104 protein-coding genes, 2 pseudogenes and 2 other annotated features (1 of these 108 running past the window's edge) are annotated in these 115343 nt (G+C 40.8%); of the genes and pseudogenes, 14 read left to right on the forward strand and 92 right to left on the reverse strand.

Features of this window, described 5'->3' with window-relative positions; translation table 11 throughout:
- Positions 1–135 precede the first annotated feature (135 nt).
- The 4 genes from QM917_RS00005 to QM917_RS00020 form a co-directional block, all read right to left on the reverse strand.
- Positions 136–2820: a cation-translocating P-type ATPase gene (locus QM917_RS00005; protein WP_414284202.1), complete on the reverse strand. Its 2685-nt coding sequence runs from the start codon at positions 2818–2820 to the stop codon at positions 136–138.
- 190 nt (positions 2821–3010) lie between these two features.
- Positions 3011–3979, reverse strand: a complete 969-nt coding sequence (locus QM917_RS00010; protein ID WP_414284204.1) for a glycosyltransferase family 2 protein — start codon at positions 3977–3979, stop codon at positions 3011–3013.
- Complete coding sequence (locus QM917_RS00015; protein ID WP_049527994.1) at positions 3972–5003, reverse strand: acyltransferase family protein; 1032 nt, start codon at positions 5001–5003, stop codon at positions 3972–3974. Before QM917_RS00015 ends, QM917_RS00010 begins: the two co-directional genes overlap by 8 nt.
- 1 nt (position 5004) lies before the next feature.
- Complete coding sequence (locus QM917_RS00020) at positions 5005–6615, reverse strand: hypothetical protein (RefSeq protein WP_414275777.1); 1611 nt, start codon at positions 6613–6615, stop codon at positions 5005–5007.
- Between the two features lie 157 nt (positions 6616–6772).
- Between QM917_RS00020 and QM917_RS00025 the strand changes: the two genes are divergently transcribed.
- On the forward strand, positions 6773–7963 hold the full coding sequence (locus tag QM917_RS00025; protein ID WP_414284206.1) for a cation diffusion facilitator family transporter: 1191 nt from the start codon (positions 6773–6775) through the stop codon (positions 7961–7963).
- A 40-nt stretch (positions 7964–8003) separates the two neighbouring features.
- Here QM917_RS00025 and scrK read toward each other — a convergent pair whose 3' ends face one another.
- Both scrK and QM917_RS00035 read right to left on the reverse strand, forming a co-directional pair.
- Positions 8004–8891 (reverse strand): fructokinase ScrK, encoded by an 888-nt coding sequence (gene scrK, locus QM917_RS00030; protein ID WP_371607603.1) that lies wholly within the window; start codon positions 8889–8891, stop codon positions 8004–8006.
- Between the two features lie 307 nt (positions 8892–9198).
- Complete coding sequence (locus QM917_RS00035; protein ID WP_414275775.1) at positions 9199–11082, reverse strand: sucrose-specific PTS transporter subunit IIBC; 1884 nt, start codon at positions 11080–11082, stop codon at positions 9199–9201.
- Between the two features lie 363 nt (positions 11083–11445).
- Here QM917_RS00035 and QM917_RS00040 point away from each other — a divergent pair, with 363 nt between their 5' ends.
- Together QM917_RS00040 and QM917_RS00045 are read left to right on the forward strand one after the other, a co-directional pair.
- Positions 11446–12900, forward strand: coding sequence for a sucrose-6-phosphate hydrolase (locus QM917_RS00040; protein ID WP_414274065.1), 1455 nt, complete (start codon positions 11446–11448; stop codon positions 12898–12900).
- On the forward strand, positions 12881–13846 hold the full coding sequence (locus QM917_RS00045) for a LacI family DNA-binding transcriptional regulator (RefSeq protein WP_414274066.1): 966 nt from the start codon (positions 12881–12883) through the stop codon (positions 13844–13846). Before QM917_RS00040 ends, QM917_RS00045 begins: the two co-directional genes overlap by 20 nt.
- 244 nt (positions 13847–14090) lie before the next feature.
- Here QM917_RS00045 and QM917_RS00050 read toward each other — a convergent pair whose 3' ends face one another.
- A complete protein-coding gene (locus QM917_RS00050) occupies positions 14091–14624 on the reverse strand; it encodes a hypothetical protein (RefSeq protein WP_075231433.1) in 534 nt (177 codons plus the stop codon).
- 272 nt (positions 14625–14896) lie between these two features.
- Here QM917_RS00050 and tnpA point away from each other — a divergent pair.
- A pseudogene (gene tnpA, locus QM917_RS00055) lies at positions 14897–15360 on the forward strand (IS200/IS605 family transposase).
- A 191-nt stretch (positions 15361–15551) separates the two neighbouring features.
- Here the strand turns inward: tnpA and QM917_RS00060 are convergent.
- The 25 genes from QM917_RS00060 to QM917_RS00180 form a co-directional block, all read right to left on the reverse strand.
- Positions 15552–16826 (reverse strand): hydroxymethylglutaryl-CoA reductase, degradative, encoded by a 1275-nt coding sequence (locus QM917_RS00060; RefSeq protein ID WP_414284208.1) that lies wholly within the window; start codon positions 16824–16826, stop codon positions 15552–15554.
- On the reverse strand, positions 16826–17998 hold the full coding sequence (locus QM917_RS00065; RefSeq protein ID WP_414284209.1) for a hydroxymethylglutaryl-CoA synthase: 1173 nt from the start codon (positions 17996–17998) through the stop codon (positions 16826–16828). The genes QM917_RS00060 and QM917_RS00065 overlap by 1 nt, the downstream gene beginning before the upstream one ends.
- 180 nt (positions 17999–18178) lie before the next feature.
- Positions 18179–18628 (reverse strand): threonine/serine exporter family protein, encoded by a 450-nt coding sequence (locus QM917_RS00070; RefSeq protein WP_049503410.1) that lies wholly within the window; start codon positions 18626–18628, stop codon positions 18179–18181.
- 1 nt (position 18629) lies between these two features.
- Positions 18630–19388, reverse strand: a complete 759-nt coding sequence (locus QM917_RS00075) for a threonine/serine exporter family protein (protein ID WP_414284211.1) — start codon at positions 19386–19388, stop codon at positions 18630–18632.
- A gap of 88 nt (positions 19389–19476) precedes the next feature.
- Positions 19477–21360 (reverse strand): Stk1 family PASTA domain-containing Ser/Thr kinase, encoded by a 1884-nt coding sequence (gene pknB, locus QM917_RS00080; RefSeq protein ID WP_414284212.1) that lies wholly within the window; start codon positions 21358–21360, stop codon positions 19477–19479.
- Positions 21357–22097: a Stp1/IreP family PP2C-type Ser/Thr phosphatase gene (locus tag QM917_RS00085; RefSeq protein ID WP_414276700.1), complete on the reverse strand. Its 741-nt coding sequence runs from the start codon at positions 22095–22097 to the stop codon at positions 21357–21359. Before QM917_RS00085 ends, pknB begins: the two co-directional genes overlap by 4 nt.
- Positions 22098–22112: 15 nt before the next feature.
- On the reverse strand, positions 22113–23426 hold the full coding sequence (gene rsmB / locus QM917_RS00090) for a 16S rRNA (cytosine(967)-C(5))-methyltransferase RsmB (protein ID WP_414284214.1): 1314 nt from the start codon (positions 23424–23426) through the stop codon (positions 22113–22115).
- On the reverse strand, positions 23419–24354 hold the full coding sequence (fmt, locus tag QM917_RS00095) for a methionyl-tRNA formyltransferase (protein WP_371607610.1): 936 nt from the start codon (positions 24352–24354) through the stop codon (positions 23419–23421). The genes rsmB and fmt overlap by 8 nt, the downstream gene beginning before the upstream one ends.
- A 12-nt stretch (positions 24355–24366) precedes the next feature.
- Complete coding sequence (locus tag QM917_RS00100; protein WP_414284216.1) at positions 24367–26763, reverse strand: primosomal protein N'; 2397 nt, start codon at positions 26761–26763, stop codon at positions 24367–24369.
- An 84-nt stretch (positions 26764–26847) separates the two neighbouring features.
- Positions 26848–27162 (reverse strand): DNA-directed RNA polymerase subunit omega, encoded by a 315-nt coding sequence (gene rpoZ / locus QM917_RS00105; protein ID WP_045763172.1) that lies wholly within the window; start codon positions 27160–27162, stop codon positions 26848–26850.
- Between the two features lie 24 nt (positions 27163–27186).
- On the reverse strand, positions 27187–27813 hold the full coding sequence (gene gmk, locus QM917_RS00110; RefSeq protein WP_000775049.1) for a guanylate kinase: 627 nt from the start codon (positions 27811–27813) through the stop codon (positions 27187–27189).
- 136 nt (positions 27814–27949) lie between these two features.
- Entirely contained in the window at positions 27950–29563 is a 1614-nt protein-coding gene (locus tag QM917_RS00115; RefSeq protein WP_049528027.1) for a ribonuclease Y, read from the reverse strand.
- Between the two features lie 216 nt (positions 29564–29779).
- Positions 29780–30034, reverse strand: coding sequence for a Txe/YoeB family addiction module toxin (locus QM917_RS00120; RefSeq protein WP_414284218.1), 255 nt, complete (start codon positions 30032–30034; stop codon positions 29780–29782).
- Positions 30035–30037: 3 nt separating this feature from the next.
- Entirely contained in the window at positions 30038–30292 is a 255-nt protein-coding gene (locus QM917_RS00125) for a type II toxin-antitoxin system Phd/YefM family antitoxin (protein WP_371607615.1), read from the reverse strand.
- A gap of 130 nt (positions 30293–30422) precedes the next feature.
- Positions 30423–31520: a nucleotidyltransferase gene (locus QM917_RS00130; protein ID WP_414284220.1), complete on the reverse strand. Its 1098-nt coding sequence runs from the start codon at positions 31518–31520 to the stop codon at positions 30423–30425.
- A 9-nt stretch (positions 31521–31529) separates the two neighbouring features.
- On the reverse strand, positions 31530–32270 hold the full coding sequence (locus QM917_RS00135) for a class I SAM-dependent DNA methyltransferase (protein WP_049549289.1): 741 nt from the start codon (positions 32268–32270) through the stop codon (positions 31530–31532).
- 110 nt (positions 32271–32380) lie between these two features.
- On the reverse strand, positions 32381–32734 hold the full coding sequence (rsfS, locus tag QM917_RS00140; protein WP_049529957.1) for a ribosome silencing factor: 354 nt from the start codon (positions 32732–32734) through the stop codon (positions 32381–32383).
- A 12-nt stretch (positions 32735–32746) separates the two neighbouring features.
- Positions 32747–33247 carry a cysteine hydrolase family protein gene (locus QM917_RS00145; RefSeq protein WP_049549266.1) on the reverse strand — a complete coding sequence of 167 codons (501 nt, stop codon included), beginning with the start codon at positions 33245–33247 and terminating at the stop codon, positions 32747–32749.
- Positions 33248–33841 carry a bis(5'-nucleosyl)-tetraphosphatase (symmetrical) YqeK gene (gene yqeK, locus QM917_RS00150; protein WP_049549265.1) on the reverse strand — a complete coding sequence of 198 codons (594 nt, stop codon included), beginning with the start codon at positions 33839–33841 and terminating at the stop codon, positions 33248–33250. It lies immediately after the preceding gene.
- On the reverse strand, positions 33841–34470 hold the full coding sequence (locus tag QM917_RS00155) for a nicotinate-nucleotide adenylyltransferase (protein ID WP_036759262.1): 630 nt from the start codon (positions 34468–34470) through the stop codon (positions 33841–33843). Before QM917_RS00155 ends, yqeK begins: the two co-directional genes overlap by 1 nt.
- A gap of 50 nt (positions 34471–34520) precedes the next feature.
- Positions 34521–34832, reverse strand: a complete 312-nt coding sequence (yhbY, locus tag QM917_RS00160) for a ribosome assembly RNA-binding protein YhbY (RefSeq protein ID WP_000060171.1) — start codon at positions 34830–34832, stop codon at positions 34521–34523.
- A 214-nt stretch (positions 34833–35046) separates the two neighbouring features.
- Complete coding sequence (yqeH, locus tag QM917_RS00165) at positions 35047–36153, reverse strand: ribosome biogenesis GTPase YqeH (protein WP_049549264.1); 1107 nt, start codon at positions 36151–36153, stop codon at positions 35047–35049.
- A 2-nt stretch (positions 36154–36155) separates the two neighbouring features.
- Positions 36156–36683, reverse strand: coding sequence for a YqeG family HAD IIIA-type phosphatase (locus tag QM917_RS00170; RefSeq protein WP_049503426.1), 528 nt, complete (start codon positions 36681–36683; stop codon positions 36156–36158).
- A gap of 24 nt (positions 36684–36707) precedes the next feature.
- Positions 36708–37613, reverse strand: a complete 906-nt coding sequence (locus QM917_RS00175) for a magnesium transporter CorA family protein (protein WP_049508908.1) — start codon at positions 37611–37613, stop codon at positions 36708–36710.
- Positions 37614–37664: 51 nt separating this feature from the next.
- Entirely contained in the window at positions 37665–38231 is a 567-nt protein-coding gene (locus QM917_RS00180) for a mechanosensitive ion channel family protein (protein WP_049549263.1), read from the reverse strand.
- A gap of 150 nt (positions 38232–38381) precedes the next feature.
- Here QM917_RS00180 and sstT point away from each other — a divergent pair, with 150 nt between their 5' ends.
- Positions 38382–39587: a serine/threonine transporter SstT gene (gene sstT, locus QM917_RS00185; RefSeq protein ID WP_414284223.1), complete on the forward strand. Its 1206-nt coding sequence runs from the start codon at positions 38382–38384 to the stop codon at positions 39585–39587.
- Positions 39588–39800: 213 nt separating this feature from the next.
- A complete protein-coding gene (locus tag QM917_RS00190; RefSeq protein WP_414284224.1) occupies positions 39801–40775 on the forward strand; it encodes an aromatic acid exporter family protein in 975 nt (324 codons plus the stop codon).
- A gap of 130 nt (positions 40776–40905) precedes the next feature.
- Here the strand turns inward: QM917_RS00190 and QM917_RS00195 are convergent, their stop codons facing one another.
- From QM917_RS00195 to QM917_RS00250, 12 genes are all read right to left on the reverse strand, one after another.
- Positions 40906–47586 carry a G5 domain-containing protein gene (locus tag QM917_RS00195; RefSeq protein ID WP_414284226.1) on the reverse strand — a complete coding sequence of 2227 codons (6681 nt, stop codon included), beginning with the start codon at positions 47584–47586 and terminating at the stop codon, positions 40906–40908.
- A gap of 367 nt (positions 47587–47953) precedes the next feature.
- Positions 47954–48199 carry a DUF3165 family protein gene (locus tag QM917_RS00200; RefSeq protein ID WP_049549039.1) on the reverse strand — a complete coding sequence of 82 codons (246 nt, stop codon included), beginning with the start codon at positions 48197–48199 and terminating at the stop codon, positions 47954–47956.
- Positions 48200–48218: 19 nt separating this feature from the next.
- Positions 48219–50060, reverse strand: a complete 1842-nt coding sequence (gene typA, locus QM917_RS00205; RefSeq protein ID WP_375555277.1) for a translational GTPase TypA — start codon at positions 50058–50060, stop codon at positions 48219–48221.
- A gap of 144 nt (positions 50061–50204) precedes the next feature.
- Positions 50205–50366, reverse strand: coding sequence for a hypothetical protein (locus QM917_RS00210; protein WP_083301275.1), 162 nt, complete (start codon positions 50364–50366; stop codon positions 50205–50207).
- A gap of 306 nt (positions 50367–50672) precedes the next feature.
- The gene (locus tag QM917_RS00215; RefSeq protein WP_153225051.1) at positions 50673–51011 is read right to left on the reverse strand and encodes a hypothetical protein; all 339 of its coding nucleotides are present in this window, start codon (positions 51009–51011) and stop codon (positions 50673–50675) included.
- A 3-nt stretch (positions 51012–51014) separates the two neighbouring features.
- Positions 51015–53513, reverse strand: coding sequence for an RHS repeat-associated core domain-containing protein (locus tag QM917_RS00220; protein ID WP_414284228.1), 2499 nt, complete (start codon positions 53511–53513; stop codon positions 51015–51017).
- Between the two features lie 204 nt (positions 53514–53717).
- On the reverse strand, positions 53718–54140 hold the full coding sequence (locus QM917_RS00225) for an SMI1/KNR4 family protein (RefSeq protein ID WP_414284230.1): 423 nt from the start codon (positions 54138–54140) through the stop codon (positions 53718–53720).
- Between the two features lie 12 nt (positions 54141–54152).
- Complete coding sequence (locus QM917_RS00230; RefSeq protein WP_414284232.1) at positions 54153–58100, reverse strand: HNH/ENDO VII family nuclease; 3948 nt, start codon at positions 58098–58100, stop codon at positions 54153–54155.
- Positions 58101–58260: 160 nt separating this feature from the next.
- On the reverse strand, positions 58261–58914 hold the full coding sequence (locus tag QM917_RS00235; RefSeq protein WP_414284234.1) for a hypothetical protein: 654 nt from the start codon (positions 58912–58914) through the stop codon (positions 58261–58263).
- A gap of 1 nt (position 58915) precedes the next feature.
- The gene (locus QM917_RS00240) at positions 58916–68605 is read right to left on the reverse strand and encodes a DUF6531 domain-containing protein (RefSeq protein ID WP_414284236.1); all 9690 of its coding nucleotides are present in this window, start codon (positions 68603–68605) and stop codon (positions 58916–58918) included.
- Positions 68586–69212 carry a hypothetical protein gene (locus QM917_RS00245; RefSeq protein WP_248035281.1) on the reverse strand — a complete coding sequence of 209 codons (627 nt, stop codon included), beginning with the start codon at positions 69210–69212 and terminating at the stop codon, positions 68586–68588. The genes QM917_RS00240 and QM917_RS00245 overlap by 20 nt, the downstream gene beginning before the upstream one ends.
- Positions 69212–69910, reverse strand: coding sequence for a class B sortase (locus QM917_RS00250; protein ID WP_248035283.1), 699 nt, complete (start codon positions 69908–69910; stop codon positions 69212–69214). The genes QM917_RS00245 and QM917_RS00250 overlap by 1 nt, the downstream gene beginning before the upstream one ends.
- A gap of 484 nt (positions 69911–70394) precedes the next feature.
- On the opposite strand from QM917_RS00250, the gene QM917_RS00255 reads away from it, so the two are divergent.
- Entirely contained in the window at positions 70395–71120 is a 726-nt protein-coding gene (locus tag QM917_RS00255) for a 16S rRNA pseudouridine(516) synthase (protein ID WP_414284238.1), read from the forward strand.
- A gap of 43 nt (positions 71121–71163) precedes the next feature.
- Here the strand turns inward: QM917_RS00255 and QM917_RS00260 are convergent, their stop codons facing one another.
- From QM917_RS00260 to QM917_RS00300, 9 genes are all read right to left on the reverse strand, one after another.
- Positions 71164–71391 carry a DUF4190 domain-containing protein gene (locus QM917_RS00260; RefSeq protein WP_153225054.1) on the reverse strand — a complete coding sequence of 76 codons (228 nt, stop codon included), beginning with the start codon at positions 71389–71391 and terminating at the stop codon, positions 71164–71166.
- 173 nt (positions 71392–71564) lie between these two features.
- Positions 71565–72938, reverse strand: a complete 1374-nt coding sequence (locus QM917_RS00265) for an IS1182 family transposase (RefSeq protein ID WP_414284240.1) — start codon at positions 72936–72938, stop codon at positions 71565–71567.
- A gap of 135 nt (positions 72939–73073) precedes the next feature.
- Positions 73074–73301, reverse strand: a complete 228-nt coding sequence (locus QM917_RS00270; RefSeq protein ID WP_000660082.1) for a hypothetical protein — start codon at positions 73299–73301, stop codon at positions 73074–73076.
- A gap of 92 nt (positions 73302–73393) precedes the next feature.
- Positions 73394–73774, reverse strand: a complete 381-nt coding sequence (locus QM917_RS00275) for a rhodanese-like domain-containing protein (RefSeq protein WP_153225496.1) — start codon at positions 73772–73774, stop codon at positions 73394–73396.
- Positions 73775–73779: 5 nt separating this feature from the next.
- Positions 73780–74004, reverse strand: coding sequence for a YqgQ family protein (locus QM917_RS00280; protein ID WP_000646475.1), 225 nt, complete (start codon positions 74002–74004; stop codon positions 73780–73782).
- Between the two features lie 49 nt (positions 74005–74053).
- Complete coding sequence (locus tag QM917_RS00285; RefSeq protein ID WP_414284242.1) at positions 74054–74521, reverse strand: ECF transporter S component; 468 nt, start codon at positions 74519–74521, stop codon at positions 74054–74056.
- Positions 74499–75272 (reverse strand): bifunctional hydroxymethylpyrimidine kinase/phosphomethylpyrimidine kinase, encoded by a 774-nt coding sequence (locus tag QM917_RS00290; protein ID WP_414284244.1) that lies wholly within the window; start codon positions 75270–75272, stop codon positions 74499–74501. Before QM917_RS00290 ends, QM917_RS00285 begins: the two co-directional genes overlap by 23 nt.
- Entirely contained in the window at positions 75262–76011 is a 750-nt protein-coding gene (gene truA, locus QM917_RS00295) for a tRNA pseudouridine(38-40) synthase TruA (protein ID WP_414284246.1), read from the reverse strand. The genes QM917_RS00290 and truA overlap by 11 nt, the downstream gene beginning before the upstream one ends.
- An 85-nt stretch (positions 76012–76096) precedes the next feature.
- Positions 76097–76552, reverse strand: a complete 456-nt coding sequence (locus tag QM917_RS00300) for a GNAT family N-acetyltransferase (protein WP_414284372.1) — start codon at positions 76550–76552, stop codon at positions 76097–76099.
- A gap of 70 nt (positions 76553–76622) precedes the next feature.
- On the opposite strand from QM917_RS00300, the gene QM917_RS00305 reads away from it, so the two are divergent.
- Positions 76623–77285 carry a prepilin peptidase gene (locus QM917_RS00305; protein ID WP_414284248.1) on the forward strand — a complete coding sequence of 221 codons (663 nt, stop codon included), beginning with the start codon at positions 76623–76625 and terminating at the stop codon, positions 77283–77285.
- On the opposite strand, the gene trpA is transcribed toward QM917_RS00305, so the two are convergent.
- The 12 genes from trpA to QM917_RS00365 form a co-directional block, all read right to left on the reverse strand.
- Complete coding sequence (trpA, locus tag QM917_RS00310) at positions 77254–78036, reverse strand: tryptophan synthase subunit alpha (RefSeq protein ID WP_414284250.1); 783 nt, start codon at positions 78034–78036, stop codon at positions 77254–77256. The genes QM917_RS00305 and trpA overlap by 32 nt on opposite strands.
- Positions 78029–79252: a tryptophan synthase subunit beta gene (gene trpB, locus QM917_RS00315; protein ID WP_153225489.1), complete on the reverse strand. Its 1224-nt coding sequence runs from the start codon at positions 79250–79252 to the stop codon at positions 78029–78031. Before trpB (QM917_RS00315) ends, trpA begins: the two co-directional genes overlap by 8 nt.
- Entirely contained in the window at positions 79230–79829 is a 600-nt protein-coding gene (locus QM917_RS00320) for a phosphoribosylanthranilate isomerase (RefSeq protein ID WP_414284251.1), read from the reverse strand. The genes trpB (QM917_RS00315) and QM917_RS00320 overlap by 23 nt, the downstream gene beginning before the upstream one ends.
- A complete protein-coding gene (gene trpC / locus QM917_RS00325) occupies positions 79816–80583 on the reverse strand; it encodes an indole-3-glycerol phosphate synthase TrpC (RefSeq protein ID WP_281335316.1) in 768 nt (255 codons plus the stop codon). Before trpC ends, QM917_RS00320 begins: the two co-directional genes overlap by 14 nt.
- Positions 80580–81584, reverse strand: a complete 1005-nt coding sequence (gene trpD / locus QM917_RS00330; protein WP_414284252.1) for an anthranilate phosphoribosyltransferase — start codon at positions 81582–81584, stop codon at positions 80580–80582. The genes trpC and trpD overlap by 4 nt, the downstream gene beginning before the upstream one ends.
- A gap of 10 nt (positions 81585–81594) precedes the next feature.
- Entirely contained in the window at positions 81595–82161 is a 567-nt protein-coding gene (locus QM917_RS00335; RefSeq protein WP_248035972.1) for an aminodeoxychorismate/anthranilate synthase component II, read from the reverse strand.
- On the reverse strand, positions 82158–83519 hold the full coding sequence (gene trpE, locus QM917_RS00340; RefSeq protein WP_414284254.1) for an anthranilate synthase component I: 1362 nt from the start codon (positions 83517–83519) through the stop codon (positions 82158–82160). The genes QM917_RS00335 and trpE overlap by 4 nt, the downstream gene beginning before the upstream one ends.
- A 315-nt stretch (positions 83520–83834) precedes the next feature.
- Positions 83835–84066: a binding site (T-box leader), on the reverse strand.
- Positions 84057–85235, reverse strand: coding sequence for a tryptophan synthase subunit beta (gene trpB / locus QM917_RS00345; RefSeq protein ID WP_414284255.1), 1179 nt, complete (start codon positions 85233–85235; stop codon positions 84057–84059). Its footprint overlaps the feature before it by 10 nt.
- Positions 85236–85298: 63 nt before the next feature.
- Positions 85299–85529, reverse strand: a binding site (T-box leader).
- A gap of 60 nt (positions 85530–85589) precedes the next feature.
- Positions 85590–86816, reverse strand: a complete 1227-nt coding sequence (locus QM917_RS00350; RefSeq protein WP_414276446.1) for a DegT/DnrJ/EryC1/StrS family aminotransferase — start codon at positions 86814–86816, stop codon at positions 85590–85592.
- Positions 86817–86854: 38 nt separating this feature from the next.
- Positions 86855–87547, reverse strand: coding sequence for a sugar transferase (locus QM917_RS00355; protein ID WP_301559471.1), 693 nt, complete (start codon positions 87545–87547; stop codon positions 86855–86857).
- A 106-nt stretch (positions 87548–87653) separates the two neighbouring features.
- A complete protein-coding gene (locus tag QM917_RS00360) occupies positions 87654–89396 on the reverse strand; it encodes an ABC transporter ATP-binding protein (protein WP_414284257.1) in 1743 nt (580 codons plus the stop codon).
- Complete coding sequence (locus QM917_RS00365) at positions 89386–91131, reverse strand: ABC transporter ATP-binding protein (RefSeq protein WP_414284258.1); 1746 nt, start codon at positions 91129–91131, stop codon at positions 89386–89388. Before QM917_RS00365 ends, QM917_RS00360 begins: the two co-directional genes overlap by 11 nt.
- Positions 91132–91393: 262 nt before the next feature.
- On the opposite strand from QM917_RS00365, the gene QM917_RS00370 reads away from it, so the two are divergent.
- Both QM917_RS00370 and QM917_RS00375 read left to right on the forward strand, forming a co-directional pair.
- Positions 91394–92221: an exodeoxyribonuclease III gene (locus QM917_RS00370; RefSeq protein WP_414284260.1), complete on the forward strand. Its 828-nt coding sequence runs from the start codon at positions 91394–91396 to the stop codon at positions 92219–92221.
- A gap of 11 nt (positions 92222–92232) precedes the next feature.
- Complete coding sequence (locus QM917_RS00375; RefSeq protein WP_414284262.1) at positions 92233–92619, forward strand: bleomycin resistance protein; 387 nt, start codon at positions 92233–92235, stop codon at positions 92617–92619.
- 62 nt (positions 92620–92681) lie between these two features.
- Here QM917_RS00375 and QM917_RS00380 read toward each other — a convergent pair whose 3' ends face one another.
- The 3 genes from QM917_RS00380 to QM917_RS00390 form a co-directional block, all read right to left on the reverse strand.
- Positions 92682–93086, reverse strand: coding sequence for a PaaI family thioesterase (locus QM917_RS00380; RefSeq protein WP_045763132.1), 405 nt, complete (start codon positions 93084–93086; stop codon positions 92682–92684).
- 72 nt (positions 93087–93158) lie between these two features.
- Positions 93159–94637 carry a UDP-glucose--hexose-1-phosphate uridylyltransferase gene (locus tag QM917_RS00385; protein WP_414284264.1) on the reverse strand — a complete coding sequence of 493 codons (1479 nt, stop codon included), beginning with the start codon at positions 94635–94637 and terminating at the stop codon, positions 93159–93161.
- 18 nt (positions 94638–94655) lie between these two features.
- On the reverse strand, positions 94656–95834 hold the full coding sequence (locus QM917_RS00390; RefSeq protein ID WP_414284266.1) for a galactokinase: 1179 nt from the start codon (positions 95832–95834) through the stop codon (positions 94656–94658).
- Positions 95835–96001: 167 nt separating this feature from the next.
- On the opposite strand from QM917_RS00390, the gene QM917_RS00395 reads away from it, so the two are divergent.
- Complete coding sequence (locus QM917_RS00395) at positions 96002–97003, forward strand: LacI family DNA-binding transcriptional regulator (protein ID WP_414284268.1); 1002 nt, start codon at positions 96002–96004, stop codon at positions 97001–97003.
- Positions 97004–97217: 214 nt separating this feature from the next.
- On the opposite strand, the gene QM917_RS00400 is transcribed toward QM917_RS00395, so the two are convergent.
- The 3 genes from QM917_RS00400 to QM917_RS00410 form a co-directional block, all read right to left on the reverse strand.
- Positions 97218–98255, reverse strand: coding sequence for a zinc-binding dehydrogenase (locus QM917_RS00400; RefSeq protein ID WP_414284270.1), 1038 nt, complete (start codon positions 98253–98255; stop codon positions 97218–97220).
- Positions 98256–98609 carry a stress response transcriptional regulator NmlR gene (gene nmlR / locus QM917_RS00405; RefSeq protein ID WP_414284272.1) on the reverse strand — a complete coding sequence of 118 codons (354 nt, stop codon included), beginning with the start codon at positions 98607–98609 and terminating at the stop codon, positions 98256–98258. It abuts the gene before it with no gap.
- Positions 98610–98853: 244 nt separating this feature from the next.
- Positions 98854–99744 carry a cation diffusion facilitator family transporter gene (locus QM917_RS00410; RefSeq protein ID WP_414284274.1) on the reverse strand — a complete coding sequence of 297 codons (891 nt, stop codon included), beginning with the start codon at positions 99742–99744 and terminating at the stop codon, positions 98854–98856.
- A 133-nt stretch (positions 99745–99877) separates the two neighbouring features.
- Between QM917_RS00410 and QM917_RS00415 the strand changes: the two genes are divergently transcribed.
- Together QM917_RS00415 and QM917_RS00420 are read left to right on the forward strand one after the other, a co-directional pair.
- Positions 99878–100423, forward strand: coding sequence for a TetR/AcrR family transcriptional regulator (locus QM917_RS00415; protein ID WP_414284275.1), 546 nt, complete (start codon positions 99878–99880; stop codon positions 100421–100423).
- A gap of 32 nt (positions 100424–100455) precedes the next feature.
- Positions 100456–100818: a glucuronide permease gene (locus QM917_RS00420; protein WP_414284277.1), complete on the forward strand. Its 363-nt coding sequence runs from the start codon at positions 100456–100458 to the stop codon at positions 100816–100818.
- 66 nt (positions 100819–100884) lie between these two features.
- Here QM917_RS00420 and QM917_RS00425 read toward each other — a convergent pair whose 3' ends face one another.
- The 5 genes from QM917_RS00425 to QM917_RS00445 form a co-directional block, all read right to left on the reverse strand.
- Positions 100885–102405 (reverse strand): ABC transporter permease/substrate-binding protein, encoded by a 1521-nt coding sequence (locus tag QM917_RS00425; protein ID WP_414284279.1) that lies wholly within the window; start codon positions 102403–102405, stop codon positions 100885–100887.
- Positions 102398–103126, reverse strand: coding sequence for an ABC transporter ATP-binding protein (locus tag QM917_RS00430; RefSeq protein ID WP_248035786.1), 729 nt, complete (start codon positions 103124–103126; stop codon positions 102398–102400). The genes QM917_RS00425 and QM917_RS00430 overlap by 8 nt, the downstream gene beginning before the upstream one ends.
- Positions 103119–103973: an SDR family oxidoreductase gene (locus tag QM917_RS00435; protein WP_414284280.1), complete on the reverse strand. Its 855-nt coding sequence runs from the start codon at positions 103971–103973 to the stop codon at positions 103119–103121. The genes QM917_RS00430 and QM917_RS00435 overlap by 8 nt, the downstream gene beginning before the upstream one ends.
- A gap of 18 nt (positions 103974–103991) precedes the next feature.
- Positions 103992–104441 carry a MarR family winged helix-turn-helix transcriptional regulator gene (locus QM917_RS00440; protein ID WP_414276458.1) on the reverse strand — a complete coding sequence of 150 codons (450 nt, stop codon included), beginning with the start codon at positions 104439–104441 and terminating at the stop codon, positions 103992–103994.
- A 660-nt stretch (positions 104442–105101) separates the two neighbouring features.
- Positions 105102–105614 carry a GNAT family N-acetyltransferase gene (locus tag QM917_RS00445; RefSeq protein ID WP_414284282.1) on the reverse strand — a complete coding sequence of 171 codons (513 nt, stop codon included), beginning with the start codon at positions 105612–105614 and terminating at the stop codon, positions 105102–105104.
- Between the two features lie 133 nt (positions 105615–105747).
- Here QM917_RS00445 and QM917_RS00450 point away from each other — a divergent pair.
- Positions 105748–105861: pseudogene (locus tag QM917_RS00450) on the forward strand (integrase); the annotation flags it as partial.
- Positions 105862–106012: 151 nt separating this feature from the next.
- Here the strand turns inward: QM917_RS00450 and QM917_RS00455 are convergent.
- From QM917_RS00455 to QM917_RS00530, 16 genes are all read right to left on the reverse strand, one after another.
- Entirely contained in the window at positions 106013–106576 is a 564-nt protein-coding gene (locus tag QM917_RS00455) for a hypothetical protein (RefSeq protein WP_414284283.1), read from the reverse strand.
- 64 nt (positions 106577–106640) lie between these two features.
- Positions 106641–106901 (reverse strand): hypothetical protein, encoded by a 261-nt coding sequence (locus tag QM917_RS00460; protein ID WP_281335698.1) that lies wholly within the window; start codon positions 106899–106901, stop codon positions 106641–106643.
- A 110-nt stretch (positions 106902–107011) separates the two neighbouring features.
- Positions 107012–107161 carry a hypothetical protein gene (locus QM917_RS00465; RefSeq protein ID WP_414284285.1) on the reverse strand — a complete coding sequence of 50 codons (150 nt, stop codon included), beginning with the start codon at positions 107159–107161 and terminating at the stop codon, positions 107012–107014.
- A 44-nt stretch (positions 107162–107205) separates the two neighbouring features.
- Complete coding sequence (locus QM917_RS00470; RefSeq protein ID WP_414284287.1) at positions 107206–107526, reverse strand: DUF6881 domain-containing protein; 321 nt, start codon at positions 107524–107526, stop codon at positions 107206–107208.
- Between the two features lie 176 nt (positions 107527–107702).
- A complete protein-coding gene (locus QM917_RS00475) occupies positions 107703–108131 on the reverse strand; it encodes a hypothetical protein (RefSeq protein WP_414284288.1) in 429 nt (142 codons plus the stop codon).
- 47 nt (positions 108132–108178) lie between these two features.
- The gene (locus QM917_RS00480; protein WP_414284289.1) at positions 108179–108595 is read right to left on the reverse strand and encodes a hypothetical protein; all 417 of its coding nucleotides are present in this window, start codon (positions 108593–108595) and stop codon (positions 108179–108181) included.
- A 65-nt stretch (positions 108596–108660) separates the two neighbouring features.
- Positions 108661–108990, reverse strand: coding sequence for an Imm70 family immunity protein (locus tag QM917_RS00485; protein WP_414284291.1), 330 nt, complete (start codon positions 108988–108990; stop codon positions 108661–108663).
- A gap of 374 nt (positions 108991–109364) precedes the next feature.
- Positions 109365–109838, reverse strand: coding sequence for a hypothetical protein (locus tag QM917_RS00490; RefSeq protein ID WP_414284293.1), 474 nt, complete (start codon positions 109836–109838; stop codon positions 109365–109367).
- 150 nt (positions 109839–109988) lie between these two features.
- Positions 109989–110696, reverse strand: a complete 708-nt coding sequence (locus QM917_RS00495) for a hypothetical protein (RefSeq protein WP_414284294.1) — start codon at positions 110694–110696, stop codon at positions 109989–109991.
- Positions 110697–110962: 266 nt separating this feature from the next.
- A complete protein-coding gene (locus tag QM917_RS00500) occupies positions 110963–111340 on the reverse strand; it encodes a hypothetical protein (RefSeq protein ID WP_414284295.1) in 378 nt (125 codons plus the stop codon).
- A 69-nt stretch (positions 111341–111409) separates the two neighbouring features.
- Positions 111410–111835 (reverse strand): hypothetical protein, encoded by a 426-nt coding sequence (locus QM917_RS00505; protein ID WP_414284297.1) that lies wholly within the window; start codon positions 111833–111835, stop codon positions 111410–111412.
- A 733-nt stretch (positions 111836–112568) separates the two neighbouring features.
- Positions 112569–113081 carry a hypothetical protein gene (locus QM917_RS00510; RefSeq protein WP_414284298.1) on the reverse strand — a complete coding sequence of 171 codons (513 nt, stop codon included), beginning with the start codon at positions 113079–113081 and terminating at the stop codon, positions 112569–112571.
- Between the two features lie 459 nt (positions 113082–113540).
- Entirely contained in the window at positions 113541–113948 is a 408-nt protein-coding gene (locus QM917_RS00515) for a hypothetical protein (protein WP_414284299.1), read from the reverse strand.
- A 176-nt stretch (positions 113949–114124) separates the two neighbouring features.
- Positions 114125–114604, reverse strand: coding sequence for a TipC family immunity protein (locus QM917_RS00520; protein WP_414284374.1), 480 nt, complete (start codon positions 114602–114604; stop codon positions 114125–114127).
- Positions 114523–114747 (reverse strand): hypothetical protein, encoded by a 225-nt coding sequence (locus QM917_RS00525; RefSeq protein ID WP_414284301.1) that lies wholly within the window; start codon positions 114745–114747, stop codon positions 114523–114525. Before QM917_RS00525 ends, QM917_RS00520 begins: the two co-directional genes overlap by 82 nt.
- Before the next feature lie 187 nt (positions 114748–114934).
- A protein-coding gene (locus QM917_RS00530) for a hypothetical protein (protein ID WP_414284303.1) crosses the window boundary here: on the reverse strand, positions 114935–115343 show its 3' portion. The gene runs 20 nt beyond the window's last position; only the last 409 of its 429 coding nucleotides appear in the window; its start codon lies beyond the right edge, outside the window; the stop codon is at positions 114935–114937.

The raw sequence follows: 115343 nt of genomic DNA on the forward strand, positions 1-115343 counted from the left end.
GGATTTCGGAACTTTGACAACTTTAAGAAACGAATTTTCATCGCTCTGAATATAAAAATGAAGAGGACATCAATTGTCCTCTCCAGATGTTAGTTTTTATTCAACCCACTACAGTTGACAATGAGCCCATAATGCTTAAATAGCGTTTTTATCTTTTCCAAGTGCTCGTTGGATTGCTTTGACAATCTCAACAAGGACTACAATCATAAGCGCTCCTACGGCAACAACCATCCATTGAGTCAAACTCAAGTGTGACACGTGGAAGAGACTGTTAAATCCAGGAACCAAAATTGTCACCACAAAGAGGACGAAGGCAACTGGGATAGACCAGTTAAAGGTCTTGTTGGTAAAGAGTCCCACTTTAAAGATAGATTGGTAAACCGACTTAACGTTAAAGGCATGGAGCAATTGGATCAAACCGAGAGTTGCAAAAGCCATGGTAAGGGCATCCGCATGGATTTCAGTATGACTTTGGTGCTCTGGGAAGAGAAGAGCCCAACCATAAACACCTAGAACTAGCATGGTTTGGAAGATTCCTTGATAAATGATTGCTCCGAAGACACCACCATCAAAGAAGTTAGACTTACGTCCACGAGGTTTGTGAGTCATAACGCCTGGCTCAGCTGGTTCAACCCCAAGAGCGATAGCTGGAAGCGTATCTGTTACCAGGTTAATCCATAGCAAATGCACTGGTTGAAGCACATCCCAACCAAATAGGGTTGCAAAGAAGATAGTGAAGACCTCAGCCATATTGGCAGACAAGAGGTATTGAATTGATTTTTGGATATTTGAGAAGACCTTACGTCCTTCTTCTACCGCTACGATAATGGTTGCAAAGTTGTCATCGGCAAGGACCATATCAGAAGCACCCTTAGAAACCTCTGTACCAGTAATCCCCATACCGATACCGATATCAGCTGTCTTAAGTGATGGCGCGTCATTAACCCCGTCACCTGTCATGGCAACAACCTTACCTTCTTTTTGCCATGCTTTCACAATACGAACCTTGTGCTCAGGTGATACACGAGCGTAAACAGAGTATTGTTTGAAGACCTTTTGGAATTCTTCATCAGTGAGTTCATTCAACTCAGCTCCAGTGAAGACATGGTCTTCTGTATCATTTGGATCGATGATTCCAAGACGTTTGGCAATAGCTTCCGCTGTATCTTGGTGGTCACCCGTAATCATGATTGGACGGATACCCGCTTCCTTAGCAACACGAACAGCTTCTGCAGCTTCTGGGCGCTCAGGGTCAATCATGCCGACCAAACCAGAGAAGATGAGGTCAGATTCAACAATTTCAGATTCCAAGGTTGGAATTTCGTTACTTGTCTTGTAAGCCATCATCAAGACACGGAGGGCTTGTTTAGCCAAGTCTTTGTTGGTTGCAAGGATAGCATTTTTATCTTCTTCTGTGATTGGGCGAACTTCCCCATTGACTTCAATACGAGTCACGCGCTTGAGCAATTGGTCAGGCGCACCCTTGACAGCGATAAAGTAAGAACCGTCTGCTTCCTTATGAATGGTAGACATGAGTTTACGGTCTGAGTCAAATGGCAATTCAGCTACACGTGGCTCATCCTTCAAGACTTCACGAACATCAAAGTTGTGGTCCAAACCAAACTGTACAAGTGCTGTCTCCGTTGGATCACCAATCAGCTTACCAGATGGGTCCACCTTGGTATCATTGGCAAAGTTCATGATGCGAAGGGTATTGTTGCTAGCAGCAATCTCAGCTGCTGAGCTTTGCAATTGACCATTAGTATAGACTTTTTCAACCGTCATTTGGTTCATGGTCAAGGTACCTGTTTTATCAGATGCGATGATTTCTGTTGAACCAAGTGTTTCAACCGCTGGTAATTTACGAACGATTGAATTACGTTTGGCAAGGGTTGTTGTTCCCAAAGAGAGAACGATGGTTACAATGGCAGGGAGACCTTCTGGAATCGCCGCAACCGCAAGGGCTACTGCAACCATCAAACCTTCTAATGGATGTTCCCCACGGACGAAGACACCAACCAAGAAAGTGATAATCGCAATCACAACGATTAAGTAAGTCAAGGCCTTAGATAATTGTTCCAAGCTTTGCTTCAATGGTGTTTCTGTCTCATCGGCATTGGCCAACATATCCGCAATCTTACCAACTTCAGTATACATACCAGTGTTAGTCACGACACCAATACCACGACCGTAAGTTACGTTCGAGTTTTGGTAACCCATATTAACGCGGTCCCCAATACCAGCATCTGCTTCTACTACTTGAGTAATATCTTTTTCAACTGGTACAGATTCACCAGTAAGAGCAGCTTCTTCGATTTTAAGAGACGCCGCTTCAAGCAAACGCATATCGGCAGGCACCACATCTCCCGCTTCAAGCAAGACGATATCTCCAGGTACCAATTCTTTTGAGTCGATCTCAATGACATGACCATCACGACGAACACGAGCCATCGGGCTAGACATGTTTTTCAGAGCTTCAATTGCTGCTTCTGCTTGACCTTCTTGGTAAACACCAAAGGCTGCATTAAGAACAACTACGGCCAAGATGATAATGGCATCTGTTAAACCGTCCATTCCTTCTGTAATGACAGAAAGTGCCGCTGCCGCTAGCAAGATGATGATCATCAAATCCTTAAATTGATCTAGGAATTTAGCTAGCAGGCTACGTTTTTCGCCCTCTTCTAACTCATTACGACCATAAGTCGCTAAGCGTTCTTGAGCTTGAGCAGTTGACAAACCTTCGACAGATGAGTCCAAATTCTTTAGGACCTCCTCAGAAGATTGCGTGTAAAACAAATCTTTATTTTGTTCTTTTGACAAAACAGTCTCCTCCTTTTTGGCCTCTTTTTACAAAAAAAGAGACCTGTTTTTTAAAAAAACAAGTCTCGCTGTTTAATATAGTGCCGGAAATAATTCGGAATGACGACACTATCGCGGTTAACCGCCAGCTACTCCCTTGAGTAGTTCTATTATAACAGATTTTCAAAAGTTTTCAAGTGTTGGAGTGGAGTTAGTCATTATTCTCATCATAGGTGCGGTCGCTGATAATATATCTTGGACGTTGTTTCGTTTCTAGATAGATTTTTCCGATATATTCCCCAATTACACCAAGACTAATGAGTTGAACCCCGCCAAGTAAGCTTACAATGGCGTAGGTACTGGCCCATCCAGCTACTACTGTACCAACAAATTTGCTCCACAAAACCCAGATGATCAACAAAAAACTAAACAGTGAAGTCATAACTCCCAAGCTAGTAATCAAATGGATTGGTTTAATCGATAAGCTAGTAATTCCATCCATAGCTAGACCAAGCATTTTAGAGAGTGGATAGTGACTCTCACCAGCAATCCGCTCATGGCGTTTATAAGTCACGTAGGAATACTTAAACCCTACAAGAGGCATAATGCCTCGAAGAAATAAGTTTACTTCTTTAAATTTAGCAAGTTCATGAATAAAACGTTTGGAGACTAAACGATAGTCAGCATGATTAAAAACGACATCCGCTCCAAATAGTTGCATCACCTTATAGAACCCCTCTGCTGTAATACGTTTAAAAGCCGAATCTGTCTCTCGGTTATCACGAACGCCGTAGACAATCTCTGAACCTGACTTATATTCAGCAATCATCTGATTCATACAATCAATATCATCTTGACCATCTGCGTCAATGGTAATCACGATATCCGCAAATTCTGCAGCTTCGTACATCCCAGCAAGAACACTACTTTGATGACCACGGTTTCGACTTTGAGAAATACCTACAACAAATGGATTCGATGAAGCATATTCTTGGATAAGTTCCCAAGTTTTATCCTTACTGCCATCATTCACATACATGACCTTACTATTTGGATGAACCTCTTGATTTTTCACAAGCTCCTCTATTTTTCCCACAAACATTGGGTTAGTATGAGGCAATACCTGCTCTTCGTTATAACATGGAATCACGATATATAAAATCGGATTATTTCTACTCATTTTTGTCTCCTAACCTCTTAAATCCAAAAGGGAAATTAGTCCCTCTAAATACTCTGACAATCAATTCACACCCTACCAAAGTCAATATTGTCACAACACTTGTTGTAATATAGGCATTCACAAAAATACCGGTATATCTTGTAGATAATTGTAAAACTAATTTTTCTACCAATACTAAAACAATCGGGGCATGGACACCATAGTAAATCAAGGTTCTTTGACCGATTGATTTCAAGAGAGTCATTTCAGGAATTGACTTAAAGAATATGAGGGTGGACCATATACCTGAAATTGCAGCAATGTAAAACAAGAGATGGTTTCCAATCTGTTGATAGTAAAGATCAACAATCTGTTTCCCACTCCAATGATAGTTCAACCTACCAACAAATATAGTTAGCAATAAGGCAAGCGGCAAATAATAAATTGCAAAAAACTTTTCCATCTGCGCTAAATATTTTCTCACTCCGACACCTAAGAGTGTAAAGATAATGGCTACAGGGACCAGGTCAATATTCCAGATAAGATAAAAATGCCAAGCATAGATTTTTTGCCCTAAAATGACTAGAAGCAAGAGTGATACACTAATCAAAAACCATTGGATAATGGTCCATTTTTTTCTGAGAATAAAGTAACTAAAAACATGTGCTAAAAACATGACATTCAGAAACCATAACTGAAAATAAACATGCAAGCGGTCTGACAACAATAACTGTTTAGTAAAATGAATAAGATTAAAACTAAACACTTGTTCAGGATACATGACAAAGAGTTGAAAGAGAAAAACAAAAATATTCAGGCAAAAAAAGGGAACGACCAAACTTTTCACCTTGCTAAGAAAATATTCCTTAAATGTTTTGTATTTAGTGACATTTAAAGTAAAACCTGACAAGAAGAAAAATAAGGGGATATGAAAAACATAGAGGAGTATTTTTGCACCAAGAGGCACAAAACTGCTATGCCCTATAATAACAAGTATAATCGCTAGCCCCTTAGCCATATCTAGGTAACCTATGCGCTTTTTCATCCTATCTATCTTCTCCTGTTCTTAGTCGATAAAGATTCATATCAGAAGTGACCAACTCAACTTCTTCAAAATAAATATCTTTCTGGTAATGTTCTTTCATAATTTTTTTGACCCGATCCATATTTCCTGAGGAAGGTGACCAAAAGAATAGGATGTTCTCCTTATCTAAAGCCGATGAAAGAAGATTACTAGGGTCCTCCACATTGTAGTTTTCCATTAATTGATAGTAATGTGGCGAAAAAGTTTGCCAATTACCTAAGGTTGTTGTATTTTCAATTAACTGATCAGGCTTCATTCTAATCGTAGCCAAGCTTGGTTGAGAATTGACAAGTGTTCCATAACCGCCAAAAACAAGCAATTTATCAGAATGTTTTTCCACTACATCATGATACTCTGATATCATGGATGATTGAATGATTGGGAACCAGTAAAGTTCTTGTCCCACACTATTTACCCAGGCCATACTCGCCAGCATTCCTACAAGTTGTAGACTATAAAAAATTCCTCTTTCTTTCAACAGTTTACGCTTATTGTAAAATAAGGGCGCATAGTAGACGAAAAAGATTAAAAAGCTAACGATAATCGGGATATAAACACGTTCTACTACTCTCTGCCTAACAAATAGTGCACCGATGAGTGCAAATGGAACAAGCGGGAGTAACCAGCCATAGACTTTCTTAGGCTTGAAGAACAAAAACCAGCCAACCATAACAAGAAGAAAGGTTGTCAAAATAATGTTTTGGAAATAATCTTTCACCATCTGAAATACATTAAAGGAGTACTTCTCAGAGAAAGAACGTACGGATTGAATTTTTGTTAACAACTCATTGTTCAAAGCATCTTTTTCAGCAAATAACCAGTAGGTTGAAGCAGATAAGTCGTTTTCACTGACCCCCAATTCCTGAAATTCCTTGGCATGCTTCTCATAATCAATTGCAGGGAAATCTCTCAAATTGGTACTCAGAGTATTCCAAGTTAGGTATTCTTGAACATCTGGTTTCGTTAAGGTGTAAACTTTATTAGAAGCAAAGATAAGTAAAATAAGAGCAGATAATACGAAAAGCTCTTTTTTCTTTTTCTCTTTGATTACTTCAAAAACTAGAAACGGCAGTAAAAGTAGCAATAAACTGGCAATGATTTGCGGTCTAATCGACAATCCAATCAGAGACAACAGAGCTCCTACGATGTGTTTTCTATCGAATAATAAAAGTATCCCTGCTGTAGACAACAAATAAGCAATTACTGAAAACGAGAAATACTTCATCAAAATCATTTGAAGTATAACAAGTAGGGGAAGAACAAAATAAAGTTTCTTCCTGAAAAAAGAATCCAAGTATACACTAAAGCTCAAGCAAAAACTAAGGGCTAGGAAAATAAAATAAACATTCCAAGTTGTAAACAATTGCTGAAGGAATACTAAAGCAGATGACAACATAATCCCAATGTAAGGGAGCAACATATTATCACCAGATAGTATGGTTTGATTGACCATGATATCATCTACGACTGGATATTCAAAGCCTTTCATCAATCTATATCCATAAAAAATAAAAAATGGTAGCACAATCAAACCAATGCGAATCATTCTATCTGTGATTTGTTTTTGGGTCATGGAAAACTCTCTCTAAAATTATGATTACTTTATATTCTATCATATTTCAATCAAAAAATCTGTTGAATCAATGCAAATCTCCCCAACCACTCCATTTGAATTTTCCTTACAAAACCAGTATAATGATAGAATACAAAAATTCTAGGAAGAGAGTCAGATGAATCAATCAGTTTCAAACTTGAAATTAGCTGAGCGAGGTGCTATTATTAGCATCTTGACCTACCTTTTCTTGTCAGCAGCTAAGTTAGCAGCGGGCCACCTCCTTCACTCGTCCAGTTTGGTGGCGGATGGTTTCAACAACGTTTCTGATATCATCGGAAATGTTGCCCTCCTCATCGGGATTCGTTTGGCTCGCCAACCAGCAGATAGAGAACATCGCTTCGGTCACTGGAAAATCGAGGACTTGGCAAGTCTCATCACTTCCATCATCATGTTCTATGTTGGTTTTGATGTTCTTCGCGATACGATTCAAAAGATTATCAGTCGCGAAGAAACTGTGATTGATCCACTGGGAGCGATTTTGGGAGTGATTTCTGCAGTGATTATGTTTGGAGTCTATCTCTACAACACTCACCTCAGCAAGCAATCCAAGTCTAAGGCACTGAAAGCAGCTGCCAAGGACAATCTATCAGATGCCGTCACCTCACTTGGAACCACCATCGCCATCCTAGCCAGCAGTTTTAACTTCCCTCTCGTGGATAAATTGGTTGCCATCGTTATCACCTTCTTTATCCTCAAAACTGCCTACGATATCTTTATCGAGTCATCCTTCAGCCTTTCAGATGGTTTTGATGAGCACTTGCTCGAAGATTACCAAAAGGCTATCATGGAAATCCCTAAGATTAGCAAGGTCAAATCACAACGGGGTCGTACTTATGGAAGTAATATTTATCTAGACATTACTCTCGAGATGAATCCAGACCTCTCCGTTTTCGAAAGTCACAAAATTGCAGATCAGGTTGAATCCATGTTATCAGAACGCTTTGGCGTCTTTGATACCGATATTCATATCGAACCAGCACCGATTCCTGAAGATGAAATTCTAGATAATGTCTATAAAAAATTGCTCATGAGAGAGCAACTAATTGACCAAGGAAATCAATTGGAAGAATTACTGGCTGAAGATTTTATTTATATTCGCCAAGACGGACAAGAACTAGACAAGGAATCCTATAAGGAGCAAAAAGAACTAACCTCTGCTATCAAGGAACTTCACTTGACCTCCATTAGTCAGAAGACAAAACTCATCCGCTATCAGATTGGTGACACCATCCATACAAGTATCTGGCGCAGACATGAAACTTGGCAAAATATATTCCATCAGGAAACGAAAATTGAAAAAGACTAAAGAAAGAGGCCGAGATAAATCTCGACCTCATTTTTTTTACTTATTTTGCTACGCTCTTAGCAAGAACGAAGTTTCCAAGTGTAGCCGAACCATTACCTGCAACAGCTGGTGTCACGATATAGTCGCGTACATCCGGAACTGGTAGGTAACCATTGAGTAAGGATGTGAATTTCTCACGCACACGGTCAAGCATGTGTTGTTGGGCCATAACCCCACCACCAAATACGATAACGTCTGGACGGAAAGTTACAGTTGCGTTTACTGCTGCTTGAGCGATATAGTAGGCTTGAACATCCCATACAGAGTTGTTAAGTTCGATGTTTTCACCACGAATTCCTGTACGAGCTTCTAAGCTTGGACCAGCCGCAAAGCCTTCCAAACATCCTTTGTGGAAAGGACAAACACCGTTGAATTCTTTTTCAATATCCATTGGGTGTTTAGCCACATAGTAGTGTCCCATCTCAGGGTGACCCACGCCACCGATAAACTCACCACGTTGGATAACACCAGCTCCGATACCTGTACCGATTGTGTAGTAAACCAAGTTTTCGATTCGTCCACCTGCGTTATTACGTGCTACTACTTCACCGTAGGCAGAACTGTTTACGTCTGTTGTGAAGTACATTGGAACGTTTAGAGCGCGACGGAGGGCACCAAGCAAGTCCACATTTGCCCAGTGAGGTTTTGGAGTTGTTGTGATAAAGCCATAAGTCTTTGAGTTTTTGTCAATATCAATGGGACCAAATGAACCAATTGCAAGACCTGCAAGATTATCAAATTTTGAAAAGAACTCGATGGTTTTATCGATTGTCTCGATAGGAGTTGTTGTTGGAAATTGTGTTTTTTCTACAATGTTAAAGTTTTCATCACCGACAGCACAGACAAATTTTGTACCGCCCGCTTCCAAGCTTCCGTATAATTTTGTCATGATAAACCTCTAGTTTTTATTTTCTCTATTATAGCATATTTCAAGGAGGAAAGTTGCCCTATATTTTAGTTTTTCCTCTGTAAATTTTAAGATTCAATCAAAAACGAACAAACATGACATTTGTTCGTTTTTTGATCTATTAAATCGAAAGTAGTGTACTCAATGAAAATCAAAGAACAAACTAGGAATCGAGCTGTGGATTGCTCAAAGCACGGCTTTGAGGTTGTAGATAGAACTGACGAAGTCAGTAACACATACATACGGCAAAGCGAGTATGACGCAGTTTGAATTTGATTTTCGAAGAGTATTAAGCTTTAACTTCGATGATTGCATCTCCCTTAGCAACTGATCCAGAAGCAACTGGATTTACTGAAGCAAAGTCTGCAGTGTTTGTCACGATAACCATTGTTGTATTATCAAGGCCTGCAGCAGCAATCTTAGCTGAGTCAAATGTTCCAAGAACATCTCCAGCTTTAACCTTGTCACCTTGAGCAACTTTTTGGTCAAATCCTTCACCGTTCATTGAAACAGTGTCGATACCCACGTGGATCAAGATTTCAGCTCCGTTTGCAGTTTTCAAACCATAAGCATGTCCTGTTGGGAAGACGATTGTCACTTCAGCATCAGCTGGTGCATAAACAACATCTTGACTAGGTTTTACAGCGATACCTTGTCCCATAGCTCCACTTGAGAAGACTGGGTCATTAACGTCTGAAAGAGCAACGACGTCACCAACGATTGGTGTTTGGATGACACCTTCGCTAGGTGCAACAACAGTACCAGTTACTGCTTCGTCAGCCAAACGTTCAGTTGTAGCTTCTGAAGCCACTTCTGCTTCATCTTCATAACCAAACATGTAAGTAAGAGCAAAACCAAGAGCGAATGATACAGCTACCATAAGAAGGTATTGTGGAAGTTGTCCGTTACCAATGTAAAGCATTGTACCAGGGATGATTGTGATACCATTACCAGTACCAGCAAGTCCAAGGATAGATGCCAATCCACCACCGATTGCACCAGCAATCAATGAAAGGAAGAATGGTTTACGGAAACGCAAGTTAACCCCGAAGATAGCAGGCTCAGTAATACCTAGGAAGGCAGAAAGAGCAGCTGGGAAAGCAAGTGTTTTAAGTTTAGGATTTTTAGTTTTCACACCAACGGCTACTGTCGCAGCACCTTGAGCAGTCATGGCAGCTGTGATGATAGCGTTGAATGGGTTAGCATGGTCAGCAGCAAGCAATTGAACTTCAAGCAAGTTGAAGATGTGGTGAACACCTGATACGACGATTAATTGGTGAACTCCACCAATCAAGAAACCACCAAGTCCGAATGGCAAGTTAAGAATTGCTTTAGTTCCAATGAGGATGTAGTTTTCAACAACGTGGAAGACTGGTCCGATAACAAACAATCCAAGAATCGACATTACAAGGAGTGTTACGAACGGTGTTACCAAGAGGTCAAGTACATCTGGAACAACCTTGCGAACTGCTTTTTCAAACTTAGCTCCGACAACCCCGATAATGAAGGCTGGAAGAACTGAACCTTGCAAACCTACAACTGGGATAAATCCGAAGAACTGCATTGCAGTTACTTCACCACCAGACGCAACAGCCCAGGCATTTGGAAGTGAACCAGAAACGAGCATCATACCAAGAACGATACCAACGGCTGGGTTACCACCGAATACACGGAAGGTTGACCAAACAACCAAACCTGGCAAGATGATGAAGGCTGTGTCAGTCAAGATTTGAGTGTAAGTTGTCACATCTTCTGGAAGTGTCATTCCAAGAGCATTCAAGAGACCACGAACACCCATGAAGAGACCAGTTGCTACGATAACTGGAATGATTGGAACAAAGACGTCACCAAAAGTACGGATGGCACGTTGGAACCAATTTCCTTGTTTAGCAGCTTCTGCCTTCATCTCATCCTTAGATGTCGTTGGCAAACCAAGAGCTACGACTTCGTCGTACATCTTGTTTACTGTACCTGTACCAAAAATGATTTGGTATTGACCTGAGTTAAAGAAAGCACCTTGAACTTTTTCCAAGTTCTCGATAGCATCTTTGTTGATCTTCGCTTCATCTTTCACCATAACACGAAGGCGAGTCGCACAGTGGGCTACACTGTTAACGTTCTCACGTCCACCCAAGGCTTCGATGACTTTTTTTGCAATTTCTGTATTGGTCATTTGCAAAAATCTCCTTATAAAAAAATTTGTTCTTGTTTGAAAGCGATTTTACTCGCCTCACGAATATTATTCTATCACGTTTTAAAAATATGTCAAGCGTTTTGCAGAAAAAATTTTGCTATTTTTTATTTTTTGATTGTTTTTGCTATTTTTTTCATCAACACAGCCATAACACCCTCTAAAATCAAGGTTTTTACTTTAAAGTTTTCAAAAACTTCCATATTTTCATCATTTTTCATAAAATTACGTTCCTAGATTCTGTCAATCGTTTGACATTTTTTTCTTTAATTTAGTGTAAAAGACTTGCTTTTTTATAAGGAAACGTTTACTATTAAGATAGTAGAATTTATGGAGGAAATAGAAATGGAATGGACTACTGAACGTCGTTACAGACGTTATGAAGATTGGACACAAGAAGAAAGAAAAGAAATCCAAGAAAAGATGGCGCAATCCCCATGGCATGTCAGCTATCACATTGAACCAAAGGAAGGACTTCTCAACGATCCAAACGGTTTTTCTTATTTTGATGGTAAGTGGATTGTCTTTTACCAAAACTTCCCCTTTGGAGCAGCCCACGGCTTGAAATCTTGGGTTCAACTTGAGAGTGACGATTTGGTGCACTTTACTGAAACAGGTGTTAAAATCTTGCCTGATACTCCACTGGATAGCCACGGCGCTTACTCTGGATCTGCTATGCAATTTGGCAACCAATTGTTCCTTTTCTATACAGGAAATGTCCGTGATGAAAACTGGGTTCGCCACCCTTATCAGATTGGTGCCTTGATGGATAAGGACGGTAAGATTGAAAAAATTGACAAAGTTTTGATTGATCAACCTGCTGATGCTACTGACCACTTCCGCGATCCACAGATTTTTAACTTTAAAGGACAATACTACGCAATCGTTGGTGGACAAGACCTGGAGAAAAAAGGATTTGTCCGTCTCTACAAAGCAGTCGATAACGATTATACAAACTGGCAAGAAGTTGGTGATTTGGACTTCAACAATGACCGCACTGCCTATATGATGGAGTGCCCAAATCTTGTCTTTGTCGGAGAACAACCTGTCCTTCTCTACTGCCCACAAGGTTTGGATAAAAAGGTTCTTGACTATGACAATATCTATCCAAATATGTATAAAATTGGTGCTTCCTTTGATCCTGAAAATGCACGTATGGTAGATGTTTCTGAACTACACAATCTAGACTATGGTTTCGAAGCATATGCCACTCAAGCCTTCAATGCCCCTGATGGACGCGCTCTTGCTGTTAGTTGGCTTGGTTTGCCAGATGTGTCTTATCCATCTGATCGTTTTGATCACCAAGGGACTTTCTCATTGGTCAAAGAATTAACCATTAAAGATGGCAAACTCTATCAGTATCCTGTAGCTGCTATCAAAGAACTCCGTACCTCAAAAGAGGAGTTTTCAAATCGTTCTGAAACCAAAAACACCTACGAACTCGAACTTAACTTAGCAGTTAATAGTCAAAGTGAAATCGTTCTTCTTGCAGATAAAGACGGTAAGGGACTCTCCATCAATTTTGACCTTGTCAATGGTCAAGTTACTGTTGACCGCAGTCAAGCAGGTGAGCAATATGCTCAAGAATTTGGAACTACTCGCTCATGTTCAATCGACAACCAAGCTACTACTGTAAATATCTTCATCGATAATTCAGTCTTTGAAATTTTCATCAATAAAGGAGAAAAAGTATTTTCTGGTCGTGTCTTCCCTCATGAAGATCAAAATGGAATCCTCATTAAATCTGGAAACCCAACTGGAACATACTACGAATTAGAATATGGTCGCAAAACTAACTGATGTCGCAAAATTAGCTGGCGTCAGCCCTACTACTGTTTCACGTGTTATCAATAAAAAAGGTTATCTGTCTGAAAAAACTATTCAAAAGGTCAATGAAGCTATGCGGGAGTTGGGTTATAAACCCAACAACCTAGCTCGTAGCCTCCAAGGGAAATCAGCCAAGTTAATTGGGTTGATTTTCCCAAAAATCAGCCATGTTTTCTATGCTGAATTGATTGACAAATTGGAACACGAACTCTTCAAAAAAGGCTACAAGACAATCATCTGTAACAGTGAGCACGATTCGGAAAAAGAACGTGAATATCTTGAAATGCTAGAAGCCAACCAAGTGGACGGCATTATCTCTGGTAGCCATAACTTAGGGATTGAAGACTACAATCGCGTAACAGCTCCAATTATTTCTTTTGACCGAAACCTATCACCAGACATTCCTGTCGTTTCCTCTGATAACTATGCTGGTGGAGTCCTTGCAGCTCAAACTTTAGCGAAAACTGGAGCTAAGTCTGTCATTATGATTACAGGTAATGATAACTCCAATTCACCAACTGGACTTCGCCATGCTGGTTTTGCTTCAATCTTACCCAAGGCTCCCATTATCAATGTTTCCAGTGACTTTTCACCCCTTCGAAAAGAAATGGAAATCAAAACTATCCTAACCAAACAAAAACCAGATGCTATTTTCGCATCAGACGATTTAACAGCCATCTTGGTTATGAAGATTGCTCAGGAACTTGGTATCTCTGTTCCAGAACAACTCAAGGTTATTGGTTACGATGGAACTTATTTTATCGAGAATTTCTATCCTCACCTTACTACCATTAAACAACCCTTGGAAGAAATTGCTCGCCTGACAGTTGATTTACTACTTCAAAAAATCGAAGGAAAAGAAGTTGCCACAACCGGTTATTTCTTACCAGTTTCCCTCCTACCAGGAAAAAGTATTTAAACAAAAAGAGTCTGAGACAAAATAGTTCTCAGACTCTTAATTTAGTATACTATCAATAAATAATATTATAGAAGCAATAATAACTATAATTTTACCTATTTGGATAAGCTTATTTTGAGATTTAAATATATTTTCTAACAAAAATATTTGGATCACACACATTATAGGAATTAAATTTTTTGAAATTGAGAAGTACCCAAACAAATAGACTATAAATAATAAAAATAAAACTATATTGTATTTCTTATTCAAAACAGTTATCACTAATTGCCTTAATTCCCAAAATAGTAGATCCCATGTCAACTACAGCATATCCGAATTTTGTAATATTGTCGTAATTAGCTCCAGATTCAGCAATGGATATTAAAGCAGAAGCGGCTGCCTTGATACCTCCTACTGCTGCTATAAATTGTTTAATTTTAACAAGCATACCAATACCAACAGCAGCAGATCCTACTGCCCAAGCAACTGCACCGACACATCCCCAAAAGTCTCTGAACTGTACTTCATTATCAAATTTTAAATCTATACCTTTACTAAGCATATATTTATCAATTTCTTCCTGATTCCCTCTTTCCAACATTCCTTGTGGCATTTCATCTACTGCTTTTAAAATTAATAAAATAGATTCTTCCGATAAATCTTTAAAAGTATTTCCAAGTTTTGTCGCTGAAACCACCTCATTAGCATGAACAACTGAAACACCTTCTGTAAGTGCTATATTCAATATTACTGTACTAAGTAATGCAACACTCACCATTTTTATTTTTTTATTCATAATCAAAAATCCTCCTCTCTATATTTTTTGATTAAGAATCTTAATAATTTACAACTATGTTATAACAAAAAAATGAAAGCGTTGTCAATACATACGTCTTGTTTTTTTGAACAAAAACAGAAAAACTGGCAAATAATGTCATTGAATTAAGAAACTCAAATACGATTCTGTATTTGAGTTTCTTTTATTATGTGACTTTCAGTCCGTCTCGCTCCGTTAGGTGCGAGACAATAAAGGTGTTCAAGCCAATTGTAAAGCGAAAGGAGAAAACCATGATACAAAAGTCTCATAGTTTATCACACACAAAGTGGCACTGTAAGTATCACATTGTGTTCCCCCTAAGTATAGACGAAAAGTCATCTATAATCAATATCGGAGTAGTTTAGGTGAAATATTTCATCGTTTGTGTAGTTATAAAGGAGTTGAAATTATCGAAGGACACTTGATGCCAGATCATGTACATGTGTTAGTCAGTATTCCACCAAGGATAAGTGTTTCTAGTTTCATGGGTTATTTAAAGGGTAAAAGTGCACTCATGATGTTTGACAAACACGCCAACCTCAAGTACAAGTTTGGAAATCGACATTTCTGGGCGGAAGGTTATTATATGAGTACAGTAGGGCTTAATGAAGCCACGATAAGGAAATACATACAAGATCAGGAAAAGCATGATATAGCACTAGATAAATTAAGTATGAAAGAATATGAGGATCCCTTTAGGGATAGTGGTAAGTAATACTCACGCCTCTTTAAGAGGCAAGTGACGAGTCAAGAGCAATGAGGCTTGAACAACGTGAAAGCCAGCGTCTTTAGGCGCTGGCTGGTAATTTGGGCTTATAGCCCTGGTACAAACCACCCGTCAAACGGGTGGTTATGATTTGAAAAAACAGTAAAAAGCGCTAAAAATCAAACCAGTCTGAGTTTTTCTTATGATCTTAATTTTTTCAAAAGAGTCTGTGCTTTTTCTAAATTAAAGGTTTTTTCAGCAATCAAGTTTTCTACTAACTTGGGTACTTCTGCCTCAGTCGCACCTGCTAAAAGCGCTAAAGATTTCGCTTGAAGCTTCATGTGTCCATGCTGAATCCCTGTACTGACCAAAGCCTTAAGAGCTGCAAAATTCTGCGCAAGACCAATCGAAACGATAATTTGAGCCAATTCTTTGGCTGATGGATGACCTAGCAACTCATGGCTGAGTACGACTCGAGGATTGAGTCCAATCGACCCACCCTTGGTGGCAACTGGCATCGGCATGGTCATCTCTCCAATAAGCTCTTCGCTTTCCAAATCTATAGTCCAACGACTGAGTCCTTTATAGCTACCCTCGTGGCTCGCATAGGCATGCGCTCCCGCTTCAATGGCACGCCAATCATTTCCAGTAGCAATCAAGAAAGCATCAATTCCGTTAAAGATTCCCTTATTGTGAGTAGCTGCCCTGTAAGGGTCTGCTTGGGCAAACTGACTGGCCAATACCATTTTTTCTGCTAATTCACATGCTTCATCTTTTTGACGACTCAAATAACGAAAGGCAATGCGACAAGTTGCAGTTACTAGAGAATCTGTAGCGTAGTTGGATAAGATTCCCATTAAACTTTGCCCTTGACTGAGAGTTTCTAGACTAGGTTTTAGAGCCTCAAGCATGGTATTGAGCATATTGGCACCCATGGCTTCCTGAGTATCCACATGGAGATAAACTACTAAAAAGTCCGTCTCACCAGAAATTTTCTCAACCTTTAAATCACGAGCACCACCGCCTCGTTTGACAATAGAGGGATAGGCTTGATTTGCCAGTTCCATCAGTTCCGCCTTTTGACTCAGAATGGCCTGGCAAGCTAAGTCCCTATCTGGGACTTGATAGAGAGCCACTTGACCGATCATTTGACGTTGGTGAACCTGAGTAGTAAAACCGCCTGCTCTTTTGATAATTTTGCTTGCAAAACTAGCTGCAGCAACAACAGATGGTTCTTCGGTCACATAGGGAACGGTATACTCCTGACCATTTACCAGAACTTCTGGAACTACTGAGTAAGGAAGCGAGAAGGTCCCCACCACATTTTCACTCAATTGGTCCGCTACTGCTAGACTGAGATTTTCATTCTGCTCAAGACTTTCTTGGGCTTCCATAGAAGTAAGCGCCTGAGACTTAACTAGCTCTAGGCGCTCTTGAATTGATTTTTTAGCAAATCCATTCCAATTTTTTTTCATTATTTTTCAACCTTGCTGTAGCGTCGTTGGTGGTCTACAATCTCAACCAGAGCATAGTCTTGTCCTTCATAGCCTGACAAAGTTGCAGAACCAGACTCATCTAAGTTTGCTTCTTCAAAGAAGATTCGTTCATAGTCAGCAACACTCAAAGCTTGACGTTGATCTAGCAAATCTAAGCGATTTTTCCGCAATTGCTTTTCAAAACCTTCAACCAATACTACACTAAAGAACTCAGATACAGCACCACTACCATAGCTGTAGAGGGCAATCTTATCCCCAGCTTTGAGACTATCAGAATTTTCAAGTAGAGACAAGAGACCTAAGAAGAGTGAACCTGTATAAATGTTCCCAACTTTTTGGCTATAAATAATAGATTCATCAAAGTGCTTTTGAAGCAAGTCCTTCTTCTCTTGAGGCAAGGATTTGTCTAGGATTTTTTTCAATCCTTTGAGAGCTAGCTTCGGATATGGCAAGTGGAAACATACAGCTTCAAAATCATCCAAAGTACAGTCATAACGCTTTTGGTACTCTTCCCAAGTCGTTTTTAAGCTATCAAGATATTGCTGCGTTGAGTAAACCCCATTTACAAATGGTGTTGTCGAGTAATTTGGACGCCAAAAGTCCATAATGTCACGAGTCTGCGCAACGTTATCGTTGTTGAATACCATAACACGTGGGTTTTGGCTAATCAACATAGCAACACAGCCTGCACCTTGAGTTGGTTCTCCAGGAGTTTCGACACCATATCTTGCAATATCACTAGCAAGCACCAAAACCTTTGATTTAGGAGAATTTTCTACATGTAACTTAGCATAGTGAAGGGCCGCTGTTGCACCATAGCAAGCTTCCTTGATTTCAAAACTACGAGCAAAAGGTTGAATCCCAAGCAAACCGTGTACAAATACTGCAGCTGCCTTACTTTGATCAACTCCAGATTCTGTCGCAACGATAACCATATCAATCTCTTGCTTCTCTTCTTCAGTCAGGATAGAATTACCTGCACTGGCAGCCAAGGTAACAATATCCTCTGTCAAAGGAGCAATACTCAATTCTTTTAAAAGGAGTCCTTTACTCAATTTTTCAGGATCAATTCCTCGGGTTTCTGCTAAATCTTGTAATTTCAAAACGTATTGACTGGTCGCAAAACCAATCTTATCAATACCGATTGTCATATTTACCTCTATTTTTATCATTCATTGTAAAAAATCGTTCACCTCTATTTTATCACAATTGAAGTCAAAAGCACGAAAAAAGACTTGATTCCCCAAATCAAGTTTGCTCATAAATTTAAGTATCAGACTTTAATCAAGCAAGGTCCTAGCATAAACCGATCAGCACAAAAAAATCGAGTCTTAGCTAGCTCGATTCTTTTTGAGATAATGATACAATTTCAACAAAACTGTCCCACTGGCCATTCCAATAGAGATAACGAGAGCTAGCATCATGACTAACATGGCACTAGAAATGGCATGGCCGTAGTCACCTGTAACGAAGAAGGATGTGGTTCGGTAAGATAGATAACCTGGTACTAATGGTGCCAGAATGGCTAGGGCAAAAACTACTGCTGGCGTTTTGTAGAGAATACTCATAATCTGGCTGACACAAGAACCAATCACCGCAGCAATAAAGGTTGCCAAAATAACATTGGTTGGTTCCTTGAGTATCAAATAGAGTAGCCAGATAGACATTCCTAAAACTCCACCAGGGATAAGCATGGAACGCTGGACATTTAAAACGATTAAAAAGGTAATAATGGCAAGCAAACTTGCCAGAGCTTGCAATAAAAATGTTGTTAGTGTCATATTAGTTCATGAGTAAGAGGGCGACTGATGTTCCAGCCCCTAAGGCAAGGGTAATCAGCAAGGATTCAAACATCTTGCTCATACCAGAGTTGATATGGTTGGTCATAATATCTCGAACAGCATTAGTCAGGGCAATTCCAGGTACAAAAGGCATGACCGCACCCGCTATCACCAGATCAGCTGTCGACGGCAAACCAGAATAGCGCGCCCAAAATTGTGCAATCAAACCAAAGACAAGAGCTCCTGCGAAAGCAGTCATAAAAGGGATATGAATAAACTTTTCTACATAGAGAGAGCAAGTAAAAGCAAACAAGGTCGCCACTCCTGCTCCGATGGCATCATAGACATTCCCACCAAACATGATTGAAAAGAAAGGAGCACTGAGGGTCGCTGCAGCAGTTAGTTGAACATTGGTATAGGGAGACGCCTTGGCATTCAATTCCTTTAGTTGGATAAAGGCTGTTTCCAAATCAAGCTGTCCTGATACAAGCTGCCGTGAAATCTGGTTGACATCACACACCTTCTCAATATTATAAGCAGAGGAGGTCACTCGCTTCATACGAGAGATATTTGTATTTTCAATGGAGAAAAAAATGGCGGCAGGCATGGCTAAAACATTACAATCCATAATACCCTGTGAATGAGCAATCCGAATCATGGTATCTTCAACACGATAAATCTCAGAACCATTGCGAAGCAGAATTGTTCCAGCTAGCATGATGACATCAATAACTGCATTCAGTTTTTTTGATTCTTCCATGTTTCCCTCCTTTTTCAAACTCCATTTTATTTTATCATAATTTCGGAGGAAAAAAAATCTTTGCCACAAAAACTGTGACAAAGATTATTTAGTTATCTGTGTTGTGTTCGTCCACATGAGTTGGTGTAGACGAAGATGGTGTCGATGGACTTTGAGATGGCACCGTATTATCTGCCCTGTTAGAGTTACGCTGGCTCGAAGACGGAACCGAAGAAGATGATGGTGGAGTTTTTGGTTTATAAATAGAAATCTTTATACGTGTCGTACTTAGATCAACTTTCTCACCTAGTTTTGGACTTTGATCCACAACAGTTCCTTCAGCAGTGCCCTCAGGAGCTGTCGATACCTCCACTACTTCGATATTGGCTTCCTTGACACCAACAATTTGAATTAAGTTATTCTTTGTAAATTCAAGACTTGAGCCAATATAACTTGGCATGGTCACGGTTGTCACCTTTTTAGCAACAGTCAAAACGATAGAAGTTGCCTTGGTAAGATCATAAGTCGTACCTTCTGCTAAGCTCTGTTTTAAAACCACACCTGGTTCTGATTCACTGGACTCTTCTTCTTCAATCTTAATCAGATTTTCAGGAACTTTTTTCCCTTTCAATTCTGCAATAACATCAGTAGATTTGCGTCCAATATAGTTTCCAATCTTAAATGATTGTTTACCTGAAGATATGATTAGATTAACTTTAGACCCTTCTTTGCGAGCTGAGCCAGCATCTGGATCTGTTCGGATAACCCGACCTTCTTCTACGGTATCACTCGCTTCGGTCTTCTCCTCGCCAATCTCAAAATTCGCTTTTTTCAGGGTTTCCTTAGCTTCAGCAACAGTTTGACCTGCAACTTTTGGAATCTCAACAGTAGCTGGTGTTCTGGATAAAATCCACACCAGAGAAGCGGCAACCAGTACGAAACTTGCTAGTAGAACTAGATAACGTGCTTTAAAACGACGTTTTTTCACTGGTTTTTCCACAGATTTTTTAGCACTTACTTCTGGGCTAGCTTTAGTTGCCTGATGGCTTTCTGTCTGTGGTTGAACCTTAGGAATAGAGGTCAAGGTTGTCTGAGAAACTTTTGGCAATGTCTTTGTGTCTGCCTTAGTAGCATCATCAAAAACACGTTTGGCTTCATTTCTGCGGTTATAAGATAGACTGCTAGACAAATCAACATACATCTCTGAAACCGACTGGTATCGATCCGTAAGCTTTTTAGCAGTTGCTTTGATGACCACATTCTCCAAAGCTTGGGGAACAGATGGATTTTCAGCTATAACCGAAGGGAGAGGTTTTTGGAAATGCTGGAGGGCTATAGTTACTGCACTATCGCCATCATAAGGGATATGCCCTGTCAGCATCTCATAGAAAATAATCCCCATGGCATAGATGTCACTCTGGACAGTTGCCTTAGAGCCACGAGCCTGCTCAGGTGACAAGTAGTGGACAGAACCCAACATAGAGTTGGTCTGAGTCAGACTTGTCTCTGCAAAGGCTACAGCAATCCCAAAGTCCGTCACCTTAGCCGTTCCATCAGGAGTTAAAAGAATATTTTGAGGCTTTAAGTCACGATGGACAATACCTTTAGTGTGCGCCAAGCGCATCGCTAAGAGAATCTGACCCATGATACGGACAGCTTCTTCATTTGAGAGGGGATAGTGTTCTTTGATATAGCGCTTGAGATCAAGACCAGCTACATATTCCATAGCTAGGTACTGTTGACCGTCCTCTTCGCCGATATCCGTTATCCGAACGATATGGGGATGATCTAAGTCAGCCATTGCACGCGCTTCACGCTGAAAACGCGCAACAGCAATCGGGTCAGTCTGGTAGTTAGTCCTCAAGACCTTTACAGCTACCTCTTCCCCGTCTAAAATCAAATCCTTGGCTAGGTAGACATCTGCCATACCTCCACGGCCAATTTGTTTGATAATCCGATACCGCCCGGCAAAAATCTTGCCGATTTGGATCATTCTGCCGCCTCCTCCTTAATCGAAACAAGGGCAACTGTAATATTATCAAGCCCTCCGGCATTGTTGGCAAAGCGTACCAAAGTGGCTGCCTTATCATCAAGCGAAATATCGCTTGTCACAATATCATAGATCTCACTGCCTGAAATCATATTGGTTAGACCGTCGCTATTCATGACCAGATAGTCTCCTGCTTCCAAGCTGACAATTCCAAAATCAGGTTGAATTTCGTCTTTTTGTCCGATAGATTGGGTGATGATATTCTTTTGTGGATGTGCTTCAGCTTCTTCAGGTGTCAATTGACCCGCCTTAAGCAATTCGTTAACCAAGGAATGATCACTTGTCAGTTGACGGTACTCTTCCCCTCGAATGAGACCGATTCTAGAATCTCCGATATGGGCATAAATTGCCTGATTTCCGATAACTGCAAGAGCTTCGAGGGTTGTCCCCATTCCCTTGTAGGCTTCATCTCGTCCTAGTTGATAAATCTTTTGATTTTCAACTTCTAGATGGTGGGCAAACCATTCGCGAACTTCATTAACGGTGTCGATCTGCGTATCAACCCAGGCAACACCTAGGTCCGTAACTGCCATCTCACTGGCAATATTTCCTGCGCGATGACCTCCCATCCCATCAGCCAAGATGATCATCGTGCGACCAGCACGATTGACAAAAAGATTGACATAGTCTTGATTATTTGTACGCTTCTGACCCACATCTGTTAATAATGAAATCTCCATTGTGTCAGTTCCTTCCTAATTGGATATCTTACGAAATTGGCTGATGAAGAATCCATCACTTCCGTATAATTCTGGAGTAATAAGGATACAGCCATCTTTTAGAATATCCTTGCATTCGTGATCTAGTTTAACCTGCTCAAACTCGGGATGACTTTCTAAAAATGCTTGAACCACTTTAAAGTTCTCTTCCGAGACAATAGTGCAGGTACTATAGGTTATTATACCACCTTTTCGTAGTGTTTGACAAACACTACCTAATATTTCCAGCTGAATTTCCTGTAATGACGCGAAATCTGCCGTTTCTTTATTGTATTTGATATCTGGTTTTCGACGCAATAGACCAATCCCTGAACAAGGAGCGTCTACTAAAATCTTATCAAATTGGTCCTTGCCAAAAAACTCATGCACCTTTCTGGCATCCAATTTTTGCGTTTGGACACGGTCTGCTACGCCTAAACGCTGAGCATTTTCTTGAATCAAAGTGAGTTTATGGTCGTAGAGATCTAGAGCCGTTACCTGACCTGTCGTCAGATAGGATGCCATATGAGCGGTCTTTCCACCAGGAGCTGCACAGGCATCCAAAACCTGCTCGTCGCCTTGTAGCTCTAGTGTCGGGGCGACTAGCTGACTTGACTCATCTTGGATAGTAATAAGTCCTTCTGAAAACAAGTCATGACTAGCAAAATGTCCCTGCTCCTTGACCAGACCAGAAGCTGATAGGGCAGAATCACTTGCTCCGAGCATTTTTTTGATTTCTTCTTTTCGACTCAAATCAGTCACTCGGATACTGGCTTTATTCCGTTGCAATAGACTTTCAAAAATAGCTTGAGCTCGCTCTTCACCATACTCTTCCTTGAGTTTCGAAATCAACCATACTGGTAGGGAGTAGGCAATGGAATCACGCTTGTTCTTACGCTTGATACTGGCAATATCTGGCAAACCTTCACGTAAGATACGGCGCAAAACTGCATTGACCAATTTTTCGCTACCCTTTTTGCGAAGTTTAGCCAGTTCCACCGCTTCATTGACCACTGCATGATCAGGAAGCTTATCCAAGTATTGGAGTTGGTAGACACTCATGAGAAGCAAAACATAGAGCCAGCTGTCTAGCTTGTCTCTATCCTCAATAAAGTGAGAAATGTACCACTCTAGTGTGAGTTTTCGAGCTACAGTTCCATAGACCAGCTCTGTCACCAAACCCTTATCTGCAACTGATAGTTGACTTCCCTTAAGGTGTTTATTTAGGGCGATATTGGAGTAAGCTTGTTGGATAAAGACATCCTCCAATACCTCTAGGGCTAAACTTCTAGCCGTTTCTACTTTAGTCACCAAATCGTTCTCCTACTGCCAAAGTTCGTCCCACACCGTTAAGGAAGGAAGCAATGTCCATCTTAGGTTTTCCTGCTGGTTGAACCTGTTTGAGAGATAGAGCCCCCTCTGCTGTTGCTACGATCAATTCTTTCTTGCCAATGGAGAGTATCTCACCCGGAGTCCCTTGACCTTTTACTGGCAGGGTTTCATAGATTTTGAAGCGTTCGCCCTTTAAAAAAGTATGAGCAACTGGCCATGGATTCATCCCACGGATTTGGTTAAAGAGTTGACGATTGGTCTTGTTCCAGTCCAACTTTTCTTCCTCAGGTTTGATATTTGGCGAAAATGTAACCTGGCTTGGGTCCTGTGGTTCTGGTTGAATCTCGCCAGCAATGTATGCAGGCAACGTATCCAAAAGCAGATCACGACCGACAATGGCCAATTTTTCAAACAAAGTTCCAACATTGTCCTCATCTGTAATTGGAATACTACGACGAGAAATCATATCTCCGGCATCCATTTCCTTGACCATTTCCATAATGGTTACTCCTGCCTCCTCATCACCCTGAATCAAGGCATAATGGATCGGAGCACCACCACGGTGTTTAGGAAGGAGGGAAGCATGAACATTGACAGCAAAATCCATGCTATCAAGGAGTTTACTTGGGAGAAATTGCCCAAAGGCGGCTGTTACAATCCCATCAGCGCCCAAGTTCATGATAGTTTCCATTTCTGGACTACTTGATAATTTTTCGGGTTGGTAGATAGGAAGCCCTGCTTCTTTAGCTGCTTGTTTCACTGGGGTTTGTTGGATAACTTTTTTTCGACCGACAGCACGGTCTGGCTGAGTTACAACTGCTAGAATCTCATAGCGATCGTCCGTCAAAAGCCCCTTCAAAACGGTTGCTGAAAAATCGGGAGTTCCCATAAAGATTAATTTTGTCATATCTTCTCCTTCTTATAAAAACTGTTGCGGTTCGTGGTCAATACTGAGACGAAGTTCGCTATTTTCCCGTTCTTGTGTCAAGGCCAAGACCTGGTTAAGGGTTGGACCAAGCTCATCTTCTAAACGGTATTTAATCAATATTTGGTAGTGATAGAGGTTATGAGTACGAGCGATAGGTTTTGGCGTTGGACCAAGAATTATACTAGCATCCGACAAACCTGACCGCAATATCTCCATGACTTCATAAGCACGTTTAAGAACCTCTTCTTCTTTCTTATGAGACAAGGTAATTCCAATTGTGAAATAATAAGGTGGATAACCCAACTGACGTCGGATGCCCATTTCATAGGCATAAAAGCCTTCATAGTCCTGATCCTTGGCGAAGCGAATGGCATAATGCTGAGGATTATAGGACTGAATCAAGACCTGACCTGACTTTTCAGCTCGACCTGCTCGTCCTGCTACCTGGGTCAAGAGTTGAAAGGTTCTCTCAGAAGAACGGAAGTCAGGCAGATTCAAGGCTGTATCCGCATTGAGAACACCAACCAAGGTCACATTTGGAAAATCCAAGCCCTTGGCAATCATCTGGGTTCCCATAAGAATCTCCGCTTCACCCTTGCCAAACTGCTCAAGTAAGGCTTGGTGACTACCCTTTTTGCGAGTTGTATCTACATCCATGCGCAGAATACGTGCCTCTGGAAAAAGTTCAGCTAGCTCATCGTAGGCCTTTTGAGTTCCTGTTCCATAGTAACGAATACTGCGACTCTGACAGTTTGGACAGACATGAGGAATTTCTTTCGAAAAGCCACAGTAATGGCAGTTCATAGTCTTAGTATCCATGTGGAGCGTCAAGGAAATATCACAATTAGGGCAGGTATCCACGGTCCCACATTCCCGGCACATGACAAAACTAGAATAGCCACGGCGGTTGAGCATGAGAACCACTTGCTCTTTCTTATCCAATCGATCTTGTATTGCCTCAATCAGTGGTGGTGTAAAGTTGGACGTTTCATTCTGCCCGATATAATCACGGAAGTCAATCAGTTGAACCTCAGGAATACTTGCTAAAGGATTGGCCCGTTGCGTCAGGCGTAGATGTTGATAAACACCCTTACCAGCACGCGCACGACTTTCTAAACTCGGCGTTGCAGAACCAAGGACTAATGCTGCTTGATTGTACTGTGCTCGTAAACCAGCCACATCCCTAGCATGATAACGCGGATTGCTGTCTTGCTTGTAGCTAGCCTCGTGCTCTTCATCGATAATGATAACACCTAGATTTTTCAAAGGTGCAAAAATAGCAGACCTGGCCCCAACCACTACCTGGGCTTCTCCACGCTCCACCTTGCGCCATTCATCGTACTTTTCACCATTTGACAAGCCAGAGTGGAGAATGGCGACTTTATCTCCAAATCGAGCAATAAAGCGCTCGGTCATTTGAGGTGTCAGAGAGATTTCCGGAACTAGAACAATCGCTGTTTTTCCCATATCCAAGGCCCCTTGGATAATCTGCAAGTAAACCTCTGTTTTCCCACTACCTGTGATTCCTTGAAGAAGAAAGGGAGGGTGTTTCTTCCCAATCGCTCCAACAACTGCCTCACAGGCTTCTTTTTGTTCTGGATTTAACTCTAAAGATTGGCTAGATTCAATACCTTCAAAATAAGCCGCTGAACGTTGCACTTCTTTTTGCACTATGGTGATAGCACCATGTTCCACAAAGAAATTAACTTGTTCGCGTGAGTAATGTTCTAACAAATCAGCCAAAGGAACTGTTTCAGGATGTACTAATAAGTATTCTCGCAGTTCCAATTTCTTCTTGGCACGATTTGAGATTTCTAGCTTTTCTAATTTATCAAGATGAATTTCAACCCAAGACTGCGTCTTAACCTTCTTCTGATCCACAGCCTGATACTCTAGTTTTAAAAGCCCTTTTCGAGTCAATCGCATCATCTCAGCTTGCTTTTCTAGGTCGAGAGATGAAAATGCTAGAGACTTCTGTGAACCGAATAAGCGTTCTCTATCTTCTTGACTTAAGCCTTCCAGAGGATAGAGGATCTTATCATAGCTAGAGTTCAAAAATCCAGGGAGCATAGCTTTTAGAATGGAAATTTTGTAGGAGAAGACTGATTTACGTAACTCCTCTGCTAGCCAGAGTTGTTCCTCTGTTAAAACTGGAGAAAAGTCCAGCACCTCAGCAATCTCTTTCAAGTCCTCGTCTACCACATCTGCATCAGATTGAGACTCCATTCCAAGAACAATACCCTGAATCAAGCGATTGGCCTTCCCAAAAGGTACATGAACTCGCATGCCAACTTCCAACATTCCCTCAAATTCCTCAGGAATTTTGTAGCTATAGGGCTGGTCTGTCTGCATCAAGGGAACATCCACAATGATTTTTGCAATAGCCATATCCTCACCCCCTTCTCTTCTTAAATCCTTTTAATTAATTGAGTATTCTTGCAATAGAAAAAATAAGATTGAGTCCCCCCAACCTTAAATTTTTTCACCTTCTTCTTTTTCTTTCGCGATTTGCTCTTTGATTTTCTTTTCTTCTTCTTCTTTCAATCGTCTTTCTTCTTCGATACGACGACGAACAGCTTCGCGTTTTCCTTCTGGATCTGGATGGATGGTTACATTCCCTGATTCAATTTCTTCCAAGGCACGAAGAGTAGATTTCTCAGATTTAAATTCTTGAGTTGGAGGTGCTCCAGCTTCTAATTCGTGAGCACGTTTTGCTTCCAAGATTACGAGTGAATATTTTGATGGTACCTTATCAAGCAAGGTATCGATAGAGGGTTTAAGCATCATTTGTTTGTACCTGTTTTCTATAGTTTATCGAATAGTCGGAGACTTTGGTAGCATATCCTGATAATGACCAATCACGCGGTCTACACGGAAATGTTCTGCTTCAATAACACGTTTAACACGCTCGGCCGCTAGAGGAACATGGTCATTTACAATAGCGTAGTCATACTCACGCATCAAAGCAATTTCTTCCTTAGCTTTTTCGATACGCTGAGCAATCACTTCTGCACTATCTGTACCTCGGCCTACGAGACGGTCTTGCAATTCTTCCAAATCTGGTGGTGTCAAAAAGATAAAGACAGCATCTGGAACTTTTTTCTTGACCTGAAGAGCTCCCTGTACTTCAATTTCAAGAAAGACATCGATTCCCTTATCAAGCGTTTCATTGACATAGGTCAGAGGAGTTCCGTAGTAGTTGCCTACATACTCTGCATACTCTAACATTTGCCCTTGACGGATCAATTCTTCAAATTCTTCCCGTGTACGGAAGAAATAATCAACACCATCTACTTCACCTGGACGTTGTGCCCGCGTTGTCATAGATACTGAATATTGAAATTGATTTTCAGAACTCTCAAAAATTTCTCGTCTAACCGTTCCTTTTCCAACTCCTGAAGGACCTGAAAAAACGATTAGTAAGCCTCGGTCTGCCATTATATCTCCTTTGGATAGTTTGTGAAATGACTTGAAAATTTCTGTAAGATTATGTATCTAAAGCCATTTCTGCTCGCTACAATCTTTCTATCTAGTGTAACAAAAAAGCAGTAATTTTTCAACTGCTCTTTCTTATTTATTTTGCATAATCAACTGCACGAAGTTCACGAATCACGGTTACCTTGATATTTCCTGGGTAATCGAGATTGTTTTCGATTTTCTCACGAACTTTATGAGCCAAGATTGTGACCTTGTCGTCCTTGATTTGACCTGGATTTACCATAATGCGGATTTCGCGACCTGCTTGAAGGGCAAAGCTATTTTGAACTCCTTCAAAGCTATTAGCAATTTCTTCAAGATCATGGAGACGTTTGATGTAGCTTTCGAGTGACTCACTACGAGCTCCTGGACGGGCAGCACTCAATGCATCCGCCGCAGCAACGATAACTGCGATTACACTTTCAGGTTCTACATCTCCGTGGTGACTAGCAATAGTATTGATCACAACTGGATGCTCCTTGTACTTGCGAGCCAATTCTGTACCAATCTCAACGTGGCTACCTTCTACTTCACGGTCAATGGCTTTACCAATATCGTGAAGGAATCCCGCACGACGAGCAAGGGTAGCATTTTCACCAAGTTCGCTGGCCATAATACCAGCCAACTTAGCAACTTCAATCGAATGACGCAAGACATTTTGTCCGTATGAAGTACGGAACTGCAAGCGACCCATGATCTTCATCAAGTCAGGGTGAAGGTTCGGTGCACCAATTTCATAGGCTGCTGCCTCACCATATTCACGAATCTTGTTATCAATCTCTTGACGATTTTTCTCAACCAACTCTTCGATACGAGCTGGGTGGATACGTCCATCCTTAAGCAAGGTTTCCATCGTCATACGGGCAATCTCGCGACGGATAGGATCAAAACCTGACAAGGTTACCACTTCTGGAGTGTCGTCAATGATAACATCAACCCCTGTCAAACTTTCAAAGGTACGAATATTACGCCCTTCACGACCAATGATACGACCTTTCATGGTATCATCAGGCAGATGAACTGTAGAGTTGGTAGACTCAGCTACATACTCACCAGCAATTCTCTGCATGGCTTGAGACAAGATATCCTTAGCCAATTTGTCTGAACGTTCCTTAACTTCTTGCTCAGCCTCACGAATGCGACTAGCAATTTCCTTAGTCAAGTTTTCCTCTGTCTGGGCCAAGATAATGTCTTTTGCTTCCGACTGAGTCAGAGTTCCAATACGCTCTAGTTCAGCTTGCTTTTGTTTCTCAATTTCTTCTAGTTGCTCTTCACGTACATCAAGGTTTTTTGCTCTATCAGAAATACTTTGTTCTTTTTGTTCAAGTGTTTTTTCTTTGTTCGTCAAATTGTCATCTTTACGATCAAGACTGCTAGCACGTTCGGTCAAACGACTTTCGATTTGCTTGAGTTCTTGACGTTCTGACTTAAATTCAGCGTCCACTTCTTCACGGTATTTTCTGGCTTCCTCTTTAGCCTCCAATAGTGCTTCTTTTTTAAGAGACTTGCTTTCGCTCTTAGCTTCATTGAGTAATAAATCCGCTTCGCGCTCTGCTTGTCCTCGTAAATTAGTTGCTTCTTGTTCAGCATTTAAAAGCATCAACTCCGCAGCCTCTTGTGATGATTTCATCTTGACTGAGATGCTGACATATCCAATGACTAAACCAATGATGACGGCAAAAACAACGATAACAATCGCCATAATTTCCATGTTTTTACCTCATTAAATTTGTTAATCCGAATGAATTACATTCTTATACATTTTACCATAAAAATTGATTTTTAACAAACCTTAATTTGAAGTTGTTTTGCTTATTTCGGCGATTAAAATCCTTATTTTCCCTAATAAACTAGGGTATTGTTACTAAGCAAATTTTTAAAGAATTTTTTTACACACAAATTAGAAAAAGCCTACCTTTCAGTAGACTTAGTAATGATCTTTGAAAGACAAGAAAGCCACGCTATCTCCATCCATCATATAAATCAAGCGATTTTCTGCGTCAATACGACGTGACCAAGCTCCTTGGTAATCATATTTGAATGGTTCTGGTTTACCAATTCCTGTAAATGGATCACGTTGAATATCCTTGATTAGTTTGTTGATTCTTTTTAGCGTTTTCTTGTCTTGAGTTTGCCAGTAGCAATAATCCTCCCAGGCATCTTCTGTAAACTTGAGTAGCATTCATCACTCCTCAATAACATGAACCTGCGTGCGTCCTGCACGAACTTGGGACATTCCTCGCAAGACCTTGTCAGAAAGTTCCTTATTCTGAGCAATCCTCAAAGTTTCTTGAATACTATCCCACTCGCTCTTTGATAGGACTACAATATCTTCATCTGGATTTTTATTGACTACTGCCAAAGGCTCAAACTCATCGTTTACCTTCTTCATGTAGTCTTTTAAATGATTTCGGAATGTTGAGTAAAGAACTGCTTCCATAACCATACCTCGTTTTACCTCTTTTCAACTATTATACACGAAAAGAAAAAAATTGTCAGGAACTTGTACAAGTTTTCCCGCTTCTATCTATTTATTCGAAAAAACTAAAAAAGCCTACCTTTCAGTAGACTTAGTTTGATTCGATTTTAATCGGCACTCGACCAAAATTTTGTTCTGCGATACTTGGATTTCCCAGTTGGTAAATCTGATCTGCCTTTTGGGTCATAGCATCCCAGGGTTCTTTGCCAATTCGGCTAACTAGATGAACTTTATCTTTCAAATCTTTAAGGTGTTGTCTACCTTTTTCGGTAAATCCAAAGACATGAATGGCTTCTGGCAAATCACTTTCTCTGACTTGCACCAAAATATAGGTCAAAAGGCGTCTGACACGCGCCTTGGTGTAGCGTTTGGTAGCCACTAACTCAACCAATTCCTCTACAGATTGGGCTGTTTTGATGGCTTCCTTAATGCGCACGGCCATTTCCTGATTGACCTGATAGATAGTGGTTAGGTCTGGATTGGACAAGATTTGATAGCGGAGCAAGGGAAAATAGTCTTCCCAGCTCACCTTACTGGCCTGCTCAAATATGGCAACAGAAGACATAAAGCGTTCTAAGAAATCTTTGTCCCTTTGGTGCTGACGGAGGGCTGTCGCCGAGGCGAAGTCCACATCCTGGTCCACAGAATGGTAACCAGCCCCCTGACGCTGAATCGGATGAAGTCTGATGTTTCGTCCTGCAACCGCCTTGGCATAAGCGAGAGCAAGGACATGATTAGGCGTATTGCCTGAAAAATCAAGACCTGCAAACTCCTTCCACATAGCTTGCGTTTTCTGAGGATAAGAGAGAGAATCAGGCAGATTTTCCACAAATTTCTCCATCTCAACTCCTTTCTCTGTGTATAAGTCAGCGATTTTCTGATAATCTCGAACTTCCTCTGTCCCAAAAACTAGACTATCAATGCCCAAGCGAGCCAAGATACCCACAGCTCCTTGACCGAAAAAATCTGCTGCTTGGACACTGACTAAAAAGGGCAATTCTACCACTAAGTCCGCCCCATTTTCCAGCGCCATCTGAGCCCGTGTCCACTTATCCACGATAGCAGGCTCCCCACGCTGTATGAAATTCCCAGACATGGCAACAATTTTCAGTCCCTCCGCCTGGTCCAGCAGGTATTTGTGGCCATTATGAAAAGGATTGAACTCCGCGATAATACCTGTAATGGTCATGATATTCTCCTACTTTTGTGCCACAAAAAACCAACGGGTGCTAGTTTCTGTAGGCTCCTTGTCTTCAAAGTCCGCAAAGAGTTTGAAGGATTTGAAACCAGCCTGTTCCAGCAAGATATCATAGGTCAAGACCTCGTAAGTTCGTTCCTCATGTACCTCATCATGACGGCTAAAGGAACCATCTGCCTCCTTGACAAAGAAGGTCAGTTCATGCACGATGGAGTGAGGAGCATCGTCCTCATAGGTATCCCAAAGCATGGCAAAGTCTTCGGCGTTTTCATGGTAGGAATAGCCTGGGAAGACCTCATCTGTCTGGTAAGTCGAATGCACATCAAAGATAAAGACCCCATCCTCATTGAGAGCATTATAGACTTCTTTAAAGACATCCCCTACTTCCACTTCATCCTGCATGTAACAGATTGAGTCCGAGTAACACGTGACAAAGTCGTATTGACCAGCCTTGGATAAATCCAGCATATTGCCTTCAATGAAATCAATCTTTTGCTTGGCTGAAGCCGCTCTCTTTTCGGCAATCTTCAACATATCCGCACTCAAATCAAGTCCAGTCACATCAAAACCCGCTTGAGAAAAGCGCACAGACTGGATCCCTGTCCCGCAAGCAAGCTCCAAGAGTTTCTTTCTGTCCTTGGTTTTAGGTAAATGACGCAGAGAAAAGTCCGTCCATTTGTCGTATAAACTATCATCCATAACCGCATCATAGACCGCCGCAAAAGTTTCATAAGTTGCCATAATCATGATACCAAGAGCCCCATGGTAAACACCACTAGCCCTTACCTTTCTAACAATTTTCTTCTAACATAAGCAAATAAAACCCAGTTGATTACAACTGAGTTCATCTTCTATGCTAAGGCTTCTGAAATGTCTACAGAATTTGCCTCATGCCATAGTTTTTCGAGGTTATAGTGGGCACGCATTTCTTCTGAGAAGATATGCACTACGACACTACCGAGGTCTAATAGGACCCAGCCTCCAGCTGCATCGCCTTCAACATGACTACCTTTAAAGCCAGCTTCAGCTACTTTTTCACGGATATTGTCAGCGATAGCATCCAACTGACGGCTATTCATAGAGCTAGTAATAACAAAATAGTCTGTCACACTGGTCAAATCTTGTACGTCAAGTGCGAGGATATCCTCCGCACGTTTCTCATCAGCCGCTTTCACGACTAGTTCTAGTAATTCTTTTTCGTTCATTTAGTCCTCTTTCTAGAAAATATATTTGTAATCTAGGACATCTGCAAAGCGCTCCTCCCAAATGTCCTCATAAAATTCATTTATCGTTTCAGCTGGAATGTCATCCCCATCAAACGTTGTGCAAGTTCCTTCTGGAATAATAAGCTTATAGCCATATTCAAAAGCAACCTTGACAGAGGTATCCACACAATATTCTGTCTGCATACCACATAAAACTAATTTTTTAATCCCCTGTTTATCCAAGTATTCTTTTAAACCAGTTTCTTTGAAAATACTATTATACTTCTTCTGAAAGACCTTTTCATCAGGTTTTCGATTTAAAAGCGCAGATAACTGCCAATCTTCTGATGTTTGGGCTTCAGGGTTCTCAATATGTTGAACATAGATAATTTCGATATTCTTACTTCTAGCTTGGTTTTGTAAATAAGAAATTTTTTCCAATAGACCTTTTGTCTGAAACCCCGTTTTCACTAAAATATTTTGTACATCAATAATGATAAAAGCCGTCTTCATTTAATCCTCTTTTAAATAGTGCACATAGGCGTTATAGGTTTCAAGGGTTTGGGGATAGATGGGGAATCCCTGATGAGCTAGATGCTCCACAGTGCGAGCTGTTTCGTAGGCCACTGCCTTATTGAGCGATAGCTCAGCAATCTCACGTGCAATATCTACTCCAGGAAAGGCACGATTATGCTCTATATAGTCTGCGACATAGATAACCTTATCAAGATCAGTCATCTGGTCAGCCCCGACTGTATGGATTTCAATAGCTCGTAGGATTTCAGCATTTTGTAAATCCAAATCTTCCTGAATCTTGTAAATGCCGACCATGCCATGCCAGACATTATTGCCCCAGTTTTTAAGATCAGAGTCAAGTTGATAACGATCTATCAAGTCTAAAAATTCTTGATCTGATAGCTTTTTAGCATAGTCATGAAGGAGACCTGCCAAACCAGCTTTCTCAACATCCACACCAAAGCGCTGAGCCAATTCTATGGCCGCACGCTCTACACCCAAACAATGGGTTAGACGTTTTTCAGGTAGGAGCTCTGCCATTTTTTCCAACAATTCTTCACGCGAACAGTTGATATAGTCTTGATATGCCATCAGTAAAGCCCTTCTTTCTCAATATAGTCTAGCACTGGTTTGGGTAGGAGAAAGTTGGGTGTGCGTCCTTGGGCGATGAAATCACGCACCATACTAGATGAAATATCCATGAGGGGCACATCCACCCAGATGACTGGATAAGAAGTCCCAGCCTTGTAGCGTGGTCGCTGAACTCCTACAAACTGAACGAGGTCGACCAGTTCATCAATTCTATACCATTTGGGTAAATAGTCTACCATGTCAGCACCGATGATAAAGTAATAATCGGTATCTGGATTCTTCTCTGTCAGAATCTTCATGGTGTCGTAGGTGTAGGAAATGCCCTTGCGCTCTAGCTCAATGGTTTCAATAGCTAAACCTTCAATTCCGTCAATTGCCAATTCAAGCATCTTGAGACGATGGTGCTCAGGGATGGTTTCCTTTTTGTCTACGTGAGGCGGTTGATACTCAGGCATGAGCAGAACTTGATCCAATCCCAACTGCTGGCGCACTTGGTCTGCCACGATAAGATGGGCATTGTGAACAGGGTTAAAATTTCCACCCAAGATACCGACTTGTTTGCGTTTTTTATCCTTTATTTCTGGCTCTAACTCCACTTTTGTAAAGGGAGTTAATAGTTCGATTGCCATAGGCTAATCTCCTTTAGTCTTCTGTAAAAACAGTTTTTTGGAGTATATTTTTAAATTTCTTTAACTTTTTTAGAAATCTTACGATTTTCTTTCTTGCTTGATTGCTTATACAAAATCAAGATACGACCGATTTTTTGGACTGTATCCACACCAATTTCTTCTTCCAAGATTTCAGCTACTTCGTGGATGTTTTCATCTGTGTTTTGCAAGAGAGTGACCTTGATCAATTCACGGGCATCAAGTGCCTGACGAACGCTGGTTTTGATTTGGTCGTTGAGTCCATTTTTCCCGATTTGGATGATAGGTTTGAGGGTGTGTGCCTGGCTGTTGAGGAAGGCACGTTGTTTCGATGTTAATGACATATTCTTAAATAAAGGAGTTTCTTTTTATACTTTTCTGAAGTGGTGACGGACGTCAGCAAAGTCCTTCGGACTTTCATGACTAAAATTTGAGCCTAAGGTCTCAAATTTTCCGCAGTTGGTACAATCACTTGTACCAACTAACACCACGCGAAAAGTATTCTTTATGGGGCTCGCCATGCTCGCCCAAATTTAGACAACTCTTTCCTTTCTGTGTTTAAATAATTGCTTTTCGTGTGACGACGGCAACGCCTTCTGGGGCCCAGACGGCGACTTTGGCGGTGCCTGTTACGCGGATCCAGCCTAGACCTGAGATGACTAGGTCTGTCTTCTCCTTAATGGTAAATACATGTTGGACTAGTTTTGGAAAGTCTTCTTTTTCCTTGCTATTTGGTGGTGTTAGAAGGGTTCCAAGGTGCTTGTCGTAGAAAGCACTAGCCCCTTCAAGCTTGGTACGATGAAGTTTGAGTTCATTGTCAAAGAAAGCTGTAAATCCTTGCTTTTCTCCTGCAATGAAGTCAAAGCGTCCCAAGCCACCTAAAAATAGGGTTTGCTCTGGATTGAGCTGGTAGGTTTTAGGTTTGATTTCCTTTTTAGGACTGACATACTTGAGATTTTTAGCCGTCAAGTAGTGAGCCATCTGGTGACGATGGATAATTCCAGGCGTATCGTAGATATAAGAACCATCATCGAGCGGAATCTCAATCTTGTCCAAGGTTGTTCCTGGGAAGCGTGAAGTTGTGATGACGTTCTGGTCACCCGTGATCTCCTGGATAATGGCATTGATAAGGGTTGATTTCCCGACATTGGTCACACCAACTACGTAAACATCACGTCCCTTACGGTAGTGCTCGATCTTGTCAATGACTTCCTTAATGGCATGCTTATTTTGCGCTGAAGTTAGGACGACATCGACTGGACGAAGACCCTCCTCATGGGCACGTTCCATGAGCCATTGGCTAATTTTACCAGGCTTAACAGACTTAGGAAGGATGTCTTTTTTATTTCCAACCAAGAGCACATCATTACCTGACACAAAGCGTGGCAATCCTGGGATAACAGAGCCATTGAAATCAAAGATATCAATCACATTGACCACCAAGGCATCGCTATCTCCAACCTCGTGCAAGAGTTTGAGGAAATCATCATCTGTCAACTGAACATCAGTGATTTCATTGTAGTGACGAAGACGGAAACAACGTTGGCAATAAACTTCTCCAGTTTCCAAACCTTTTTCAAGTGCTGACTGAGGTGTAAAACCTAAACCAGTCTTATCTTCCGTCTGAATGGTTGCTCCACAACCAATACAGAGAATTTCTTCCATAATTAGATTCCTTTTTTATAAGTGATAGGGCCGTACTTTTCAGCGATTTTTCTCATGACACGACGCTCACGCGCTCGGTTAATCTGAGTCTTAATAGAGTCGTGCTGGACCAAGGGTTTAACCAAAATCGAGCGAATGCCGGCTCGGTGGGCTGCTCGAATATCCGTCATCAGCTGGTCGCCTACCATGACCACTTGGTCTTTTTCATAGTGGAAATGTTTCATGGCACGGTTAATTCCTAAAGTAAAGGGCTTCAGTGCCCAATAAACATAGTCAATATCAAATTTTTCAACTGCTCGTTTGACACGTTTGGGTGTGTTATTGGATACTACAATGATACGAATCCCAGCATCTCGCAAATCATGCAACCATTGCTTCATCTCTACTGTTCCATCTGGATTATTCCAAGCAATCAGGGTATTGTCCAAATCAACCAAAACAGCCTTGATCCCCTGCTCCTGCAGGCTTTGGACTGTCAGATCATAAACTGCTTCCACAGCAAAATCTGGCATATAATTTTCAATCGCCATTCTGGCTCCTTTTCTTTCTATTTTTTAGTTTCTAGCAATTTTCTTTAGATACTGAGCCAAGATTGCCCATAAAATTAAACTAGCAATCAAAATATATATCCAGGCATTAGGCTCTTCTGTAAATGGCAGAGGGACATTCATTCCGAAAAATCCTGTAATGACTGCAAGAATGGCTAGCAAAACTGAGATAATGGTCAAGGTTGTCAAATTATCATTCAGATTGTTGTTTAGGATATTATTGTAAGATCCTGAGAGTTGTTGTAAAACCTGGGAAATCAAATCTGTCATGGACACCAACTGATGAGCTTCAATCATAGCATCGTCAAACTGCTCTCTTTCCACTTCGTTAAAGTTCCGATAAAGCGCATGTCCCTGGATATGCTCCAAGAGGAGGCGATTTTGTTTAGCCGCTGCCGTTAGATAAACCATACCAGTTTCCAAGTCAGAGAGGGCAAAGAGATTTTTTTTAGTGGTTGTTTGACGCAACAAGGCACTGATTTCATCCTTACTTTTATCCATCTGTTCAATGACAGGATAATAAGCATTGCTGATAAGCTCTAAACCGGCAAATAGAAACTTGTAGATTGAAATGATTTCATGATTTTCAAGATAGCCTAGCATCTGATCAATGACATAAGCATTCTTGTGATTGCTGATGGTAATCATTCGTTGTTTTTCCACGATAAAGGTCATAGGAATGGCTTCATAGTATTCCTTGTCCCTTTCTAAGTCAAGAACGTTGTAGATGAAGGTGACTGTCCCGTTTTCACGATTATAATCCATGTGGGCTCGTTCGTTTCTATCCAGCGCATATTCGATGGTTTCTTTATCCAATCCATAGATTTCTGATAGGTCTTCAAGATTTTTGATGATTTCCACATCTAGATTAATCCAGGTACAACCATTCCCTAACTGCTTATCTAAAAACATCGTTTCTCCTTTACCAAACTCTTTCTATTGTACCATAAATCAAGTAAAATTTCAGTTCTCTTCTTTTCTTGAAAAATTGCTAACCACAGTAATATTGCGGTTAGGAACAAAGTGAAGGGCTTGGTCGTCACTTCTCAGTTGAGTCGTTCGAATTCCGACACTAACTACTTTTCCTGATACAGTAATAGGCCCATTGGTCAAAATAACTTCATCTCCTACATCCAACTGACGTTCAAAGAGAATAAAGAAGCCGTTGATGACGTCTGATAGAAAACCTTGTGCCCCCATACCGATAGCCACCCCAGCAATTCCTGCACCTGCAAGCAAGCTAGAAACAGGTAACCCTAAGATAGACAAGATACAGTAAATCAAGAAGAAATAAAGGATATAGTTAAAAATATTTTCAAGCAAACGAGAGATAGTCTTTTGTCTACCAGCATCTCGATTTGAAAATTTAAGTGATGGTTTGACAATCTTTCGTACAGCAACATGGAGGAACTTTTTAGCTATATAAGATAGAAGGATAAGAAGTAGAAGAGAAATCACCTTGGTCAAGAGATTTTCTAAAACAGTTGTTAGATCTAATTTATCCAGATAACGTTGAAAAAATTCTTGCATATAAAACTCCTTTTCTATCCATTATACCATAAATCCTTCCCAGCCATCCTTTTCATAAATATTCATTTATTCTAATAAAATCTATGAGACACTTGCTTTTCAAGTATATTTATACTATAATCATAAACAATACACAAAAAGGAGACCTTTATGAAAAGAATTATTCGTGCTTGGAACAAAACAAATCTGATCAAACGGATCGGAATCGGAATGACCTTGGGGGCTATTCTAGGTCTACTCGTTCCTAATCTAACTGGCATCGGTTTATTGGGAGATTTATTTGTAGGAGGACTAAAGGCCATCGCCCCTATCCTGGTTTTTGCTTTAGTCGCTAACGCCCTTTCCCAACACCAGAAAGGTCAAGATAGCAATATGAAAAAAGTCATTTTCCTCTATTTGCTGGGGACCTTTGCTGCGGCTCTTATAGCAGTTTTGGCTAGCTTTCTCTTCCCTGTTCAGATGGTCTTGAGTAGCGCTAGCACAGAAGTTACTCCTCCAGACGGTATCGGACAAGTGCTCAGCAATCTTCTGCTAAAAATAGTAGATAATCCTGTCAATGCCATCATCGAAGCTAACTATATCGGAATTTTGTCTTGGGCTATCGTCTTTGGGATTGCCATGCGAGAAGCTAGCAAAAATAGCAAGGAGCTACTCAAAACAATGGCCAGTGTGACTTCAAAAATCGTCGAATGGATCATCAACCTTGCGCCCTTTGGTATCCTGGGCTTGGTCTTCAAAACCATCTCAGACCAAGGTATCGCTAGTTTAGCAAATTACGGAATCCTACTCGGACTTTTGATTGCTACTATGGTTTTCGTTGCCCTAGTGATCAATCCTCTGATAGCTTTTCTCTTTATCAAGAAAAATCCATATCCCTTGGTGTGGAAATGTTTGCGTATCAGCGGAGTCACAGCCTTTTTCACCCGAAGTTCCGCTGCTAATATCCCTGTTAATATGAAACTCTGTGAGGATCTAGGTCTTAATCCAGATACCTATTCTGTCTCTATCCCACTTGGATCAACTATCAATATGGCTGGAGCTGCTGTTACCATCAACATCTTAACCCTAGCTGCTGTCAATACCCTTGGAATCTCAGTTGATTTTGCAACAGCCTTTGTACTCAGTATCGTTGCAGCCATCTCTGCCTGCGGTGCTTCAGGAATTGCTGGAGGTTCTCTCCTACTTATCCCAGTTGCTTGCAGTCTCTTTGGGATTACCAATGATATCGCTATGCAGGTTGTGGGTGTCGGATTTGTCATCGGTGTTATCCAAGACTCTTGCGAAACAGCCCTCAACTCCTCAACAGATGTCCTCTTTACAGCAGTAGCTGAATTTTCCTCTGCTCGCAAAAAATAATCAAGGGCGGTGGGACAGAAATCGATAGACAAAGTCTCGATTTCGTAGTCCCAGCCCCGCGAGGATGATTAGGAGCTTTTTGGAGTCTAAAAGACGAACAAAAAGTTCAATCAGCTACCGCGTCAAAGTTTGATTGCTAATAAAAAGTGAGGTCGGGATCTTTTGTTCCAACCTCTTTGTCTGGTTTCTATCATTCATTTTAGGAAATGTCTCATGTCTATCACCCAACGTACTTTTAAACTCGTTCTGGCAACCTGTTTGGCCTGTGTTCTAGCCTACTTTCTGGATTTATCTTCAGCAGTGTCCGCTGGTATCATTGCTCTATTGAGCTTATCGGATACCCGTCGAAGCACCATTAAGCTAGCTCGTAATCGTTTATTTTCAACTCTTCTTGCTCTTTTCATTGGTGTCCTTTCCTTTCACCTGACTGGCTACCATATCTGGAGTTTCGGTCTCTATTTGGCCCTCTATGTTCCTCTTGCCTACAAATTCGGCTGGGAAATTGGGATTACCCCAAGTAGTGTCTTGGTCAGTCATCTCTTGGTTCAGAAGTCTACATCACCAGAACTTCTTGTGAATGAACTCCTCCTATTTCTTATTGGTACGGGATTTGCCTTGACTGTCAATCTCTATATGCCTTCTCGACAAGAAGAAATCCATCTCTATCATCTCAAGGTAGAAGAAAAACTCAAACACATTTTACAACGTTTTGAATATTATCTTGGAAAGGGCGATGGTCGTAACCGTGCCCAACTCGTTGAAGAACTGGATCAGCTTCTTGAAGAAGCTCTCAAACTGGTCTATCTTGATCACTCTGACCACCTCTTTCATCAGACCGACTATCATATCCACTATTTCGAAATGAGACAGAGACAGAGTCGCATTCTTCGTAATATGGCCCAGCAAATCAACACCTGTAATCTAGCCGCAAGCGAAAGCCTGATCCTTGCCCAGCTATTTGCTAAAATTGCGGATCAACTCAGTCAGACCAATCCTGCCAACGATTTATTAAAGGATATTGAAAGCTACCTGCAGGTATTTCGCAATCGTAGCCTCCCTAAAACAAGGGAAGAATTTGAAACACGCGCAACCTTGCTCCAACTCCTGCGCGAATTGGAAAACTTTATCCAACTGAAAGTTGACTTCTATCAACGCTATTCTGAAGAAAAAAGCAATCTATCATCATAAACAAAACACCTTTTGAACTGCGAAAACTTGCAATTCAAAAGGTGTTTTTCTGTCTCGAACCTAGCTAACTAGTTAATCTTACCGAGTAGCAAAATTTCTATGAACTCCTAATGATAGACTTATCTTTCCCTTAAGAAGTATAGATGGAATTTCTAAACTCATTTGATTCCTTGAGATATGCCTTGTATATAGCTTTTTTCAACGTCTGAACAGGAGTTTCAATAAATCGGTATTGTTTTTGGCTGATATTTCCTACTTTAATCTGAGCAAGTTCTTCTTTTACCGCTTCTTCCATCAATTGCTTCATTCTTTCAGGACTAGAAATCAGTTCTTGCTTACCTTTGTAGTCAATGGTAATCGGTTTTAACTTACTGATATTAGCAATCCGTTCATCCATTTGTTCCTTCTTAAATTGAGCATAGGTCTTACCAGCTAAGATCTTTTCAAAGATGTACTGGTCTGACAAAGGACGATTCTCTTTTTCTGCATCTTGCTTGTATTGATTAGAGACATAAGGAACGAAGCCTTCGTAGTAACCAAGACCTGCCATGAGTTCAAAGGCTTGTTTTCTAAAGCTGATATCGCCACTCATCCCCTTATCATTTTCGTTGACACCATAAATCGTATCAAACATATCAACGGTATAATAACCATTGGCATCTACTTTCCCTGTAGCCGTAAATCCTTTAATGATATAGCGATTTACCACGATGTGATTGTCAATCAAACTATGAACATCGCCTAGCTTGCTAGCATCTGCCTCGGTCAAGGCCTTGATTTCCTCACTCTGGTGAGTTGGTTTGACCGATGGATTTGGATAAGGAACAGGTGTTCTTGAACCACTTGTCGCACTTGGTAAGAGTTGCTTGAAGTAGACTGCCTTATCCGTTGCTGATAATCCTCGACTCGCCTCAGCTTCTAGATAATCTAAAGTATAGAGAACATCGAAACTACCGTGCATATATTCTTTCAAATCTGCGGCTGATTTAAAGCGCTCTGGTGTCTTGTTGTAGAAACTGTCTTTGTCACTCTCATCATAAACAAAGTTCAAGTTAAAGTAGCTATCCGTTTCAGGAGTGTAGGAGTTTTCAAAGATTCCACGTGCATAGAATTCTGCCCCTGTACCATCTCGTCGACCATAATTGTTAAAGAGAACTGTACGATCCAACAAGTGAGTCATTTCATGAGAATAGGTTGCTGACCCTCGATCGTCCAAAACCCTATCAATAAAGTAGCGAACACCAGCCCCATTAGCCTCAGCACCTACTGATTGAGGCGGAGAATACATGCCTAACGGAGACATGAAGTCCTTGACTCCCTTATCCGCCTCTGGACCAAACTCCTTGGACCAGGTTTCCTTGATGCCTACATTTTGCTTACTAGTATACTTTTTCATAGTATCCACAATCAAACGGTTGGTTACTAGTTTTGATTGATTGTCTTTTTTAGTGATTCTATAAAGCGTATCAACATAAGCAGCCTGACGCTCAGCTGTCAATTCAACCAAAGCCTTCACTTTTTCCAATTCAGCCTTATATTGAGCAGGATTGCTCTGAGCCAGTGAGGTATCCATATAAGTTCCGATATTTCCGTAAGAAACGGTTGCCATATTTGTAATGGCATAAACGCTTGGTTCCTTGATATTCACTAGTCCTAGAAGGGTAGCCATGTTATATTGTTTGCGATTATCAATCTGTTGAGGTTCTGCTCCATACTTGGCAGGATCAGAGGTCAACTTCGTGTAGAGACTTACATTTTCGTCTGTTTTTTCTTTAGATTGCTTCTCAACAACGATGGCTTTTGTAGCATCCTTCAACCAAGTATCGCCATCCATGTTTGTAAAGGTTGTTCGGTTATAGTCAAGGAAGTCTAATAGGCTTGACTTATCTGTTACTTTTCCAAAGTATGTTTCAAATGTTCGTGGACTATTGACCAGCTTCATCTCATCATAGCTCATTGAACCTAGAGATGTTAGCCATTCTAATGACGTCACCTTCTTGCCAAAAGAGCTTGGATTGTAGGCAAGAATATCACGGATGTTGGTTTTGCCAAAATCAATATTGTAGAAACGATTGATATAGGTTAAACCTAGGAGAATCTTTTCCTTATTAGCTTCTAAATCTGCCTGAACCTTGGCTCTGGTTTCTGCTGTGTTTCCGAGTACACTCAAGGTATGGGCTACAACTTTTTTAAGGTCTGTATCTAGGGTCTTTTTCGTTTCTTCAAGCGTATCTTTAATAGATAATCTCTCTAGATATTCTTTGCGAAGGACTTCTTTAACCTCTTCATCTGTAATAGTAGGATTAGTTTTTTTGAGTTCAATCTTCTTACTAATTACATCCCGTCCCAGAATATTTGGTCTGAGGGCATTTGTCACGTAAGGATTGGAAAGCAAATCTACAGCCTTCATTCCTTGGCTAGCCGGTCTTACATCAATGGCATTTTCCAACTCCGTATTCACTGGAAGAAGATGAGGTTTGTTTTCTTTACTTCCCACCAAGATGATCTTTGGCTTCATTGCTTTTGTCACAGTACTTGTTTCCGTGTGTGATAGCAATTCACCTGTTTGAGAATTTACTTCATAGACTCTGGTAGTGGTGGTCTCGCCAGGCTCGCCCTGGCTTTCTACTTTTTCAAAATCCTTATCAAGTGTTGGATCCTGACGACGTTCCTCCTTGATTGGAATTGGGGTCACAATAGTCTGGACATTTCCGACCTTCACTACCTTATCAATCGGAGCTGTTACTTCTTTTTGGTGTTCTCTTTCTGTAACCTGACCTGTCTGAGCATCTACTTGATAGGTGGTAGTCGTTTTTTCGCTTCCTTCCTTACCTGAAACAGCAACTTTTTCTGTTTGATAAGGAAGCGCAGGGTCCGCTTCATATATCGTTTTATTGGTGATAACCTTCATTTCCACACTTGGTTTGCTTCCAACTAGAATAATCTCATCTACCTTTTCCACCAAGGTTTTTGATGTACTAGACTCTGCAATCTGGCCACTTGTTTGATCTCTTGTATATCGGGTAGTGGTTTCTACTTGTCCATTGACACCATGTGTTTTCGTTTTTCTAGAACCGACCTCTTGACTGTCATCTGCTTGATAAATTATTTTGTAGGGGATTGTTTGGGTTTCAACTTTTGGTTGTGGTAAAGGCAGAGGCTCTTTTTTGGTCCCTACAAGGATGATTTCTGGAATCGGGGCTGTTGTTATTTCATTAGAGACCTGCTTGCGATTTTCCTTGCCATCTACACTCGTAACCTCGGTTAAAATAGTACGCTCGCCGGCTACTCCTACTCTGATGACACGGGTTTGACCCTTAAGCAAGTCTGGATCTTCCTGATGAATAGTGTCATAAGCAACGGATTCTGTCGTTACTTCAAGATCTGGCTTCTCCTCGACCAAGCTTGGAGAACCTTCACTTGGAATTGAGGTCGATTCTACCTTAGTGCCTACTGCGATGATTTCGGTAACTGGCGCCAAGGTTACAGTGTTGGATTTGACTTGGCGGTCTTCCTTGCCATCTACAGTCGTGACTTCCGTTAAAATAGTGCGCTCGCCTGCAACGCCTGCTCGGATAAGGCGGGTTTGACCCTTAAGCAAGTCTGGATCTTCATGATGTATTGTATCATAGGCAACGGATTCTGTCGTAACTTCAAGCTCTGGATTCTCTTGGACCAAGCTTGGAGAACATTCACTTGGGGTTGAGGTGGATTCTACCTTAGTACCTACTGCGATAATTTCGGTAACTGGTTCTAAGGTTACAGTGTTGGACTTGACTTGACGGACCTCCTTGCCATCGACAATCGTCACTTCCGTTAAAATCGTGCGCTCGCCTGCAACGCCTGCTCGGATAAGGCGGGTTTCACCCTTAAGCAAGTCCGGATCTTCCTGATGAATAGTATCATAAGCAACGTTTTCTGTCGCAACTTCAAGCTCTGGATTCTCTTGGACCAAGCTTGGTGTACCTTCACGTGGAGTTGAAGTGGATTCTACCTTAGTGCCTACTGCGATGATTTCGGTAACTGGTTCTAAGGTTACAGTGTTGGATTTGACTTGGCGAACTTCCTTGCCATCTACAGTCGTCACTTCCGTTAAAATAGTACGCTCACCTGCTACGCCTGCTCGGATGACACGGGTTTGGCCCTTAAGCAAGTCTGGATCGTCCTGATGAATAGTGTCATAGGCAATGACTTCTGTCGTAACTTCAAGCTCTGGCTTCACCTCTTCCAAACTTGGAGTACCTTCACTTGGAATTGAAGTGGATTCTACCTTAGTGCCTACTGCGATAATTTCGGAAATTGGCTCCAAAGTCACAGTATTGAATTTGACTTGACGGACCTCCTTACCATCTACAGTCGTGACTTCCGTTAAGATAGTGCGCTCGCCTGAGACTCCCGCTCGAAGGACGCGGTTTTGACCCTTAAGCAAGTCCGGATCATCCTGATGAATAGTATCGTAAGCAACGGTTTCTGTCGCAACTTCAAGCTCTGGCTTCACTTGGACCAAGCTTGGAGTACCTTCACTTGGAGTTGAGGTGGACTCTACCTTAGTGCCTACTGCTATGATTTCGGAAATTGGCTCCAAAGTCACAGTATTGGATTTGACTTGGCGGACTTCTTTGCCAGCCACAGTCGTCACTTCCGTTAAAATAGTACGCTCACCTGCTAGGCCTGATCGGATAAGGCGAGTTTCACCCTTAAGCAAGTCTGGATCGTCCTGATGAATAGTGTCATAGGCAATGGCTTCTGTCGTAACTTCAAGCTCCGGCTTCTCCTCGACCAAGCTCGGAGCACCTTCACTTGGAATTGAGGTGGATTCTACCTTAGTGCCTACTGCTATGATTTCGGTAACTGGTTCTAAGGTTACAGTATTGGATTTGACCTGGCGGACTTCCTTGCCATCTACAGTCGTCACTTCCGTTAAGATAGTACGCTCACCTGCTACACCTGCTTGAATGACACGGGTTTGACCCTTAAGCAAGTCTGGATCGTCCTGATAAACAGTGTCATAGACAATGGCTTCTGTCGTCACCTCTAACTCTGGCTTAACCTCGACCAAGCTTGAAGTACCTTCACTTGGAATTGAGGTGGATTCTACCTTAGTGCCTACTGCGATAATTTCGGTAACTGGCTCCACAGTTACAGTATTGGATTTGACCTGGCGGTCTTCCTTGCCATCGACTGTCGTCACTTCCGTTAAAATAGTACGCTCACCTGCAACGCCTGCTTGGATAAGGCGAGTTTGACCCTGAAGCAAGTCTGGATCTTCCTGATGAAGAGTGTCATAGGCAACTGCTTCTGTCGTAACTTCCAATTCTGGTTTATCTTCGACAAGACTTGGAGTACCTTCACTTGGAATTGAAGTGGACTCTACCTTAGTGCCTACTGCGATAATTTCGGTAACGGGCGCGGTTGTTATTTCATTAGAAACCAGTTTGCGAGTTTCCTTGCCATCGACAGTTGTCACCTCAGTTAAGATGGCACGCTCACCGGCTACTCCTGCTCTGATGACACGGGTTTCACCCTTAAGCAAGTCTGGATCGTCCTGATGAATAGTTTCATAGGCAACGGCTTCTGTCGTAACTTCCAATTCTGGTTTATCTTCAACAAGACTTGGTGCACCTTCACTTGGGATTGAGGTAGATTCTACCTTAGTGCCTACTGCTATGATTTCGGAAATTGGATCCAAAGTCACAGTATTGGATTTGACTTGGCGGTCTTCCTTGCCATCTACAGTCGTCACTTCTGTTAAGATAGTGCGCTCGCCTGCAACCCCTGCTCGGACAACACGAGTTCGGCCCATAAGCAAGTCTGGATCGTCCTGATGAATAGTATCATAAGCAACGGCTTCTGTCGTGACCTCTAGCTCTGGTTTCACCTCGACCAAGCTTGGTGTTCCCTCACTTGGGATTGAGGTGGATTCTACCTTAGTGCCTACTGCGATGATTTCGGTAACTGGTTCTAAGGTTACAGTGTTGGATTTGACTTGACGGGCTTCCTTGCCATCTACAGTCGTCACTTCCGTTAAGATCGTTCGCTTACCTGCGACGCCTACTCTGATGACATGAGTTTGACCCTTAAGCAAGTCTGGATCGTCCTGATGAATAGTATCATAAGGAACTACTTCTGTCGTCACTTCAAGTTCTGGCTTCACTTGGACCAAACTTGGAGCACCTTCGCTTGGAATTGAGATCGATTCTACCTTATCTGCTTGTGGAGAATGAGGTTTTGTATGTTCATTTCTAGAAACTTCTCCATTTCCCCTTACAAAATAATAACCTGTAAATTCATACCCCTCGATCCTTTCTGGTCTAGGCAAAAATTCTCCTGCAACTGTTTTGACAAGAGCTGGACGAAGCTCTACTAAGTTCTCCAAGGCAGAAACTGATAGTGCAGTACCACCTACAGCCAAAACTGTCACTAGAAAGAGAGAGGCTCCTTTTCTCTTTTTAATGAGAGTGAGCGAAACTAACAAGATACCTGTACCTAAGACAGGTAGGATAGCATTTGAAAACAAGCCAGTATCAGGTAACTTAATAGCAGACTTACGGTAGACGAAGTAATAATCCTTACCTTCCTCCACTTGGATAGCATTCTCTTCAAACCAACGTAGTTCAGCCTTCAAAGATTCAGGCAAGTCTTTATCTTCCACATAGTGTGACACTAGCTGAGGAATTCTTTCCTCTGCAAGCACGGCATTTCCACCTGTGCCTACAAAAAACAAACTCGTTCCCAATAAGACGGAACAAGTTCCTACTGCATACTTTCTCAAAGAAAAGCGTTGTTTTGCTTTAAAATGATGTTGTTTCATGATAAACTCCAATTTCGTATCTATTCCTTATCACAGTATATCAAAAATAGTAAACGTCTACAAAGGATTTGAATAACAAAATTGCTATATTTAGCTTCTTTATCCAATTTTTAAAGAAAAGTATCCTTATTCTTTGTAAACATTCACAGTAAGAACGTAATTTCCTCCCAGAAGTTCTTCTATTATCTGCTACTTAATAAACATCTAGTGAATGAAAGTAGGAGGCCGATGAAGCTTAAAGAGCCTAAATTTCTAGATTATACAAAGCAAAAACCACAAGTAAACTCAGTTTTACTGACTTCACTTGTGGTAGTTATGTTTTATCAAAATATTTACCGAATCCTAATAGAACTCAAAAGCCACATACCTATCTCTTTTTCACCGACATTAGGGAGATATCTCGCAAACTAAAGTAAGCAAGGACCAGCATGGCTACTGTGATAAAGAATTCTGTTGGTAGCTGAAAGATTTGTAGGATGGACAACATGAGCAAAATCACGAGGGAAACGAGACCAAAAACAAGAATTACAATATTAACTGTCCCCTTGATACTTTGAGGTGTCGCAAATATGTAGAGTAAGAGTAATAAAATCCCTATGATTAAATAGACCATTTTCTGCTCTTTCTAGCTCTTATTCAGCTGATTTTTTCTTTTTGTTTGCTTTCTCACGCTCTGCCTTGTTAAGGATTTGTTTACGCAAACGAATAGATTCAGGCGTTACTTCCATGTATTCATCGTCGTTCAAGAACTCAAGTGATTCTTCAAGAGTCAAGATACGAGGAGTCTTGATAACCGCTGTTTGGTCCTTAGTTGCTGAACGAACGTTGGTCATTTGTTTCGCTTTCGTAATATTAACAGTCAAGTCATTTTCACGAGAGTTTTCACCGATGATCATTCCTTCGTAAACCTCAGTACCTGGGTTGACAAAGATAGTACCACGTTCTTCGATAGACATGATTGAGTATGTTGTTGCCTTACCAGTATCGATAGAAACAAGGGCACCACGGTGACGTCCACCAATTTCACCTGGAATCAATGGCAAGTATTGGTCGAAGGTATGGTTCATGATCCCGTAACCACGAGTCATTGACAAGAACTCGGTTGAGTATCCAATCAAACCACGCGCAGGAACGAGGAAGACCAAACGAGTTTGACCATTACCAGTTGAGATCATGTCTAACATTTCACCTTTACGTTCGGAAAGGCTTTGGATTACAGATCCTTGGTATTCTTCTGGTGTATCGATTTGCACGCGCTCAAATGGCTCACATTTGACACCATCAATCTCTTTTACGATAACTTCTGGACGAGATACTTGAAGCTCATAGCCCTCACGACGCATGGTTTCAATCAGGATTGACAAGTGCAATTCCCCACGTCCTGATACAGTCCATTTATCTGGTGAATCAGTTGGGTCAACACGAAGAGAAACGTCTGTTTGCAATTCCGCCTGCAAGCGTTCTTCTACCTTACGAGAAGTGACCCATTTACCTTCCTTACCAGCAAATGGTGAGTTGTTGACCAAGAAGGTCATTTGAAGTGTTGGCTCATCGATGTGAAGAACTGGAAGAGCTTCAACTGCATCTGTTGGAGTAATGGTTTCTCCGACAAAGATATCTTCCATACCAGATACGGCAATCAAGTCACCAGCTTTGGCTTCTTGAATTTCACGACGTTCCAAACCAAAGAAACCAAAGAGTTTTGTAACACGGAAGTTCTTTGTTGTACCATCCAATTTAGAAAGGGTAACTTGGTCCCCAACCTTTACACTACCACGGAAGATACGTCCGATACCGATACGTCCTACGAAATCATTGTAGTCAAGAAGTGACACTTGGAATTGAAGAGGCTCATCAGAGTTATCAACCGGAGCTGGAATGTGATCGATAATGGTATCAAAGATTGGCGCCATTGTCTTTTCTTGATCCGCTGGATCATCTGACAATGAAGATGTTCCGTTGATCGCTGACGCATAAACCACTGGGAAGTCAAGCTGGTCATCATCCGCACCAAGCTCGATGAAAAGTTCCAAGACTTCATCCACTACTTCTGCTGGACGAGCTGATGGCTTATCAATTTTGTTAACCACAACGATAGGCACAAGGTCTTGTTCCAAGGCTTTTTTCAATACGAAACGAGTCTGTGGCATAGTTCCTTCGTAAGCATCTACGACCAAAACAACACCGTCAACCATTTTCATGATACGTTCAACTTCTCCACCGAAGTCCGCGTGTCCTGGTGTGTCCATGATGTTGATACGAGTTCCGTTGTAGGCAACTGCTGTATTTTTCGCAAGGATGGTGATTCCACGCTCTTTCTCAATATCGTTTGAGTCCATTGCACGCTCAGCTAACTCTGTACGCGCGTCAAGAGTTTCAGATTGTTTCAACAATTCGTCAACGAGGGTCGTTTTACCGTGGTCGACGTGGGCGATAATCGCGATATTACGGATATCTTCTCTTAATTTTGTCATGATTTCCTCTATTGTATTCAAAAATTTATTTTCTAACTGAACGATTATACCACAATTTTAAGCAAATGACTTAATTCAAGTAAGTGTAAATGTTTTCAAAAGATCATTATTCTTTATAAATTGAAATACAGTTGAAAAGGCATCTTAAAATAATGTACTAATGTTACGAAAACTAATACAGCTGATGGTTTTCCCATCGGACTTGGCTACTTTTTCTAGCTGGTCATTGACATAGTTGGTGCTATGACCGTTGGCATCTGTTTCTTTTGCCAAGCTACCTGTAGCGTCATAGGCATACTGAGTCACTCCACCTACACATTATCTTAAGTTAAACCTCACTATTTTGCTTACTATTTGAAAATGAAGTTGAGACCGCATCATCTCAACTTCACTTTGTAATTATTTTTTCTTAGTTCTCAAATCCCACTCCGCCTGTAATCTGGGTAATGAGGTCTAAATGTTCTTTGACGGTAACTTATTGCAGAATTTCAGTAATAGTGACTTCTATTTCTGACTTTAAATCATAAAATCCTATATGTACGCTATTCTTGTATATCCAAAACAGGTCTAAATTGGAATAATATTCTTATAGCTCAAATAATTCTTAAATTATTATCCGTCTTGAAGATTACACTCCTCAATGTATTCTAACCATGCATCAATATTAGGTAGAACTTCCCTTTGTTCCCATCCTGAATCAGCAAAGTCATGAATTATATGCACTAGAGTACTATCAACATCTTCAAAACAGGCGATATCATCATTATCACCTCTCCTTGCAAATGGATATAATGTTCGCTCAGGATATCTTGTTTGAAGACCTCTAAATCTCCTAACCGTTTCTTCATCGTTCATCAAGTACCAAACACCAAAATCAACGATACCTTTAGAAACTAAATCTTTTAATTGTTGTGGATAGGAAAAAAAAGAATGATTAAATGTAAATGGCATGAATTAATTCCTCCGTTCTAAGTCGTACGAACCGTATGGATTCAAGGTTCGAAAAGATGATTTTTGCTTACCAACACGTAACTGAACTGCTTCTCCCCAAGTTGAAGGTGTACCAGCAGGAGTTGTAAGTCTATCTATAAATTGTTCTGGAAGAGGATCCGTATATTGATGTACTCTAGCCGTAGCAGCAATCCCAGCTCCTCTAGCAGCTATAACCCTTGTATTATCAATAGTTGTTAACTTACCATCAGGCATATTCACAACATCAATTGCATCTCCTTTCCAACCATTAGATATCATACTAGATTGTATAGAATCGGCTCCATTAACAGAACTTTGACTAAACCTAATGTTGTAGGGATTAATTTGTGATATTTTATCTGATGGTGCTGGCAAGGCAAGTGGTTTACTAGTCGGCCCAGGCAATGCTAGTTGCTGAACAGGGGTTACATCTTTGCGTGGTCTCGTGATCGGTACATCCCCTGATTTCGGCTTCGTCGTCACCACATCAGCCTTAGGAGCCTTCTTAGGAGACACACTACCTGCTCCGTTGGTAAAGGTGTTAAAGGCAAAGTTCATAGCGACTGTTTGACCAGTAATCTTATTGCCTGTGGCCAAATCAATACCTGTATCAATCGCAGTCTCAACCGCAGATTCCACTCCAATCTTGGCAACTTGTCGAACTGCTTGATTGCCAATATTTTGGGTCACATTAGTTGCTAGACCAGCTCCTGCTCCCATCAATTGACCGCCAATAAGACCTGAGATAGCACCCGTTCCTGCTCCTTTGGCAATCGAACCAACCAATTCCCAACCACGTTGACCAGAACTATAGGCATCATATCCTGAGATGATTGCTCCAGAGGCTGCACCACCGATAGCCATCGCTACGGGGGCTCCAAGACCTCCAGTCGCTACGGTAAGAGCAATACCGACACCGATAGCTCCCGCAGTTACGGCAACCTTCTTCCAGTCGACATTTCTCACGAAATCAACGACTTGATTCTTGATCCGTTCGGCTGTTGTACAAACATGTTTTAAGGTATTCTGCAAGGCTGTTCCCCAGTTTCGGAGGAGATTCTTTCCTTCTCGGATGGTTGGGGAAGAGCTCAAGCCTGTTGCTAGGGCATAGGCAGACCGAACCACTTGTTGGCGCTTAGCTTCTATCTGTGCTGCCGCTTGCTGGTATTTCGTTTGTACATAGTCGCGGGCACTATTGTAGGTCGTTTGAACCTTATTCCACTGTCTGCCAATCCAATTCGATGCACGGTTAACCTGGGTGCTGACCCAGTTAACACCTCTATCAATCTGTCTACCAACCCAATTCGACGCTCGGTTAAATTGGGTGTTTGCCCAGCTGACTCCTCTACTAATTTGTCTACCAGCCCAATTAACGCCTCTACTAATTTGTCTGCCAGCCCAATTAAGACCTGACTTAACATAGTTCCAGCCTTTTTTGATACTGTTCCAGAAGTGCCCACTCGGGTCGGTATAGTTGACGGGGTTGTTCTGCACATAGCTGTAACGGTTCTGGCTGAGAGGGTCTGTTTCCTCACCTGGGTAGCTATCCTCGGTTAAGAAAGTACCTCCCTGACTATCATAATACCTTGCGCGTAAATAGTCAAGTCCAGTATCGTCACGGGCTTCGCCGTTATAGGCGAATGGATTCCCTGTTGTATCTGTGCTTGTCTTTCTTGCTCCATAGAGGTTATAGCGACTGGATGCGACGGCTTGTCCATCCTTGGTCAAACCTGTCACAGAGCCTGATTGGTTGGTCAAATAGTTGTAGCTGTCACCTGTTTGGTTGTTGAGGTAGCTAGCTCGACCTTTGCCATAACTATAGGTCTCACGAGTCTTGCCATCATGGTCATAGGTTTCAAGGACTTCTGTATGTTCACGATTGACATCGTTGACATAGTTGCGTTCCTCGTAGTAGTTGTAGGTATCCTCTCGTGTGGTATAAGGGATGAGGACATCCTGAACCTGACTGGCATAGGTTACTTCTCCCTGTCCAGGTAAGTTTCCGAGCTCTGGTGGGGTGACCACAATCCCTTCCTTACTTGCTCGATCCTTAGCCACTTTCTGGTGATAGGCTCTCGACACATTGTCAAAGATGCTGTGCCAGATGCTTCCTACTGTCTGTGGTAGGGTGGATAGGGCTTGGAGGACATTCTGACTAAAGCCATACCAGAAGAGGGAGTTTTCTTCCCCACTTGGGGCTGTGTATGGCGACTTACGACCTGACTTGCTTTCCTTTGGCTTGCGTTGGAAGAGTTGATAAGTGTTCTTGCCTTCCTTACGACTAGCAGTGAAGACACGATTATCATCTCCGTCGTAAAGTGCAGCCATGAGAAGATCCTTCTTGTCCTTGATCGCAAGCAAGCGGTTCTCTGTGTCGTAGATATAGTCTAGCTTCTCTGAGTTTTTCTCAGAAGCGATGCGATTGCCATTCTTGTCGTAGGTATAGGTGATGGTACCATCTGGCCCTTCCAGTTTGTTCAAGCGGTTATGATCATCGTAGGTAAAGTGTGTCTGGCTCTCCTTACCATCGACTGTCTCGGTGCTGGTTAGTTTATTGCCGGCTAAGTCATAGGTGTAGAGGACTTGACCATCTTGCTCTTCAGAGTGTGAACATAAAACTCTCGAAGAAATCCATCCTCGAGAGTTTTATATATATTTCTAATGCATCTGAATTAATTATTAATACTACTCATCTATTCTTTTTAGTAGAAATTCTATAAAATCCTTAGCATAGTATTCTCCATCCCTAAAAACTGGTAACTCATTAGTCAGACCGTCCTGATTTTGAAAATAAAACATACCATCTTCACCCTCACAAATAACTAATTGTTCAGAGTTACTAAATCCTTGCTTTCTATTCAGTTCGTTTATGTAAACAATATCGCCTCCCACAACCGTATCAAAATCTAATCCATAGATACTGAATATTTCTTCTCCATAAATTTCTCCACCCATGTAGTTTTTAAGCCACCATTTATAAGTTTCAGGAAAAATAAAATTTAATCTTTCCTGAGCTTTTGTAATCCATTCATCAGAAATCCCCTCTCCAAATGGTGCAAATTCTACACCCTCGGTAGAAGCAATCTTCTTTTTCAATTCATCAATCATTTTTCACCTCATTTATTTAATAAAATCGTTAGCCCTATTTTCCCAATAATTTTCTCTCCACAACTTAAATTCACTGCGATTAATCCCTGAAGAGATTGTATTAGGATTAATATGAATTATTTTTGAATTACTCTTATGGAATGTATACGTAGTCTCTGCAATTGAACTAGTTTGTCTCTGTGTAGTATGATGCAATTCAATTGACTTTCCATCGGGACCTATAGGCGCTCTCCCGCTAGCCATACGTTCCACATTAGTTCCAGTAACAGTAACACCTTTATCTTTCCACGAACTCACAATATTAGGATCTATCAAATCATCTCGTTGGTATACCTTATTTCCTTTAAACTCCACTTCAGCTTTCCAATATTTTCTATTTTGGCTGTAATCCAGTTTAGGTTTAGTAGAACTTCCTGATTTCTGCTTGCTGGTATTGACATCAGCCTTAGGAGCTTGAACTGTTTCACTACTACTCCACTGCTGACCATTACCAGTCGGAATACTAGAATTATACTTAGCGACTTGTCTACCGGCAATCGCAGCTGCCACATCTTGAATCGGCGCAATCCACGGTACATATGGAGCGACAGCTTTCTCTAAATCACTCGCTGGTGTCCCATCTATCCGATTCCCTGTCTCAGCTATATGCTTGTATAAGTTAGTATAGTGATACTTATTCATCTCAGCTACTTTTTGAGCTACCCTAGCATCTTCAATAGCCTTTAATTCTTCATAACGAGAGATGATGTATCTATTTCTAGGTGACCCCTGTGGATTAAAGTAACCTGTGCCTTGATAAGTATTATAGTTTCCTAGAACATTACCGTATTTATTTTTCAGTTCACTAAGAGAACTTGAATCAATATTAGCTTTTTCAGAGACTGTTAGTCCATATCTTGCCGCATCTTCATACTTTCTAAAGTCTGCGACAGATGGAACTTTAATTTCTCCCTTATCGGAGGCACCGGTTGTTTTTGGATTACATACATGCTTCAAGGTATTCTGTAAAGCGGTTCCCCAGTTACGAAGTAAATTTAATCCTTCCCGGATGGTTGGCGATGACTTGATGCCTGTTGCTAAACCATATTCATAACGAATCTGTTGGCGACGACGCTGTTCTGCTTGGGCTCTTGCGCGCGCTGCCTGTTGTTGGGCATATGCATAAGAACTTTGTCCTCCGTAACTTCCACCTTGATATGTTGCCACATTGGGACCAAAAGCTTGATAATAACTTGCTGGTGCTCGGAAATTTCGATCGGTTCGAATACGACGATCTGTGTATTCATGTAATGACACTGCACGGCCTAAAGAATCTTCTTCAACAATACTCCGTTGGTAGAAACGTTGTAGGCGCGTATTGATACTACGAGGGCGACTTGGTTCGCCTTCACCACCCATCCAGACCATTCTATGCCCACTCGGGTCGGTATAGTTGACGGGGTTGTTCTGCACATAGCTGTATCGGTTCTGGCTGAGAGGATCCGTCACCTCACCTGGATAACTATCCTCGGTTAAGAAAGTACCTCCCTGACTATCATAATACCTTGCTCGTAAATAGTCAAGTCCAGTGTCGTCACGAGATTCGCCATTATAGGCGAATGGATTCCCTGTCGTATCTGTGCTTGTCTTTCTTGCCCCATAGAGGTTATAGCTACTTGATGCGACGGCTTGTCCATCCTTGGTCAAGCCTGTCACAGAGCCTGACTGGTTGGTCAAGTAGTTGTAACTGTCACCTGTTTGGTTGTTGAGGTAGCTAGCTCGACCTTTACCATAACTATAGGTCTCTCGCGCCTTGCCATCATGATCATAGGTTTCAAGGACTTCTGTATGTTCACGATTGATATCGTTGACATAGTTGCGTTCCTCGTAGTAGTTGTAGGTATCCTCTCGTGTGGTATAAGGGATCAGAACATCCTGAACCTGACTGGCATAGGTTACTTCTCCCTGACCCGGTAAGTTCCCAAGTTCTGGTGGGTTGACCATGATCCCTTCCTTACTTGCTCGATCCTTAGCCACTTTCTGGTGATAGGCTCTCGACACATCGTCAAAGATACTGTGCCAGATGCTTCCTACTGTCTGTGGTAGGGTGGATAGGGCTTGGAGGACATTCTGACTAAAGCCATACCAGAAGAGAGAGTTTTCTTCCCCACTTGGGGCTGTGTATGGCGACTTACGACCTGACTTGGTATCCTTTGGCTTGCGTTGGAAGAGTTGATAAGTGTTCTTGCCTTCCTTGCGACTAGCAGTGAAGACACGATTATCATCTCCGTCGTAAAGTGCAGCCATGAGAAGGCCCTTCTTGTCCTTGATCGCAAGCAAGCGGTTCTCGGTGTCGTAGATGTAGTCTAGCTTCTCTGAATTCTTCTCAGAAGCGATGCGATTGCCATTCTTGTCGTAGGTATAGGTGATGGTACCATCTGGCCCTTCCAGTTTGGTCAAGCGGTTATGGTCATCGTAGGTAAAGCGTGTCTGGCTCTCCTTGCCATCAACTGTCTCGGTGCTGGTTAGTTTATTGCCGGCTAAGTCATAGGTGTAAGAGAGTTTAGAGAGTTCCTTACCAGATGCATCCGATACGGTCATGTTTTCCACTTGACCCAGAGTATCGTAGGTATAGGTATGGACTAGGGTTTCGCCATCCTGCTTGATGGTTTCCTTGGCAATGTAGCCACCATCATCATACTCATAGCCGTAGCTGGAGATGAGCTTGTCTTGCTTGTCCATGTGACGGAGTTCGGTGAGACGGTGAGCCTTGTCATAGGTCAAGAAGCTCTTAGTCCCATCTCCTCGGTCAACCTCCGTCAGATCTCCTGCTGTGTTATAGCTATAGCTGGTCTTTTGTCCCTTAACATCTGTCACGGAAGTGAGACGATCCAGTTCATCATAAGTGTAAGAGACTGTACTGCCATCTGGGTAAATCATCTTCGAGATATTGCCATAGGCATCATACTCGTACTGAATCAGGCTACCATCTCCCTGACGAACACCCGTGATCTCGCCTTCTTCGTTGGTCGCGTACTGACTAGTTCCTGTCAGGTCACTCATAGACACCCGACGACCATCCGCATCATAGGTATAGAGGACTTGACCATCTTGCTTTTCAGAGTACTCCACCTTGAGCAGTTGATCCAGCTTGTTGTAGTCATAGCTGATGGTTTTCCCATCGGACTTGATTACTTTTTCGAGCTGGTTATTGACATTGTAGGTATAGGTCTCCTTATCTCCAAGACTGGTCATGCGCTCCACTAGATTGGAAAGCTGGTCATAGCTGTAGCTTGTGACCTTGCCATTTCCATTCGTAACCGAAGTGACATTGCCCACACTGTCGTAGGTATAGCTAGAGGTAGAAGCCTTCTCTCCACTTCCTTGTGTCGCTGTAAGCAACTGATCCTTTAGGTCGTAGGTGTAGGTCTTGACACGCTTGCTTCCGGATGTGACACTGGTGAGGTTGCCATTGGCATCATAGGTCATACTTGCGACGCCACCAGCTTCATCTGTGATCTTCGTGAGATGGTTATCATGGTCATAGCCATACTTAGTCCACTGGCCTGCCGTATCGCTTTCTGAGGTGAGGCGATTGAGGCTATCATAGGTCCGCTTGGTTACTTGACCGAGAGGATTCGTCTCCTCAAGGAGATTGCCATTCGGATCATAGGTATAGGTCGTTTCGCGCTTACCATTGATAGTTCGTTTGGTCACCTGACCGACTGGGTCATAGCTTGACTCCACTGTTCGACCAGTTGGCGTTTTGATCGTTTTTAGTTGATCGAGGGTCGTATAGTCAAAGGTGGTTGTAGCACCGGACGGTTTGGTCAGTTTGGCTAGATTCCCCGCTTCATCGTAGCTATACTTGGTTTCAAGGTCAAGGGCGTTCTTAGCCGTTAAGAGACGGCCAACCTTGTCATAGCTATAGTGATTGCTTCGATCGGATTGGTCTGTCTCTTGCACTAAGTTTCCAGACACATCATAACTATAGGTTTTTGATAACCCCTGTGGACCTGTTTGCTTGGTGAGACGTCCCAAGGCGTCATAGGCGTAGGTATAAGCCGCCTCATTTGGCTAAGTAAAATCTCCTGAAGAAATTCTTCAAGAGATTTATTAATGTTAATTAATACATTGTCTATTAATCCACATAAATACACATGCCTTCTAATAATTCCTTAGCTTCCTTAAATCCCTCTAATCCATATTTAGATAAGATTTCTACATCATCAGTCAGTTTAATATTTTGTTGTGGATTAGACACTTTTTCTTTGAATAATTTTACAACTAAATTCAACTCCGCTTTATTCATACCATAGTAATTTTTCCAATGCTCTAAACCAATTTCAAAAGAAGAGAGTTGAGGAATCAAAATATCCCCACCGTTAGAGAATATATCCTTCCAACTATCATTAGATTCTAACTCATTCCCGTTATTCCAGAAACAAGCTGTAATAATGGGGAGAATCTCTCCATTCCTTTCATCCAATAGATATTGCAAGGTCTCTTCCTCCGCCAATCGAAAATTTTGAACTGGACAATTTTCAAAATAGTATGTATAAGGAATAAAATGGCTTAAACGTTCACTATTATCAGAACGAATAGCACATACACAAACATCATTTTGAAACGTAACAGTTCCTCGACTGCCAAAACCATCCTGAACGGAATAACTAGTACCGTCCCAAGAGTGCTCAAAAGATAGTTCTGGAAATTTTGCGGACATAACTGCGCAAGAAATACTTGCTAAATAACATCCTTCATATAAAGTCTTTACATTTAAAGCATAAGACATCTCAATCACCTCCTGAATAATAATCAGATTTCATTCGATTCTCATATCTAGAAAGAACCTGTGCATTAGCATAACTATTAGAACCGCCTTTTGTTCTAGGAATAATATGATCTATTTGCCACTCGTTGGGATTAGGTGTAACACCTTTTTGACTTTTTTGAGGTCTATATAAAATTTCTCCAGATAAATCTGAGCGAACTACTCCACCATTTCTTACCATATTCTCTTTTATAATAGCTTCTTTTTGAGTAGCAGTAAATTTCTTACCAACGCCAACATAATTAGAATCTTGCAAATATGAGTAGGGGCTAGTAGCCGGTATCGTATCTCCTGAAGGCTTTACATAAAAATCCGGTTTAGCTGTAGTTTTAGGCGCTGGTAAAGCTAACACAGGATCTGGTGCCGGCAAGGCAAGTGGTTTACTAGTCGGCCCAGGCAATGCTAGTTGCTGTACAGGGGTTACATCCTTGCGTGGTCTCGTGACTGGTACATCCCCTGATTTCGGCTTCGTCGTCGCCACATCAGCTTTAGGAGCTCGAACTGTTCGGCTACTTACACCTTCTGTCACTGCGTTAAGGAAAAGGCTTGTACCAATGCTGGTTGGAGTGATCTGACCTCCTTGAGCCGCATCACTAATCGTGTCAATCACGGTTTCACCTACCGTATCAACCCCGTGACGCACCAGACCATTTGTCACACTTGAACTAGCTGCTCCGAGACCAGCCGTCAGACCTCCTGTAAAGGCTCCAGTGACCGCGCCTCCCTTGATACCTTCCCATGTATCTTTGAGGATAGTCTTACCATCTTTTCCTGATAAAGCACCTGAAACAAGGGCTTGGGTTCCTCCACCCGCTGCACCTGCTATGACTCCGACACCAACACCTGTCGCGACAGCCGCACCAAAACCAGTCAAGCCGACACTTCCGACTAATCCGGCTACCACAGGAGCCGCTGCTCCTGCAGTGGCTACAGACACAGCTACTGCTGCTACAGTCGCAGCTGCCACGATGGCAACCTTCTTCCAGTCGACATTTTTCACGAAATCAACGACTTGATTCTTGATCCGTTCGGCTGTTGTACAGACATGTTTCAAGGTATTCTGCAAGGCTGTTCCCCAGTTTCGGAGGAGATTCATACCTTCTCGGATGGTTGGGGAAGAGCTCAAGCCTGTTGCCAAGGCATAGGCAGACCGAACAACTTGTTGGCGCTTGGCTTCCATCTGAGCTACTGTTTGCTGGTATTTCTGTTGTACATAGTCACTGGCACTATTGTAGGCCGTTTGAACCTTATTCCACTGTCTGCCAACCCAATTCGATGCGCGATTATATTGAGTACTGATCCAGTTGGTTGCGTGGTTGAAAGCACTCTTGGTCGCATTCCAAGCCTTGGAGGCGAAACTCTTCACACCATTCCAGGTGTTTGAGGCCACTCTTTTCACAGTATTCCAAGTATTAGATGCAACCTTTTTCACACCGTTCCATGCATTAGAGGCTGTCTTTTTAACATAGTTCCAGCCTTTTTTGATACTGTTCCAGAAGTGCCCACTTGGGTCTGTATAGTTGACGGGGTTATTCTGCACATAACTGTAACGGTTCTGGCTGAGGGGATCTGTGTCCTCCCCTGGGTAGCTATCCTCGGTTAAGAAAGTACCTCCCTGACTATCATAATATCTTGCTCGTAAATAGTCAAGTCCAGTATCGTCGCGAGCTTCGCCGTTATAGGCGAATGGATTCCCTGTCGTGTCTGTGCTTGTCTTTCTTGCCCCATAGAGGTTATAGCTGCTTGATGCGACGGCTTGTCCATCCTTGGTCAAGCCTGTCACAGAGCCTGACTGGTTAGTCAAGTAGTTGTAGCTGTCACCTGTTTGGTTGTTGAGGTAGCTAGCTCGACCCTGACCATAGCTATAGGTCTCACGAGCCTTGCCATCATGATCATAGGTTTCGAGGACTTCTGTATGTTCACGATTGACATCGTTGACATAGTTGCGTTCCTCGTAGTAGTTGTAGGTATCCTCTCGTGTGGTGTAAGGGATCAGGACATCCTGAACCTGACTGGCATAGGTCACTTCTCCCTGACCCGGTAAGTTACCGAGTTCTGGTGGGGTGACCACAATCCCTTCCTTAGTTGCTCGATCCTTAGCCACTTTCTGGTGATAGGCTCTCGACACATCGTCAAAGATGCTGTGCCAGATGCTTCCTATCGTTTGCGGTAGAGCAGACAGGGCTTGGAGGACATTCTGACTAAATCCATACCAGAAGAGGGAGTTTTCTTCCCCACTTGGGGCTGTATATGGCGACTTACGACCTGACTTGGTATCCTTTGGCTTACGTTGGAAGAGTTGATAGGTGTTCTTGCCTTCCTTGCGACTAGCAGTGAAGACACGATTGTCATCCCCATCGTATAGCGCAGCCATGAGTAGACCCTTCTTGTCCTTGATCGCAAGCAAGCGATTCTCTGTGTCGTAGATATAGTCTAGCTTCTCTGAGTTTTTCTCAGAAGCGATGCGATTGCCATTCTTGTCGTAGGTATAGGTGATGGTACCATCTGGACTTTCTAGTTTGGTCAAGCGGTTATGGTCATCGTAGGTAAAGCGTGTCTGGCTCTCCTTACCATCGACTGTCTCGGTGCTGGTCAGTTTATTACCGGCTAGATCATAGGTGTAAGAGAGCTTGGAGAGTTCCTTACCAGATGCATCCGATACGGTCATGTTTTCCACTTGACCCAGAGTATCATAGGTGTAGGTATGGACTAGGGTTTCGCCATCCTGCTTGATGGTTTCCTTGGCAATGTAGCCACCATCATCATACTCATAGCCGTAGCTGGAGATGAGTTTGTCCTGCTTGTCCATGTGGCGGAGTTCAGTGAGACGGTGAGCCTTGTCATAGGTCAAGAAGCTCTTAGTCCCATCTCCTCGGTCAACCTCTGTCAGATCTCCTGCTGTGTTATAGCTATAGCTGGTCTTTTGTCCCTTGACATCTGTCACGGAAGTGAGACGATCCAGTTCATCGTAAGTATAAGAGACTGTACTACCATCTGGGTAAATCATCTTCGAGATATTGCCATAAGCATCATACTCGTACTGAATCAGGCTACCATCTCCCTGACGAACACCCGTGATCTCGCCTTCTTCGTTGGTCGCGTACTGACTAGTTCCTGTCAGGTCACTCATAGACACCCGACGACCATCCGCATCATAGGTATAGAGGACTTGACCCTCTTGTTTTTCAGAGTACTCCACCTTGAGCAGTTGATCCAGCTTGTTGTAGTCATAGCTAATGGTTTTCCCATCGGACTTGGTTACTTTTTCGAGCTGGTTATTGACATTGTAGGTATAGGTCTCCTTATCTCCAAGACTGGTCATGCGCTCCACTAGATTGGAAAGTTGGTCATAGCTGTAGCTTGTGACCTTGCCATTGCCATTCGTAACCGAAGTGACATTGCCCACACTGTCGTAGGTATAGCTAGAGGTAGAAGCCTTCTCTCCACTTCCTTGTGTCGCTGTAAGCAACTGATCCTTTAGGTCGTAGGTGTAGGTCTTGACACGCTTGCTTCCGGATGTGACACTGGTGAGGTTGCCATTGGCATCATAGGTCATGCTTGCGACGCCACCAGCTTCATCTGTGATCTTCGTGAGATGATTATCGTGGTCATAGCTATACTTAGTCCACTGGTCTGCCCCATCGCTTTCTGAGGTGAGGCGATTGAGGCTATCATAGGTCCGCTTGGTTACTTGACCGAGAGGATTCGTTTCCTCAAGGAGATTGCCATTCGGGTCATAGGTATAGGTCGTTTCGCGCTTGCCATTGATGGTTCGTTTGGTCACCTGACCGACTGGGTCATAGCTTGATTCCACTGTTCGACCAGTTGGCGTTTTGATCGTTTTTAGTTGATCGAGGGTCGTATAGTCAAAGGTGGTTGTAGCACCTGACGGCTTGGTCAGTTTGGCTAGATTCCCCGCTTCATCGTAGCTATACTTAGTTTCAAGGTCAAGGGCGTTCTTAGCCGTTAAGAGACGGCCAACCTTGTCATAGCTATAGTGATTGCTTCGATCGGATTGGTCTGTCTCTTGCACCAAGTTTCCAGACACATCATAGCTATAGGTTTTCGATAGTCCCTGTGGACCTGTTTGCTTGGCGAGACGTCCCAAGGCATCATAGGCGTAGGTGTAAGCTGCCTCATTTGGTAAGGTGCGTTTGGTCACACGACCATAAAGGTCATTGACATAGTTGGTACTATGACCGTTGGCATCTGTTTCTTTTGCCAAGCTACCTGTAGTATCATAGGCATACTGAGTCTCTCCACCTGTTGGACGTTTCTTGCTGCTGACACGGTTCATACTGTCATAGCTATAAGTCGTTGTATGACCTTCGCCGCTTGTTTCACTCAAACGATTCCCCAAAGCATCATAGCTGAAGCTTTGCTTGCTTCCTGTCGGAGCTACTGTTTCGATGATTCGTCCTAATGGGTCATACTTAAATGCTGTCGCTTGACCATTTGGATCTGTATAGAGTACCAATTTTTTATTGGCATCATAGCCATAGCTACTTGAATGGCCATTGGCATCTGTCATTTTAGAGAGGTTGCCAAGGACATCATATTCGTAAGTAGAGGTATTTCCATCGGCATCCGACTCTGTCACCACTCGGTTGAGGGCATCATAGCTATACTTGGTTTCACGTTTTAGATGATCGACGATCTTAAGCAGATTGCCGTTTTGATCATAGTGATAAGTCTTGGTCTTACCTTCTTGGTCTGTTGAACTTGCGACATTGCCCATGACATCATAGGTAAAGGTTTCGCTGGTCTTATCTGCGTAGACCACCTTAGTCAGTTGGTTGTCACCATTATAGCTATATTGGGTAACCTCACCCAAGCTGTTGGTTAAAGTGAGACGATTTCCTGCCTTATCGTAGGTGTAGGTCTCATTGAGATCCTGATTATCTTTTTTGTTCACTACTCGGTTGGCGGCATCGTAGCTGTACTCTGTTACCAAACCACTAGAATGCGTCTGCTTGATGAGACGATCAAGGGCATCGTATTCTTGTCTTACGGTAGTTCCGTCTGGAAGAGTCACTTCTTCCAGTTGAGCCGTTGAGGTATAGGTCATATTAGTGACATTGCCATTGGCATCGGTGACCTGAATCGGATAGCCCAGTTCATTATAGGTATACTGAGTCTTACCACCCAAGGCATCTGTCAATTCTGTCAACTGTTCCATCTGGTTGTAGGCCATCTTAGTGACATTGCCTAAACCATCTGTAATACTGGAAACTTGATTTTGGCCTGTATAAGTCGTGCTAGCAGTATAGCCTGCCGCATCTGTAAGACTATTTTGATTGCCATTGGCATCATAGGTCATGCTGGTGCGGTGACCCAAGGCATTGGTTGTTGCGATCAGGCGCCCTGCCTTACTATATTCATAAGTCGTTTCTTTTCCAAGGGCGTCTGTCATGGACAGGATATTCCCCATCGCATCCAACACATATGAAACACTGCTACCATCTGGGTAAGTCACACCTGTCACATTTCCCGATGCATCATAGGTATAGCTGGTAGTCTTTTTCTGTTTGGTTTCGCTAAGTTTATTTCCAACACTGTCATAGGTGTATGTCACTGTCTGACCTGCTTCATCGGTGTAAGATAGCACACGACCCATGATATCATAAGTAGTCTCTGCCTTTGTACCGATTGGATAAGAAACTGAGGTTACATTTCCTGCCGCGTCATAAGTATTTTGAGTAACTTGACCTAAAGCATCTGTGATAGTTTTAACGGCATTGTTTCTATCATCATAAGTCAAGCTGCTACTATTACCTGCTTCATTGGTTCGAGTGATAATTCGACCCAGTGCATCACGAGTAACGGTAGTCATTTGACCTGAAGCATTGGTTTCTGTTAGGAAACGACCCTTGCTATCATATGTATAGCTAGTAGCGTGTCCTTCTGCATCAGTCACGGAAAGCTGGTTTCCAACACCATCATAGGTGTAACTATAGGTTCCACCTTCTCCATTCGAAGCACCGACTTTACGGCCGAAACCATCATAGGTGAAGGTAGTCGTGTTACCATTGCCTTCTGTCACAGCTGTCACTTGACCTGCCTTATCAAAAGTATGGCTCGTCCCAACACCATCGGCATCTTTTTCGCTCAGCTTGCGCCCTTCTGCATCATAGGTAAAGGTCTTGGTCCCACCGAGAGGATTCGTAATGCTAGTGACTTGATTGTGTGCATTGTAGGTAAAGGTTGATACGCCTCCTAAAGGATTGGTAAGACTTACCAGATTCGCACCTTGATAGGCAAAGGAAGTTGTATGACCAGCCGCATCTGTTGTAGACAAGATGCGTCCTTGCTGATCGACAGTATAGGTAATCTTAGACCCATCTGGCAATGTTGTCTGGATTAGATTGCCATTTGCATCATAGGTATGAGCTGTTGATGCACCACTAAAGTCAGTGAGAGACAGAAGATGGTTCTTCTCATCATAGCTAGAAGTTTTTACCGCACCGTCGAAACGCGTTTCTGTTAAGGTGTTTCCATTGCTGTCATAGGTGTAGCGAGTTGTTTGCCCCGCTTCATTCGTCACGCTTGACAGACGGTTGTTTTCATCATACGTTTTTGAGACACTAGTTCCATCTGCATAGCGAATGCCAGTTGTACGATATTGCTCATCGTAAGTATATACGGTTTGATTGCCATTTCCATCGGTAGTGATTGTCTGACCTTCACTATAAGAAAGAGTTGAAACAGCACCTGCACCATCTGTTTGCTTGATGACACGATTTTCCTCATCGTACTCGTTTTGGATAACCTTGGTACCATTTCCATCATACCAGGCTGTCATACGTCCCTTATCGTCATATTCATAACGAGTAGGAACACCCGTCGCATCCGTATAGGTAATCAAATGACCATTCGTGTCATATTCATAGGTCAAAGTTGAGCCATTAGGGATTTGAATCGCACCAATATAGCCATCTGTATTATAGGTGATACTATAAACCAAGCCTGTAGGAGATGTGATCTTGGTCAGCTGGTAATTTTCATTATAATCAAAGCTTGTTTTATTACCTTTTTCATCCGTCTGGCTCGTTAAGAGTCCGTGATAGTTAAAGGTTTTCTCTTGATGATTGTGATCAACAATTCGGTATTCCTTTACATCATAGTCTTCTTTTTCGTCTCCGCCAAAGTCACCCTTCTTCGTTTCAACTGTTTTTACTTCGAGAGTGAGGTCATAGCCACTTGGAGCACGATATCCATCTCCATCCTTCGCAAACTTCAGGATGGAACCGTCTGTACGAGTATAGTAGATATTTTGATCTTCATCGCTTGATAACTGTTCATTAAAGGCAAATGACCAACCACGTCCAAAGAGACTATTGATGCCTGCTGCTTTAGAATTATAGGCGCGAGTAATTTCAAATTTGCCGTCAACATCAGTGATAGAAACATCTGTTCGATCTAGGTAGAAATTCCCCGTGTTTAGATTGATTGGCTCAAATCCAAATTCACAGTGAAGGCCACGCCCCATTAAAAGCCTGTCTATTTCCGCCTTGGTGTTGGATGTCAAAGCTGGTGGATTATAAGGTTTATCGGCATTCTTTCTTGGATTACGAATAAATAGGGTGTTATTTTGGACAAGCATCATATCTTGGATACGATTATCGTAAGCAAGTTGATTGAGTGGTACTCCATAGTATGTCGCAATCTTTGGAAGGGTATCAAACTGGGTAACTTTGTAAATCAAGAAAGTATCACTTGATTTTTTACCGCTGGTCTGACCATCCTTTTTACTCTCTGCGTCAATCGTATAAACCTTGTTTAGTTCAGGTTCTGTAAAAGGGACCTGAGTCTGCCAATTTGAGAGCTTGTCTTTATATTTAGTTGTTCCTTTTTCAAATGCTGCATCAAAGGAACTACTATCAGGGTATTTGTAAGAAAAACTTGCAGGGCTTTGTCCCTTGTAATCTTTCGCAGTATCACTAAGATTGTAATCAACCTGAGCACCCGGCGTTGTCAGACCATCCGCAAAGACTCCCTGAAATTGTAATTTTCCTTTCTTATCTGTCTTCACCATTGTCCGAAGATTGATGGTTGTGTTCCCTATTGGATAATTGACATCAACTGGATCTGGAACGGACCAATTAATCGTCAAACTTGGAGCCTTGTCTGGAGTAAACCCAATCTGTCCTGCATTTTCTGCCGTCGCTTCAGTTGTATAGAAAGCACCACCGTCTGAGCCTTCGTCGGTTGCAGCTACAACTAAACCATAGTTTGGTTCCAAACCTTGAACCCATGCATTTACAGTCTCGCGGATATCAAAGTTATGCATCCCAATCTTTTTACCACTGGTCGCATTCTTTCCTGCGATTTCCATATCAAGGCCCACAGAAGTATCCCATGTGAGGTTATTAATATCAAAGTCTTGTTTCAAGCGATAAGCTGCAAACTGGGTTGATTGAGAATCTGGAGCAGTGTATTCATAGATATTTAAACTCGCACTATCAATACGCGCTTCCTTAGGAATACTCTTTTGAAAATCGTAATTAATCTTAAAGTACATCCTTGCACGCCCGATGTCACGAACACCTGGAACACCCGCCATTCCGATCATTTCGGCTGTTAGATATCCAACATACCCATAAGAGTAACCTTGATATTGTCCATGTACAGATGAGGTAACAATGTCAAGAATTTTTTCTCGTGGAACTGTTACAGTCGGGTCTATCCGAACAGGATACTTACGTTCAGAATCAGACAACCACTCTTTACTAGCTGTGACTGTCACTTCATGACGTCCATCCCCTTTTTTCAATCCAAGAGTTAAGGCATTACTTGTAGCGCCTGCACTATCCACCATCATTGGGGCAGTTAGTACAAATAGGATCTTCGTTTTCCCCTTTTCACGGACAAGGATTTGATTGTCTTTCAAAGAAACATCATACTTAGATGCATCCAAACCATAAGTAAAGGAGTTCTTCCCACCCCACTCGGCTAGAATGATTTCTTCTTTGACTCCATTAGACTGTACCGTATATTGCACATCTGTTTTGCCATCAACATTGTTATATAAGATCGCATTCTTTTCTACAGTTGCTTGTTCGTATGTCTTATCAAGCGGATACAAAGAAATTTTATCATCCTTATGAGTAATATCAATGGGAGTCTCTTTTTTGACTTCGCTCGGAAGAACTACTCCTACTGGAGATTCTTTTGGTAGATAATAATGCTTCCCATTAGCATGATAAGAATAGAGAGATAAATCTACAGGAACTTCTACCCCTTCTTTATCAATATAGGTTTTAATATCACTACCAATATGCGTCACAAAGTGAGTATCATCAACCCGAAACAGTTGTTCTTGCCCACTAACCGCTACTGGTGCCCCGTATTGTTTTTTCAGCTCTGCCTCTGCCTTACTCTCTCCATTGATCACTTTGGGCTGTTGAAGGGCATCTCCACCATCTTTTGCTGGTTTTGATGAGGAGTCAACACTTGTCGAACCTTCCGTATTTGCATTTTCAGAACTAACAGTCTGGCTACTCGCCTCTGTAACAGCTTTTTTATAAGCTTCCTCAGCCTGGCCTTGTTTAATTGCTTGGTTTATTTCTTCCGCATAGATCAACGGCATGTTAGAAACAAACAAACTCAGCAATAATAACCACTGTATGGACTTACGCAGTCTTTTCATCATCATTCTCCTTTGTAAGATAAATAAAATAATAAAGTGTAAAAATTAAAATAAGAGCATCGCCGATGGATAAAACGAAAGAACCTAGTATTGGGAACCAAACAGCAATAGCTAAACAAAAGGCGACAATAAGCATGGATACCAGAACAGGTAGTCGCAATTGATCTACCCTACTTTTAATTGGTAAAGCTTTGTAAATACTAACCAGACTATAGGATAAGATTACTTTAAGAAAAGTTTGTACAATTGTAGTAAATGCCCAGATAGCAATCTTGACATGGCCATATTCCAAACTTGTATGATCGTATAAAACTTGACCCAAACCTCCGATGAGGATGCCACATAAAATTGCACTAAACAAGTAAATCAGAATAGTGTGATTTAAACGTTTATCTGATCGGTACTGCCTATAAAACCAGATTGTTATTGGAAAAATAAGAACTGTTCCTATTATTAAAAATAGTAGGCTGAATAAGGTTAGAATGAGTGATAAACCTTCCTCGACTATCACAGGGGAAATCGCACCTGTAAATAGAAGGCGTTGCCCCACTCCTAAAAACAGTAAGCCAGTAGCTAGTCTCCAAAACCTTGAGAGTCTTAATATTTTCATTATTCACTTGTCCTTTCTTTAACACTTTTTAAACGAGCAGTAACCACAAATCGTTGATCATTTCCAGTAGCATCACAGGTTGATAAGATTAAAAATCGATCTTTTTGAGGATCAGTAGCAATCTGACGATAGAATCCCCCATAGTCTGATGTTCTTATCTGTAATGTTTCTAAATAATATCTGAGGCCTTCTCGACTTCCTAATTTGAATGTATGAAAAAGATGATCATCTGTATAAGAGTGAGCTGCCATCACCTCATATTCAAAATGTTGAGTCAAGGTGTCAATCGTAATACGTTCATGCTCCTTAAAAAAAGCTGGCTTCGCAAAATAATCTAAAGACCCAAACATCGAATCATCTAACATAGCATGTCCGTAGATAATCGTGACAGGATCTTCAAATGTTTTTTTGTTAACCAGCTCTGTAAATATAGCGCCATAATAGGTCTCTTCACCATCTATATCATGAGAAAGGTAATAAGCATCATCCCTTGGATGCTGAGCAACCGGGTAATCTATTCGAGTCCCTTCAACTGTTAGCCAAGCAAAGACATCTGGATTCTGATGAAACTTCTTCTCAACTGCGTTTTGAGAATGTTGTTCCACAGCCATCTGTTCAAAGCCATCTAAGACTTTTAAACCTAAAAATAACACCACAATTATTATAATTAGTGATAAACTAAACTTCAAAATTTTCATGTGCTCGCTCCCATACTATCATTGTATCAGAAATCTGTATGCTTTGTAAATCCATTTTTTGTATAAAACGCCTTTTTGTTACAATATTTAGGAATTTTTGTATTCCCCTATTGTAAAATGAAGCCTAACAGAAAAGATAGGTTCATCTAATATACTAGAATTACAAAACTCTATAATAAACGATGGATATGTTTATTTTTTATTCTGATCAAAATTATTCATACAAATTCTGATTTCAAATTTATGCATCAGTATGCATCAGAAAGGATTGAAGCTTTTTGAAAGAATTCGTTACATTGACCCACTCAAAAAAAGAAATCCAAAAGATTCCTAGCTATAAATCTGCCAAAAACTATCGAGCTAGTCCAAATAACTTAAAAGATTCTCGATAACCATATGGACTAATTTGTCACGCTTGGCTTGACATTGCAAAAAAATTTCTTTCTCTTTTCAAAAATCCCGACTTGTGATAAGATAGGCTGGTATGCGTTTAGATAAATTATTAGCCCAGGAAAAAATCAGCCGTAAGGCCATGAAACAAGCTCTTTTGAAAAAAGAAATTTTAGTTGATAAACTCCCTGCTAGTTCCCTTGCACAGAATGTTGATACCGGGTTGCAAGAGCTGATTTTCAAAGATAGAAAAATCCAAGTATATGAACACACCTACCTCATGCTCCACAAGCCAAACGGAGTCGTAACTGCAAGCAAGGATAAAAAACTCCCAACGGTCATGGACCTTCTTCCTCAGCATCTCCAGTCTGACCAACTCTACGCCATCGGCCGTCTGGATCGGGATACGACGGGTCTCCTTCTCTTAACGGATAATGGACCTCTAGGTTTTCAACTCCTCCATCCTCAATACCATGTCGATAAAACTTACCAAGTAGAGGTCAATGGGCCACTAACTCCCGACCATATTCAAGAGTTTAAAGATGGGATTGTCTTTCTTGATGGAACTATCTGTAAACCTGCTCAACTTGAGATTTTATCCTCAAGCCTTAGTCTCAGCCAAGCCACTATCACCATCTCTGAAGGAAAGTTTCATCAGGTCAAAAAAATGTTCCTCTCTGTTGGTGTCAAGGTCACTGCTCTTAAACGAGTTCAATTTGGAGATTTTATATTGGACTCTGAACTAGCAGAAGGTGATTGCCGACTTCTAAACAAAGAAGAATTACAGGTTATTAAAAATTACTTAGAAAACAGTGGATAAAACAAAAAAAGCTTTAAACAAATAAAGCTTTTTAAAATCTAATTTAGCGTATAAATACCATGACACCTAAAATAAAGTGAAGTGCAGAAATTACAATCCCTAGGATGGACAGATTTTTTTCTATCTTATAGTCAAGCCCAGATTCTTTTTGATGTGAGTTAGCTAAGACTAGACCAATAATACCCAAAATCAAACTTACCACCGGCGACAGCAGACCAAGAATGATAGACAAGATCCCTAAAACAAGTGACGCTTTTTTCTTTTCTTGCATATTCTAAAAACTCCTTAAACTCATACAAATGAATAATACTATAAAAATTAGTTTTATCAATTGGATAAAACAAAAAAAGCTTTTAAAGATAAAGCTCAGAACGAAGACAAACGTCATTGTTGGCGTTTGTCTTTTTGTATTTTCCAAAATAGTTTGTCTCATCATCTACTAATCTATCCAAAAATTTGAATTTGAGAAAAATAAAAAGGGATAGTCTCTATCCATTTCACCAGTTTTTTGATATTTAAACACGCCAAAGTAAGCCCAACCTGATCCTCCATTTTGGACTTTCCTTTCTCTCTAGTGTATCTCAAATTATGGTACTCCTTAGCCGTCCCAAAGAGCCGTTCAATTGTTTCTTTGCGCTTCTTATAGAGCTCTTTCATTTCTCTTTGGTGACGAATCTCCTCACAAAATTCAAGGGCATCTTTCCAGACATGTCTCGTTACTACTTTTTGATGATTTTGGCTTTGGGTACAAACGGATAATAAAGGACAGGCAACACATACTTTGGGATTACTCTTATACTCACGGTAGCCTTCTCGAGTGGTTGTGCGATAGCTTAATACTTGATTCTCTGGACAAATATAAGAGTCATGACTTGCATCATAAACAAAATTACTAGGTCTTAAGTTCCCCTTTACTCCCTTTGGACGAGTATAAGGAAAGACAGGGATGATGTTACGTTCTAATAAATAATGGGCAATAGTTGGGGTCTTGTAGCCTGAATCCGCAATAATATAGCGTGGAGAGAAAGGTTCTAACTTTGAAAATAGGGCAGGGAAAGCCTGGCTATCATGAACATTTCCTGCTTCAACCGTATAAGCTAAGGCCCATCCATGCTTATCGCAAGCCACTTGGGCAGAATAGGCAAATACTTCCTTGTGTTCGCCCTTATGGAACCAACCACATTCGGGATCTGTCGTTGAGATTTTCTTTTCCTTAGCCTCACTTTCTTTTGCGGGCTTTAAGGACTTTTTTTCGTGTTTTTTCCGATCTAAATCAATCTCAACTGCCAATTGTTCACTCATAAATTTAGCTTGTTGGTCTACCATTTCCTTACGATACTTGTGACTATTAGCCGCCGCTTTGATATGGGTACCATCCACAAATATTTCAGAAGGATCAATTAAGCCAGCATACAAAGCTTGGTTGAGAACTTGTGAAAAAATCTCAGAAATGAGTTCTTTATCTTGAAAACGACGGCTGTAATTCTTCCCATAGGTAGTAAAATGAGGAACCTTATCATCTAAAGTTAGTCCTAGAAACCAACGATAGGCTACGTTTACTTCAATCTCTTTCATGGTTTGGCGCATGGAACGGATACCATAAAAACACTTGATCAAAGGAATTTTGACTAACATGACGGGATCAAGACTAGGACGACCATTATCTGGACTATAGGTATCTTCTACCAAGTCATAAATAAAGTCAAAATCAACCTTTGAATCTACTTGTCGAAGAAAGTGATCTTCTGGGACCAATTCGTCAATTGTATAGAAACCATATTGCTTACGGTTATAATCAGGTTTTTCTTTGTGAAACATAGGGAACACCTCACAACTCTTCTTACCTCTATTATACGACTTTACACAAAGAAAAGCCCTTAGAAACTTGACTTCCAAGGACTTTGTCTTCAATCTGAGCTTTTAAAGATAAAGCTTTTTTTGTTAGAATCCTGATTAGTGCATCATTAAAATGAGCCCTGCAACCCAGTTGACTACAGAAATTACAATCCCTACGATATTAAGAATTCGTTCTGTTTTGTAATCAAGCTCAGATTCTTTTTGATGTGAATTAGCCAAGACTAGACCAATGATCCCCAAAACGAGACCTACGATTGGAGATAGCAAACCAAGGACGATAGATAGGACACCTAAAACAAGTGATGGTTTTTTCTTTTCTTTCATCTTCAAAAAACTCCTTAAATTTTATACTAACAATTATACCATAAAAAGCCAAGACTTTATATTAAACATATGTGACAAGTTTTTTCACATTGTTAATTAGATTTCACCTTCCCTGTCCAAGAATCCAATCCGTAAGAGAGGATATAGATTTCTGAGAAACCTTGTTTTTTCAAGAAAAGTGCTGCATTTGTGACACGTTGCGCACGTTGGTTTTCATAGAGAAGGACAGGTTTATCCTTGCGAAGAGCTGCAAGACTTGTCTTCAATTGGTTTGAAGGAATATTACGAGCTCCAAGGATATGTTTTTTGTGGAAGTCAGCTGGATCACGCAAGTCGATCAACTGACCTGTACGAATCAAAGACTCAAACTCTGCATTGTCTACAATTTTCGCTGCACGACGAATGCGAAGATAGTTGTATCCCATCCATGCCAACATCGCTACAATAAGTCCCCATAATACCCAAGTTACCATATTACCTAATCTCCATTTTTTTCTAAATAGTCTAATTCTAGTTTGTGCTCTCTGCGAAGAACAGCCTCCGCTTCAAGATAGTCCAGCTTGTCCATCAAGCCTGCATCATAGATTCGCGATAACTCGATCTTCATCAGTTCAATGTCATAGAGACGTTTTCCCATATAGACAATGATACCAAACTGTTTGAGAAATTGTTGCACATCGTAGAGTGTTTTCATAGCTTTCATTTTAGCAAATTATCAGAGTTTTTTCAATAGTTGCCATGGAAGACTATTTTTACTGCTTACTAATGTTCTTGATACTCCGATATAGAAGATACCCAACAACCATCCCAACAAAATTCTGTAACAGATTGTGAGGGACATCTAACCAGGCTTGCCCCCAACCTTTCATCCAAGCAGTCGCACATGCATATCCAGCTACCATGATGATAGTCGCCAAAACTAATCCAAGCCCCTGCCATTTTCCTTTAAAACCTGCAAAATATCCCTGCAGACCATGGAAAAGCAAGCTGAAGAACATCCAGTGAGGGTAACCTGAAATCAGGTCAATGAGGAAACCTCCTAGACCCCCAACGATGGCTCCTTCACGGCGCCCATAATAAAAAGCGGTAAAGAAGATTCCTGCATCTAAAAGAGTTAAGATTCCTGCTTGAGTTGGGATTTTTACAATATAACCTAAAACTACTGATAGAGCAGTTAGTATAGATAATAGGGCAATTTTAGTTGTTTTGGTTTGCTTCATACTGTCTCACTCCATATTGATCTGCTTGTGCAATGGCACGGTAAACAAAGGCTTTGGAAGTTTCAATTGCTGGTAATAGTTCCTCTCCCTTGACTAACTGACTAGCAATGCTTGACGCAAAGGTACATCCTGCACCAGCATTTTGTCCTTGGATGACTGGATTTTCAAGAATAGTGAAATTCTCCCCATCATAAAAGACATCCACAGCCTTATCCTGACTGAGGCGATTTCCACCCTTGATAATCACTGCTGGTGCACCCAAGTCATGTAATTTCTGCGCTGCAGCCTTCATATCTTCCAGACTTTCAATCTTTTGGTCTGCAAGCAACTCCGCCTCAGGAAGATTCGGAGTAATCACAGATACATAAGGGAAAAAGCGAATCAACTCTTGACAAAGCTCACTGACTGCAACGTCGTGTGTTTCCTTACAAACCAATACAGGGTCTAAGACCACTGGAACCCCTGATCTTTCCTTGATGAAATTTAAGGCTTTCTCAGCAACACCAACAGTCGGTAAGAGGCCAATCTTAATTCCTCCAAAGTCTACGCTCTTGAGGCTATCCAACTGTTGTTGGAAAATAGTCTCATCTGTTGGGAAGATCTCAAAACCATTTTCCGTCAAAGCAGTTAAACAAGTCATAGCTACAAAACCATGCAAGCCATTCAAGGTGTAGGTGGCAAGGTCTGCTGCCAATCCACCACCACTAAAAATATCATTTCCTGAAAGTGCTAAAATACGATTATTCTTCATAACGAATCTCCTTTAAATACAAACCATTAGGCGCTGCAGTTGGACCTGCCAACTGTCTGTCTTTTTTCTCCAAGATGAGGTCAATCTGTTCAATCGGCATTCGATTGTTGCCAATTTTCAACAGAGTTCCAACCATATTTCGAATCTGCTTATAGAGGAAACCATTGCCTGAGAAGGTAAAGGTCAAAAACTGCCCTGTTTCATCAACCCTAAGACTAGCTTCTGTGATCGTTCTTACCTTGTCTTCCACACTAGTCCCTGATGCCGTAAAACCAGTAAAGTCATGTGTTCCCTCTAGTTTTTTTACAGCAAGTTGCATCCGCTCCACATCTAGTGGATAAGGATAATGAGTCGCATAATGGCGACGCATGGGATTTTTAGGACGTCCTCTATCTACAATAAACTCATAGGTCTTGCTATGCTTGGCATAACGGCAATGAAAATCATCGGCCACTATCTCAATCGAAATCACATCGATATCTTCAGGACTTTGGGTATCAAGAGCAAAACGAAGTTTTTCCTCATCCATCTGATAGGGAAGGTCAAAATGGATGACCTGGCCTAAAGCATGAACGCCACTGTCCGTTCGCCCAGCGCCATGAATGGTAATGGCTTGTCCTTTATTTAATTTGGTTAAAGTTTTTTCAATTTCCTCTTGGACACTACGCGCGTGAGGTTGCCGCTGAAAACCAGCAAAGTCGTAGCCATCATAAGAAATTATAGCTTTATATCTAGTCATGTATCTATTTTATCAAGAAAATTTCTCTGCAACAAGTTTGAGAATTAAAAATTGTAAGGGGACAGTTCTTGGTATCATCTAGTCCTTACCTAGATTTTCTCATTATGTATTTACGTTCTGGAACTTCAATGGTTTGAACAACTTCAAATCCCTCTTTGTGGTAGAGATTTTTGGCTCTTTGATTTGACTCAAAAACCGTTAGGGAAATACTCTCTATTTCTTCATTTTCAAACATTTCTTGAACGAAACCTTGAAAAGCTTTTCTACCTAATCCTTTCCCCTGCTTATGTGGAGCTATGAGAAATCTTCCAATATGAAGATTTTTATCTTCTAGTTTGATTTTCTGGATGATGCCTACAAACTCTTCTCCAACAAAAATGGAAAAAATTCCTTCCAGCTTTTGTAAGGTTTGGGCATTCAAGGGATAAGAAATTTTGGGACCCATCCATTGCTTCTGGAAACTTTTTCCCAAAGCATTAGACCACTGACAAATGAGTTGGGCATTTTCTAACTGAAGTCCTTTTTCAAAGTGAATTTTCATATTTGATCCTAAAACTTCTCCTATATCCAACTATTATACTCTTTCTCTTATTTTTTCCGAATAAATAAGTATGATTCATCTTTATTTTTTTCTTGTTGGAACGATTCTTGCTTCCTTTCTAGGTTTAGTCATCGATCGCTTCCCGGAACAATCCATCGTCTTACCTGCAAGTCACTGTGATTCTTGCCAGACTCGTTTGAGACCACTGGATTTGATTCCGATTGTGTCCCAGATATTCAATCGCTTTCGCTGTAGCTACTGCAAGGTCCACTACCCTTTCTGGTATGCCCTCTTTGAGTTGGGATTGGGATTGCTCTTTTTAACTTTTTCTTTAGGATTTCTAACTTTAGGTCAAGTCATTTTGATCACCACTGGCTTGACTTTAGGTATTTACGACGTCCGCCATCAAGAATATCCCTTGCTAGTCTGGCTGACTTTCCACCTAGTCCTCATGGTATGCTGTGGTTGGAATCTAATCATGGCTTTCTTCTTGATTCTTGGAATCATTGCCCATGTTATCGATATCCGTATAGGAGCAGGTGATTTTCTCTTTCTTGCTTCCTGTGCTCTTGTTTTTAGTCTTACCGAAATACTGATTCTCATTCAATTTGCCTCCACAACCGGCATTCTAGCCTTTCTCCTGCTAAAGAAAAAGGAAAGACTTCCTTTTGTGCCTTTCCTCTTACTTGCTGCTTGCGCGATTATTTTTGGTAAGCTACTGCTTCTCGGATAAAGTCAGCGATTTCTGCTACTTGTCCTTCATGCAGAGCCTTAACAATCTTGGAACCGACGATAACACCGTCTGATACAGTATTGAAGCGTTCCACATCAGCCTGTGTGGATACACCAAATCCTGTCAAGACTGAAATATCAGCTACTTGATGAAGTTGAGACAAGTGCTTGTCCAAGTCAGATCGGTAATTTCCTGACTTCCCTGTCACTCCATTGATAGCAACGGCATAGACAAATCCTTCTGCCCCTTCAATGAGTTCTTTTTGACGCTCAATTCCTGTTGTCAAACTAACTAAGGGAATCAAAGCAATGTCTGTACCTGCCAAGAAGGGCTCTACAAAATTAGCATGCTCATGAGGGAGATCCGGAATAATCAAGCCCTTGACTGCTGTATCAGCAAGATCTTTAACCAATTTCTCCACACCATACTGAAAGAGGGGGTTAAAGTAGGTCATGATGACAAGTGGAACCTCTGTTTCAATGGTTTTCAAGGTTTCAACCAAAGCCTGGGTAGAGGTCCCGTGGGCTAGACTGCGCAAGCCAGCTTCTTCGATAACAGGTCCATCTGCAACAGGGTCTGAAAAGGGAATACCCACTTCAATAGCCGAAACACCCAAATCTTCTAAAAAGTGTATTGTTTCTCCGAGTCCATCCAAACCTTTCTCATGGTCTCCAGCCATGATATAGGGAACAAAAATTCCTTTTCCAGCTGCTTTTATAGCGTTTAATTTTTCTGTTAGTGTCTTAGGCATGAGCTTCTCCCTTCTTTGCTGCATCTGCTTCCAAACGGTCCTTGACTTGAACCACATCCTTGTCCCCACGACCTGATAGGCAGACAATCATAGACTTTTCTGGTCCAAGTTCTTTGGCTAATTTCACCGCAAAGGCGATGGCATGGCTAGATTCCAAAGCTGGGATAATTCCTTCCACACGAGACAAAAGTTGAAATCCTTCCAAGGCTTCCTCATCTGTCACTGGCACATAAGTCGCACGCTTGATATCGTGGTAATGGGAATGCTCTGGACCGATACCTGGATAGTCCAAACCTGCTGAGATAGAGAAGGCTTCAAGAATTTGACCATGGGCATCTTGGAGCACATCCATGAGAGAACCGTGAAGGACACCCGGACGACCCTTGGTCAAGGTAGCTGCGTGGTGCTCTGTATCCACACCGAGTCCTGCTGCTTCAGCACCATACATAGCTACTGCCTCATCTTCCACAAATGGATGGAAGAGTCCGATGGCATTAGAGCCACCACCAACACAGGCTACTAGGGCATCTGGTAAATTTTCACCTGTCAATTCACGGTACTGTTGTTTGGCTTCTCTTCCGATAACACTTTGGAAATCACGAACAATTTCTGGGAAAGGATGGGGCCCCAAGGCAGAACCAAGGATATAGTGGGTATCATCGATATTTGCAACCCAAGAACGAAGGGCTGCATTGACCGCATCCTTGAGCACGCGCGAACCATCTGTCACAGCCTCTACCTTAGCTCCTAAAAGCTCCATGCGGAAAACATTGAGGGCTTGGCGTTTGACATCTTCCTCGCCCATGTAGATAGTACATTCCATGTTGAAGAGAGCTGCAGCTGTTGCAGTTGCCACACCGTGTTGACCAGCACCTGTCTCAGCGATAATTTTCTTCTTGCCCATGCGTTTAGCCAGTAAAACTTGTCCTAAGGCATTGTTAATCTTGTGGGCGCCTGTATGGTTGAGGTCTTCACGTTTAAGGTAAATCTTGGCTCCGCCGATATGCTGGGTCAAGTTTTTTGCGTAGTAAAGAGGTGTTTCACGACCTACATATTGGCGCAAAAGTTGGTTTAACTCCTCTTGGAAACTTGGATCTGCCTGACTTTCACGATAAGCCTCTTCTAACTCCAATACTGCTGTCATCAATGTTTCTGGGACAAAGCGTCCACCGAATTTTCCGTAAAATCCATCTTTATTTGGTTCTTGATATGCCATGTTTTACCCTCTCTATAAATCTTCTTATCTTTTCATGATCTTTTTGTCCGTCTGTCTCTACCCCACTTGATACATCTACTGCAAAGGGATAGAAATGCTGAATTGCTCTTGCTACATTGTCCTCATTTAGCCCGCCTGCGATGAAGAAAGGCTGGGCCAGTTCTGTCGTATCCAGTCGCCCCCAGTCAAATGTTTGACCACTTCCTGCGACAGGTGCATCAAAGAGTAGATAATCTGCCTGAGAATTGGGTACATGCCCCCCTTCATCGACCTGAACAGCCTGAATGCTACCACAAGGTAAATTTTCAAATAGTTTATCTACTACCTGACCGTGAACTTGTACAAAATCCAAACCAACTTTGTCTACCGCTTCTAACAGTTCTACCCGACTGGGTGAAACAAATACTCCAACTTTTTGAATATGGCTAGGAATAAACTTAGCCAGCTCTATGGCTTGTTCTACGGTCACCTGTCTTTTGCTAGGAGCAAAGACAAAACCAATGTAGTCTGCACCAGCCGACACAGTTGTTTTTACGGCTTCTTTGGTCGATAGTCCACAAATCTTAACCTTTGTCAATCTGCAACTCCTTGATTCTCTGGGCTACATCTTCAGCTTGCATGAGAGCTGTTCCCACCAAAATTCCGTTAAAGTATGGTGCTACTCGTTTTGCATCCTCCTCTGTAAAAATAGCAGATTCGGAAATGTAGAAGCAATCATCCTTGAAATATTTGGCCAAGTCTACACTGGTCTGTAAGTCGACTTCAAAGGTGGTCAAGTTGCGATTGTTGACACCGATAATTTGAGCTCCAAGTCTATGAGCCACTTCCAGTTCAGCAAGATTATGAGTTTCCACCAAAACTTCTAGACCAAGATCTGTCGCGTAGTCATAAAGCTCCTTGAGTCGTTTTTCAGATAAGGCCGCTACGATGAGCAAGATGACGGTCGCACCTGCATTGCGAGCACGGATGATTTGCTTTTCATCGATAATAAAATCCTTATTCAGTGTCAGGATCTGTACCTGACTAGAAATCTCACGAAGGTACTCCAAATGACCTTTGAAGAAAACTTCATCTGTCAGAACAGAAATCATAACTGCTCCGTTAGCCTCGTAAGTCTGGGCCTGTTTTACGATATCCACATCAAGATTGATATCACCTAGACTTGGACTTGCCTTTTTGACCTCAGCAATGATTTGCAAACGGTCTTGGTGATTTTTTAAATATTCACTCAATCGATAAGTTTGACGCAAGGATTGAAGCTCCTCTCGCTCCATCTTTTCAACTTCACGCGCCTTTTGCTCTAGGATACGTGATAAAAATTCCTGACTCATCTTTGGTACTCCTGTAGTAGTCTGAGTTTTTCAAGGGCCTTACCACTGGCAATCACTTGACGTGCCAATTCAACTCCGTCCTTGATACTGTCTGCTTTCCCATTGGCGTAGAATCCGAGACCTGCATTTAAGACTGTTGTTTCCAAGAATGGACTTGGTTCGTTATTAAGAACACTGACAAGAATGGCTGCATTCTCATGAGCATTTCCTCCACGAATGTCTTCAATAGCAATGCGTTCCATTCCCAAATCTTCTGGAGTAAAGGTTGATAAAGTAATTTCACCATTTTCAAGAAGGGCAATGCTGGTAGTTCCATTCAAACCAGCTTCATCCAATCCTTCTGGACCAGCTACTACAATGGCACGTTTGCGACCCATGTTTTTCAAGACCTGAGCAGTACTTTCCAGAAGTTCAGGACGACTGATTCCTAGAAGCTGTGTTTCCAAAATCATTGGATGGATGAGCGGTCCTGTCAAATTCATGATGGTTGGAATTCCCAACTCCAAGCGTGCCGGCATAATATATTTCATAGCTGGGTGCATGTTTTTGGCAAAGAGAAAGACAATACCTGTTTGATCAAATACCTTACCCAATTGTGATGGTTTAAGGTCGATATTGATTCCCAAAGCTTGCAAGACATCTGCTGAACCAGATTTAGAAGAGATAGAACGATTTCCATGTTTGGCCATATGAATGCCGCCACCAGCCAAGACAAAGGCTGCAGTTGTAGAAATGTTGAAGCTAAATGACTTATCTCCACCTGTACCGCAGTTATCCATAGCATCTTGAATGTTGGTTGGAATGTGTTGAGCATGTCCTCTCATGACTTGAGCGAGGGCTGTTCTTTCTTCAGGTGTTTCTCCCTTCATCTTGAGAGCTAAAAGAAGTGATGCAATTTGTGCTTCTGTCACTCGCCCTGTCACGATGCGTTCGATCACATCTGTCATTTCCACACTTGATAAATCTTCAAAGTTCGCTAATTTTTCAATAATTTCTTTCATTTTGTCTTCCTCACTTTACAACTTTCTCGATAAAATTCTGAATAGAAGATAGGCCATCTGGCGTTCCAATACTTTCTGGATGATACTGCAAGCCATAAATCGGCAAGGTTTTGTGTTGAATCCCCATAATGGCTTGGTCATCTGTCGAACGAGCTGTCACTTCAAACTCTTCTGGCATCTCTTCAATTAAAATACTGTGGTAACGCATGACTGGACGATTATCCTCGATTCCTTGATAGAGAACGGATGGAGTCTCAAATCGAATCTGACTCTGCTTGCCATGCATGACTTTTGGAGCCAAGCCCAACTTGCCACCAAAGACTTCTGCGATGGCTTGGTGCCCCAAACAAATCCCTAGAATCGGTTTCTTACCTGCAAAATCACGAATCACTTCTTCCATCTTCCCAGCATCAGCTGGCCAACCTGGACCGGGAGAAAAGACCAGCCCATCTGCCTTTGTAGCTTCTTCATAAAGGTTTGGATCATCATTTCTCAAAACCTGAACTTCTGCGAAATTCCCAATATATTGAGCCAAGTTATAGGTAAATGAATCATAATTATCAATCAATAAAATCATGGTCTTAGTTCTCCCATTCTAGTCATAGATTTAGCTTTGTTAATGGTTTCTTGGTATTCGTTTTGGGCGATAGAATCATAAACAATTCCTGCTCCAGCCTGCACATAGGCTGTTTTATTTTTTAGAATCATGGTTCGAATTGCAATGGCAAAGTCCATATCTCCAGTTGCTGAAAGGTAGCCGATAGCTCCGGCATAAACGCCTCGCTTCTCTGTTTCCAACTCATAGATGCGTTTCATGGCCCGAATCTTAGGGGCCCCCGATACTGTTCCTGCCGGAAGAGTCGCCTTCAAGGCATCCATGGCAGTGAGTTCTGGTAACAAACGTCCTTTAACTACGCTGGTCAAATGCATGACATAGCGGAAAAGTTCCACTTCCATATACTTGGTTACTTGGACACTTGCTGTTTCAGCAATTCTACCGATATCATTGCGTCCTAGGTCCACTAGCATTCGGTGTTCTGCCGTCTCCTTTTCATCAGAAAGTAGATTACTAGCTAATGCTGCATCTTCCTCGTCATTGGCACCTCTAGGTCCCGTACCTGCAATCGGATTGGTTGTTACAATGCCGTTTTTTACGGAAACCAAACTCTCAGGACTGGCACCGATGATTTGATAATCTCCAAAGTCATAAAAGTATAGGTAATTTGATGGATTTGTTACTCGGAGATTTCTGTAGAAGTCAAAAGGATTTCCAGTTACTTCTGCTGAGAAACGCTGACTGAGCACGCATTGGAACATATCTCCGTTACGAATCAAGTCGCGAGCTGTTTCTACCATTTCTTCAAATTTCTGAGGAGCGATATGTGGTCTAAACTGAAGTGGAGAAAGGTCCAAATCTTCAAATTCATTTGATGCTGGGATTTTTAACTCCTCTAAAGCTTGATCCAAAGCCGCTTCTAGTTCTTCATTGCTTCGATCACTGTAAAGAGCATCCTCGATGATATGAATTTTTTCTTTCTTGTGGTCAAATACCATATAACTCTCGTAAACAAAGAAATGCATATCTGGCGTCCCAATCGTATCCTCAGGAAGCTGGCCAATCTCTTCGTAAAGAGAAATCATGTCGTAACCAACAAAGCCAATCGCTCCACCACCAAAAGGTAGGTCTGAATGATGCTGACTCTTTTGTGTCACCTCATAAAGGAAATCCAATGGGTCACGATCAATCACTTGGCCATTTTGATAAAGAACTCCATTCTCAAACTTAATCTCAAAAACTGGATTATAGGCCAAGATAGAAAATCGAGCATTTTCCTTTTCTCTTGGGATACTTTCAAGTATGACCTTGTATTGTCCGTTCAAGCGCATATACGCCAAGATTGGTGATAAAACATCTCCATGAATGATTCGTTCCATTGTATTTTCCCTTTCAGTCAATAATTTATAGACTTTTAGTCTTAATTTCTTACCTTTTTCTATTTCCCTTAAATAGTGCGGACGGGAGCAACTTTCTCCGAAATTTCATCCCTAATTTTTTGAGCCATATGTCTCAAAAATTCCGTCCTAGAGAAGCATCTTTGCTTCTCTAGGATACCACCATGGCGGGAAACATCTTTTAGAAACTCACTTCGTTCGTAAATATTCTATAACGTTCTATTTATTGAAAATATTTAAAAAATGAATCGCAATATCTGAGGTAAATATATAAAAATCCCCACGCAAAATAACTTGCGTGAGGACGAAATTCGCGGTGCCACCTCAATTATAGGATTTCTCCTATCTCTCATTCCTGTCTCAGATAACTCCTGTAACAGGTCGTGCGATAAAGGGCACTCCCTTGAGAATTATGTTTTCTTCTCTCATTTCAGATGGACCCAATCTTACAGCTTTCTCTGCTTGTTTTCAGCAACCACAAGCTCTCTGTGAGAGAAATCTCTGTATCTTTTCCATCTTTTATTTTTTAGCTTCAAGGTAGTCTGCAATAGCAGCTACGTCCTTGTCTCCACGACCAGAGACATTGATGACGATAATCTCATCTTTACTTAGTTTTGGTGCTCGTTTGACTGCTTCTGCGATAGCATGGGAGCTTTCAATAGCTGGGATAATTCCTTCAGTCTTGCTAAGTAAAAGCAAGGCTTGGACAGCTTCTTCATCAGTCGCTGCAACATATTCTACACGACCAGAGTCTTTAAAGAAGGCGTGTTCTGGTCCAACCCCTGGATAGTCTAAACCAGCAGAGATAGAGTAAACAGGTGCAACATTTCCATCTTCACCAAAGACTGCATAGGTTTTCATTCCATCGACAATCCCTACACTACCCTTGGTCATTGTTGCCGCGTGTTTATCGGTATCTAAACCGTGACCAGCAGCTTCTACCCCAACCAATTTAACATCTTCATCAGCTACATACTGTGAAAAGGCACCAATGGCATTAGAACCACCACCCACACAGGCAATGACGTAGTCTGGCAAACGTCCTTCTTTTTCCAAGATCTGACGTCGAGACTCTTCACTAATAACTTTTTGGAATTCATGAACAATCGTTGGATAAGGGTGAGGTCCTACAGCTGAACCTAAAACGTAGAAAGCTTCAAGGTCATTCATCCACGCACCAAAGGCTGCATCGACCGCATCCTTCAGAGTACGTGTTCCCGTTTCAACTGCATGAACAGTTGCTCCCATCATCTCCATACGGAAGACGTTGAGACGTTGACGTTCCACATCTTCTGCCCCCATGTAGACATCACAGGCCATACCAAATTTGGCTGCTGCAGCAGCTGTCGCAACACCGTGCTGGCCAGCTCCTGTCTCTGCAATCACACGTTTTTTACCCATGCGTTTAGCAAGAAGAATCTGTCCAAGGACATTGTTAAGTTTGTGTGAACCAAGGTGGTTAAGATCTTCACGTTTGAGATAGATCTTAGCACCTCCTAGATAATCCGTCAAACTTTCTGCAAAATAGAGCGGAGTCTCACGACCTGAATAATCTTTCAAGTAATGACGATATTCTGCCAAAAATTCTGGATCATCCTTGTATTTATCAAAAGTCACTTCCAACTCATCTAATAAAGCCTGAATTGGTTCTGGTACAAAACTACCACCAAATTTTCCAAAATAACCTTTAGTTGTCATAAGATTCCTCTTTTCTACTGTTTCCAAGATAAGAAAAAAGCCCACACACGGAATTTACTTCCATGTGAGGGCGTTTGTAACGCGGTACCACCTCAATTGTAAAGAGAATATCCCCTTTACATCTCTGCCTTGTCTAACAACAAGTTGCACTGTAAGGTGTGCCTACCGAATTTTCATTGTTTCAAATTCACTTTTAAAATCAGCCCAATTTCACTAGTTTCAACCACCTGTTCACAGTAACCACAGGCTCCCTGAAGATCAAAAATAATTACTTTTCTGATTTGTTGAGTTAATTATATGTTATTGTTTTTTCTTTGTCAACCGTTTTCACTAATTTTTTACTAATTTTTTTAATTATTTTTCTGAAGCGCCTAGAACTTCTTCAGAAACTCTGACAAAAGTTTCAATGATATAATCTACTTCTTCATCCGTTAATTTCGTGTGAAGTGGTAGTGTAATTTCATTTACAAAGAAAGCATAAGCTCGTGGATAATCAGCCATGTCAAATCCTAGATTCTTATAGGCTGTCAAAAGAGGAAGCGGTTTGTAGTGAACGTTACTTGCGATTCCAGCTTTGGCCAATTCTTGGATAATTTGATTGCGTTGTTCGAGACTTGCTCCTTCTACATGGGTAACGTAAAGGTGACGACAAGATTCTACAGTATCTGTCTTATGAGCCAATGGGTGAATACGAGTTCCTGCAAATCCACGGTCATAGCAAGTTACGATTTCTTTACGACGTTGAAGCAAGCCAGGATAACGATCCAATTGTACCAAACCAATTGAAGCCATGATATCCGTCATGTTGCACTTGTAGGCAGGTGTTACGATATCGTATTCCCATGAACCTAGTTGCATCTTGGCAAGAGCATCTTTAGTTTGACCATGAAGAGATAGGATTTGGAATTCCTTGTACATTTCTTCATCATCAATAGCTGGATTAGCTTTCCAAGTAGCACTTCCTCCTTCAGCAGTTGTGAAGTTCTTAACTGCGTGGAAAGAGAATGATGTAAAGTCTGCAATGGAACCAGCTGGTTGTCCTTTATAGGTTGAACCCAAAGCATGAGCACTATCAGAGACAATCACAATACGGTTAAAGGCCTTTTGCCACTTGCTAGTAGCTGTAAAGAGGTCACGTTTCTTCTCAACAACTTGGAACAAACGGTCATAGTCACAAACAATCCCTGCAAGCTCAACCGGAATAATCACCTTAGTCTTTTCAGTAATGGCTTGCTCAAGCAAGTCATAGTCCATTTCAAACGTATCTGCTTGGATATCCACCATGACAGGTGTTGCTCCCACGTGAGTGATGACACTACATGAAGCTGTATAAGTCATAGCTGGAACGATGACTTCATCCCCAGGTCCCACTTCCAAAACACGCAAAATCAACTCAAGAGCGGCAGTTGCAGAGTTGAGGCAGACTGTCTTAGGTGTCTGAGTATAGGCAGATAGACGACGCTCCAATTCTTTTGTCTTTGGACCTGTTGTGATCCAACCAGAACGGAGGGTATCTGCTACTTCAGCAATTTCTGCTTCGGTAATATCGGGTGGTGAAAATGGAATATTGTAATTTGGCATTGATTTACTCCTTTTACTGTATTCACTCTTGTGATTACTTATTTTAAAACTTCAAATACAGTCTGGAACATGATTTTGATATCTCCGAAGAAATTAAAATCACGTAGGTAGGCTAGATTATAGTGCATCTTTTCTGGAAGGACTCTTTCGACATAAGCTTGGTCGACCGACATACCTTTTGCAGTCATTTGACTAATAATGGCATCCTCGTCCTTATAGTTAATGCTGGCAAGCGATGTAATCCCTGCTGGCAAGAGCAAGGTAGCCATCATTTCAGGGCTGTACTGCTCAGTATAGCGTGGTACTTCTGGACGAGTTCCCACAAAGGACATCTCTCCTTTGAGAACATTGACCAATTGTGGAAGTTCATCCAAACGAACACGGCGAATGAAATTTCCAACCTTGGTGATACGGCTGTCATTGGCAGAAGTTACTAGACTTCCTTTCTTGTCCGCATCCGTCACCATAGTCCGGAATTTCCAAATTTTGAAATGTCGGTTGTACTGGGTTACCCGCACTTGCTTGTAAATAACTGGACCCTTGCTATCTAGCTTGATCCAGATGCTTAGAATCAGGAATAAGGGGGAGGTCAAGATTAACAAGACTACGGCTAGAAACAAATCTAGACAACGCTTGAAAATCAGTGAGCCTTTTCTTCTAGACACAAGCTGGTAGTATGGTTTTACCTCGCTCAATTGCATTTCTTGAGGTAGCTCATCCCATTTCAGCATGCACATTCTCCTCTGTTTTTTATATATAATCTTTATTAACATTCTACATTATACCACAAAATGAAAGAGGCAGTGCAAGAAATCTGTGTTTTAAAGGAATTCTTCCTTAGGAAAGAGCCCCTGCCTGCAAACTATACATCTTGTGATAGGTTCCACCCAATGCTAGGAGTTCCTCGTGGGTTCCACTTTCGATGATTCGTCCCTTATCTAGAACATAGATACAGTTAGCATCCTGAATGGTAGAAAGGCGATGGGCGATGGCAATGGTTGTCCGACCTTGTCTCATCTTAGCTAGGGAATTTTGGACCAGAGCTTCTGTTTCAGAGTCGATATTGGCTGTCGCTTCATCCAAAATCAGGATTTTAGGTTGACTGGCAACAGTTCTAGCAAAGGCAAGAAGCTGACGTTGACCAGTTGAAAAACTCGAACCACGCTCAGATACAGGAGCATCATAACCTAAAGGAAGATCTTGAATGAAGGAATCTGCATCGACAAATTCTGCTGCAGCCTTGATTTGGTCATCGCTGATATCTTGGTACATGGCGATATTGGACTTAATGGTCCCATGATAGAGGAAGGGGTCCTGTAGAACCAAACCGATGTTTTTTCTCAACTCCTCTTGACTATACTCTCGAATATCCACACCATCTAGGAGAACCCGACCTGACTGGAATTCATAAAAGCGCATCAGAACATTGATAATAGAAGATTTTCCCGATCCCGTATGACCGACAAAGGCAATGGTTTCACCTTTATTGACGGTAAAGGAAATATCATCGAGAATTTGGTGTTTTCCATCATAAGAGAAGGACACATGTTCAAAGCGGATATTCCCTTCTTGAATCTTGAATTGGCCATTTTCTTGGACCGGTTCATAGTTGGACTCATCGATCAGTGCAAAGACACGACCTGCTGATACCATGGATGTCTGAAGAGTAGAAAAGTTTTGCGTTACCTCGATGAGCGGATCAAAGAGACGGTTAATGTACTGGATAAAGGCATACATAGTTCCTGCCGTTATTCCTAGATAAAGTCCGCGATAGCCAAAATAAGCCATCAAAACCGCATATCCCAACAGCTTCAACAAACTCATAGCTGGACGTAAAAAGAGAGAATCCAAGGCTACTGAACGGTTAGCATAGACTAGGTGTTCCTGGTTTATCTCATCAAACTCTTCTTGCAGGCGTTTTTCTTGGTTAAAGGCTTGAATAATGCGAATTCCTTCGATATTTTCTGCCAGCTTACTGTTAATATCTGACAGTAGACTTCTGGTTTTTTCAATGACCTTGACCGATTTTTTACGGTAGAGATTGACCAAAAGGATAATCAAAGGCAGAAAGAGCAAGACTAAAGCAGTCAGACGATAGTCCAGAACTAACATGGTATAAAGTGTCGTCACGAATATAAAGACTGCCGAGATAAAGCTGGATAAAATTCCTGAAAACATATCACTAATAGTCTCAGTATCATTGGTCAAACGCGAAACAATGGAACCTGCAGGTGTTTTATCAAAATAAGACATGCCTAGCTTTTCCATATTGGCAAAGGCATCACGTCGAATATCTCTAACGATGCTGTAGGACACGCGCGCAAAAAGGAGATTCCCCACATATTGGACAATAGTTTGAAGAATGTAGAGACCATAGTAAACTAGCAAAACTGTAACAGCAAGTTGATTGAGATTGTTTAGATACTGGTCGATAAAGTGCGAAGCTACTAGGGGGATAATACTCTTAACAACAGTCGTCGCAAGGAGAAAAGCAAGGGCTAAAAAGGTGAGGACCCCATAGGGCTTAAGATAAGACAACAAACGCTTCAATACAACCCATTGTTCTTGTTTATTCCGCATCTTCTTCTCCTTTCATTTCTAACTGTTGAGACTGGTAGGTCTGGGCATACCAACCATCCAAGGCTAGTAAGTCTTCATGCCTACCTCGTTCAATGATGCGACCATCCTGCATGACCAAAATCAAATCTGCATGAACAACTGCACTGAGACGATGGGCAGTGATGATAGTCGTTTTATCTTTGCGAGTTTCCTTGAGATTATCGATGATCGCGAACTCTGTCTTAGCATCCACAGCTGACAAGGAATCATCTAAAATCAAGATATCAGGATTTAAAATCATAGCCCGACTCATAGCCAGACGTTGCTTTTGCCCACCAGATAGACTAACACCTTTTTCCCCGATAACTGTATCAAACCCCTCAGGCATGGCTTGAATGTCTTGATAGACTTGAGCCAACTGAGTTGCTTTCTCTACTGCAGAGAAAGGTAGGTCAGGATTTCCAAAACAAATATTCTCTATGATAGAACTAGCAAAGAGAAATTGGTCCTGTGGAACGTATCCCATCAAACTACGTAAGTCAGCTAGTCGATAGTCACGAATGTCATGACCATTTAGATAAATAGCTCCTTTGTCAACGTCATACTCACGTAGGAGCAATTTAATCAAAGCTGTTTTCCCTGAACCAGTTTGTCCAACCAAGCCTAAGGTTTGCCCTTTTTCGAGGCTAAAATGGATATCTTTCAGCGTCTCTTCGTCTTCAAAGGCAAAACGATCAATGGCATAGTCTAAGCGCCCATTTTCAATCCCGTTAAGTGGAGATGCTGGGTCTTTGACAGGTGACTCTTGAGACAAGATGCTCTCAATTCGTTGATAAGAAACCTTCCCTCTTTGAGTAATATTAAAGAGGAAACCAATAGCCATCAAGGGCCAGACCAACATATCCAAGTAAGAGATAAAGGTGACAAGGTTCCCGACAGTTACCTGTCCTGCTTGCACCATAAAGGCACCGACTAAGAGAGTTAAGGCATAGGAAGAAGCAACAAAGAGTAGAACCATGGGGTCAAAGAGACTATCGTATTTCATAGTTTGCAAGTTCTTTTGGAAGGTCAAATCATTGACTTCCTGGAAAGATGCCAACTCATCAGATTGATAGCCAAAGGACTTGGTTACCTTGATACCCGATACAGATTCTTGAACCTTATTGTTGAGTTCAGAAAAGGCTGCTTGGGATTCGCCAAAAGCCTTATGGGTCTTTCTCCCCAGACGACTAGTCCCATAAGCCATAAACGGCAAAGGTAGAATAGCAACCAAGGTCATCTGCCAAGAAATGCTTACTAGCATGGTCAACAGAGTGACCAAGGCCGTGATAGAGGCATCCACTGCCATCATGACACCACCACCTGCTAAACGAGTCAGAGCATTGATATCATTGGTTGCGTGAGCCATCAAATCCCCAGTCCGATAATTCTGATAAAAAGCAGGCGACATTCTTGTAAAGTGTTCAAATAGTCTTGAACGCATGATTTGTCCAAGTCGGTAGGAGGTCCCTAGGATATACATGCGCCAAACATAACGCAGGTAGTACATTCCGAAAGCTGCCAGCAGGAGATAAAAGAGATGGAGCAGGAGCTCATCTTGTGTTAATCGTCCCGAAGTAATGGCATCGATTACGCGCCCCATTACCATAGGTGGGATAAGGTTTAGTACAGAAACCAAAACCAAAGCTACAATTCCAACTAGGTAACGGCGTTTTTCTAATTTAAAAAACCACCAGAGTTTTTGGATGATGGACATAAAATTCCTTTCTAATAACAAATGGAAACCTGAGGCGACTGCCTCAGGTTTTTCCTATTCATAGGTGATGATACTAACTTAAACTTTGTCATATTCAGCGATAAAGATACTCAAAGGAGTAACATTTCATTTATTTTCAATCTTTTACATAAATCATTCTCTATTATATAGGAATGACCTGGATTTTTCAAACTATACGCTGGGGAAATACTTCTTTTTCTGGTATAATATTGTCTATAATCTGAATGAAAAGGTAAACATTATGAAACTGATCTCATGGAATATTGATTCCCTAAACGCTGCACTCACGAGTGACTCTGCGCGTGCGAAATTATCACAAGATGTCCTCCAAACCTTGGTAGCCGAAGACGCTGATATTATCGCCATCCAAGAAACCAAGCTTTCAGCTAAAGGTCCTACTAAAAAACACCTCGAGGTGTTGGAAGAACTCTTCCCTGGATATGAAAATACTTGGCGTTCCTCTCAAGAACCTGCTCGTAAAGGTTATGCTGGAACCATGTTTCTCTATAAGAAAGAACTCACTCCAACTATCAGCTTCCCAGAAATCGGTGCACCTTCTACCATGGACTCTGAAGGCCGTATCATCACTTTAGAATTTGATACATTTTTCGTGACTCAAGTTTACACACCAAACGCTGGTGATGGACTCAAACGCTTGGAAGATCGTCAAGTCTGGGATGTCAAATATGCGGAGTACTTGGCTCAACTAGACAAGCAAAAACCTGTCCTAGCAACCGGGGACTACAACGTTGCCCACAAGGAAATTGACCTTGCCAACCCAGCCAGCAACCGTCGTTCACCAGGATTTACAGACGAAGAACGTGAAGGATTTACAAAACTTTTAGCCAAAGGATTTACAGATACCTTCCGCCATATCCATGGAGACGTTCCAGAGCGCTACACTTGGTGGGCACAACGCAGCAAGACTTCAAAAATCAACAACACAGGCTGGAGAATCGACTACTGGCTCACAAGTAACCGTGTAGCAGACAAGGTTATCAAGTCAGACATGATTGACTCAGGCGCACGCCAAGACCATACACCAATTGTCTTGGAGATTGAATTGTAAGGAGTTTCTTTATGGACTACAATGCAGTTATTCCCGAGTTTATGGTATCGAATCTAGAACAGTCTCGTTCCTTCTACTGTGATTTACTGGGTTTTACCATCGAATACGAGCGCCCAGAAGAAAAATTTCTCTTCCTTTCTCTTGAAGATTGCCAGCTAATGCTAGAGGAAGGGACAAAGGATGAATTAATTGAACTGACTTACCCATTTAGTCGTGGAGTCAATATCTCCTTTGGCATCAATGATGTCCCTAGACTCTATCAGAAAGTAATCGAGTCTAACTATCCTATTCATCGTCCTTTAACCAAAAGAGAATTTCGTGTTGGCGACCATTATATCTTTCCTCATGAATTTGCAGTTCTAGACCCAGATGGCTATTTTTTAAGATTTAGCGAGTAGAATAACACTACAGTGGAAAAAGAAATATAAAAAAGAGGCTTGAACCTCTTTTTTTATGTTTCTTATATCCTCACCTGTCTATCTTCAGATCGTTGTCCTGTGACAAACATGGTGAAGGTTGCCTTGCAAACATTTCGACCATCTTGGTTGGTGATATCAACATCGACGACACAAGTGGTGCGTCCATGATGGACACATTCTCCTTTGATAGTGAGAATGTCCCCTAGATTTCCAGCTTTCAAGTAGTTAATGGAAGACTGGAGTGTCACCCCGTCTAATCCTAGCGAAATCACCACAAGACCACTGATTTGGTCACAAAGAGTAAATAGATAGCCTCCATGGGCATTCCCATAATAGTTGAGTGAGGAGTCCACTACTTTTGTCGTCACCACAACGTGACCATCTCTCATTTTTTCAATTTCGTAGTTTTCAAAGGCAGATATAGCGTCAAAGTGAAAATCTTTCATACGTTCCTCCTGATATTTCAAACGACACTATGATACTACTTTTCAAGACTCTACGCAAGAGAGAAGCTCTTATTAGGGCAAAATACCAACCTGCTCCACAAAGCGCATAAAGGCTGCCTGTCCTTCTTCTGTTTGCTTGTAAACCCCTGCATCTTCCAATACCCGAGCAAAGATTTTACCCACAGATTCTTGGACAATTTCGAGAGCTTGGTCTTTATCAGTCAATCCAGGATGATTTTCTTTCAACTCATCTGCCCATTCTTGGTGATAAGTTGCGACTGATACTTCTTCTCCGACTAGATAAGCTGCTACTTGCTCCACTTCTTCCTTCAAGCGTGGTGGCAAGATTGCTAAGCCCATAACCTCAATCAAACCGATATTTTCCTTCTTGATATGTTGGACATCCTTATGAGGATGATAGATACCATCTGGATGCTCTGGAGATGTTTGATTATCCCGCAAGACCAAATCCAACTCAAACTGCCCATCTCTTTTACGCGCAATCGGTGTGATAGTGTGATGCGGTGTTCCATTACTTTCTGCCAAGACATGTACACTTGGATCTGAGTATTGACGCCAAGCCAGTAAGATTTTATCCGCTAGTTCTGTCAAATCTTCTTTAGAATCTGAAGATAGTCGAATCACAGACATAGGCCATTGAACAATCCCTGCTTTGACAGTTTCAAAACCTTCAAAAGTAACGTTTTTCTGAATAGGAGCCACTTCCATTGGAAAAACATGGCGCCCCCCTTGATAATGATCGTGCGTCAGGATGGAACCACCCACGATTGGCAAATCAGCATTCGAACCAGCAAAGTAGCCTGGAAACTGCTCCACAATTGCTAACAAACGTTCAAAACTTTGGCGACTAATGGCCATAGGACGATGCTTGCTATCTAGGAAAATACAGTGCTCATTAAAGTAAGCGTAAGGCGAATACTGGAAGCCCCACTCCTGACCAGAAATATCAAAACGTATAATCCGGTGATTGCTTCTAGCTGGATGATTGACACGACCATGGTATCCTTCATTTTCCATACAGAGCTGACATTGAGGATAGTTACTGGATTTAACCAACTTAGCTGCCGCTATCTCTTTTGGATCCTTTTCAGGCTTAGAGAGATTGATGGTAATCTCTAGTTCACCGTAGTCAGATGGTACACGATAAGCAATATTCTTTGCGATAGCCTTTAGTTTGATGTAGTCATTTCTCTGACTGAGTTGGTAGAAATCCGCAATTGCCTGCTCTGGTGACTGGGCATAGGTATTCCAAAAATCACGATTAACCTGACTTGGACAAGGCGTTACCAAGTCCATGAGGTCGGCACCGAGAATTTCGCGCGCAGCCTGACTATCTTCAATTGTTTCCAATCGAACGGCTTCCTCGACAAGATGGTCTTTGAGATCAATCAAGTTGTCCTGATCAATCTCAACTTCAAGAACTCCATCTCCCACTAGTGCTAAAACACGATTAGTCAGATAAATCCGATCCAACTCTTCAAATCTACTTTCTGCAATGACTTTGGTCACAAATTTTTCTACTAAGGTCACTAAATAACCTCCTTCTGACTATTCAAGAACGCGAGTTCCACCTGCCACTTCAGCGATATAGAAGCTTGGAGCGTAGCCAACGATTTCTTCATAGTGCTTGCCTACAGCTTCTTTAAAGGACTCAACAGCATCCTTTTGAACCAAGGCAATCGCACAACCACCAAAACCTGCTCCTGTCATACGAGCACCAAGAACACCTTCTTGAGCCCAAGCTGTATGAACAAGGGTATCTAATTCCAAGCCAGTCACTTCATAATCATGCTCAAGTGAAACATGAGAAGCATTCATCAAACGACCAAACTTGTCTAAATCTCCTGCTTGAAGAGCCGCTTGCGCTTTAAGGGTACGTTGGTTTTCAAGAACGGCATGGCGAGCACGTTTCAAACGATTTTCGTCTTTGATCAGGTAGCTGTATTCATCAAAAGCCCATTCATCCAATTCACCCAAGGTTTGAATGTCCAAGGCCACTTGGAGTTCTTCTACTGCTTTTTCACATTCAGCACGACGTTCATTGTACTTAGAATCTGCTAGTTCACGGCGTTTGTTGGTGTTCATGATAACAACAACATTGTCCTTCAAATCAAGGGGAACCAAGTCATATTCTAAACTATTTGTATCCAGATAAATGGCACGTTGGTCTGCCCCCATACCGATAGCAAATTGGTCCATGATACCAGAGTTAACACCGATAAAGTTATTCTCTGTCAATTTTCCGATTTTTACTAAATCTAAACGGTCCAATTTTAGATCAAAAAGGTATTCTGCCACGACACCAGTCAAAAGCTCCAAAGATGCAGAAGATGACAAACCAGCACCATTTGGGATATTTCCAAATACATAGAAATCAAAACCTTTATCAATCACATGACCAGCTTCTTGCAAGAAATGAAGGACACCTTTTGGATAGTTGGTCCAGTTGTGCTCTTTCTCAAATTTAAGGTCAGCTAGAGGAACTTCGATAATTCCTTTATCCTCAAAGTTTGCTGAGTAAAAACGCAACACTTGATCATCACGCTTGCGTGCAGCTCCGTAAGTTCCTAGTGAAATAGCTGCTGGGAAAACATGGCCACCGTTGTAGTCAGTATGCTCCCCAATCAAGTTGATACGCCCTGGTGAGAAGAAGGTTTGATCTGCTTCTTGACCAAAAACAGCAAGAAAGTCCTTGCGAAGTGCATCAGCAGTAAGATGTTGTTTCATATGAATTCTCCTTTGACAATTGTTAGGTAAAAAAACTTAACCTGTAATCGTTTTCTTCTATTGTACCCAAGGGTTTTGCTTTGGTCAACATTTTTACCTATATTTTACTAAACTATAGGTAAAAAGCAACAAAAATATGCTATAATAACCTAAAAAGGAGGGGAATTATGGCTACACTCAAAGATATCGCTCAGCTAGCCTCTGTCTCGATCGCAACTGTATCCCGCGTTCTCAATCGCGATCAGAGCCTATCTGTTACAGAAGAAACTCGACATCGTATCTTAACCGTCGCAGAAGAACTAGGATATACAAAACATCTCAAAACAGGCGAAAGTCATAAACTCAAACAAAAAATTGCTATCATCCAGTGGGTGAGCGAACAAGGAGAATTAGAAGATCTCTACTACTACCAGATCCGTCTCGGAATTGAAAAAAGAGCTCAAGAGTTAGACTATGACATTTTGCGCTATTTTAACGACCAACCTTTCACGCTTAGTGAGGAAGTGATTGGTATCCTCTGTATTGGAAAATTTAGTCGAGCACAGATTGCTTCATTCGAGGAATATCAAAAGCCTCTAGTATTTTTAGACAGTGATACGATTGCTCTTGGTCATACCTGTGTCATTACAGATTTTTATAATGCTGTTAGACAGGTTGTTGATTACTTTACAGATCATGATCGTAAAAAGATTGGTATCCTATCCGGTCTTGAAACGACTACTGACCATGAAGAAGTTATCTCAGATAAGCGTTTAGATTACTTTAAATCCTATATGCAAGAAAAGGGAATCTATAACGAAGAATTCATTTTCCAAGGCTCATTTACTGCTCAATCTGGATATGATTTGATGAAGGAAGCTATTGAAAAATTAGGAGATAAGCTTCCACAGGCCTTTTTTGCTGCCAGTGATAGTTTGGCAATTGGTGCCCTTCGTGCCCTTCAAGAAGCCAGCATTAGCATTCCAGAGCGCGTCAGCATTATTTCCTTTAATGATACCATTCTAACCAAGCAAGTGTTCCCACCACTTTCCAGTATTACAGTCTACACCGAAGAAATGGGACGCACAGGAATGGATATTCTGAACAGAGAAGTCCTTCACGGACGCAAAATCCCAAGCCTCACCATGCTAGGAACCAAACTGACTTTAAGAGAAAGTACCTTGCATTAAGTGCAATAGTTGAACACAAAAAAACTAATAGAGATTCTCAAATCCTATTAGTTTTTTCTTTTTATACTCAATGAAAATCAAAGAGCAAACTAGGAAGCTAGCCGCAGGTTGCTCAAAGCACTGCTTTAAGGTTGTAGATAAGACTGACGATGTCAGTTACCTATATCTACGGCAAGGCGAAGCTGACGTGGTTTGAAGAGATTTTCGAAGAGTATTAATCCATCACAATCATAGACTTGATAGTCTTGCGTTCATCCATGTCTTTATAGGCTTGATCAATCTCGTCCAGAGTATAGCTATCAGTAAAGACACGACCCGGATTGATATCACCGTCAAGAACTGCTTTTAACAAAACTTGTTTATCATAAGTAGTAACTGAGGCTGCTCCACCCGCCACTGAAATATTTTGGGCAAAGGTTGAACCAAGAGCACGGTTATTGTAATGAGGAACGCCGACAAAACCTAAACGCCCGCCATTATGAAGGACACCCAGTGCTTGCTCAACAGCCGCCTCAGTACCAACACACTCAAGTGCTGCATCTGCTCCTCCTCCGAGGATTTCACGGACCTTGGCAATCCCTTCTTCACCACGCTCAGCTACAACAGCTGTCGCACCTGACTCCAAGGCCATCTTTTGACGGTCTTCGTGGCGACTCATGAGGACGATTTGCGATGCACCACGCATTTTGGCTGCGATAACCGCACATTGACCCACAGCACCATCCCCGATAACGACCACCTTGTCACCTTTTTGCACATTAGCTACACGCGCTGCATGGTAACCGGTCGGCATGACGTCAGCAAGTGTCAAAAGTGACTTGAGCATGCCTTCGCTATAATCTGAAGGTTGATCTGGAATTTTCACAAGTGCCCAATTGGCAAAGTGGAAACGGATATACTCAGCCTGGGCACCACCTGACCAGTTGGTGCCAATATGGCGGTCACAAGTCCCATCATAACCGGCACGACAGGCATCACACTGACCACAACCATGAGTGAAAGGCGCGATGACAAAGTCACCTGGTTTTACAGTAGTGATAGCCTCACCAACTTCTTCAACGATTCCAATTGCTTCGTGTCCACTATTTTTGTGACCCGCTTTAATATCTGGATTTCGGTAACTCCATAGGTCTGAACCACATACGCAAGCACGAACCACACGGATAATAACATCATCCGCCTCTTGAATGCTTGGACGCTTGATTTCCTCAATACCTACCTGACCTGCCTTGGTATAAACTGCTGATTTCATTTAAAATTTTCCTTCCTTGTAAAGTTTAATTTTGTGATTTAAGCGATTTAAAGCCACCTGTAACTGAGACAAGCGTTCCTCTAATTTTTTCTTTTCCTCTTCTAAGATACCAAGCCTTTTCTCTCTCGTTTCATCCCCCTCTTGGTAGAGCGACATATAGTCAACTAAACTGTCCACAGAGACACCTGCCGAACGAAAACACTTAATAAATTCCAGCGCCTCAATATCCTGATCTTGAAAATCACGAATCCCAGTTGCAGTACGAGTAATCGGTGGTACAAGACCAACCCGTTCATAATACCGAATCGTATCCGCTGAAATTCCCAACAAATCACTGGCTGATTTAATGTTCACCTGCTATCCTCCTCTCATTTTATTCACTGAGTTTAAGCTATTCTAACTCACTTATCTTATTATATAACTTTGAGTTGACTCTAAGTCAAGCATTTGGCATCTAATCGAAAAATTTTTATAATTAGCATTCATGTATATGGAGTTTGTACAATGCTCTTAACTTACCAATCTTTTGAAGTACTTAAATAATAAAGAAAGTTCTCTATTCCAAATAAGATAGTACCCAATCATTTTTCACTTTTTTCTAATGATGATGCTCATAACTCCTCTCCAACTCACACACCTTTCGCTTATGGGCTTGGTGAGTTTCTAGGTCTGCATCAACCTCAATGGTGATATTTTGGAAACCACAATCTTTGAGTTTGCTTCGAATGGATTCTTTACAGACCTCCATCTTTTCAATTTCTTTTAGACAAACATGGACAATGGCATTTTTTTCCAAACCATCCATGGTCCAGAGATTGAGCTGATTGATACTAGCAACGTGGTCCAGTTGCTCCAAATCACTCTTTACTCGCTGGATATCCACTCCTTCTGGCACGGCGTCCAAGAAAATCTTAAGTGTAGACCAAAAACGTGGAATAGCTTTTGAGAGAATAAAGATCGAAATAACCAGAGACAAGAGAGGATCTAGGATATACCAGTCGGTAAATCGCAGAACAATGGCCATTAGGATAACAGCCACCCAACCCAGAGTATCTTCCAGAAAGTGCAGGCTCAAAATAGACTCATTCTTGGTTTTTCCCTTACGAACCACTAGACTTGCCAATACATTGATACTAACCGCTATGATTCCTAGCCAGAGGATTCCCTCATCGTTGACAGGTTGTGAATTAAAGAGTTTCGTTATATTTTCTAAAATAACGAGAACAGACCCTGTCATTAGAATCACAGCCGTTACCATGGCCCCCAAGAGGCTAAAGCGCTTGTAACCCAAGGTGTAATGACTATCCTCTTCACGATTGGAAATTGTTTCAAGAACGGCTGATACCCCAATTGCGATTGCATCTCCCAAATCATGGACAGAGTCAGCAAGAACAGCACTGGAACCAAACACTCCACCAGCGATAAACTCGACAATGGCATAACTCAAATTTAAGAAAAAAGCTAGCCAAACCGCACCTTTCGTTGTCATTTTTTCATCCTCCTTTGGTATAATAGTAGTATAAATATTCCCTTTACTAGTATTATCTCTTACTCCGAAAAGAAAGGATAGGGGCAAACTGTTCTCTTTGTAAGTTACTGAACAATTTGTTCAAATTGTCCATATGGTTGCTCAAGATCGCCGCATTACCAAGACACGAAAAGCTATCTATACTGCTTTTTTACAATTATTGAATCAAAAAGATTACGAAACTATCACAGTTCAGGAGATTATAGACCTGGCAGATGTTGGTCGCTCCACCTTTTACAGTCACTATGAGAGTAAGGAATTACTCCTAGATGAGCTCTGCCGGTATCTCTTTCATCATCTTTTTGAACGCGAGGAAAATATATCTACAGAAGCTTATTTGTCCCATATCTTTTCGCATTTTAAGAAAAATCAAGACCACGTCACCAGCCTCCTTTTCTCAAAAAATGACTACTTCCTCCGCCAATTACAGAAAGAATTGGAACACCATGTTTATCCCATGATAGCTGAGGACTTGCAAGTTTCCTATCCTAATATTCCTGCTTCCTACCTCAAGCATTTTGTCGTAACTAACTTTATCGAAACATTGACCTGGTGGCTCAAAAAAGGGAAATCTTATAAGGAAGATCAAGTTGTGAGATTTTACTTAGACGTCATGGAAATGACAACCAAACAAAAATAAATCATCATTATTCTAGCTAGAAAGGAAATCTTATGTACTTCGTTATTATTCTTGCTATTTTTTTAGCCTTCTTACTTCTTGCTTTTCCTCTTCATCATTTATTGGCTAGCCTTTCAGAATTAAGAAAAGGCAGGAATCCCCTAGGAAATCAGCTTCTCCTTATCGGAAGTATCCTTGCTACCTTATCTATCTTCCTCTACTTCTTTGCTACCTTATCTATCTTCTGCTACTTCTTTTTGCCGATTGTCGCACTATCTATTTGGCTGATTGGCTGTGGTTTGATTTGCTACGGAGCCTATTGGAATGACAAACAGAAAGGAACCTTTAAAAAGTCTCACCATATCATCAGAATTACATTTGCTATAGTATTGACACTTATACTACTTTTATTCTAATACAAAAACCCTATCTTATCTAAAAAGCAAGATGGGTTTTTTGTTAGTATAAAGTAATTTCTATATTTATTTTTGAAGAATTCCTTCTTGAAGGAGAAAGTCCCGTGCTACTTCTTCAGCAGACTTGCCTTCCACACCAACTTGATAGTTCATCTGACTCATCTGGCTCTCAGTGATTTTACCAGCTAGCTTATTAAGAACAGCTTCCAACTCAGGATGTTTTTCGAGTAATTCAGCTTTCATGAGTGGCGCACCTTGATATGGCGGGAAAATATGTTGATCATCTTCTAAAATCATCAAGTCATAACGAGCAATTTCAGCATCTGTCGAGTAAGCATCTGTAATTTGAATGTCCCCTGACTGGATGGCTTGGTAGCGAAGGGCTGGCTCCATGGTTGCCACATTGAGATTCAATCCATAAACAGACTGCAAGCCCTTGTTTCCATCCTCACGATCGTTAAACTCCAGAGTGAATCCTGCCTTGAGCTGTCCTTCCACTTTTTTCAAGTCTGAAATCGTCTTAAGCCCATATTCTTGCGCAATTTTTTTGGGAACTGCTATAGCATAAGTATTTTGATAAGCCATGGGTTTAAGAAAGGCTAGTTGATCCTGTTTGGCAATGCCATCACGAGCCACCTCGTAAACCTTTTCTGGGTCATGCCCAATTTGTGGAGATGGTTGGAGGAGACTCTCTGTCACTGTTCCAGAAAATTCTGGATAGATATCGATATCACCCTTTTTCAGCGCTTGATAAAGGAAATCTGTCTTCCCAAAGTTAGGCTTGACCGTCACCGTCATGTCCGTATTTTCCTCAATGAGAAGCTTGTACATATTCATGAGAATCTCAGGCTCAGGTCCCAACTTCCCAGCTATTACCAGATTTTCTTTCTCTTTGTTAGGAATCATGTTTGGAGCATAACTAGCTCCCAAACCAAGCACCATAACAGCAAAAGCTGCAACAATCGTACGCAACTTTGCCTTTTCCAACCATTTGAGAACAACATTAAAGAGAATGGCCAAAATGGCTGATGAGATTGCACCGATTAAAATCAGACTAGCATTCCGACGATCAATTCCCAAAAGGATAAAGGAACCCAATCCTCCAGCACCAACAAGAGCGGCTAGAGTTGCTGTCCCAATGATCATAACGGTTGCTGTACGAACTCCCGATACAATAACAGGCATGGCCAGTGGAATTTCAAACTTCTTGAGTCGCTCCCACTTGGTCATTCCAAAAGCAATCCCTGCCTCCTCAATACTAGGATCAATGCCGTTCAAGGCTGTGATTGTATTTTCCAAAATCGGGAAAATAGCATAAATGACTAGAGCTGTGAGAGCTGGTAAGGTTCCAATCCCCATGAAAGGAATAAAGAGCCCCAGCAAAGCCATTGAAGGAATGGTCTGAAAGATACCCGCAACTTGTAGCACCCAGTTCGCAGCTTTTTTGTGGCTATTTAGATAAACCGCAAGTGGGATGGTCAGAAAAATAGCAACCAATAAGGTCAAAAGCGATAATTGTAAGTGTTGCCCAAGAGCGGTTAACCATTCCCCAAAACGCTCTTGAAAGGTTGAAATCAAATTAGACATGAAGGCTACCTCCAAATAAGTTTGCTACAAAGTCTGTCGCAGGCGCTTGTAAAATTGTTTCAGGTTCTGCCACCTGGCGAATTTCTCCATCCTGCAAAACTGCAATTCGATCCCCTAATTTCAAAGCCTCATCCGTATCATGAGTAACGAAGATGGTGGTCATCCCGAACTCCTTGTGCAAATCCTTGGTGAGAGCTTGCAACTGCTTGCGAGAGATAGCATCCAAGGCTGAAAAGGGCTCATCCATCAGCAAGATTTTTGGTTCCCCAATGATGGCTCGTACAATGCCAATCCGCTGTTGCTCACCACCAGATAACTCGCTTGGTAAACGATGAGCATAATCTGCCGCAGGAAGCCCCACTTTGGCTAAGAGTTCTTCGGTTTTAGAGGCAATTTGTTCCTTGCTCCAACCCTTCATCTCAGGAATCAATGCTATATTTTCCTCAACCGTCAAGTTAGGAAATAGGGCAATAGCTTGGAGGACATAGCCAGTACTGAGACGCAACTCCCGTTCATCATAATCCTTGATGCGTTTTCCATCCATATAGATATTGCCATCTGTCGGCTCCAAGAGTCGGTTAATCATCTTGATCATGGTGGTCTTACCAGATCCTGAAGGACCCACTAGCACCATGAATTCTCCATTTTCAATGCGGAGATTGACATCTTTTAAAATATTTTTATCCGTGTAGCGCAAGGCTACATGTTTGTATTCAATCATTTTTTTCCTCAATAAGTTTTCTATCTCTAAGAATATCCAAAAGGCTGCTTGCTGGATGCCTTAGGACTTTTTCGATATCTGTTGAAACCCCAGCCTGTTCGCCAGCTTTAATCGCTGTATAGGTGCTGACCCAGGCATCGTACTCCCAAGTTTGTGCTGACCATTTTTTCCGTGACTCATAAGCTTCTTCTACTGATTCATCTATATATGTGATGGTCTTACCGCTCTCTTTTGAGAGGAGCGATACGATTTCTTGCATAGAAAGATCCTCTGGCCCTGTCAGATTCAAGCTTTGATTTTCCCATTCCTTAGGATTTAAAAGAATCTCTGCTGCAACCCTAGATGTGTCCTTACGGGCAACAGCTGACACAAGGCCGCTGCCGGCCGGACCGCGAATTTCTCCATTTTCGAGTACCATATCAATAAAGAAATCCAAGTAAAAATTATCTCTTAGAAAAGTATAGGTGAACCCTAACTCCTTGATATAGGCTTCCGTCTGGGCATGATCTTGAGACAAGGTGAAAGTTGCCTTCTCATCTGCCCCATAAAAGGAAGTATAAACGATATGCTCTACCCCCGCTAACTTTGCAGCATCTAAAAACTCCTTGTGCTCCTTGACACGCTCTGGATTTTCCCTAGCAGAAACCATCAACAAAGTATCGATCCCCTTCAAGGCTTCAACCACCTCTGGAGTATTGGTATAGGACAATCTACGGATTTCCGCAGACGCATAAACTTTTGCACGCTCTGGGCTTCTTGCTAGATGGACAGAAGCGATTCCTTTTTTATCAACAAGATCAGCCACATAGGAGCCTAAGTTCCCTGTTACACCTGTAATTCCGATCATAACTGCTACTTCCTTTCCCTATATATCATTTTCTTTAGCTTTTAGATTTGAGATAATACGCTCTTGATAAGCTTCAAATTCTTGGATTTCTTGATCCGAAAAGCCTTGATAAAAAATCTCTCCCAGTTCTTTGCTGACACGGTCTCCGATTTCTTTTTGCGCCCAACCGAGGTCTGTCAAAGAGATATATTTTTTCCTTTTATCCTGCGTGCAAGGTTGAATCGTGACCAAGCCTTGTTCTTCCAATTTCTTAACCATACTGGTCAATGTATTATTGGCTAGACCCGTCGCAAGAGCGATATCGGTCGCTGTAGCGCACCCCAACTCTTGCTTCCACAAAATCGTTAAAATTTTCCCTTGTTCACTTCTGTATTGAGCATCTGGTTCCTTACTCAGCAACTTTTGAAAGATACGTCCATTTAACAATCGAATCTGTAGAGCTTGGTAGCCCCCTAACATCTTGTTCATTTTGTCTCCTTTTTGTTCTATACCGAACCTTTTTAATAATTGTAACACTCTGAATTACATCTGTCAACTATTTCGATATGGAAGTAATAAAAAACTTCCTACCAAAAAGTAGAAAGTCATCATTTTTATAAAATTAAACATGAATCACATCTGAATCATTCCTCTTAAAGAAACTACTATGGACCAGATAAGGACCATACTTAGAATTTTGACTAGAAACCAAACATAAAGGAATGATAAAAATTTTTATAAAATATAGTAAACAAAAGAATAAGAAAAGACTAAAACTAAGATTCCTTAATTCAAAAAAATAAAGACAAAAGAAAATTAAAGCATTTAATAGAATATTAAATCCCCTAGCAAAACTAGCTGATAAGATATTCGTCTTGATCTGAGGATTAAAAAGTTTGACAAGAAACAAGGCTAATAAAGAGATATTATAGATACAAATTGGCTTGTAATCATGACGATAGGGAACTAAAAACAAGAACAAAGAATGCTATAGTGGATTGAACTTAGAGTAGTACAATATAGATTCTAAAACATTTTTAGCAGTCTTGATGTACTGTTCTAGATTCATTCTACTATATTTTCCGTATAAAAGTAGACAAATGTCTACTAGGAATGTTGAGTTTTGGCAAACGACTGGGAATGATGATGCTATAGATTCCTTATCTCAAATACTGCCGTATGAATCCACTCGTTATTCATTTGAAAGTCATTTTCTATGATTTTACTAAAGGTAAAACCGTTTTTTAAAAGCACTCTCTGAGAAGCCAGATTGTCCCTTGCCGTCCCTGCGATAATCTTATGTAAACCATAAGTAGTAAAGGCCTTTTCTAAAACGAGTTTAACTGCTTCGCTTGCATATCCTAAATTAGTAACATTTTCTCCAATCCTATATCCAAGTTCCGCTGTTTTTCTATCCTTTCCTAAAACACTTAAATTGATTCTTCCAACCATAGTACCTTGTGCATCTCTAATAAGATGCATATAGACATAATGATTCTCTTGTTCCCTTAACAATTCCCTTGTAATTTCTTTAAAACCTTCTGAGTCAAAATAGTGGGCTGGTCTAGGAGGTAAACTTCGCTCAAAATACTCCCGATTTTCTTTTTCAAAAGAATAAACATCTATGCTATTTTCTTCAGATATCAACTCTAAACTTATCATTCTAAACCATTTCCTATCATTCTCTAAACTCAAATTTACTCATGTTCACACAAAGTGACATTTAAAGAGATATCTTAATTTTTTCATATCGTATCTACATTATAACACCACATACTATGAAGAAAATAATCTCCATCAAGGTCCTCATAAATTCCAACATCTTGCTAAACAGGCTGGAACTCCTATGGAAGCTATTTCGGAGGCACTAACACACAGCGATTCAGGCACAACTCGAATTTATGTCAATGCTCCTGGCAGAACAAATGCATCGCTTATCCTAGCATTTAGTCACCGCTCAAACTTTAACTTGACATCTAGAAATTCCAATCATGGGTTTAGCATATTTCAAAGTAAGATGAAGTTTTCAAGGGTCCGACCAGTTATCTTTGTAAAAACATTTAATAAAAGTCACTCGTCCAGAAGGGTACTTGCTTATATTCTTTTAAAGACTGAGAAAGTTTCCTATTTCCAAATTCAATCTCAAAATAATCGTATAAGTCTTTGCCATAATAAATAATATCTAAATCCACTACTGATAAAATCGGCATCTCCTGATTCTCATAACTAGGGAGAAAACGATGCCCATATAAGGGGATTAGTCGAGGTGCTGCTTCTAACATTTTCCTGATTTGAATATTTCTGTCCAAGAGTGTAGTTGGCTCGCTCCCCCAAGAGGCATCCCACACCAGTTCATCCAAACTTTCCAAAATTCCATCATAGGGAGCAACTAGGCTCCGTTTTATATGTTCTATATTTTCAGCTGAGAAATTTCTCCAGTTATAAAAACCTTCTGAAATAGGCAACAATTGTTGATAAACTGCCAGCCACTGCTCAGGAAATTCAATTCCATAGATTGTCTCGACTTTTTGTATTTCTTCATCACTTAGACCTGGTTCCAAAGAAATGCCATTCTCGAGCAATAGCGTCTTAATCCTATCGATTTTCAAAAGATCTCCAACCATTTCCTCTCCTCCTATTCACTCCCTATTTTATGGAGATTAGAGCACATGTCACTTCTTAGCTAAACTAAAATGACTTCAAAAAATCAACCAACCCATCATGTAATTGTATATTCTCATTTAAAACTTCCTTGCTCTCTTTATCAGATAGCTCCAAGTTCATATTACGATAGCCATCCAACAATTCCATCGTCAAAACCAAAGTATCATAACTGACATTAAAGAGCAGTTCTTCTTTAGTTAAATCACTTTGATGGAGATTCATATTTACAGCTTGTTCCTGGATGATTTTTAGTTCTTGTAAAAATATTGCTTGCTGATCTGTCATACTTCATCTAGTCTTTCTATTTTTATTATGGGTATGTTGAACTTCCTTATCGCATAAGCTGGAGATTCAAGTTATCAAATTTTTCTCTTTGACAAATGAAGATTGTTTCTTTATAAGATAAATTTCCTGAATAATTCTGGAATTTCACCTTCTTGTGTCAATAAAGTCTTTACAGCAAAATCAACCCTACCATCGGAAACTAAATCCTTTAATGATTGTGGATAGGAAAAGAAAGAATGCTTAAATGTAATATCTGACATGAATGTTCCCCCTTGTTACTATTGAAAAAAACAGCAAATACTTGTTACCTTTCTGCCCATCTAGCTAATTTGATACAATAATCCTCGATTAAAGCTTCTGTGTCATACATTTTTAGAATGTTTTCAAAATCTATCGCTGATATTTCAGACACATCAAACTCACCTGTAGCATTTATTGCATCAAAATCACTTGGGTATGGAGCTTCTCCCAACTCCAAAGGTGTCCGATTATCAAAATAAGCTACGTGTCCATCAAGAAATATATCTAATCGTTTTGTTTCAAATCGTTCTGCATCTATTTCTGAGTACATGGTTATTGGAAAATCATCATTCGTATGATTCCAAATTGTTTTATAATACAACATCTAATCCCCCTAATTCCCTAGCTATCTATCCAATCTAAATCTTCTTTCTTTAGATACCGCCCATATCATAAGCTAGGCAAGTCTTTCGTTCAATCTACTCAGTGATGACATTATCCACTAAGAAAACTGCAATCCCCCATTTCTATGTGGCATTAGTAACAGTAAACTGTACAAGGTCATCCATAAAATTCAATTTCCCAAGCAGTACTATCGTATATTTCCAATCTTACTTGCAAAGCTTCTGTACCTTTTTCTATAGTTTCAAATTCAATAGGACTTGTAGAGGAAACAACTATTAAATTATTTATATCCTCTATTCCCTTTGAAAATTTTAAAAGTCCAGCCCAACTCATCTGATAGCCATATTTTGAATTTAAGACTAAATCTTCAAATTCTGGCATAGGCAGATTATTTGGAGCTTTTCCTACAGCATCACATTCAAAGATATACCAATCTTCACTATTAGATGGTATTTGGGAAAGAATTTCAAAAAAAGTCAGCTTTTGATTATCCTTTGACAATTGTCCACTTATTTTCAACTCGTATTCTCCAAATTTTCTGTGATAAGGTCCATCTACAATTCTCTCATCTGTCACACGGTCCAAAACACAGTTTACTAAGACTTGTTCCGATAGCTACTTTTAAAGCAGGTTTAATGGCTCCCACCTACTAGGCTAGTCAACCAATCATCATAAAATTGTTTCTGTTCTGCGACACTGACACAGTTTAAGTTTGGTTTATCTTGGTCAAAAATCTCATAAACATTGTTTAAACTAGCTTGTTTTCCCATTTCCAAGAAATAGGCTTTTTCTCCACCAAAATTCATCTGCATCGGAGAAGGAAATACACACTTGTCAGCTCCATTGCATTGGAGAATCCCGCCTTCCTTTTCCAAATCCAGACGATAATTCGTAAGCGCCTCAAAGAAAGAGTCGGCTTCATAGCGTTCAAAACCCGAATCTCTATCAACATCAAGAATACATAATTCTTCGCTATCTCGAATAAAAATCTGACACGTTTCTATTCGATTCTCATCCTTATAATAAATTGGCAATAAAACGACTCTCATTTCCCACCTCTACTGATTTTATGTAAAATCTTTTACTTTAAATTTTTCTATTTCAAACATCCATCTCATAATTTTGTTCTGCACAAGCAAGAAAACCTACCAAATAGAAAGCTCAACACTTTCCCCACAGAACTTGCAGGTTCAAAGCCACAAACATTATCATAAGACGATAATTTGCTAAACTCTATACGAATACTCTGTAGTTCGAGTAGACAATTCTTTAAATAATATACTGAAAATCTCCCCTGATACAATTCATTCATAAGGATTGGATAAGGACTACCCCAATTTGAATTTTCAAGACGTATAAAGACAGTCGAAAAAAAGGAATTCAAAATCCAATTGTCTAATAGAACAAGCCAACCTTTAAGGCAAGTGACATCGTAATCCCCCATAAATTTATTCCAACAGAAAATCTCTTATTCTAAGCTATAGTTGATTGAAATAAGATGTGAACAAAGAGGTTAGGAAAGTCAAATTAATTTCTAAAAATGTTTTAGAATTTATATTGTACTACTCTAAGTTCAATCCACTATATTATAGCATTCTTTCGAGTAAAGTTGTATGGCTTTTCTAAAATTCATCAAAAAACACCTCATGGTGTGAACCATGAAGCATTTCGAAAGCTTGGTGTAATCGTATTGATTGAATTTTTGAGACAAGTGACTATGTCAGTTTGCAGAACAATTTCATATAGAAAACATCTGAGCTCTCCTCTGTATTAAGTGTAAAATACTTTATAAGTTCAATGGAAGCTATTTATGTTAGGCTAGACAATTTTCATCACCTTAAAGTGCCCCTCTGGATAAGTCCCTTGATAGCCAACTGGAATGTAGCCACTCTCATAAATCAAAAGTAAATCATCATGAAAAGAAGACTCTATCCCAAAATCGTCTTGCAATAATTTATAGTTTCTAAGAGTGCTTAAATCAAATAAAATCGAATCTATGCATGTCTGTGGCAAAAAATTTCTCTGTAGGTATTCTTTTAATATAGGTTCAATAGATTTACGAAAGTAGGCTGCATTTTCATTCCAGATTTTTCCTATTCCAGATCTGACCTGGCCTTTGTTCTTAAGTAAGAATTCACTACGAAATTCCCAAACAAGCTCTTCCCATTCACTAGACTCTATATGTTGCAATCCTTCAGTGCTATCTAATATTTCTATCTTAAAGGGAATTTCCATATTACCCTCTCTAAAACACTCAAGAATATACTTCATATCCATATATTTTTCTTTCATTTAGAAAAACCTCATTTCTTTTTCGATAATAGAATGGGCATTGTATTGATGACTACCGATATCTTTTCCTATGTTTCCAATTAATGGAACAGTCACACAGTCATTATAACTATAATTTGGAGTGGTTTTCTTTATCATATAGCAGACATATTATAAATATTCAACTCTAAAATTATAGTTCAACATCCATTCTATAGTATAGATTTTTTTATCAGCAGTTCTATAAACATACAGATTCTCATTAGATTTCATCAATTGATCCATATCAACGAAAGCGTCATATATATCTCTCCCTTCCTCACAAAATTGGATTCTTACAAAATCCCGTATTTCAATTCCAAGTGAGTAGTTATCCCCAATTAATAAAATTAATAATTCTCCTTTATTGTTCATCCTTAAACCTGATAAATAATTATCTTTCGGAATAGATAATTTCTCCCAATTATCAGAAACGATCTTATCTGACGATAAATATTTTGTATGTTCAATATTATAAGCAGTAGGTGATGTATCAATTTGCGGGGAAAAATCAGTTACAATATCTATTATAAAGCAATCACTAATCAATAGGTAACGTTGTATTTCTTGTACTTGATGATTACTTTCTAATTCATAAAGCCCTGCTTCAAGATTTTCTAAATTGTGACCGGAGAAGTGATGTTTATTATATACATAACAATAATCTACATATCCAAAATTAATGAAAGTATGATTATTTTTAGATTTTATAAGAACTATAGTATCCTCATTATCTGAAATAATACCAGATTCAAGCATTATTTCCGCATCTGAAATAATACCAGATTCAAGCATTATTTCCGCTCCTTTAGAAAAAGAAAATAAAGTTTTAACTTCCATAGATTTACTCTCCATATCTAATTTTAGTACCTATATATCGTCCGTCTTTTAACACAATATCCATTGTGGCTGGACCCGTTGTGCTTCCTTTCCGAATGGATACTGAAGTTCCATCAGGCAATTCACCTCTCAATCCATTACCATATTTTGGTGTTGATGTTCTATTTACATCCGTTAAATCCAATGAAGAAAAATCTGAAACGTCTTGTCTACTGTGAGACCAGTATAAAATAAACTAAGACACAAATTGTCTTTGTGAAAGTAATTTATATTTTCTCCACTTTTACATCATTTTCAGATACAATATCCACTAAAAAATGCGTCGACATTAATTTGTAGTGATGGAGCTTTTTATTAGCTATATTTACAGAAGCGACCAAGTCACCAAATTCTGCATTCTCGACTTCATAGATATAGTTGGTCAGATAACGTGGTCTGTTCTTTGCTAATCCTTGCTCCCAGTAACTATCTATTAATTCTAAACTTTCGTAGACTGAACGGAAAGCCCAAACTTTTGTAAAGGTAAATTTAAATTTTTCTGAATCTTCCAAGTAGGCAATTAGAGTATCCCCGTCTATATTTATCTCGATACCATAGTCACCAAAAGGGATGAAGTCCGGTTTAATTTTCGTCCATTTTTCCATATCAATTCTCCAAGTTCTATTTTCTGATAATTGTACTACAGCGGTGTACAGGTTTGATTAGCAAATTTTCTAGTATTGACTGATACTTAAATCAGAATTTGCAGACACAAGAATCTCCACTACACTATCTTGAGTTATGATTATATAATGTTGTGAATACAGAGTTCTTGCACCACCATAGGCTGTATATCCGAGTTTATTCACTAATTGACTATTTTTGACTTCATAAATGATATTTTGGAAATTATTTTTTTCAAATTTTTTAAACATCTCTTTATCCAGAATTGCAGATAAATACAATTCCCTGCTAAAAAATCGTGCTTCATCATAACAAAAACATGATAATTTAAAACAGTTCTGCTCTCCAATCAGCCGAATTTCTTGCTCATCTCCTAAATCGGTCAACAAAACCTTTATCTTATAGTTATCTACAGGAATCAAACCTTTAAAGACTTCTACCCATTCTTCATTTTTAGTCTCCATATCTAATTTCATATGAAACTCCTCCTTTTGATTGCCTTATTTGAAATTCCAGTGTAGCTCCTAAATCACTTTTATTTTCAGGTCTAACAACAACCTTTGTTCCATCACTTAAAATACCCACATACCCTTTACCAAAGTCAGTATTAATTTCCTTTATATTTTCTAAAGGTAATGAATTGAAATCTTCAAGTGCTTTTTCAAGTTTCCTTAATTTGCTAGCCTTAGCTACAGGACAGAGTTTACTTGCAATATCAACAGCTAATACTCTTCGAAAATCTCTTCAAACCACGTGAGCTTCGCCTTGCCGTACTCAAGTACAGCCTTCAGGTCGCTTCCTAGTTTGCTCTTTGATTTTCATTGAGTATAACTCTACACCTGCTACCCAACGATTTGTATCTCCATCCGTTAAAGGATCTTTCCCAGTAACTAAACGTTCTCCATTATTCCATCCTATTCATTCAGCTGCTAAAGTTGGAATCTTAGCCTTATTTTCTTGGTTAAACTTCGCAAATTTTACATTATATATTCCTCATGAGTCATTGGGGGAGCCTTTAGATACTCCTCCAATGTCATTTTATCAATTCGCTCTTTCTGATCCGGTCTAAGTCCATGTCTTGCCGCATCTTCATACTTTCTAAAGTCAGCTGTAGATAGGGTTTTGTTTACGCCCTTATCGGAAGCATCGGTTGTTTTGGGATCACAGACATGTTTCTAAGTTCGACTTTTTACTTGATTCCAGACTCTTTTATTTATAATCAACTTTCATTTTAAAAACTATAAATTTGTTCGATAAATTTTTTACTCTAATATTAAAATCTATTTTGGAGTTAAACGTAAAAAGAAAAGATTGAGATGTATCCATAATAATACCTTCGTGATCGACACCGATGCCATTATGAGGATTCTCTAACACAACGATTTTTGTTGTTTCTGTTTCCGAATCGTATTTCCAGTGTTCAACCTGACTTTCCTCAATATTATAATGTATACTATTATCATAGTCAGACCAACTCCTCCCGTATGATAACTTTACCTTACCATCTGTACTTAGACGAGTTAATTGAATATCCGTATAAGAATCTAAGCTTATTGAATTCCCTTTGATTACTATATCTTTTTCAGAGTTTGGCAATAAAATATAATATTCTCTTGTTAATTCCTTAAAAATTATGACTATTGCTATTAATATCAATAATACAATGCATTTTTTCCTCATTCTATTTGTTTCTCTTTCTAGCCTTATAATCATTGATTCCATCTTGAATCATGTCAGAATCTCCAGGATTATCAAGGTACGGTCGGTTTGGAATATTTTTAATAATCGACTATGGTCCTACATTTTTATTATGTAAGTCAGATCCTACTTGTGCAACTCCAGCAGTTGATTTCAAATAGGTATCCGAAGATAATATCCTTTTCCAACATAGCCGTATAAATAATTACCCGCATAATCATCCTTGACGCCTCCACACTAATTACCATCTCAGAGAACATCAATGTTAAAATCTTCCGCTAATATCTGTACCGCATCTTTTTCACTCTGTACTGTTTTTCCATCAATATGTAGATAAAAATTTGAACATTAAATATCGTTTCTCTATTTTTGTTATTTTTCTATCTACATTCACCTGATTTTCCCTTATAAATTGTTCACAATGCTTAGTTAGTTGTGTAATACAAACTAGCTTCTCTTCCTTTGATTCTTAGAACAGTTTATCTATAAAACATCATTATCCTGCCAAAAGAACTGAGCATCCTTTAACTCGAGATGTTCTATCTGAATATCACGACAAATAATTGTTATATCCATAATACCTAGATCGATTCTGCACTCAACAAAATTTTTATTTTGAACATACTGAAGCAACGTGAAATTTTGTGCAGAATAACCAAGTTGTGTCTTTTTCAAACTTTTGACATTATAATCTCGCCAATTCTTCCATAGAGCATCTGTTGTATACTCTACTTTGCCACATAAAAGGAAGGTTACGCGCCAATATTTTTCTTGATCATCCTCATACTCAATAACAGTTTCATCTCCAAAATAGGACACATAAAAATTGTAAATAGATGCGTCCCAATAATTTGTTAAATCTAATTCTTTTTGTTTTTGTTCAATATTCATATTTCTTTTTAATAATATCCATTCATACTTATCCCATGGAATATGGGCATTTGGACTGCTTTTGTTAGCAATAAAACTGAGTAGCACAATCTCTACATCCCCAAGATTATCAACTGAGTAAGCTTTTAAACCAGCGTTCTAGAACGACATCATAGAGCATGAAGTGGGATTTTTCGTTAATCTATTGCGTTTTCCCTAATCATCTTTACATTACCCCAATTTTCAGCTGAAAATTGACTAGGATAGACGGAACGCCAATCTGAAATAAGTTTATTTTTCAAAATATCATTTGCAATTTCAGTGTATACTTTTACATCTAGTTTATTTTGAGTGATGTATTGTTCAACTGGATACTCTTGCTTATAATCATCTGAAAATATCCTTATTTTCTGAATTAGTTGATTTGATTGATGTTGGTACATGTATTCAACCTTCAAAATATCTGAGTTAGGCAAATCAACATTTATGACAATTAAAACATTCCCATTTCCCAACTCATTATCAGGATATTCGAATACGTAATTAATACTATGAATATTTTTAGGTAAGCTATTTTTCTTGTAGTTCTCCCCAGTTACTCCGTATAGTAAGCCTCTTGTACGTTTTTTTTCATATCGGGTAAAGATTCTAAAGTAGAGGCTGTTGGAGATAACCAGGACCCTACAGTATGATGGTACTCGTCATGATAAATTTCTTCAAAAACATTACTATATCGTGGCTTTAAAAAAATGAAAGCGAGCGGTAGTAGCATGATTAAAAACGCCCCTATAGATAAGCTATAAAACATTTTTTTATTCATTTTGCGACCTCTTTCTTGTTAATCAATATAATTGTGCAAATCATTTTTACCCTCTTCTAAACTTCGAATAAAATTATAAGAATCTGGATAGTTTTTCTTCAAGTATTCCATGGATTCTGCATCCGTTCGTCTACCACTATAGGATTGAATATTCGAACCTAAAGCTATCGTTTTACCGGGAATCAAACTATTGTAGTCCAAATGTCTCGCAAATACTAGTACTTAATCTACCTATTGTTGGATTCTCCTTACAGGAAGACAAACCCTTCAAAATACTTATTACTTGTGGAAATGTGATTAGCTGTTCCCTATATTTCGAAGAGTCAAATGAAGTAAAAGATTGAAGTACTTCTTCAAGTATATTTTTATCATGACAAAGTATTAAGTTCATCAGAATATTAAAAGCATTTGAAGTATCATAACCTTCTATACAATAAGCTAATTTGTATTTATACAAGCTACTCTTTTCTTCAAGACAAGCACCAAGAACACACCACTCTCCTTGTTTTAAAAACGGAAGCAAAACATCCATGACATATTCAACATCTGCATCATAAAAAGCATCACCTAAGTAAGGTTGAGATAATACTCTATCT

This window comes from Streptococcus infantis, from assembly GCF_047460685.1.
In the GTDB taxonomy this organism is placed as follows: domain Bacteria; phylum Bacillota; class Bacilli; order Lactobacillales; family Streptococcaceae; genus Streptococcus; species Streptococcus infantis_AD.

Bases quoted from the DNA above. Each gene is read 5' to 3' on its own strand.
- truA (WP_414284246.1), bottom strand. From the start codon at position 76,011: ATGACTAGATATAAAGCTATAATTTCTTATGATGGCTACGACTTTGCT.
- QM917_RS00130 (WP_414284220.1), bottom strand. From the start codon at position 31,520: ATGACCATTACAGGTATTATCGCGGAGTTCAATCCTTTTCATAATGGC.
- QM917_RS00305 (WP_414284248.1), top strand. From the start codon at position 76,623: ATGATTCATCTTTATTTTTTTCTTGTTGGAACGATTCTTGCTTCCTTT.
- QM917_RS00225 (WP_414284230.1), bottom strand. From the start codon at position 54,140: ATGATTGATGAATTGAAAAAGAAGATTGCTTCTACCGAGGGTGTAGAA.
- QM917_RS00010 (WP_414284204.1), bottom strand. From the start codon at position 3,979: ATGAGTAGAAATAATCCGATTTTATATATCGTGATTCCATGTTATAAC.
- QM917_RS00425 (WP_414284279.1), bottom strand. From the start codon at position 102,405: ATGTCTAATTTGATTTCAACCTTTCAAGAGCGTTTTGGGGAATGGTTA.
- QM917_RS00390 (WP_414284266.1), bottom strand. From the start codon at position 95,834: ATGAAACAACATCTTACTGCTGATGCACTTCGCAAGGACTTTCTTGCT.
- QM917_RS00255 (WP_414284238.1), top strand. From the start codon at position 70,395: ATGCGTTTAGATAAATTATTAGCCCAGGAAAAAATCAGCCGTAAGGCC.
- QM917_RS00235 (WP_414284234.1), bottom strand. From the start codon at position 58,914: ATGTCTTATGCTTTAAATGTAAAGACTTTATATGAAGGATGTTATTTA.
- QM917_RS00175 (WP_049508908.1), bottom strand. From the start codon at position 37,613: ATGTTTTTAGATAAGCAGTTAGGGAATGGTTGTACCTGGATTAATCTA.
- QM917_RS00485 (WP_414284291.1), bottom strand. From the start codon at position 108,990: ATGGGGGATTACGATGTCACTTGCCTTAAAGGTTGGCTTGTTCTATTA.
- yhbY (WP_000060171.1), bottom strand. From the start codon at position 34,832: ATGTCATTAACATCGAAACAACGTGCCTTCCTCAACAGCCAGGCACAC.
- QM917_RS00455 (WP_414284283.1), bottom strand. From the start codon at position 106,576: ATGGTTGGAGATCTTTTGAAAATCGATAGGATTAAGACGCTATTGCTC.
- QM917_RS00505 (WP_414284297.1), bottom strand. From the start codon at position 111,835: ATGAAATTAGATATGGAGACTAAAAATGAAGAATGGGTAGAAGTCTTT.
- QM917_RS00290 (WP_414284244.1), bottom strand. From the start codon at position 75,272: ATGAAGAATAATCGTATTTTAGCACTTTCAGGAAATGATATTTTTAGT.
- trpE (WP_414284254.1), bottom strand. From the start codon at position 83,519: ATGGAACGAATCATTCATGGAGATGTTTTATCACCAATCTTGGCGTAT.
- QM917_RS00360 (WP_414284257.1), bottom strand. From the start codon at position 89,396: ATGCGGAATAAACAAGAACAATGGGTTGTATTGAAGCGTTTGTTGTCT.
- QM917_RS00415 (WP_414284275.1), top strand. From the start codon at position 99,878: ATGGTTGCTCAAGATCGCCGCATTACCAAGACACGAAAAGCTATCTAT.
- QM917_RS00375 (WP_414284262.1), top strand. From the start codon at position 92,233: ATGGACTACAATGCAGTTATTCCCGAGTTTATGGTATCGAATCTAGAA.
- QM917_RS00420 (WP_414284277.1), top strand. From the start codon at position 100,456: ATGTACTTCGTTATTATTCTTGCTATTTTTTTAGCCTTCTTACTTCTT.
- QM917_RS00075 (WP_414284211.1), bottom strand. From the start codon at position 19,388: ATGGAAGAATCAAAAAAACTGAATGCAGTTATTGATGTCATCATGCTA.
- QM917_RS00250 (WP_248035283.1), bottom strand. From the start codon at position 69,910: ATGAAAATTTTGAAGTTTAGTTTATCACTAATTATAATAATTGTGGTG.
- QM917_RS00380 (WP_045763132.1), bottom strand. From the start codon at position 93,086: ATGAAAGATTTTCACTTTGACGCTATATCTGCCTTTGAAAACTACGAA.
- QM917_RS00180 (WP_049549263.1), bottom strand. From the start codon at position 38,231: ATGCAAGAATTTTTTCAACGTTATCTGGATAAATTAGATCTAACAACT.
- QM917_RS00490 (WP_414284293.1), bottom strand. From the start codon at position 109,838: ATGAAAGAAAAATATATGGATATGAAGTATATTCTTGAGTGTTTTAGA.
- QM917_RS00190 (WP_414284224.1), top strand. From the start codon at position 39,801: ATGTCTATCACCCAACGTACTTTTAAACTCGTTCTGGCAACCTGTTTG.
- QM917_RS00035 (WP_414275775.1), bottom strand. From the start codon at position 11,082: ATGACCAATACAGAAATTGCAAAAAAAGTCATCGAAGCCTTGGGTGGA.
- QM917_RS00350 (WP_414276446.1), bottom strand. From the start codon at position 86,816: ATGCCAAATTACAATATTCCATTTTCACCACCCGATATTACCGAAGCA.
- QM917_RS00040 (WP_414274065.1), top strand. From the start codon at position 11,446: ATGGAATGGACTACTGAACGTCGTTACAGACGTTATGAAGATTGGACA.
- QM917_RS00445 (WP_414284282.1), bottom strand. From the start codon at position 105,614: ATGATAAGTTTAGAGTTGATATCTGAAGAAAATAGCATAGATGTTTAT.
- QM917_RS00525 (WP_414284301.1), bottom strand. From the start codon at position 114,747: ATGAATAAAAAAATGTTTTATAGCTTATCTATAGGGGCGTTTTTAATC.
- QM917_RS00170 (WP_049503426.1), bottom strand. From the start codon at position 36,683: ATGGCGATTGAAAATTATATGCCAGATTTTGCTGTGGAAGCAGTTTAT.
- QM917_RS00145 (WP_049549266.1), bottom strand. From the start codon at position 33,247: ATGAAGACGGCTTTTATCATTATTGATGTACAAAATATTTTAGTGAAA.
- QM917_RS00480 (WP_414284289.1), bottom strand. From the start codon at position 108,595: ATGAGAGTCGTTTTATTGCCAATTTATTATAAGGATGAGAATCGAATA.
- QM917_RS00365 (WP_414284258.1), bottom strand. From the start codon at position 91,131: ATGTCCATCATCCAAAAACTCTGGTGGTTTTTTAAATTAGAAAAACGC.
- QM917_RS00275 (WP_153225496.1), bottom strand. From the start codon at position 73,774: ATGGTAACTTGGGTATTATGGGGACTTATTGTAGCGATGTTGGCATGG.
- QM917_RS00410 (WP_414284274.1), bottom strand. From the start codon at position 99,744: ATGACAACGAAAGGTGCGGTTTGGCTAGCTTTTTTCTTAAATTTGAGT.
- gmk (WP_000775049.1), bottom strand. From the start codon at position 27,813: ATGGCAGACCGAGGCTTACTAATCGTTTTTTCAGGTCCTTCAGGAGTT.
- QM917_RS00500 (WP_414284295.1), bottom strand. From the start codon at position 111,340: ATGGAAAAATGGACGAAAATTAAACCGGACTTCATCCCTTTTGGTGAC.
- pknB (WP_414284212.1), bottom strand. From the start codon at position 21,360: ATGATCCAAATCGGCAAGATTTTTGCCGGGCGGTATCGGATTATCAAA.
- QM917_RS00155 (WP_036759262.1), bottom strand. From the start codon at position 34,470: ATGGCAATCGAACTATTAACTCCCTTTACAAAAGTGGAGTTAGAGCCA.
- yqeK (WP_049549265.1), bottom strand. From the start codon at position 33,841: ATGGCATATCAAGACTATATCAACTGTTCGCGTGAAGAATTGTTGGAA.
- QM917_RS00285 (WP_414284242.1), bottom strand. From the start codon at position 74,521: ATGAAGCAAACCAAAACAACTAAAATTGCCCTATTATCTATACTAACT.
- QM917_RS00125 (WP_371607615.1), bottom strand. From the start codon at position 30,292: ATGGAAGCAGTTCTTTACTCAACATTCCGAAATCATTTAAAAGACTAC.
- QM917_RS00025 (WP_414284206.1), top strand. From the start codon at position 6,773: ATGAATCAATCAGTTTCAAACTTGAAATTAGCTGAGCGAGGTGCTATT.
- QM917_RS00070 (WP_049503410.1), bottom strand. From the start codon at position 18,628: ATGACACTAACAACATTTTTATTGCAAGCTCTGGCAAGTTTGCTTGCC.
- QM917_RS00065 (WP_414284209.1), bottom strand. From the start codon at position 17,998: ATGACAATCGGTATTGATAAGATTGGTTTTGCGACCAGTCAATACGTT.
- QM917_RS00050 (WP_075231433.1), bottom strand. From the start codon at position 14,624: ATGAATAAAAAAATAAAAATGGTGAGTGTTGCATTACTTAGTACAGTA.
- fmt (WP_371607610.1), bottom strand. From the start codon at position 24,354: ATGACAAAATTAATCTTTATGGGAACTCCCGATTTTTCAGCAACCGTT.
- QM917_RS00015 (WP_049527994.1), bottom strand. From the start codon at position 5,003: ATGAAAAAGCGCATAGGTTACCTAGATATGGCTAAGGGGCTAGCGATT.
- QM917_RS00100 (WP_414284216.1), bottom strand. From the start codon at position 26,763: ATGGCTATTGCAAAAATCATTGTGGATGTTCCCTTGATGCAGACAGAC.
- QM917_RS00430 (WP_248035786.1), bottom strand. From the start codon at position 103,126: ATGATTGAATACAAACATGTAGCCTTGCGCTACACGGATAAAAATATT.
- QM917_RS00085 (WP_414276700.1), bottom strand. From the start codon at position 22,097: ATGGAGATTTCATTATTAACAGATGTGGGTCAGAAGCGTACAAATAAT.
- trpB (WP_414284255.1), bottom strand. From the start codon at position 85,235: ATGACAACTAAAGGTTATTTTGGAAAATTTGGTGGTAGTTTTGTACCA.
- yqeH (WP_049549264.1), bottom strand. From the start codon at position 36,153: ATGGAAGAAATTCTCTGTATTGGTTGTGGAGCAACCATTCAGACGGAA.
- QM917_RS00470 (WP_414284287.1), bottom strand. From the start codon at position 107,526: ATGTTGTATTATAAAACAATTTGGAATCATACGAATGATGATTTTCCA.
- sstT (WP_414284223.1), top strand. From the start codon at position 38,382: ATGAAAAGAATTATTCGTGCTTGGAACAAAACAAATCTGATCAAACGG.
- QM917_RS00510 (WP_414284298.1), bottom strand. From the start codon at position 113,081: ATGGAATCAATGATTATAAGGCTAGAAAGAGAAACAAATAGAATGAGG.
- QM917_RS00120 (WP_414284218.1), bottom strand. From the start codon at position 30,034: ATGCTACTCAAGTTTACAGAAGATGCCTGGGAGGATTATTGCTACTGG.
- trpD (WP_414284252.1), bottom strand. From the start codon at position 81,584: ATGAAAGAAATTATTGAAAAATTAGCGAACTTTGAAGATTTATCAAGT.
- QM917_RS00265 (WP_414284240.1), bottom strand. From the start codon at position 72,938: ATGTTTCACAAAGAAAAACCTGATTATAACCGTAAGCAATATGGTTTC.
- rsfS (WP_049529957.1), bottom strand. From the start codon at position 32,734: ATGAACGAAAAAGAATTACTAGAACTAGTCGTGAAAGCGGCTGATGAG.
- QM917_RS00260 (WP_153225054.1), bottom strand. From the start codon at position 71,391: ATGCAAGAAAAGAAAAAAGCGTCACTTGTTTTAGGGATCTTGTCTATC.
- typA (WP_375555277.1), bottom strand. From the start codon at position 50,060: ATGACAAAATTAAGAGAAGATATCCGTAATATCGCGATTATCGCCCAC.
- QM917_RS00435 (WP_414284280.1), bottom strand. From the start codon at position 103,973: ATGATCGGAATTACAGGTGTAACAGGGAACTTAGGCTCCTATGTGGCT.
- QM917_RS00060 (WP_414284208.1), bottom strand. From the start codon at position 16,826: ATGAAAAAAAATTGGAATGGATTTGCTAAAAAATCAATTCAAGAGCGC.
- QM917_RS00465 (WP_414284285.1), bottom strand. From the start codon at position 107,161: ATGTCAGATATTACATTTAAGCATTCTTTCTTTTCCTATCCACAATCA.
- QM917_RS00215 (WP_153225051.1), bottom strand. From the start codon at position 51,011: ATGCCATTTACATTTAATCATTCTTTTTTTTCCTATCCACAACAATTA.
- trpB (WP_153225489.1), bottom strand. From the start codon at position 79,252: ATGGCATATCAAGAACCAAATAAAGATGGATTTTACGGAAAATTCGGT.
- QM917_RS00045 (WP_414274066.1), top strand. From the start codon at position 12,881: ATGGTCGCAAAACTAACTGATGTCGCAAAATTAGCTGGCGTCAGCCCT.
- QM917_RS00395 (WP_414284268.1), top strand. From the start codon at position 96,002: ATGGCTACACTCAAAGATATCGCTCAGCTAGCCTCTGTCTCGATCGCA.
- QM917_RS00460 (WP_281335698.1), bottom strand. From the start codon at position 106,901: ATGACAGATCAGCAAGCAATATTTTTACAAGAACTAAAAATCATCCAG.
- QM917_RS00400 (WP_414284270.1), bottom strand. From the start codon at position 98,255: ATGAAATCAGCAGTTTATACCAAGGCAGGTCAGGTAGGTATTGAGGAA.
- QM917_RS00370 (WP_414284260.1), top strand. From the start codon at position 91,394: ATGAAACTGATCTCATGGAATATTGATTCCCTAAACGCTGCACTCACG.
- trpC (WP_281335316.1), bottom strand. From the start codon at position 80,583: ATGAGTCAGGAATTTTTATCACGTATCCTAGAGCAAAAGGCGCGTGAA.
- trpA (WP_414284250.1), bottom strand. From the start codon at position 78,036: ATGCCTAAGACACTAACAGAAAAATTAAACGCTATAAAAGCAGCTGGA.
- QM917_RS00440 (WP_414276458.1), bottom strand. From the start codon at position 104,441: ATGAACAAGATGTTAGGGGGCTACCAAGCTCTACAGATTCGATTGTTA.
- QM917_RS00515 (WP_414284299.1), bottom strand. From the start codon at position 113,948: ATGAATATTGAACAAAAACAAAAAGAATTAGATTTAACAAATTATTGG.
- QM917_RS00245 (WP_248035281.1), bottom strand. From the start codon at position 69,212: ATGAAAATATTAAGACTCTCAAGGTTTTGGAGACTAGCTACTGGCTTA.
- QM917_RS00280 (WP_000646475.1), bottom strand. From the start codon at position 74,004: ATGAAAGCTATGAAAACACTCTACGATGTGCAACAATTTCTCAAACAG.
- QM917_RS00355 (WP_301559471.1), bottom strand. From the start codon at position 87,547: ATGCTGAAATGGGATGAGCTACCTCAAGAAATGCAATTGAGCGAGGTA.
- QM917_RS00300 (WP_414284372.1), bottom strand. From the start codon at position 76,552: ATGAAAATTCACTTTGAAAAAGGACTTCAGTTAGAAAATGCCCAACTC.
- QM917_RS00270 (WP_000660082.1), bottom strand. From the start codon at position 73,301: ATGAAAGAAAAGAAAAAACCATCACTTGTTTTAGGTGTCCTATCTATC.
- scrK (WP_371607603.1), bottom strand. From the start codon at position 8,891: ATGACAAAATTATACGGAAGCTTGGAAGCGGGCGGTACAAAATTTGTC.
- QM917_RS00200 (WP_049549039.1), bottom strand. From the start codon at position 48,199: ATGGTCTATTTAATCATAGGGATTTTATTACTCTTACTCTACATATTT.
- QM917_RS00495 (WP_414284294.1), bottom strand. From the start codon at position 110,696: ATGGAAGTTAAAACTTTATTTTCTTTTTCTAAAGGAGCGGAAATAATG.
- QM917_RS00115 (WP_049528027.1), bottom strand. From the start codon at position 29,563: ATGGAAATTATGGCGATTGTTATCGTTGTTTTTGCCGTCATCATTGGT.
- QM917_RS00335 (WP_248035972.1), bottom strand. From the start codon at position 82,161: ATGATTTTATTGATTGATAATTATGATTCATTTACCTATAACTTGGCT.
- QM917_RS00135 (WP_049549289.1), bottom strand. From the start codon at position 32,270: ATGGCAACTTATGAAACTTTTGCGGCGGTCTATGATGCGGTTATGGAT.
- QM917_RS00240 (WP_414284236.1), bottom strand. From the start codon at position 68,605: ATGATGAAAAGACTGCGTAAGTCCATACAGTGGTTATTATTGCTGAGT.
- QM917_RS00020 (WP_414275777.1), bottom strand. From the start codon at position 6,615: ATGACCCAAAAACAAATCACAGATAGAATGATTCGCATTGGTTTGATT.
- rpoZ (WP_045763172.1), bottom strand. From the start codon at position 27,162: ATGATGCTTAAACCCTCTATCGATACCTTGCTTGATAAGGTACCATCA.
- QM917_RS00195 (WP_414284226.1), bottom strand. From the start codon at position 47,586: ATGAAACAACATCATTTTAAAGCAAAACAACGCTTTTCTTTGAGAAAG.